The organism is Domibacillus iocasae (assembly GCF_001750285.1).
Lineage (GTDB): Bacteria > Bacillota > Bacilli > Bacillales > Domibacillaceae > Domibacillus > Domibacillus iocasae.
In genome coordinates this window covers 403,700-519,042 of sequence record NZ_MAMP01000022.1, presented here as the reverse complement: position 1 = coordinate 519,042, position 115,343 = coordinate 403,700, and the positions used below count along the sequence as shown (strand labels likewise).

The following is a 115,343-nucleotide window of genomic DNA, read 5'->3' as shown; positions in this document are numbered from 1 at the left end:
AAGACAAGTGATCTTCTTTAAATAACTTCTGAAGATGAAACCCGATGCCGGCCATCGCTCTCCTCCTCTCTTTTAAGCGAATGATAAACGGTACGATATTGGGTAATAACATGTTGCAGCTGATAGTATACTTCGATTCTTTTTTGGCCGATTAAGCCCATATCCTGGATATGGTCCTGGTTGTTATAAAACCATTCCATTTGAAATGCGACCGCATCCGGCGCGACAGCCGGTACGTAAAACCCGCAGCGTCCAAGTTCATCCTCAGCCGCCCCTGCAACCAATTCCCGACAGGATCCAACATCCGTTACAATCCATGGGATGCCAGCTGCCATTCCTTCAAGCATCGCTAACGGCTGTCCTTCAGAGACACTTGTCAGCACAAGCACGTCTGTTTTTTTCAAATAGGCTTTTACATCGGCCTGCCCGGTCATCACAATATTGTCCTGCAGTTGAAGACGCTCGATTAACTCTCGGCATTCTTCCGCATATTCAGGCTCTTCTGTCGTTGGTCCGACCAAATAAAAAAGAAAAGGAATCTCTTTTTCTTTTATTATTTTCGCCGCATAAATCATTGTTTTTACATCTTTGATTGGCACGACCCGCAAGACAGAGGTAAAGATGATTTCTTCTCGTATTTTCGTTTCGACCGGTCTCAGGCCGGCATAAGCATCCATTTCTACTCCGTTTGGAATCACCATAAGCTTTTCTGAAGGAGCACCAGCTTCTTCCTGCAGACGGCTGTTCCGATCAAACAGTGAGATAATGACGTGAGCGCGGTCATACGCTTCATTTGCTAATTTTTTAAAAAAACGAATCCACCGATTTTTGTAAATGGACGGAATCCAGTCGGCTTTTAAAATTTCTTCTTCACGTTCTCTTGTATAAAGTCCATGTTCTGTCAACACAAGCGGGCAGTCAAACCGAATGCTCAAAACAGAACCGAGCAGGCCCCCATAACCCGTTGAGACTGTGTGAATGACATCAGCTTCTGCCGTATCGGCCTGCAAAACTTGTATAACGGCCTGGTACATCGACCGAAACATCCACAAGTAATCGAGAAAAGAAGCCGTTATTTGTTCTTCCACATAACATTTTTTAACAATGTCGTAAAAAATCGTACTATTTAAAAAAGCTTCTGTATTCCCAACTTTGTCCTGTTCCTGTAAAATTTGCAGCGCTTCTTTTCCGGATTGTTTAAAAGCAAACCAGTTTGAAACGATCTCGACTTCTTCATCTGTTAATTTTTTTGACGGGTAAATCGGTTTCACGTCTTTATGAAGCGGAATGATTTCCAGTCTTTCTATATTTTCCGGCAACGTGTACTTCATTGTCATGGAGGGATCTTTATGCGTCACAATGGCATAAATTACAAATTCATGCTCCGAAAAATGACGTACCATCGTTTGAACCCAGGAAGCCACCCCGCCACTGACAAACGGGTAGCTTCCTTCTACAACCATTCCAATTCTCATGACTGAACCTCCATAATGTTAATCTCTGCTTCAGCTTCTTTTAATTGTACATTGTACAAACCTTCAGAGAGCTTAATGACTTTCCCATACGAAAATGTTCCTTCTTCAAGCTCTTTTCCCTCTTCCACCCGAACAAGCAGCGACGTAGTGGACGGTACTTTGTCATATGAAATAAAAATCGATTCATCTGTATAGGTTCTCGTAATCTTTGACTTTTGATACGCTTTTATCGCTGCGGTAGCCTCCCGCTGTGTCACACTCGTCAAAAATGGATACCACTTTCGGACATCTTGAAGAAGCCTTTCGTATTTAAACGCCATTTTTGCCCAGCTGCTATTTTTTGAACGAAATGGGTCCAGCACATCGTCCGGGTGAATAAAATGAGAAATTGTCCCAATGTGGGCCATGGCATCCGCCATTGTAAATGTTGCCGAATTGTCAAGGCTGTATCCGCTTGTTACACGTGGATAATGGTACAGTTCCGGATAGGTTTCGTCGTATTCAAATTCTTGTATAAAGCTGCCGTTGCTTTCAGATCCCGTATATAAAGATGCTATCGTTTTCAATTCTGGCAATTCTTTTACGAGCACGTCAATCCCTTCCCGGTCAATAATATTGGACGGCGGCACATACGTCTCAATCTTCTCATTAGGGAAAAAGTGAGCCACTGTTTCTTTTAGCTTTTTCACTGCTTCTCCCATGCTTTGTTGATCCGGCCACGGAACATAACCAAGCTCCGGATCAATGTACGTGCCCGCTGTTACTAACGGCTGATGGTTATATCCGTGATACCCGATCTCTCCTTTATGTCCCAACAAAGTCCGTCCGTAATAAATGTAGGGCCGACGGACTGCTTCCGTCATCTCTTTGAATGGCGGATTCACATTGTTTTCGTATGTCGCAATGGTTCCGCTTGTAATCTTAATACCATACTTTTCAATCATCTTTTCAATGTCCCGCCACCAGTAATGCTTATAAAAATCCCTGACAGATATTTCTTCATCTATAAGACTTGTTCCTGATAAAGACCCCTCTGGAACAGGTGAAGGAAAATCATCGATGTACACAATTTCTGTCCCAACCTGCGCAGAAACGAAAGAAGGGAATAATAAGCCAACTGATTGAACCATCAAGCCGCGTGCTGATTTTTCATTTAATACAGCTGTATTCCAGACAGCCGCTTTTCCTTCTCCAAAATCATTTGTCCAAAAAACCGGATTGCTCTGTGCACTCATCCAAAGATCCGTTGTTGTCTCATCAAGCTCCACTTGAACGGAGCTGTGGGTGAACAGATTCGAATCTACAGGTACTTCCGGGTAGCCTGGGAATAATGACTTCTCAAACGTCAAGCCCTTCGCCGTAATAAATTCTCCCATCTCACTGATACCAAGCAGGTCCAGCCACTCGTCTTGATAATAAAAGCTGTTTGCTACAAAAAGCCGGCCGCCTTCTTCAACAAATCTACTTAACTTCTCAACAGATAAATCTTGAAGATGGTCCCCTGAAACAAAAATAGCATTGTATGGGGATGGTTCAATTTCATCAATTTCATCTTCGTCAAGCGGTAACGTTTGGATGTGAGCATAACCGGACGCATACGCCAAATTTTCTCCTACCTTCGCTCCAAGGTCGCCTTCACCTGAAATAACATAAAGCTGAATGGTTTCTCCTTGATTTGATTTGTTGTCCGCCGTTAAAATCTGAAATGATTGCCTGGCGGGTGAGGCTTCGGACTTTGCCGACCTCACAAAATAATCAGATCGAAAAAACAAGATAGCCGCAACAGCCAATAGAAGAACACCACCGCTGATCCAAACCAATTTATTTGATGTTTTAGTCATCTGTTATTCCCCATCCTGTCAATAATCTGTTCAAATTTATACGGAAACTCAATATTATGTTTAGATGCTTTTCGGATCATATTGTACACGGCGGGCCAGTTTCCTTGTTCATAAAATGTTTCAATGAGTCCCTCATATCCGGAAGAAGAGGCCGGATTCAACTTCACGAGCAATTGAAAATAACCTGCCGCGTCCTCATAATTTTGCTCATGCAGGGCCTGTTCCCCCCGATAGTATAAAAGAATAGTTTCTTTCGGAAATAAGGCTATCGCCTCATCGATAAAGCCCTTGCACTCTTTTCTCAGCTCTTCCTTCTGGCTGCCATTTAAAAAGCCACTTTGAAGAAAAGAACGATATACAGTTATGAGTTCCAAGTAAGGCTTACTCTCATTTCTGCATTGGCTGCGCAACATTTCAATATTTTTTTGAAAGCGGTCTTTCAAACTATTCATGCTGACTGCCGCGTAATGGGCTGTTTCGGTATTATGATGACGAATGGCCCGCTCTAGAAAGAATCCCTGTCCCGTAATATCTAATTCACTCAGTTCCATAATCAACTGCTTTTGTAACTTGTTTTTGTCTAGGCCAAGACCTGATAAAAAGGGAATCAAGTTTTCATCTGCTGCGGCCTGCCTGCGAATATCAGCATAGTTCACTACTTTTTGCTGCATATAATTTTCGTATTCCTCAAACCAGTCGATAGTCTTCCTTTTTTTATTAAGACCCTCCAAAAGCAGAGAGGCGAGCAGTCCTACAATGGGAAAAGCAGCGGACAGAATGAAATAATACAACAGCATTCCGGCATAGTCTTCTGTCACGCGTCTGCTCAAAGATCTATATACAACTATCATGATAATGAGATACATCATATAAAGAATGATCCAGCTCATGTTACTTCCACTCGTTTCGTTTCAATGATCTTTTGCTTAATCCGCTCCAAAACAATCTTGCTTTCCTCTGCATTTGTATTTGGAAGAATGATCATCAGTTTAGCGTTTTCCCTATCAAATCCAACAACATCAATTTTACAAATCTGGCGCAGCTGTTTGCTCAATAATTCCTGCAATTCATATACATTGACTGTCAATACACTCAGTTCCATATACGTAAAAGGAAAGCCGAACATTTTTTCCCTCGTTTCATATATAGACAATACATGCTGCATTTCCGACGGATAATAAATGCCTGTTCCCTCATATGTTTTTTTCCTTACATCATCATTCCACCACTCCCCGGCATGGTCAAGGCGATCACCCAACCAGCGGATAAACCAGACAAACAGCTCAAACTGGTGATTGGTCACTTCCTTAAAGGGAAGGCGGTCTGCCACTATTAAATATTGAATTTGGTCATTGATAAAGACCGGTCCTGCAATCATTGGGGCATTTTGTGGATCTGCTTCCATTCTGAAATAAGGAATGCCGTCCGATAATGCGCGCTCGATGACCGGCGGCTTTTCATCAAGAATGGACTTTTGAAAACGCCTTTTTGTCTCTGATGATTCGACTTTTAGGCGCAAGACGCTATGATCTCCGCTAACAGAATAAATAGCCACCTCTTTTGCACCCAGATCTTTTTTTAACACTTCTATGGCCCGGTCAAGAACAACTTCAGGATGCTGGTGATTAATTGCCTTAAACATTGAGTAAATGGTTCCTAAATGGTTGTTGTTTTCAAGCAGCCGCTCTTTTAACACTTTTTTCGTCTCATTAAGCTGGTCGACAGTTGCTGTTAACTCCCCCATTTCCCGCTTTATGTACGTATTTTCATCAACAATATCCTTATATCGCTCCTGTCTCGACGTGCTGTATAAGCCGCATATTACGGCTGAAAATGCTAGAAAAAGAGTCTCGTACATAAATTCCTTGGAAACAAAATAAAGTAAAATGTCTTCTGATGTTGCAATTCCATACATGATTCGATACAAAAACGATAGAACAAATACTCCAATTGCTGAATAAATACCATACTGAGAAGAAAACAAAATAACAAGAACCGCTATCGCTAAAAGCTGAACTGTTTCTTGATGAAAAAAACCATTACTAAAATAAAAAAGAATGCCTAATGCCAAAAAGGCAGCCAACGGTTCAACAGCCGTTCTCCATGTCTTGTTTTGAACGTATATCATCTTATCTTTCCTCTCTTATTCTATTGGGGCAGGACATTCTTCCCTATCACTACTTTTCTACCTTATTCGAGTGGGGATAGATTATTCGTCCATATCACCACACTTCTATATACCTATTCAAGTGGGGGATAGATTATTCGTATATATGATATCTTTCATAAAAAAAGTACAGGCAATCTAAATTTATTACTTGTCAATATACCTTTTATCTCGATCTTCCAGACCATTTTTGTGCTATACTATTTTCCGGTGAAGGAGTTGATCAAGTTGATTGAAACGGCTACTATGCGTGCGAAGGTACGCCAATTTTTATACATTTTAATCCCGATCATGGTGACGCAGATCGCCATGTTTTCAATGACATTTTTCGATACAATCATGTCAGGCCGCTATAGCGCGGATGATTTGGCCGGCGTGGCAGTCGGCTCTTCGCTTTGGATGCCTGTATATACCGGCCTTAGCGGGATTTTGCTGTCAATTACGCCAATCGTCGGGCATTTAATTGGCGGAGGCCGGCGGGAAAAGGTTTCCTTTTCCGTCATGCAGGGGGTGTATGTGGCACTCGTCATTTCTGCTGCAACGTACGCGCTCGGTTTTTTGCTGCTTGAGCCGGTGCTTGGATTGATGAATTTGGATGAAAATGTTCGGAGGATTGCGTTTGAGTATGTGATCGCCCTGTCGTTCGGCATCGTGCCGCTTTTTTTAACAGCCGTGCTGCGCGGATTTATTGACGCGCTTGGCAAGACCCGCACATCGATGATGATTACATTGATGGCGCTGCCCCTGAATGTCGCGTTTAACTACGTGCTCATTTACGGAAAATTCGGCTTCCCGGAACTCGGTGGGGTCGGCTCCGGCTATGCGTCGGCGGTTACGTATTGGCTTATTTTCATTTTAGCCGCTTGGATTGTTTGGCGTCACGAGCCGTTTTCAACATACCGGCTGTTTTATAGGCTGCCACGCGCCACATTTTCAAAATGGAAAGAAATCTTGGTGCTCGGTCTTCCGATTGGCTTGTCGATCTTTTTCGAAACAAGCATTTTTTCTGCTGTGACACTGCTCATGAGTGAATACAGCACGAATGTCATTGCCGCTCATCAGGCAGCGTTAAATTTCTCTTCACTGACGTACATGATTCCAATGAGTGTGTCGATGGCGCTCACGATTGTGATCGGTTTTGAAGTCGGAGCTGGCCGGTTTCATGACGCCCGCCGCTACAGTCTCATCGGCATTTTCATGGCGATTGGCGTTGCGGTCGTCGGCACCGTTGTCATCTTTACGTTCCGCGATACATTTGCACACTTGTATTCAACCGATTCGGAAGTGCTGGAGCTGACAGCCGGCTTCTTAGTGTTCGCCGCCATTTTCCAACTGTCCGATGCGGTGCAGGCGCCGGTTCAAGGGGCACTCCGCGGTTATAAAGATGTCAACGTCACCTTTATGATGACGATGATCAGCTATTGGGTGATCGGCCTCCCGCTCGGCTGGGCACTTGCCCGTTGGACCGACTGGGGACCGTACGGCTACTGGATCGGTCTTATCACGGGCCTTACGTGCGGCGCCATTACACTTTCTGTACGGCTCCGCATGGTTCAAAAGAAACACACATCACGCTTGGAGGCGTGATGTGTGTTTCTTTATTTTTGGTCTGGTGATGCTGAATCTGTGTCCACTCACCAGCACAAAAAAACCTCTCTGTAAAAGAGAGGTTACCCTGTTAACACGTCCTCAGACGGATATTTAAAATGAGTATCGTGTTTTTTGGCAAATATATACGCGAGAGTCAGCGGCCCGACTTTCCCCATAATCATCAGTACAATTAAAATACCTTTGCCGAGGTCAGACAGGATGGGCGTCAAGTTCATCGATAGCCCGACCGTCGCAAATGCCGACATCGCTTCGAACATGAGCGGTAAAAACGGCAAATCCTCAACGACGTTAATTAAAAATGTCCCTGTCATGACCGTAAAAAAAGCGATCATCGTAATGGACAATACACGTATAACGTATTCTGGCTTAATCGTCCGCCGGAACATATGAATATCTTTTTTCCCTTGAATGTATGTAATCATTGCGGCCGCCATCACGATAAACGTCGTCAGCTTAATGCCACCGGCAGCAGACCCGCTGCCGGCGCCGATAAACATAAGCATCATCATAAAAAACGCCGTTTGGCTGTTAATGGCGCCCATATCAATCGAATTAAAGCCGGCGGTCCGGGTTGTCACAGCTTGAAACCAGGAGGCCTGCAGCTGGTCGAACAGCGGCATGCCGCCAATTGTGTTATTGTTTGTATGCTCCAGTAAATAAAACATGATAAACGCAAACACATTCAGTCCAGCTGTCGCCGTTATCATAATTTTCGTGTGAAGCGACCATTTCCGGAAAGAGCGATGTTCATATAAGTCAACAAGCACTGTAAAACCGAGACCGCCCAAAATAATAAGAGAGGTGATGCCGATTGTAACGATTAAGCTGTCCGCGTGCTGCACCATGTTGTCTGGCCAAAGCCCGAAGCCCGCATTGTTAAACGCGGAGACAGAATGAAAAATGCTGTAGTACATACCGTTTACAAAACCATACTGTGGCACCCAGTCGATTGCTAAAAAACAGGCGACAATCAATTCGATCGCAATGGAAAACAGCAGCAGGTTGCGCACGAGTTTCACAACACCGCCAAAATGCAGCTGACCGAGCGCCTGCTGAACGATCAGGCGCTGCTTAATGCCAATGCGCTTGCCGAGCAGCACAAATACAATGACGGAAAAGGACATAATACCGAGACCACCCAGTTGAATAAGAAGCAGAATCACCATCTCCCCCAAAATCGTAAATTCTGATCCCGTATCAACCACCGCAAGACCGGTTACCGTAAAGGCGGATGTCGCTGTAAACAGGGCATCCGTCCAGGAAAGCGGTCTGTTTTCAGAAACAGGCAGCTTTAGAAGCAGAGTACCTATTAAAATGACACTTAAGTAGATAAGAAGCAGAATAGCCCCTGGTTCAAGATGTTTCTTTTTCATCAACTGTTCCTTCTTTCGTCCAGAATGGACCCATTTTACTTTGTACTCCTTAAAAATCAAAGCTGATTTTCAAGTGCGAAAATATTTTCCCTGCCCGCCGGTTTCTGGACGGCCGACAGGTACATGAGGATCAGCGCATATTCACTGGCCGCGGAAACATCCTGTTCTTTCCGCAAGCCTGCAATGCCACCTGTGGCCGTAATGCCATAAGATGTTTCTTCAAGCGCAATCGTCTTCATTAATGAAGCAAGCCCTGTTTTTGCCGCCACAAATGCAGAGCAGTCCATCCCATCCCGGCGCCGTTTCCATCCGGTTAAAACCAAAATAATCCGCCCACAACCCCGTTCCTTCATGCCGGGCAAACAATACCCTCATTCTTCTCTATTATCGTAAACGAAGGGATATTCTGCTGACAAATTTAAAAAACCGATGCTTTAGCACCGGCTTACACTGATTCATTCATGCAAATAAACCCTTTTACATGAATGTTGTATTTTTTCAGCAATCGAACGGAAAAGTTCCGTTCCACCGCTGATGCGGCCGCAATGTAAACTTCCTGACCGCCGAATTTATCCGCGTTACGCGGAATATAGCCGCACGGAATATGCTCCGCGCCTGCAAGAGGCAGACGATTGGCTTCCTGCCAGTCCCGTACATCAATAACGGGATGACCGGCCACCTCATCCGGCAAAATGCGCTTCACATTGACCGGCCAATACCGTTTATAACCAATCAACAAAGCAGCCGTTAAAACCGCCGCTGTGATGATGAATCCTGTCATTTCATATTCCCCCCTCAGTTTCAATGCTTTTATTTTATACGCACAGGTTATAAAATCAGTCTTTTGTTTTACTTTTTCAAGGCCTTGGATATATGCATGGATAAGGGTCATTTTCTCCGAGTCGGATAATGACGAATCGTTTACACGGCGCACCGCTTCAAAAAACTTGGTCTCCGGTGTTTTACGGAGCCGTGGATGATTCAACTTATCTAACAGCTCATTTCCCACTGCTTCATCAGCATCTGAAAACGTGCTCCCTTTCCAAAGCGCTCGATAAAGCGCCTGCCAGCCTCCCAAGACCCCCCTTCCTTTACTCACAGCATTTATTGTATGCGGAAAGACACTTTCTGTCTAGACATCGCGCTTATTTTTTATTTATACTGTTCGCTTGCAAAAGAAAAAGGATGCCCCCGCTCCCGGAAGACATCCTTTTTGACCTTATTTGATTTTCGCTTGCACGGATTCGACCGCCCGTTTCAGCTGCGTATCGTTTTCTTCAAGTTTCAAGCGCAGATTTTCCATCAGCTTCGTCGTTGATGCGCCCGTTAAAATGCCGGTCGCTTCGATGTCGGCCGCTTCCTGGAATTCTTCAACTGCACTTTCCGTTGATTCATCAAAATAGCCGTCTGCTTTGCCTGGTTTGTAGCCAAGTGCCGTCAGCATTTGTTCGGCCGTTTTCACTTCATCTGACAACATTTCAAGCTTCAGCTCGGATTCCGGATTAATATACGTTAAGCTAGCGTAATCCGGAAGTGCGACAGCTGTGTCCGGCGTAATGCCTTTTTCGTGAATCCACGTGCCGTTTGGCGTCAGCCATTTTGCTGTTGTCAGCTTCAGGTTGGACTCATCGCTGAAATCTTCTGCAGACTGAACCGTTCCTTTACCAAATGATTTTTCACCAATCAGTGGAATACCCGCTGATTCACTTAACGCCGCGGCCAAAATTTCCGATGCGCTCGCACTGCCGCTGTCAATTAACACAGCGGCCGGCAATTCGATTTTTTCGCCGCCTTCTGCTTTATACGCCTGCTTTTCACCGCCGGATTCTACTTGCAGAATGTTTTTGCCTTCCGGTACAAACAAGTTGGCCATTTCAATCGCCTGATCAAGCAGGCCGCCCGGATTTTGGCGAAGATCTAATACGATGCCTTTCATTCCTTCTTTTTCCATATTCACAAGAGCTGTTTTCAACTCTTCTGCTGTGTGGTCTGAAAAGCTCGTAATTTGAATGTGGGCAATGCCGCCTTTACCCATTTCTGCATAAACGGTTTCAATCGGGATCTCGTCACGAACGATCGTAATGTCCTGTGGCTTTTCTGTTCCCGCTTTTTGTACTTCCAGTGTCACTTTTGTTCCTTTTTCCCCGCGAATTAAAAGCACGGCTTCTGACGCGCTCATGCCTTGAATGCTTTTTCCGTCAACGGACAAAATCATGTCATTCGGCTTTAAGCCCGCTTTTTCGGCCGGTGATCCTTTAATCGGAGACACAATCATAATAAAGCCGTCCTGCTCTTGAATTTCCGCTCCAATGCCCTGGAACGAGCTTGAGACGTCTTCATGAAACTGGGATGCTTCTTCTTCATTCATATAATCTGAATATGGATCTTTAAGTGAATCAATCATGCCGTTGATGGCACCGTTGACGAGCGTTTCCTGATCCACCTCTTCATAATACGTGCTTTTTATTTTGTCATATGCTTCATACAATTTATTGAATTCTGACCGGGCCGGTGAACCGACATCGACTGCTTTCTCGTCACCGAAAGCGAGCGTAATTGTGGTCACCGCCGCCGTAATAAACACGAGCGCAAAAATCATCATAATAAACGGAAACCGTTTTATTTTGACGTAATGGCCCTGTTCCGGCTTTTCTTCTTCCATTCTGTTCCCCGCTTTCTACATCTCTGTACACTGATCATCTCATTTTAGCAGTTTTCGCGTATTTTGGAAAATAAAAACCGTAGAAAAAAAACCGGCAGTTTATTCTGCCGGCTTCATTTCTTTAAAATAGTCTTCCAATGTCCAGTCATTTTCATAAATCAATGTCGCCGCATCACGCCCGACATAGCGGAAATGCCACGGTTCATAAATGTACTGGGTAATGTCTTCTTTTCCTTTTGGGTAGCGCAAAATAAAGCCGTATTCGTGGGCATGATCTTTCAGCCATTGGCCTTCTTCGGTTTCTTCAAAGGACTGGTTTAATTCAAATCCGTTGCTTTCCGAGGAAATGTCCATCGCAAGGCCCGACTGATGCTCACTCATGCCAGGCGGTGCAATCGACTTTAACGCTTCTTGTTCACTGCTTGAGGCAGCTCCTGCCGCTAAAATTTCTTTCTGGCGGTCATATGAACGGTAGCCTGAGACGGCAAACAAATACTGGCCATCTTCTTCAGCACCTTTAAACAATGTTTCAAGCGCTGCTGCGGCATCACGCCTCATGTAGCTTTTTTCAATGTCCTGGTCGCCGAATGAATATTGCACATTCGGCCGGATAAGGTCCGGCGGCGTGTAATCAGATGGCAGCGCGAATTCTTTATTCACGAGCACGAGCGGGTTTTCCGGGTTTTGGATAACCTGCACACCGTCCACCTCTTTCAATTCATTGAAATACGATGCGTCAATGACAGGACCAGCTTCTTTTTCTGCCGCCGGCGCGGTTTGTTCCGTTTCTTTTGCGGGTTCTTCTTCAGCGGGAGTACAGCCGGAGAGCAGGACTGCAGCCGCCAATGTTAAAACCGTTTTTTTCATTACGACTGAACCGCCGCTTCAAGCGCCACTTCGATCATTTCATTAAACGTTGTCTGGCGTTCTGCCGATGTCGTTTCTTCGCCGGTAATGATATGGTCGCTCACCGTCAGGACAGACAGCGCACGACGGCCGTGTTTGGCAGCCAGCGTGTAAAGAGCCGTCGTTTCCATTTCGATTGCCAAAATACCGTATTGTGCCCATTTTGCGTGGTCCGCGTTGTCATTGTAAAATTGATCGGCTGTAAATACATTGCCGACTTTCATGTGCAAGCCTTTTTCTGTTCCAGCATCAAACGCCGCTTTTAACAGTTCCCAGTTAGCTGTCGGCGCGTAATCGATGCCGGGGAAGGTTACGCGGTTCATGCTTGAATCGGTTGAAGATGTCATCGCTAAAATAACGTCACGCACTTTGACGTCTTTTTGAATGGCGCCGCATGTTCCAACCCGGATCAAATTTTGCACCCCGTAGCTTTGCATCAATTCATTTGCGTAAATTGAAATGGACGGAACACCCATGCCGGTTCCCTGAACAGAAACCTTCTTTCCTTTATATGTTCCGGTATAGCCTAACATGCCCCGGACTTCGTTATAACAGACCGGATTTTCCAAAAATGTTTCGGCAATGTATTTCGCCCTAAGCGGATCGCCTGGAAGCAGGACCGTTTCGGCAATGTCGCCTTGTTTTGCACCAATGTGTACACTCATTCAAAATTCCTCCATAAAAACATTTGCTCACCCGGACGCGTACTGCGCGTTTCATTCGAGTTATTCAGCCTCATTATTTTATCATGCAAAGCGGCGGATTGTCTCGTCGAGCTTTGAACGCACCTGCGAAAGCTCCTGGCGCTTAATACGCAGACGGACATTCGTTTCATCGGTGCCCATCGCTTCCGATAAAAAGCCGCCAAGCCCCCGTGCCCGCTTATCTACTTGCAGGAGCACATTTACTTCGTCTTTCGATTGCTGCAAGAATGTGACTTCAAGTTCATCCAGCTTGCCTGCATACGCTCCGGTTACCGGAACGAATTCAAACTCCTGCACAAATGGATAGCTGGTCAGGCGGGCGTGCTGGCATTCCACTTCACGGAGACGGAATCCAAGTGAACGAACGCCATCCAGCACTTCTTCTGCCATAACGGTTGGCTGTACCTCAATAAAGTCTTTGTCAGACGGATCTACGGCCTGCTTAATATCAAGCCCGGTTGCGACCCAGACGCGTGTTTTCCCCTTTGTCACAGGTGTTTCATGCGGAAGTGTCATTTCAAGTGGAAATTCGCGTGTTTCCCCGGCATTGATCGTAAACGGTTCATTCAGCTTTTCTTTTATAACGACCGCTTCGTCAGTTACTTTCCGGTCATCTGTTTCACGCTCATACGTTGTCATGACCGCGACATAAATAGAATCGACATCCTGTGCTACATTGCCGCCTTTGACTTCGACAATGCCGCGTATCACATCACCTGCTGTATATTTCGCTTTTTCAAGCTTTGTGTCCACTTTTGCATTTCCGATTCCGATGCTTGCCAATGCTTTATTAAATAACGCCATTCCGCATCACTCCATTCGTGGTAATAACTCTATTACGCATAGAAACGAAAAAAAGTTTCAGCGGTTTAATTCATCTTGCTCATATTTTTCCCATGCCGTATCAAACACGCTCATCGTCGGCAAATAATCGACGTCCATTTCCAAATAGCGGCTCAGCACATCATAGGAATCGGCTGTTTTCGGAAAAGAATGGTCGCCGAATGCCGCGTTTGCAAACGCCGCCAACTCGTCACGCGGCGGTTCTTCTCTATATTTCATTAAATAATGATAAAACGATTTGTGCATAAAGTCTCCTCCTCAAAAAAAAAGACCTTTTAGCAAAGGTCTTTGTATTCGCCGTATCCTTCCGCCTCCAAGTCTTCTTTCCTTATAAAGCGGAGCGCGGCGGAGTTCATGCAGTAGCGCAGACCGCCTGCTTCTACCGGTCCGTCAGGGAAAACGTGGCCAAGATGCGAATCCGCTGTTTTGCTGCGGACCTCGGTACGGATCATGCCATGTGACGTGTCCCGTTTTTCAAGTACTTCCGCATCTTCAATCGGCTTTGTAAAGCTCGGCCAGCCGCAGCCCGCATCGTATTTATCTTTTGATGAAAAAAGCGGTTTGCCGGAGACAAGATCCACGTAAATGCCATCCGCTGTTTCATTCCAATATTCATTGTGAAATGGCGGCTCTGTGCCGTTTTGCTGAGTCACATTATATTGCATCGGGGAAAGCGTTTCTTTTAAATTTTCTTTGTTCATTTAATGTCCCTCCAGTGTGATTGAATAAAAGCGGCGCGCCCGGAACCCGTTTGATACGCGTTATAGTGCGCCGGATTTTTCTTGTAATAATCTTGATGGTACTCTTCCGCCGGATAAAAGGTTTCGGCCGGAAGGACCTGTACCGCGATCGGTTTGTGAAACCGTCCGCTTGCGTTTAGTTCTTTTTTGGATTGTTCAGCAAGTTCTTTTTGCTCATCCGTTGTGTAAAAAATAGCCGGCATGTATGAGCGGCCCCGGTCGTAAAACTGGCCGGTCACATCCGTCGGGTCAATTTGCATCCAAAACACGCCAAGCAGCTTTTCATATGAAAAGATGTCCGGATCAAATGTAATCTCAACGGCTTCAATGTGGCCGGTTGCCCCGCTGCACACTTCTTCGTATGTGGGGTTTTCCGTATGGCCTCCTGTATAGCCGCTTATAACGGCCTCAATACCCGGCTGCTCATGAAATGGTTTGACCATACACCAAAAACAGCCTCCTGCAAAGATTGCTTTTTCCATCTTTCCTGCCTCCTATTCAGCGGCCTTCTCCGGCAAAAGCACCGCAAATTGAATATCATCTTTTTCCAAGTTAAATGATTCGGCTTTTACACGCATGCCGTTATCAAGCCGCATTTCCGCAAGTGATAAATAAATCCGTTCCTCGTTCGGTACGACATGTACCCACTCAGGAAACGCATATGCGCTGTCTGCTGTCTTCAGCACATATGAGGCTGGAATATCAAGCAGCCCAACGCGCAGCCCGTTTTGGCGAAGAACGATGTTGCCATCCTCCAGCGCTTCCGGCTCAAACGTCATGTAATAATCAATATCTGTTCCAAATACCGGAAAAGATCCGTATAATTCTACATCGTCGCCAATGTAAACGTCGTAGTCAATCGGGGCATTGGCGGCTTCTTCTGCTAAAAAATAGTTCACAAGCTGATTCAGCTCCGCCTTTGACGACGTTACATGAAATGCTGTTTCGCCTTCCACTTCTGCCACCACCGGTTTTTCCACATCCGATGGAAGAAAAATCAGCATGGCCAATAGCCCAATCACGGCAATGATGCTGAATAATAATAAAAAAAAGGCCACTTTCCACTTCGTCAATTTGATCCCTCATTTGGAAAAACTATTTTATTGTTAGTCAGCTCCTCAAGCGGATCGCCGTTAATGGTATCAAAAATACGGCCCGCCATTTGTTCATACCCGATATCATTTGGATGAAACTGGTCTTCGAAAAACAACCCGTCACTGCCTTCACCGAAAATTGTCTCGACGTTTACAAATATCGTCCGGTCCATTGAAGCGGCCACTTCATCCGCCCGCTCGTTCCACGTCCGGACAATCAGTTCATCGTCATCCGTATCAACAAAAATGCGGCCGAATGGATTGTATATGCCGACGAGGACAATCCCGGCATCTTCATTAATTGCACGAACGGTTTCTAAAACAGTTTGAATCCGCTCCGCATAGCCGTCTTCTTCTTTTTCAAACGTATCAACTGTTAAATGAGACCAATTTTCTTTCACAACTTTGACCACATCATTGCCGCCAATTGTGATCATGACAATGTCGGCCTTTTTGATGTCCGCTTGAATTTCCTCCTGCTCCAGCCTTTTAATAAGCTGGTCGGTTCGATTGCCCCGCTTGCCGTAATTGACAAACGAGGCGTCTTTTATTTCATCGAGCGATTCCAGCTGCTCTTCCAAATACGGCACATAGCCGCCTGAATTTGTGCTGTCGCCGACTCCCTGCGTCAACGAATCGCCAATCGACACAATATCTACATTTTGCGGAATACTTGGCGCCGCCGTTTCTTGTACTTCGTCCGCGCATCCTGCCAGCATCATGGCCAGAGCTATGCCCGCCATTACCCGTTTCACCGCGGTCACCTCTTCTTAATCTAAATCGTATCACGTTCCTCGCACAGTTGAAAGTAATTGCTTTTCAATGTATGATTATATCAGTTTTTCCGTTATTCTTCTATTTGAAAGGAGCACTATCTGTTGAAAAAACAATTATCCGTAATCGTCCTTACGATGGCGATTCCTTTTGCGGCTGCCTGCGGAAACGAAGACGAAGCCCAATCACACGAAAGCCATACTGCGCACACTGCAGAAAATGGCGACTTGCAGGAGATGACCGCATCGGCGGACACACTGCCGTCTTTTTTAGATGATAAAGATGACAATATGCGCGCGATTTATTTAGCTGCCGCCAAACATGCGGACGTACTTGACCAAATGCCATGCTACTGCGGCTGTGGAGAATCGGCCGGGCACAAAAGCAACTTAAACTGCTTTATTGCGGAACAAAACGGCGATGAAATTACGTGGGACGATCACGGCACACGCTGCGGCGTCTGTCTTGAAATCGCTGCGACAGCCGCTGTCATGACTGAAGAAGGCAAATCTCCAGAAGAAATTCGCACACTTATTGATAACACATATAGTGAAGGATACGCAGAACCTACTCCAACTCCACTACCGGGCGCTTAAAAGGCGTCTTTTTTTATTCGTATAAAATTCCAAAGTATGGTACAATGTATATACGTCGAACAAAAGAGGATTGATAAAATGAGTATCAATGTTTTTCTTGATGACTATCGCACATGTCCTCCTGATCATACACTGGTTGAAACGATCGCTGAATGTTTCACATTACTTTCGACTGAAAAGATCGGGCACCTTTCGCTCGATCATGATTTAGTCAGCAAAACACAAAACGGCTTTGTTTTAGTGCAGCTCATGGTGGAGCATCAGCTGTTTGCGGAACGCATTACCATTCACTCCGCAAACGCAGGCCGCGGAAAAGCAATGTACCTTTATTTAAAATCCGCCCAGGCTGAATTCAAAATGCCACAGTCTATTAAAGTGACACTTCGCCCTTTGCCGCTTCACTAATTCTATATATATGAAAAGGAGTGCCCTGATATAAACATTCAGGACACTCCTTTTTTATTAGGTTTATATGTTTTTTGCCTGGTACATAATCCCAACAGCACCCGGTCCTGCATGAGCGGAAATAATCGGTGCCGTAATACAAATATCGATATCTTTGAAACCTGTCATTTTGGCCACTTCTTCTTTCAGCTTTTCTGAAAACGCGGCACTGTTATTGCCGGCGTGAACGAGCGAAAAATGAATGAGTTCTTTTCCTTTTAACTCTTCGCCTAATTGATCCACAAAAAATTTAATGCCTTTTGCATGCGAGCGTACTTTTGTGACAGGGGAAAGAGCTCCGGTATCCAAGTTCGCAATCGGTTTAATGTTTAACAGCGAGCCGATAAAGCCCTGCGCTTTGCCAATCCGTCCTCCTTTAATTAAATTCTCAAGCGTGTCGACCATAATGTACAGTTTCGTTTGCGCACGCACTTCATCAAGCCGATCCGTAATTTCCTCAACAGAATGACCCGATTGTGCCATTCGCGCCGCTTCTAACACTTGATAAGACAGCGCTTTAGAGATGTAACGGGAATCTACAACCGTCACATCTGATGATGACATTTCCGCCGCCTGCTTCGCGGATTGATACGTGCCGCTCATGGCGCTTGTCATATGAATCGAAATGATCTGGCTTCCATCCGCGCCAAGTTCATCAAATACTTCTAAAAAGCGGCCCACTGGCGGCTGCGATGTTTTTGGCATATCTTTGGCGTCTGCCATCTTCAATAAAAATTCTTCAGCCGAAATTTCTACACTGTCTAAATACGTTTCTCCATTTACAAGTACAGTAAGCGGCACCATCGTAATGCCCATTTCTTTTAGTTCCGTACTCGTCATATCAAGCGCGGAGTCTGTTACAATTTTAATTTTGCCCATAAAAATCCCTTCTTTCCTGCCATTCAACGTGATGATGCTTTCATTTTACTATTCTTTATCCATTCTTCCTACCTTATTAACCCGTTTCACAAAAAAGAAGAAGACACGTGTCTTCTTCTCCAGTTACGAAAGCAATGAGCGGTCGCTTAAGCCCCCGCCGCCTTTTATTTTCTGGAACTCGGCCAGCAGTTTTTCCACTGTTAATTTCTTTTTTTCTTCTTCAGTGGCTGAGAAAATAATCTGACCCTTATCCATCATGATCAGCCGATTGCCTAAATCCAGCGCCTGCTGCATATTGTGCGTGACCATAAGCGTCGTCAGCCCTAGATGGTCAACGATTTCTTTCGTTAAGTTCGTAATCAGCTCCGCCCTCGACGGATCAAGTGCCGCTGTATGTTCATCAAGCAACAAAACTTTCGGATCGGTAAACGTCGCCATAAGAAGCGACAGCGCCTGCCGCTCCCCACCTGAAAGCAAGCCGACTTTTGCCTGAAGACGATCTTCGAGTCCAAGGTGCAGCATTTCAAGCTTTTCCCGGTAAAAATCGCGTCGTTTTTTGGTCACACCGAGCGACAGCGTCCGTTTTTTGGTCCGGTTGTACGCCAGTGCCAAATTTTCTTCAATCGTCATGGTCGGAGCCGTTCCTGCCATTGGGTCCTGAAACACACGGCCGATTTTCAAGGCGCGCTTATGCTCGGCCAAGTTCGTCATGTTGGTGCCGTCAATCATGACGGTGCCCATGTCCGGTGATAGTTTTCCCGAAATAACATTCATAAGCGTCGATTTACCGGCACCATTTGAGCCGATGACGGTCACAAAATCACCCTGTTTCATCGATAAATCAACTTTATTTAAAGCGATTTTTTCATCAGGTGTGCCTTCATAAAACACTTTAAAAATACGTGTCATTTCAAGCATTCGCGTTGCCTCCTAACTGCTGAAGCCGTTTTTTCTTCCGCGCCGCCGCTTTTTGCCGGTCGAGTATTTTTGGCAAAACAAGGGCAATAATAACAATAATTGCTGTAATAAGCTTCATATCGCCTGTATCCAAAAATTCAATCCGCAAGGCAAGCGTCACGATCATCCGGTACAGCACCGCACCAACTATAACCGCAAGTGTCGCCCGGGCAATTGAAGAATGACCAATCACCGCTTCGCCGATAATAACGGAAGCGAGGCCAATCACAATCATCCCAATTCCCATACCAACGTCATTAAAGCCGTTATACTGGGCCACAAGTGCACCTGAAAAAGCAACAAGCGCGTTGGAAAGCCCGAGTCCAAGTACTTTCATCCACCCTGTGTTCGCTGAAAAACTGCGTACCATGCCTTCGTTGTCGCCAACAGCCCGCAAGCTTAAACCGACTTCTGTTTTTAAGAATAAATCAGTAATGAACTTAATAATCAGTGTCACAACAAGCATAAACAATAAAATGCTCCAGTCTGATGCAAACCAGTTGTCGATTTTCGTCATAACCGTTTCTTCCGCAAGAAGAGGCACATTCGGCTTACCCATAATACGCAAGTTAATTGAGTATAGGGCAATCATCATTAAGATCCCGGACAGGAGCGGATTAATGCCTCCTTTTGTATGCAAAATGCCGGTCACACAGCCTGCCAAAAAACCGGCAAAGAGAGCCGCAATAGTAGCAATAAACGGATCACTTCCATTTACAATCATGATCGACGCAACCGCGCCGCCTGTGACAAAGCTTCCGTCTACCGTCAAATCGGGAAAATCAAGCACCCGGAACGACAAATAAACACCAAGCGCCATGATCGCGTAAATGACGCCCGATTCCACGGCGCCAAACATCGCTGTCATCATAAAAAAATCCTCCTATACGCATGAAAAGAGCGCCTGGTGAAGGCGCGCCTTTTCCGCTTATTTTACAATCTCTGCATTCTGCTTCCATTCTTCTTTAACCTCGACACCCATTTCTGCCGCAGCTGTTTCATTAATAACGAGCTTTAAATCCTGCGGCGGCAAGACTGGCAGTTCACCCGCTTCTGCTTCGCCTTTTAAAATTTGGGCTGCCATTTTTCCGGCCTCTTTGCCGATGTCTTCGTAATTAAATCCGTATGCCGCAAACCCGCCGCGGGCAACCGAATCTTTCTCTCCTACGAATAAAGGAAGGTCTTCATCATTTGCGACTTGAATAACGGACTCAAGCGCTGAAACAACCGTGTTGTCTGTGAAAATGTAGAACATATCGACTTTGCCGATTAAGCTTTCCGCCGCTTGTTTTACTTCAGAAGAAGTTGAAACGGTAACCGGAACCATCTTTAAGCCGTTTTCTGTTAAGACAGTATCCAATTGCTCAGCCTGGGCAACCGAGTTTTGTTCCCCAGCATTGTAAATAATGCCGACGTTTTTTCCATCAAATTCTTCTGCCATAAATTTCACGGTATTAGAGATCGCATCCGGATGCAAGTCCACAGTTCCTGTTACATTGCCACCCGGAGCTTCTGTATCTTTTACAAGTCCAGCCGCAACCGGATCTGTTACAGATGTAAACACGATTGGAATATCTTTCGTTGCGTTCAGCGCTGCTGTTGCACTTGGTGTCGAATTAGCGAAAATTAAATCAACGCCGTCCGCTACAAAGTTTTGAGCGATCGTCTGGTTATTGTTTTGGTCACCCTGTGCGATCTGCTCGTCAAACTCAGCCGATACGCCTGCTTCTTCCAATCCTTTTTTAAAGCCTTCGTACGCATTATCAAGTGACGGATGCTCGACAATTTGTGTCACACCGATTTTATACGTTTCACCTTCTGGCGATCCGCCTGACTCTGTTCCCGCTTCTTCTTCGCCGCCTCCGCATGCTGCGAGCATCATCGCTGCCGCACCGGCTGACATCATCCATTTCCACTTGCTCATTAAAAAACGCCCCCTCTTTTTTGCTTAAACGCTTTTATGTAGTAAATTAATTTTCATTATCGTCGAATAATAACAGAAAAGCAAGAATTTTTTCAATACCATAAACTTACTGCATTTTTGCGAGCTGAGCTTCAATTCGCTTCTGTACATCCGCTGCGACCTGTTTTAAATCCGCACTTGTATGTTTGTACAGCATGAGCGGCGGCAGGATCGTAACGTTGACGCGCGCGGGCGTTAATTTTTTACCTGTATTATTTTCAAACACATCGGCTGTTCCTTTAATCGCAACTGGTACAATCGGCACTCCTGCGTCTTTTGCCATTCGGAATGCACCGGTTTTAAATGACTTTAATTCGCCGCCCTTATTCCGTGTTCCTTCCGGGAAAATAAAAAGTGAATGTCCTTTTTCCAAAATCAACGCGCCTTCGCGAAGCATTTTCACCGCATCACGCCGGTCATTCCGGTTTAAGAACAAACAGTGAATGTGCTCCATCCATGTGCTTAAGAGCGGAATTTTTTTCATTTCCGTTTTCGCCACAAACCCGAACGGCTTGTCAATATAGCCGATAAACGCCGGCACATCAAAGTCTCCTTCATGATTGCTTACAAACATGACAGCGCCCGCTGGCACGTGATGCTCCCCGTTCACCTGCACATGTGCGCCCGCCATTTTGACAACGCCGCGGTTCCACTTTTTCACGATCGGATGAATACACGCATCCCGATCCGCCGCCGGAAGCGCCGGATCGATTTTTTTAAATTGAAGCATTTTAGGAATAAGACCAATCAAGGTCACAATCAAATAACCAAAAAAAACGATAAGACGGATCATGACCTTACCCGGTCATACACACAAAAATGATAATCATACGGATTTTCGTCATTTTTTTCTCCTTTTGTACAGGACGTTTCCTGAAACTCTTTCCACGGAATAAAATCAATAACCGTATCTCCGTTAAACTCGGCCTCAATTTTCGTTACATATAAACGATCCGCATGCGGCAAAAATTGCTTAAATACGTTGGCGCCGCCGATAATAAATAGATCTTGCTCCTTTGCCATTTTTAAAACGTCCTCTACGGAATGAACAACAGTAACCCCTTCCGTTTTAAAAGATGAATCGGTCGTTAAAATGACATTTTCCCGTTGTGGCAGTGGCCGGCTTCCGAACGATTGGAATGTTTTTCGCCCCATTACAATTGGAAAGCCGAGTGTTGTTCTTTTAAAAAAACGTAAATCTTCCGGCAAACGCCACGGCAGATTGTTATTGAGCCCAATCACGCCGCCTTTGCTTTCTGCCCAAATAAATGAAATCATGAAATCTTCTTCCTTTCTTTCCCCTTATTTTCTCATCCCATCGTACCATATTTGCCAATTCGCACGCCATGCTGTTCTTTTCGCACCAGGCCACGCATAACTCGTCCGCTTTTCCTTTACATCGCACCTCGCCACGACATTTTCGCTCCATCAGCGGAAAGTCGCACAAAACCTTAACGCTTTCGTTCCTTATGCTGAAAATCGCACAAAAAACCGGCACGAGGCCGGTTTTCACACTGCAACAGGAGCTTTAATCGCGGAGTGCGGATCGTACAGCTTTATGTCGTCAAGTCCCATCTCAAACAATGATTTTCCTTTTTAAGATCAAGCGCCGGCAGCTCACTTGGCTAACAGGCCAGCTGCGTTTTCACGTGCTCAATGTGATTTGTGTAAATGTGTGCGTCGCCAATTATATGAACAAACTCTCCCACATCAAGACCGCATTCATTGGCAATTAAATAATAACCAGCAATGTTAAAGGGGATTCCCCAAAAATTTTAGACAGTAAAAAACTGCTGAACCTGTTGCGAGGTTATTTACTGTAAACAAGTTAGTTTAGAATTTCGGTAAAGTCCATCAGTTGAATACTTCACGTAACCTTTTATAATTGAATGACTCTATCCCGGCAATTGTGTATCTTTTCGGAATAAGAGCCAATCCGCATCTCTATCCATCATTCCGTGAAACGCGCTCGTTCTTACTTACCCATCACGAATACAGAGGATCGATAAGCCCTTGTACTTTTAATTAGGAAATACCTCAAAACGTCGAAAAGCCGGAGCCATATTTTTTGATCCTTCACTCTAAAACAAAAATTGATTTAATACTTCCGTATCCTAAGCAATACAAGATTATACTCATATCCTAACAATAAGGAACAAAAGGAGGTGAAGAAAGATGAACCGAAACCTTCCCGGCTTCCCTGGTTTTCTCCCAGGCTTTCAAGTAACTTATCCACTCTGGTCTCAGCTTCCTTATCCGGGCGAAGCGTCCCCGCCATCGAACTTTGAACATGAGGAGCCTTTCAATCCTTCTTGGCCGCTCGTTTTTTTAAAAAGGGATGAAAATAACTGGTTCACAGATCCAGCCGGAAACCCGCTGCCACAAGTCAAGCATCCTACTACGATTGATTGGGACAGCGAGTTGAAATTCGTGCAGAAAACGCTAAAAAACCTGACCACAAAACAAAAAGCGCTTGCTGAATACTGGGGGACAATGCATGTCACGAAACAACAGACACCGATTATGGATCGCTTAATTGATATTTATGCAACCCTTCAGATACCTCTTCCGCTGGTATCTTCATCCGCTCCAGGGGATGGACGTATTCTTGTACTTATTCCAGGAGCAATCAATGATGCACTGATTGTTTGCTCGACAGTTAAGTATCGCTATAAGGTAGCGCGGCCAAATCAGCTGGGCCGCCCGCTGCCGGCATTTCTACCCACCCCCCGCCAGCCTTCCTATATTTCAGGGCATTCTACTGTAGCAGGGATGCTGGCCGAACTGTTGAGCTACTTCTTTCCAGCTAAACGAAATCAGTTGCAGAAGCTTGCGGAAGAATGTGCGAGTTCGCGTGTATATGGAGGCGTTCACTTTCCAATCGACAGTAGCGAGGGATTACGAATCGGCCGGGTAATCGGGCGAAGCCTTGCCAGCTATTTTTCCAAACAACTGGATGCCATAGACAAGTCGGTCTGACAGGTCGTTTACAAAATCGATAGACTGTGGATATGTGGCATCGAGAGCTTGTTTCAATTTTGGCACCCTGTATTTTTTGCACCTAACAGTAACGTATACACGATCTTTTACCTTTTTTCCTTTTTTAGTTATCATGGCTGTTCTCTCCTTCTGATCGCAGAAAAATTTTCGAACCCTTACATAGAGAATAAGAGGTATAGGCCGGATCGGTGTATCTTGAAGTGTCCGCCGGAGCCGGCTGAATATACAGATGGACAGCAAGGCCTATTCCATCTCGAATTGCATGCTGTCTTCGCTCAAAGGAAAGTGGAATGAATTAACACGTAGTTACTCAACAGTAGACTGAAAATGTTGAGTAAAAAAGAATAACACCACATAAGTTTTGACACAACTCACGATGATCATCTACATAAACAACAGTGAATAGATAAAAGCCATTTCAACTGAAATAGTTGGGATTTAATTTGAATTTAAAACAATAAAATTGCGAAAACAATCAATTAAAACTACATTTGAACAGAAAAACTTATTAAGAACCAGGCACCAGAAAAAATTTTAATCATATATAGATGATATCCCGTTCGAATTTGTTAAGGAGGATATCATGCAGCCTATATTACCCTTCGAAAAATATTTCGGTAAGTTGGAACTGGTTTATGCCTTTTATGGAGCTATGCCTACAGGTGTTAGTGTTTCAGAAACCGGTCGTATTTTTATTTGCTTTCCGAAATGGGGAGATAACGTTAAATTTACGGTGGCGGAAATTGTTGAGGATAAATTGCAGCCATATCCTAGTTTAGAAATCAATATGGTTAACCCCGAGAATATTACAATGTCTTTCATCAGTGTCCAAAGTGTAGTTGCTGATGGCCGGGGAACGCTTTGGATATTAGATACAGCGGCACCAAACTTTTCTGAACCTATTAAAGGGGGGGCAAAATTAGTCGCTGTTGATTTAAAAACCAATAAAATAAGAAGAGTATATACCTTTACAGAAGATATTGTCCTGCCAACAACTTATCTGAATGATGTTCGATTTGATTTTCGTGTTGGAAAAGCCGGTTATGCATATATAACTGATTCTTCTTCCAAAGGGCCCGGAGCTATTATCGTCGTAGATTTGGATAATGGAGACGCGTTTAGACGGTTAAATGGAGCAAATTCAACTTCACCCGATCCCTATCTTTTACCGAAAGTAGAAGGCAAAATTTTGATGAATCGAAATAAAGATGGCTCAACTTCTCCATTTAGATTGGCGTCTGATGGTATAGCGATTTCTCCCGACGGAAAGATTTTATTTTTTTGTCCACTAACCAGTCGTCATCTGTTTTCGATCTCAACAGAAGTCCTAAGAGACAGAACTATACTGGACATGGATTTACTTTATCATGTGGGGTATTGGGGTGAAAAAGGTGCGTCTGATGGCATGATCACCGATGCAAAAGGAAACATTTATGCTGGAGACTATGAAAACAACAGTATTCGAAAGATATTGCCGAATGGCATAATGGAAACCATCGCACATGATCCAAGAATTTTATGGCCGGATACTTTTTCGATTGGTCCGGATCAATACCTATATTTTATTGTGAACCAATTACATCGGCAGGCAAGATTTCATTATGGAAAAGACCTGCGACAAAAACCATATAGTTTACTTCGCATGAAAATCGGTGAATTACCTGCTCCTGCCTTTTCATAGTAGAAATAGGGATTATTTTTTTACATTATTTAATTTATAATAGGCTATTAAGGAATTTATATCCATCAATTAGACCTTTTTGTTCCCTTAACAACACAAAATTAAAAAAGACAGAACATGCAAGCTGTCCTGTCTTTTCTATTATCACACCGCAATTGGAGCTTTAATAGCTGGATGCGGGTTGTATCCTTCAATTTTCAAGTCTTCTAATTCAATATCGAATAAAGACTTCTTCTCTGGATTAATCGTAAGAGTCGGTAATTCCCTCGGTTCGCGCGATAACTGCTCTTTTACTTGTTCAAGATGGTTAGAGTAGATATGGGCATCCCCAATGCTGTGAACAAATTCCCCTGGCTCTAAGCCGCATTCGTGTGCAATTAGATGGGTTAATAGTGCATAGGAAGCGACATTGAACGGACATCCAAGTAGCGAATCGAGGCTTCTTTGCATTAACTGGCAGCTCAGCTTTCCATTTGCCACAAAGAACTGAAACATCACATGACATGGAGGCAAAGCAGCTTTGCTTCCTTTTTGCCCCGCATTTACTACATCTTCCGGGTTCCATGCGTTTACAATCAAACGACGGGAATCTGGATTATTTCTTATCTGGTCAATGACATCTTGTAATTGATCAATCTTTTCGCCAGTAGACGATGTCCAATTGCGCCATTGTTTCCCGTATACATTTCCAAGTTCGCCGTATTTTTTTGCAAATTCATCTTCATTTAAAACCCGCTCACAAAATGTTTGCATTTCGGCTTGATACAACTTATTAAATTCTTCGTCTACAAGGCAGCGTCGACCAAAATCCGTCATATCAGGACCATCATACTCATCTGATTCTATCCATCTCTTAAAAGCCCATTCGTCCCAAATGTGGTTATTATGTTGAAGCAAATAACGAATATTCGTATCCCCTTTAATAAACCACAGCAATTCGCTTGCCACTAAGCTGAATGGTACTCTTTTTGTTGTTAATAATGGAAACCCTTTTGACAGGTCAAAACGCATTTGGTAACCAAATACACTTAGCGTACCTGTCCCAGTCCGGTCTTCCTTTTTCACGCCATTATCTAAAATATGCTCCAATAAATCCAAATAAGCTCTTTCAGGATGCTTTTCCACCCTTATCTCACCTCGCCGTAATTTAACTATTCTATTATATCTTACATCCAAAATTATTGGGTGTTATTCATTGTTTATATAAGTGAAATAAATGATTTTACATCTTGCTTTTCAGAAAAAGGGTATGAGAACTGCGTTTAGCTCAGGCAACGAAATAACGGCATTCGCGGGGCTGCGCGTTCCATGGGGCAGGCGCTGCGCTCAACTTTACCGCTCTGCGCTCCGTCGATCATATCTGCCCGCTCGTCCAGGTTACTGAAAAAGTTCATTTCTCTATCACACCAAAATGAAATTTGGACGTTTTACGGATATGCTGGGTAAATCCAAATTTCTCAAATCGCTCAGAGCGAAAATGATCTTTCAGCACGATCCGTTTCTTTGCAATCCTTTTTGCTTCATTTACTGCCTCCATCGTCAAATCAGAATAAGACGCAAATGAACGGAGCGGCGCGATGCCGCTTGAATCGACAGTTTCTTCAAACATCGGATCAAAATACACGACGTCAAATGACGCGTCCGGCACGTTTTTTAAATACGTGTGATAATCGGCTGCAGCGACATCAATCTTTTGCATCGCTTGGAGTAACGGCATCGGCCCGTCCGTCCACGATGTCAGGCCTTCCCGGACAATGTGGGCAATAAACGGATTTGCTTCCACTGAATGAACATGGCCGGATTTCCCAACCGCTGCGGAGGCTGTAATGCTGTCAGCTGCCGGACCCATCGTGCAGTCTAAAAATGACATACCCGGCTCAAGGCCGCATGTGCTCACCAGTTCATCCTGCCCGCCGCTTAAGAGCCGCTTTACGCGGAACATCGCGGAACCCGGATGAAAAAAGAATGGGTTTCCTTCGCCGCTGTGCAGCTCGAGCCGTTCTTTTGAAACAAGCAGCACTGGACATTCGTAAAAAGCAGCCAGCTTGTTCACCGGCTGCTTGCTGCGTTCTACATATAAAACCCCAAATGTATCCGCGAGTGCCGCCGCTTTTTGCTTGACGGCGGCGTCTGCGCGCTGGGATGTTGTCACAATCACTGGCAATGTACATCAAAAGCCGCGGTTAAATTTCCAATAATCGCGCCGAGGTCATGGCCTTCAATTTCGTGGCGGTGCACAAAATGAACGACTTTATTGCCTTTTAGGAGCGCCATGGACGGGGACGACGGTTCAAACTCCGGCATCCATGCCCGCATTGCCGCTGTCGCTTCGCGGTCCTGTCCGGCAAAAACGGTCACGAGGCGATCCGGTGCATGCTCGTTCATTGACGCCTGCACAGCTGCTGGCCGGGCAAGGCCTGCCGCACAGCCGCAGACGGAATTAATGACCACAAGTGACGTTCCTTCTGCGGACTCCATAAACGCATTAACTTCCTCTTCCGTTGTTAACTCTTGAAAGCCGGCATTTGTCAGCTCCGCACGCATCGGCACAACCATTTGTTTCATGTATTCTTCATATGCATTCATTTTTTCTTCCCCCTTTTATTGTTTGCGGGCTTCGGTCATTTGTTTCCAAACCGAGCCTTTTGCTTCTTCGCCACCTTCAATTCGTTCAATGGCCATCAGCACCTGCATTTTCACTTCAAATTCCGGATCATCGGCTGCTTCGCGTAACGCCGGCAGCGCATGTTCGTCTCCCACTTCATACAAGAACATCGCCGCGCGCCAGCGGACGATTTTGCTTTTATCCAGCAGCGCCTTCGTCATCGCCTCTGCTGCTTCCGAAAATCCGAGATCACTCATGCAGTCACCGGCTGTCCGGCGCACTGTGACAGCCGGATCATCAAGCGCTTTGTACAATACCGGCAAAATGCGTTTATCCTCAATCATACCGGCATATACAACCGCAAGACGGCGAATCGCGGCTTTTTCATCACCCAGCGCCGCTTCCAGAAGTGGAATATCGTTCAAATCCGGATCCGGCATTTGCTCCAGCTGCTGATAGCGTGTGCGCCAGTCAGACTCCGCGAGCCATGCGTCTTTATCCGGCTTTACACCATGCTCTTTATGCTGCACGAGCGGGCCTCCTGCTTTCGCCGCTTCCACCAGCCGTTCGACGCGCTCTTTCGGATACGCCGCCATCACTTCTTCTAATAATTCAGGTGCAATGGTGTCGAGATCCCCGTAGCGGATACCAAATTCCTGCCATTTCCGTTCTAAAATATAATTATCGCCGTCTTTTGTCAGCTCCGCAAATGCCTCCTGACAATAATCCGGCAGCGCCACCCGCTTTTCCGCGTCTGCCGAAACAAGCTTTAACTGCAGCGGCACGCCTTTATACACTTGAATAGACGTTTCGACTTCCCCAAAGTTCTCAAGCGGCTTCGCTTCTTTTTCTTCCGCGTCTGTTTCGCCAAATGCGGCACGGACGTTTGGCAAAATGTTTTGCCAGTCGTAACGCCCGTTTCTCTCAAGCGCGATAAAATCGGCAACATGATATACGCCTTTTACCCCGTCAATTTTTAAAATCGCCTGAATGATGTCCGGCGCCCCTTCAGCATTGTCCGGCTTGTAGTTCGTGCTTTTGCCTGCTGCGAGCTCTTCATCTAAAATGACTTTCATCGTATTCGGGCTCGGCGTCGGTTCGATTTTTAAAATCTTCATGTATGACTCCTCCTCCATTTTTGGAAAAAATCCGCCTGAGACAGGACGGATTTATTCTTTGTTTCGTTCATTTACCTTTTTTAACGCATCAATGCGCGCGGGATCTTCTTCAAAGTATTCAATCAAGTCCGCAATCCGGTTAATAGAATCGGAACTTAAATGATGCTCAATCCCTTCTACATCTTCATAAATATGTGTTTCCTCCACTCCGATCACCGACAGAAACCGTTCTAGGAGATCGTGCCGCTCCACAAGCCGCTGGCCGATCTTTTGCCCTTTTGCCGTTAACACAAGCCCGCGATACCGCTCATAGACGAGGTATTCGTCTTTATCGAGCTTCTGAACCATTTTTGTCACACTTGACGGGTGAACCGACAAGGCGCCTGCAATGTCCGATACACGCGCGTATCCTTTGGTATCAATCAGCAAATAAATCTGTTCTATGTAATCCTCCATACTCGGTGTCGGCATAAGGATATTCCCCCTGACATTCTCATCATTAAAAGTGTACTATAACCTCGACGTGCAAACAAGAAAAAAGCCGGACTTCAGCCGGCTTAAGAAAGCTTATCTCCGTACTGTTTTAATTTTTCCCCGATGGTGCATTCGGTAATGCAAAATTTATGGGCAGCAAGTTTGCCTTTTTCTTTGCGCAGTGTGCTTTTAACGAGGCAGTCTTTGCAGTACGTATTCAATAGATCTTCCACTTCGAGCAGCAACTCTGTTCGGCTCAAAACGTGGCACCTACCTTTCCCATTAAGTTCCAATCTCAGCGTGACTTGAGATCGCTGTGCCTTCAAGCGCCTGCCGCGCAAGCTGGTCAGCTTCTTTATTGTGCCTTCTATCGACCGGTTTGTAAAGTGGCTTAATTCGCATTGCGGCAAGTTTTTCCTCAATCCTTGCGAGAAACCGGGCATGGCTTTCTTCATAGCATGGCCAGTCGCCGTCCAGCTGATTCAATACAGTCAGGGAGTCCCCTGTAATGGTGACGGGCTGGCTTTTTACTCCAATATCTTCCAGTTTTTGCATTGCAAAATAAAGTGCCGCGTATTCTGCTTCGTTGTTGGATTCAAGGCCGGCAAGTTCGGCATTTTCACGCAGCCGGTATCGTTTGCCGCCTTTTGAATAATAAATGGCGGTTCCAACACCGGCACGGTTCGATGCTGCATCAAATCCGCCATCAAATAAAACCGTAATCTTTTCTGGTTCTTCGTCCAGCTGTTCGTTTAATTTTTTAAACTCCTTCAGCGACCATTCCTGACCAAGTTCATCGATTACATTGACTTCTTTGACACGGCCGGTTTTCAGCAAGTCATCCGCTGTCTTTAATACGAGATTCCGGTCAACCGGATCGGACGTGAACGTGGTCTTCACACCTTTAAAGTCATAGATAAAACGGATTGTCATTTGCATTTCGCTGCCTCCATTCTTTAAAATAAGAAAGAAAAGATCGGGGGAATCGATATGTTTGAAGTATATACAGACGGAGCGTCTACCGGCGATCCAGGCCTTGCTGGTGCAGGTATTGTTATTCGCTGGGACGGCAAAACAGAACGCTTTTCCATCCCGCTTGGCGAAATGGATACACACGAAGCCGAATTTACAGCCGTCATTAAAGCGCTTGAGCTGTGCAAAGAACGAGGCGCCCAGACGATCTCACTCAGAAGCGACTCACAAACTGTCGTCGCCGCCATTGAAAAAGAATACATTCACAAATCGGTCTATAAGCCGCTGCTTCAAACAATTTTAACGCTGGCAGACGAGTTTCCGCTATTTTTCGTAAAATGGATTCCATCTAAGCAAAACAAGGCCGACCAAGAAGCAAAAAAGGCGATTCGGGCCAATCACTAAGAGACGACCAGCCGATTACGACCGGTCCGTTTTGCTTCATATAATGCCCGGTCCGCTTTGTCGATAAACGCCTGAATGGTCTCTCCTTCATGAATCGCGATGCCGGCGCTGGTTGTCACCGGTACCGCTTTTTCTTTGTAAATGACGTTTAACTTTTCAATCTCCTGCACGACCCGATCGGCCATAGCAATCCCTTCTTCCAGGGTAAGGTCTTTGCTGATCACCGCAAATTCTTCTCCGCCGAGACGCACAACAACATCAGTCATGCGGATGTTTCGGCGGATGGCGGCTCCCGTTTCTTTTAATACAAGATCTCCACATACGTGGCCATACGTATCATTCACTTTTTTAAAGTGATCCAAATCAAGCAGGATCAGTAAAAGAGGGCGTTGTTTTTGATGAGACTGTTCAAGTGATTCAGTCATATGTTCTTCAAAAAAGCGCCGATTATGTAACCCCGTTAACGCATCCACGTGCGTCAACTTTTTTAATTTCCCAAGCACTTCCTCATAACGTACACGGAAAAACACGGCTGTATAAAAAATGGCCGTATTCATAACCGAGCCGCCAATCAAATAAATAGATTCCTCCGTGGACCAATGGCCAATCGTTAATTCAATGCCGTATTTAATGGAAGAAAAAAACAAGCCGATGAAAATGGACGCTTTCCACGTTGGATATGTATGAATAAGCAGCAAGCATGGAATGATCAGCAGCGCCCAAATAAGCGGAACATGCCGTCCTTGTACGATCCACAAATCAAGGGTGATCGTTAATAGGGTGATGCCGATAACACCAAAACCAGTCCATCCTTTCATTCCTTTAACCCCTTCCCACTGGAGCCGGCAATCTTAGATGGTTTTATTATTACATAATTTGTCTTTTACTGCTAGTAAAAACTAGTTATTTCATCCTAGTCCAGACCAAAAGGATCCACTTCGACATAACCTGTATGACGGACAAATCGTGACAAACCGATCATGCCGTTTTTTTCAATAAAAGAAAGCGCCCGTTCATTTGCCCCGGTAAACATCGCTTGTTCCATCGTCCAGTCAAGCGGCACGTCACAATGAATTTCCGCCAATTTCTCCGACATCCGGAGCATCTCTTCTCCATCAATCAGCTTTTTTTGAACAGATGGTGTTAATTGCTCCAGCCCATCCAGCACGCCATCTGTCGTTCCAAACTCGCGAATCAACTTGAGCGCTGTTTTTTCCCCAATGCCTTTTACTCCAGGATACCCATCCGCAGCATCGCCCATCAGCGCTTTTACATAATGAAATTGCTCAGGTTCAATTCCATATTCTTCACGAAACAAGGCTGCGTCGTATGCTTTCCAATTGCCATAGCCCGTCTGCAAAAGCCAAACAAAATTATGGCCGTTCAACAGCTGCAATAAGTCCCGATCGCCCGTTAAAATGTATGTTTCCACGCCTTTTGTCCATTTTGAAATGGTACCGATACAATCGTCTGCTTCATAATTTTTTACGCCTGCGTTATGAAGAGAAAACGCGGCCGTCGCTTCCTGGGCCAAATCAAACTGTGGCACAAGCTCAACCGGCGGCGCCGGGCGATGTGCTTTATACGAATCAAACATGTCGGTTCGGAACGTATCTTTTCCCATATCCCAGCAGACGGTGATATGTGTCGGCTGAATTTGGTCCGCTGCCGCAAATAAATGGCGGATCAGCCCTTGTACGGCATTTGTCGGCACCCCTTGTTCATTAATCATAAACCGGCCGCTTGGGGCGGTTTGAAAAAAAGAACGGAACAGGAGCGCCATTCCGTCCACGAGCAATAACTTTTCATTGATCATCAAGATCCTGCCTTTCTGTTTCAATTGGGCGCGACTCGTCACTTGACCAATCGCTGTAGCTTCCCGGATATAATTTTACATTGCTGTAGCCCGCTTGTTTGAGTGCAATAATGTTTGGCGTGGCGGACACACCGGACCCGCAGTATACAATAACCGGTTCATCGGCTTGGATGCCGGCAAAGCGCTTTTTCTGTTCAGAGGCCGGCTTCCATTTTCCGTTTTCCATCGCTTCGGCAAAAAATCGATTGATTGCACCGGGAATGTGGCCCGGCACACGGTCAAGCGGCTCGGTTTCTCCTAAATAACGCTCGGGCGCGCGCGAATCAATTAACAATCCGTTTCCGGCTGCTACTTCATCCACTGTCGCAATCATGCTGTGCTGAAGATGAAGCGTTAATTCGCCTGTCCGTCGTTCCGGCCTTTCTGCTGTAACCGGCAAACCTTCTTGCGTCCACGCAGAAAAACCCCCATCTAAAATAAAGACATTTTTATGCCCAGCATACGTCAAAAGCCACCAAAGCCGTCCGGCAAACATCGAAGCACCATCATCATAAGCGACTACCTTCGTGTCATCCGATACGCCGCACCTTTCCATAAACGCTCCAAACACGTTCATGTCGGGCAGCGGATGCCGTCCGCCGCCTTGACCTTTTTCCCCGGATAATTGATGATCCAAATGCGCATAATAAGCACCTGGAATATGACCCTGTTCATATAAAGCGGCACCTTGAGCGGGGTCCGTCAAATTAAACCGGCAGTCAAAAATAACGACTTGTTTTATGTTCTCACTCAGCCAATCCGTTGTGACGATCATCGAATCGCTCCTTTTCCATCAATTTTTTCACATGCTCTTTCGGGTTCCAGCAGTCAAACCGGTAGCCCGGGTTCGTTTCGAACCCGAGCCGGCGGCATGTATATACCATCTTTTGCGGCAGTTTAACCGCCTGGAAATGACGGCACGTTGCACACGCGTGAAAGCGCGAGTTAGGAGATGTCACGAAGAATCAGCTCCCACTCCCGAATATTTCCATTTTGTTCAAAGACGAGAAGCCATGCGTCAAATTGCTCGTTTACGTCAAGAACGGCGGCTTTTTTCACTTCTTCTGTCCCATTTTCAATAAAGCGGTACGCATTCTGGATAAGTGCTTCTTTTTGTTGGGCTAAATAAGCGTCTGCCATTTGTTCTATTTGTTCCTGCAGCTTTTGCATCATCACTTGTTTTTCATTTTTTTCAAAGAAAGCCTTGGCATTTTTAAACAGCGCAAGTGTCGCGGAAAAAGCTTCCGGCGCCGCGTCTTGAAACGCCGTCTCAAAGTCAGGCACAATAAGCTTTCCTGTTTCCGCTCCAGACAGCAGCAGTTCCGGTTCAATCATGGCTGCTTTATGTTCAAAACGCGACTGCTTGTCTTGAAGAAGCACCCGGCCGTGATTTTCGACGCGAATAGACGTTGCCCGCATTTCCTGTGCCAAATCATAGCCAACGGCCTGCAAAAGCTCCTGAAGCGCTTTTTGAAGGGCCGGCTTCACATCGGTACGCCCGCTTAATGTCGCCGGATTGAACGACTCCTTGAAAAAGTCAGAAAAACGGTAAAACACACGCTGTTTCACATAATGAACGAGTTCATCAAGTTCTTGGGCCATCCGTTTTTTCTCCAAATCTGTTTGTTCCATCTCAATAACCGCCATGATCCGGCTTTTTTTGTCCAAAAGTTCTGCTTTTTTCTGTTCGCCTTGATGAATGCTTTCTTTCGCTGCTGTAATCAGTTTTTCCAGCTGATTTACACCGCGTTCTGCTTCCGCTTCCGCCGATTGAACCGCCATATGAGCTAAATCGCTGGATAAAAACGAGCGAAAAGGCTCTTTGAACTGCTTCATGCCGGACTTTGGATGATACCACTCACCCCGCATCGCTTCCTCAACAGCAAGCATGCTTGAGACACCGTGCAAACGCGGAAACCGAATGCCGTATTGCAGCAGCTGCTCGCGCACATATTCTTTTACGTCCTGTACTTCCTGCTCGTCTGCCGCCAGGTCGATTGCGTTGATAATGAAAAACATTTTATCGAGTTCAAATGCGTCTTTCACACGGCCGAGCTGAATTAAAAATTCCCGGTCCGCTTTGGAGAACGCATGGTTGTAATACGTGACAAACAAAATCGCATCCGCATTTTTAATGTATTCAAACGCCACACCCGTATGGCGTGCATTGATCGAATCCGCTCCCGGCGTATCGACTAGTGTAATGCCGAGACGGGTAAAGTCACAGTCATAATAGAGATCAATAGAGTCAACAAAGCAGCTTTTCGTTTCATCCGCCACGAACTGCTTAAACGCCTCTAAATCGACCGTCAGCGTTTCAAAAGGCTCAGACTGATAGTCGTGGAATCCCGTATGGAACGCACGCAAAAAAGAAAGGTGGATTTTTTCTTTTCCTTCTCCTTCATTTGCGGCAAGAACATCCGGAATCAGCTTGTAAGCATCTTCAAGAGAAGCGGCACTCCGGTTAAACAATCCTAGTGAAGCGTTGACATCTGCCAGCATGACGGAACGTGGCTTTAAATGAACGTCAGCGGTACGATGTTCATGTTCCTCGTTTACCGGATGAATCCGGTTGACCGCCGCTGTGGTCGGATTAGGGGATACCGGCAGCACCTTTTCACCGAGCAGTGCGTTTGCAAATGATGATTTACCGGCTGAAAAAGCACCGAACAGGGCAATTGTATACGTCCTATTTTCAAGCCTTGACGCTTTTTGAATAGCGCCTTCCACAAAACGAGCAAAGCCGGGCACCTGACCAAGACGATCTGCCATGAGACGAAGCCTTTGTACTGCTGACTGCACGTCTCCGGATGCTTCCGGCAAAGCAGGGGCTTCTAAAGGCATGTCGGTTGTCTCCCGCGCTGCAGCCGCCCATTGTTCCACCCCATCATATAAAACAGATTCCCCGTCTTCTGCCTGCCATTTTTCTTCAAGAACCTGCATCAAGCGCGGCAGCACCGGGTCGGCTTCCGATAAAATAGCCCGAAGCGTCTGCTCACGCAAGATGCGCTTCTCCCGCAGCATGTCAATCTCCTGCTTCGCCTGCAGCCGCTTCGCCCACACTTTATGATCGGCTTCAAAAAGCGCGAACTCTCCTTCAAATTGATTCCGCAAAACAGAGCCCGCTTCTTCCTTCCAAAGGTCCGACTGTGTACGTGCCCGCTTTTTAATAAGCGATGCCACATCTTCGGCATAGTTTAGTACGGCATCACCCGTTACGCCAGCCCCTGGCTTCACCGCTTCTTTTACAACGGACGCATCAACCGGTACCGTTAACTCTTCCGCTTTTAAGGCAAGTGCCGGGTCATCAAGACCGCTTTCCTTCATCCAAGCTGCGCTCATTTGGCGAATGGCCCATCCGAGCTGTGCTTCTGTCTGCTTTGTTAAATCCGCCACAAACGTTTGCAGACGATATTCTCGCTCTTCTTCTGTTTTCTTTTTGGCAAACAGCATCCCGACTTTAAAATCGGGACGGGTGGATTCCAAATAGCTGCGCGCCAATTCGCGTGTTGCTGCCGGCATTAAGATGGCATTTTTCAGCACATCATCACGCTTCTCATCGAACTGCTTCAGCCAAACAGACGCATCCCGCTTGTTCATTTCAGACCGGAGTGCTTCTTCTTTTTCTTCAATAGACAAAGCGCCCGCTTCAGCGATGATGGCTTCGAGCGGCTCCATCGTTTCTTTTTGCTGCCCGGCAAGCCACTCCATATGCTCATGCACAAGCCGGTTCATCATCGTTTCCGCCGACTGCTCGGATAAAAGGTCACGGTTTTTCATGCTGTCATGAATAAGCTCTTTTACTTCCTCAAAATCGTTATAAGGCAAATCACGATTGCGCAGACTCGTAAAATAAAAGGCTTCCGGCTCGACGTTCCACGTTGCAAATGACTCTTGTACCGACTGACGGAATGCGTCAAATGACAACTCTTCATCTTTATGCTTATCGACTTGATTAATAATTAAGAACAACTTTGCGCCATGGGACAAAAGCTCTTTCGTATAAATAAAATTGAGCTCGGACTGAACGTGGTTGTAATCCATCACGTAAAACACCATATCTGCTAAATGCAGCGCGGATTCTGTGGAGATCCGGTGCGCATCATCGGTGGAATCAACTCCCGGCGTATCCATAACGGTCACATCCGGCGGCAGATTTGAGCTCGAGTGACCAATTTCAATGGAGGCCACTTCATCGCCATCTTTTGCAAACTTTTTCACATGGTCCATTTCATAAGGTGCTTTAAACAGAAGCGGCCGTCCATGGTGGTAGTGAATTTTTGCAAAGTCTTCCTCAGCTGGTTTAATTTTCACCACATTCGCGCTCGTCGGAATCGGACTTGACGGCAGAAGAGATTCGCCCGTCAGTTCATTAATCATCGTCGATTTTCCTGCCGAAAAATGACCGCAAAACGCGACGATAAATTCATTCTCATGCAGCTTGCGAAGAAACAAGGCCGCTTTTTCAGCTCGTTCTGTGTCTCCATTATGTATAAATTGCTCGTATAACACGGCGGTCCGAGAACGGATCACTTGAAGCGTCCGCTCGGCTGTTTGCGTTTCCATATATGCCATCCCCTTTTAATTCAAAACATTTCCTTCTTATTGTATACGATTTTGAGCCAATAAAAAAGGATACAGCGGCGCGGAAAAATTCCGGTTCTCTGTACCCTTGAGTCCTTATTTTTTTAAGACAAGCGTTTTGTTTCTATTTGCTGTACGATCAAGCACATATTTCATGACGCCGCCATACGTGACCACCGTTGCCGCAACAAATAACCAAACCATACAAAACGCCTTCTTTCGTAATTGATAATAATTTTCATCCTCAACGGTATCGTACCATTTTTCCAAAAAGAATACAACAAAAAAAGGCGCTTTTATTAAGCACCTTTGTCAATGTTCAGCACAAGCCGATATTCCCCTGCACCTTCAAAGGAAAGCGGCAGTTCAACCGCCTGTTTGAATCCTGAAATTTTTGAATTGCCGACAATAATGGTCGGCGGCGTAATATCAATCGTTATTCCCTTGGCAGATAACGCGACCCCCATATTACCGGCAATCATATTGACAACTTCTCCGGCAAAGGATTCCACCATTGCTCCTTCAATAGGCATACCAAACATTTTTGTTCCGAGGCTCGCAAAAGCTTCTTCTGATCCATCTAAAATAATGCGGCCTGGCAAGTCGCCGGTGATCCCAATGAATACGCCAATCTCATGGTGATCAAATGAACCATTTAAGAGCGTCGGCCGGCCGACGGTTAATTCTACTGGAATAATGGCTTTCATAGCATCAACCGTACAGTTTAATACTTCCTTTACGATGCTGTTCTGATCTTGTTGTACATTGCCCATTTTGGCACCCCCGTGTCTTTCCTCTTATTTTACAAGAAAATCCACCTTATGTCAGCACTTTTTACTAAGTCATTAGAACTAAATAAGCACCTCTAGAAAATAGAGCTGCTCCTTTCTATTATGAAGCCTGAGTAATTATCATCTTATTCATTATAAGTTGAACAAAAATTCTTACTTTGAAATTTATAGAATCTTGGTTTATGTTTTCGTCATAGCGGGTAATGTTTAACAGATGTCATTTTTATCACTCACACAGCTCTTTTATCGCTGCGGAACCCCCGTGGCTTTTTTACGTGTGGTTTATTGTTTATTTTATGCCGCAACAGGTAATAATTAACCAGTGGTCATCTCGGCTGCATTATTCACCCATATCTTTCTGCTGCGGAACTTCCGTAGCCTTTTTTATGCGCCTTTGCCCAATTGTGAAAGGCATCATTTAAATTGTTTCATACGTAATGTGTAGAACGTATCATCAAACTTTTCTCTTTCTTTTTCTGCACAGGTTTTTCCTCGAGTGTCTCCGGTTTCTTTTTCTTACCCACGGCGATTTGCTCCTTCTTACGTTTGATATTCTTAAAATATCACGAAGAATGATGGAAACGTACGGTGAACCCGCGCCACGGTTGACCAAGGTCTCGTAGATTAGCGGAGTTCACATAATTTCCCCACCGTGGTGTAGTAGCCTTCATCCATAACACCATGCAAGTGTAATATGCAATAAAGTCTAAAGTCCAACGAATCACAATACGGCTGGCATACCGCGCTTATTTGCAGTGAATTGACGAATTCCATTGCGTATCACCCTTATTAATCTCTTTCAAAAAAAGATTATCAAAAGAGACAAACGCTCAATCCAATACGTTCCTCTGTTCATACCCTGTAACATAGAACAATTATTATAGATCAATTAATAGACATTGATTTATATAATTGCTTCGCTGCTTTTCTGTAGAGGAGGTGAAATGATATGGGTGGTTACCAAGGCGGTTACGGAGGCGATGGTTACGGTGGCAGCTTTGTGCTGATTGTAGTGCTGTTCATTCTTTTAATCATTGTTGGTGCTTCATTCTACAAATACTAATTTAAACGATCAGGCATCATTTCAGCGATCCCCTCCTGGAGTTCTCAATCGTTGAAATGGCGCTCCTTTCACGCTTCAGCGGTTTGCTTGGTCGGTGCCCTTAACAATGGGGACCGTACTAAAGCGAGCCAGTTGCACATCAATTGATTAGGCAATGGCATGTTTGTTTCATTTTTAATGGGTAACTATTGGAAGCAGCTACTTCAGCCGGTAGCTGCCTTTTTTTAACCTTTCTAAGACGGAAACATATACTACATAAGACTAATAGATGCTCAGCATGCTCGTCTCAGCAGGTAGAATGGGCTTTATGACGCCAAATAAACGGCTGACAAGCGCTTAGTCTCCTTCGATTGTTGACGAAATAACGCTTTCTTTAATCCGACGATAAAATGGACGGCATGCGAAGCCTCAAACGTATTAGTACTAATAACAATATTAGTCTTAGGAGCGACATTGATTTCATGCTCCCCTTTTTCATTTACGGGCAGGATCTGTACGAAATTAACCGTCTGCTGCACTTGGTCGGCAGCAAATTAACGATACCCATTAACGCAAACCATACATCGATTGTATCAGGCTTCTTCACTCCAAAGTCAACTCTTGCCTCCCGAATGATAGAGTGGGTTATTTCAAGTAAACGGATCAACTTGCACTTCCAGGCGGCAGAAAGCCTACTTTCTTCGAGGGTGCGGACGTGACGATTAACTGCAGATCTTAGTTGGGTAAATTATTGAATTTTGCACATTATGATTTTTGTAATTCATCGGATATACTATCAATCATTTTTAACGGTCCCTTTGAAAGACACCGCAAGAAAATAAATACGTATATTCCGATCAATAAACCCAGCAACACCAAAATAGAGCGGGCAAACCCATCAAAAAATCGGTACATCACAATAATAATCGCTAGTGTTGCAAACGCGAGCGTCACATTTTGAGCAGAGCCAAAGTCCTGGCTTCCTTGTCCGCCTCCCCTGTTGTTCATAAGCTAGCGGAATGAGTGTCAAACCAATAATTGTCACAACCGACCCTGTGCTGATTCGTCTTCAAGCACAAAAAAGCCTGATAGCATAGCGTTCAAAAAAGAATGAACAATGCCTTCAAGCGCGAACAGAAAAAATCCGTTCTCTTGTTCACTCATAGTCGGATCATTTACGGTGTTCCGGTAGAAACTTGCAGGCCAATCCCCGCGATTATATGAGTGAATATGTTTAATTGATAGTCATTATAATAGCGAAGGATATGTGGTAACAAAAAAGCCTTTGACACTTAACGTCAAAGGCTTTTCTTTATTGTGTCCACTCAATCAGCTTCGCGGCGGGGCGGGCGTTTGCCCCAGTATTGGTAGTAGTCGCAGCGGATAAAGCCATTAAACAGCTTTCGTTTTTTCGTCGCCGGACGACCATATACTTCTTCAAATTCTTCGTGAGACGTCAAGATATAAATGGACCACGTATCCAGTTTCTTAAATGCATATCCTAAATCCGCATACAGCTTTTCGACGCCAGGGCGGTCGCTGAGACGCTCGCCGTATGGCGGGTTGCCGACAATGACACCATATTCTTTGTCCGTTTGAAACGCCGTTGCGTCTCCTGTCCGAAATTGAATCAGGTCGCCGAGCCCTGCTTCAAACGCATTTGCTTTTGCGATACCTGCCATGTTCGGGTCAATGTCAAGTCCTTCGATATCAAGCGGCTGATCATAGTTTGCTTTGTCTTCCGCTTCTATACGTGCCTCGTCCCATACGCGTTCATCAATCCAGTTCCACTGTTCAGACACAAATTCGCGGTTAAAGCCCGGCGCGATATTTTGACCAATTAATGCCGCTTCAATCGGAATCGTACCAGAGCCGGCGAATGGATCCATAAACGGTTTATCCGGATGCCAGTTTGTCAGCTTAACAAGTGCCGCCGCTAACGTTTCTTTCAATGGCGCTTCTCCTTGTCCCGTCCGGTAGCCGCGCTTATGAAGCCCAGCACCGCTCGCATCAATCGTCAGCGTCACTTTGTCTTTTAAAATGGCTACTTCGAGCGGAAAACGGGCACCTGTTTCCGCAAGCCACGCCTCAACATGATACGCCGATTTCAAGCGTTCGACAATGGCTTTTTTCACAATGGCCTGGCAGTCTGATACACTAAACAGCGTTGATTTAACCGATTTCCCCTGTACCGGAAAAGAAGCATCTTTCGGCAAATAATCTTCCCACCGCAGCGCTTTTGTTTTTTCGAAGAGCTCATCAAACGTTTTTGCATAAAATTCCGCTACTACGACTTTGACACGGTCTGCGGTTCGCAGCCACATATTGCAGCGGGCGATAGCCAAAGCGTCGCCTTCAAAATACACTTTCCCATTTTCTGTACGGGGCTCATATCCGAGATCCTTTACTTCTTTTGCTACGATTGCTTCTAGACCCATCGCAGCTGTCGCGATCAATGTATACATGGATAACCTCTTTTCATTTCGGTTCATTTGTCCGTTCTTCGGATAAAAATTAATCTGTTTTAAGAACAGAATGGGATTAAAAAAACAATTCCCTTACATTATGTTCGACAATCACGTCACTTACTTGTTTATTGATCATTTTCATTAAGAAATCAGTTCTGTCAAATAGAACAAAAGCTCCCCTGTAAAGGAGAGCTTTTTCGTTTGAATTAAACCCTGAATAACGTTCTGTAAGCCATGTTTTGTTCCATCGTACTGCAGGCGGCCAGGGTATGGCCTCGTACTCCGGCGGCAATCATCTATCTGCGAAACACCTATATATATGTTCCGCCTTTCCATCTGTTCAGTTCCGTCCGGAAAGTGCCCCTACCAAAATTTGGGTTGCTCACTCACGGGGTTTACCTCGTTCCACCTTCGCCATTTCTGGCAAAGCTACGTCACTGTGGCACTTTCAAAGTATTCACACCATATCAAAAGACGTAGGTGCTTTCCCTGCCGTCAGCAATAAATTGCTGCCCTGGCTTATGGTTTTGCCAGGCGCGATCACTACAGGCATCACAGCACTGTGTGAGCATGGACTTTCCTCTCCAGCTTCAAGAGCTGCAGCGATTACCCGAACGCTATTCATTATCGTTTCTTAATTATAAAAGAAACAGCTTGATTTCGCAATGGGAAATTATTCGTTGTGAAGACGATCGCCAAAAACATGGCGTTCTAAGTTCGATAACCGCTTTAAAATATCAAAATTGGTCGAACCGGGAGCCGGCTGCTGCTGGCGGATCGGTGCTTCCGGAAGAGGTTTCCGGGCCGAAATCGTACTGTTTTCTTTTTTCAGGCGCAAATTTTCCTGCTGCAATTCTTCAATCGCCTGCTGAAATACTTCATAGTCTTTTATGACAAGGTCTAAAAATTGATCCACTTCATCGGGACTGTATCCACGCATGGATGTTTTAAATTCTTTTTCAAGAATATCTTTTCCCGTTAATTTGATTTTATCCGTCAACATTGTTGCACACCACCTTCATCGAGTCCTGCCTATCTTCATTAATTGTTTCAAAAACAGGGTCGTTTGTCAATTGGAAAGCAGGCCGCAGACGGACTTTTTCCTTCTTACAGAAAAGCATAGAAACTATCTTTTAAATTAGTTAATACGAATGCAGTTAAGCCGACAACCACGAAAAATAAAAATAAAATCGCACGATACACCCTGTCATTCACCCCATATTTATAGTCTATCTAAAACTAGTTATTTATTATTTTACGTTGTTTTCAAAAAAGTTACAACTACATGACGACTATTTTCGGGTTATTTCGACAACTTTTTTTCGAGACGATGCAAACGTTGTTCTAATGCACGTTTTACCGCTTCTTTTTCTAGCTTCTGCTCAAGCGCCCATTCGGTTTCTCGTAATGCTTGCGGGATATTCTTCCATTTATGTTCATACACTTTGGCCAGTTCAATGGCCGCTTCAATCGACCGGGCTCCTTCTGCCTCGCGCACACGATTAAATAATGGCACAGCTGCTTCAAAAGACTGCTCCCGCTTGAACTGCAGCGCGAGCCGAAATGCTGCATCAAGTGCCACTTCTTCCTGTCTGCTTTCAGTCGACTTTTCAAACGCTTCTTTTGCGGCCACGCTGTTGCCCGACGCTTCAAACCACTTCCCTACTTCAAGGGCTGTTTGATCATCACTCAACGCGCTTTCGTCAAGCACAAGCCGGCTGATATGCGTATAAAGGGTAATCAAGCTTAAAATATCGCGCTCGTTATGCTTCATTACCTGCAGCACGCCTTCAGGATCGCCTCGCTCGACGAAATCAAAATAAATGATCGGCGCAAGGTGCCCGGGCACGTCATCTACCCGCTCAAGCCCCAGATGTTCTTTTTCTACGTTGACGAGCTTGACCGATTCCATTGTATGTTTAAAAAGCCGCCGGGATGCATGATATAGATCGAAATGGCCAAAAGCCGGCAGTGCTGGCACTTTATCACGCACAAAGGTATGGCGTGACTTTACTTGCGGCCAATCAAACGATTTTCCATTGTATGTGACAAGCGTTGAATAATCTGTTTCCTGTAAAAACTTCGCGTAAAGCGCCGTTTCATTGCCGGGTGATGGCAGAAAATACTGTTTTACTGTTACTTGATTTTCATGAATTCTTGCCGTACCGAGCAGGAAAATAACACTTCCGGTGCCGCTCAATCCCGTTGTTTCAATATCAAAAAAGAACAAATCCGACGACTGAAACCCTTTCGCGGACAATGGATGATGCCCATTAAATGATGCCCATTGGCCAATCGTTTTTTGCGCATCTTCGAATGTATAAAGACCGTGTGCCTGTCCAATAGCATAATTCGTTTCGCGCGTAATGCAGTATTCGCCTTCAAATTCAAACAGTTCTGCTCCAGCGGATTCCCATACGTCCCAAAAACGGATGCCTTTCGGCGGTTCCGGTTTCAATGCAGACGGCTCCTCACGCACAATGTGCTTTTTCAGTCGCTGCAGCTTCTTTGCCATGCTCATCTTTGCCACCCCTTAAAACTGGTCGAGCAATTCCATGCTTTTTCTTTTCACGTCCATGCCATCAAACCCCATGCCGACACACGATGGGCAGCCATTCTGGCACGGGCATTTTCCAATCAGATCTTTCGCGGCTTCTTTCACTTCATCAAACCGCTTGAACACATCTTCCGCAAGACCGATACCTCCTGGATAATGGTCATATAAAAAAATCGTCGGAAGCCCTGTATGTGCCGCTTTAATTTGTGACACCACATGAATGTCGCTTTTATCACACATTGTATGGATCGGGACAATATGATGCAAAACGCTGGCAATGCCCATAAGCAGATGCTCCAATGACTTTTCCGGTTTTTCAATATTCAGTTCCAGCCAAACAGCATTTGTGTGAATTTCTTCTTCCGGCAGCGTAATCGGTCCGGACCCAATGTTCTCAAACGTGGTCATTTTAATTTTTTTAAATATGGTCGGCAAAATATTCACCGTCACATCACCGTAATGAACAGCAGATGACGATTTTTCTTTTGTACGGTCCACTTCCAGCACTTTTAGCCCAACTGCCAAATTTGCATCGGTATAGTACTCTACATCCACTTGGCGGACATATGCCTTTTTATGATCCCAGTCAAGTTTTTCAACTTGAAATTGAACACCCTCATGCAAATAAATTGCTTCATCATGCAAAAGTGTCATCGCACTGAGCCGGTCCATCTCGCCAATAATTTTCACATTGGCTGTTTCTGATTGGTCGACAATGACGACATTTTCCTGCGTGGCGGAACGAAGGCTGATGTTTGCTGCAGGAAACGACTCATGCGACCAGTGGTATTTGCCCCCATTGTAATGAAGAACACGCTCCTCCCGCAAGTATTCAAGTACATCCGTGACATCCATCGGCCCGAATGATTCGTCTACCCGAAACGGCAGTTCATAGGCTGCGCACTTTATATGATCAACCAAAATAATTAAATTTTCAGGGTTAATACGGGCAGATTCTGGATTTCGTTCAAAAAAGTAATCCGGGTTTTGGACAACGTACTGATCAATCGGAGTGGAACTCGCGACCATAATAATCACCGCCTCTCCATGCCGCCGGCCGGCCCGGCCAGCCTGCTGCCATGTGCTTGCGACGCTGCCCGGATAACCGGTCATAACACACACTTGCAGCTGGCCGATATCAACCCCAAGTTCGAGTGCATTCGTGCTGACCACCCCTAAAATATCCCCGTCGCGCAGTCCTTTTTCAATAGTGCGCCGTTCTTTCGGCAAGTAGCCGCCCCGGTAGCCGCGAATCGTTTTTGGCCCAATGTCTCGTTTCACAAGCTCTTGAATATGGCTCAGAATGATTTCCACCCGGACCCGGCTTCTGGCGAAAATAATGGTTTGAATTTGATTTTTTAAAAATTCGCGCGCCAGCCGATTGACCTCAACGGTTGCGCTCCTGCGAATGTTGAGCGGTTCGTTTACAACAGGCGGATTGTAAAAAACAAAATGCTTCCGCCCGCGCGGTGCTCCGTTATTATCGATCAAGCGCACCGGGCTGCCGGTTAATTGTTCCGCCAGCTCTTTCGGATTGGCGATTGTTGCCGATGTGCAGATAAATTGCGGACTGCTTCCATAAAATGAGCAAATTCTCTTTAAACGACGAATCACATTCGCCACATGGCTCCCAAAGACACCGCGGTACGTATGCAGTTCGTCGACCACAATATATTGTAAGTTTTCAAACAAGCTGACCCATTTCGTATGATTAGGCAAAATGGCGGAATGAAGCATATCCGGGTTAGTCATGACGATGTGCCCTGCCTGGCGCACTTTTTGCCTGATTGCCGGCGACGTATCTCCGTCATATGTAAAACTTTTAATATCAGCGCCCATTTCCGCAATGATTTCATTTAATTCACTTTTTTGATCTTGCGCAAGTGCTTTTGTCGGAAATAAATAAAGAGCACGGCTCGTCTCATCTTCTGCAATTTTTTGCAGGACAGGCAAATTGTAGCAGAGTGTCTTACCTGAAGCGGTCGGCGTGACCGCGACAATGTTTTCTCCATTTTGCACCGCTTCAAACGCGGAATATTGATGCGTATATAAATGGCGGACACGACGCGCTTCCAAGGCCAATCGAAGCCGTTCGTCAATGAAGGCCGGCATCGGACACGTTTTCGCTTCTACTGGCTCCAGCTCATGCCAATGAATGACATTCTCATCCGCGCGAAGCTCTGTGATAATATCTGAAAGTGTTTTTTTCCACATCATTTACACCTCTCTCGTCAAGACCCGCACGATGCGGATTCACTTATTCTTACCTTCTATTCTATCGAACAAACGATCTTTTTAAAAGCAAAAAAAAGAACGCATTGACGCGTCCTTTATTCCTCTATGCAATTGTCTAACGATTCAAGCACGTATAAAGCTGAATCGGCTGATTGAATAAATTTCGCTTTTCCTGTATCAAAAAAGTGGGCGTATGCCCCAACCCTTCGCGCATTGTCCGCCGCCTGAACAATTTGCGCGGCATGCACGTATTTTTGCGGATGCTCCTGTAAAAATAAAAGAGCTTCTTGCTCCCACAGGTCTGCTGCGGCATCCATTTCGTCCGCAAATGGCTTTACCGTCCCAAAAAAATCTGCTTCTTCTTTTGATTCGCGGTGTTCTTTATAAATTGTTTTTGCCCGTATAATTAACTCACGCAGTGTAGCTGTCTGATTCCGTAAAGACACGTATTAACCCTCATTTCAAATAGAACCGGCAGCCTTCTTAAGCGGCATTGAATTCTCCCCACATAAAAAGCGTGCTCCTTCTTCGACGAGAAGCAGGCGATTATGAACGCGTTCTGAACGAATTCGAAAGCCCGCGATTTTGCTGCTTCGCTCATCCGCTACTCTCATTTTCAACCGGTGCTCAAGCTCCAAAGTATCTTTTTCCAATTCGGCTAACCGCTCCAACCACTCTTCTTTCGTCATTAACGTCACCCCTTTGCCGTATTAACTAAGAAATTTCGCCAGGCAGCATGAATGTCCTGCCGGCTTGACAAAACTAGTGTCCAGCTGGCAAAGAAAGTGGGTATGCGACAAATTATGCGAATGTTATTCCTTTTTTCTTCATTAAATACTGCAGGGCACTTCGAAACGTCAAGAACGTATTTAAATCTGACCGAATGCGCATGCCGCTTCGCATTAACTCTTGTGTGAAATCCGGTGTGAATCCGACTAAAAACGTCTCTGCCCCCATCAAATTCAATGAGTTGACCAAATGATCAATTGATTGGCCAAGTACAGCGGTTTCGCCAATTTCTTTTTTAGAAATGGCTGTAAAGTCAATAATAACCGTTTGGACCTCATTCCCATAACAAGCATTCAAAAGTGAGGAGATGATCGCCTCAAAGCGGTCATGCGATAACTTCCCCGTAATCGGCACTAAAATCGTTTCTGGAATAATCGATGGAATAATAGGTGCTGAAATATCCTGCACCATTTGTTTATACACTGCAAGCTCTTCTTTCAATAACCGGTTTTCTTCTTGAAGAATAGCAATCTCTTCTTTTTCTTTGCACACAACGGCTCACCTGCTTTATTTACATCATATATCTTATCATAAATATAGTAGCTGATAGACTACTTTTTTTCAATCACCGTCCTTTTTAAAAGGCACAAAGCAATATGTCTTTTAAAACAGGCGATTTGGCCGCTCATGTGGTATGATATTGATTGGATTCAAGAGGAGGGAAAAAGATGGCGATCCGCTATCCGAATGGAAAACAATATACGCAGCCGGTGCATAAGTCCGAATCGACACAGCCGAAAAAAGATTCAGTGTTTTCAAACCGCGGCATGACGCTCGAAGATGACATTAATGAAACGAATGCGTACTATTTAAGCCGAAATCTAGCAGTCATTCATAAAAAACCCGTGCCTGTTCAAATCGTCCGGGTGGATTACCCGGCGAGAAGTGCAGCTGTTATTAAAGAAGCGTATTTCAGACAGGCCTCTACAACGGATTACAACGGGGTATATAAAGGAAAGTATATTGATTTTGAAGCAAAAGAAACGAACAACACGACGTCGTTTCCGCTGAAAAATTTTCATGCCCATCAAATTGCACATATGAAACAAGTCGGCGAGCATGGCGGCATTGCGTTCGTTATTATTCGGTTTTCAAAAACGGACGAGCTGTTTTTTTTACCGTTTTATGCATTGAATCGCTTTTGGGAACGTATGCATGATGGCGGCCGCAAATCAATCACAAAAGCGGAACTCGCTGACTGCAGTGCAGCACTTAAACTGGGCCTCTCTCCGCGCATTCCGTTTTTAAATGCAGTGGATGCCGTATACTTTTAATTTTGAAAGTGAGGAAAAATAACAAATGTCTGACGAATACAAATCGAGAACCGAAAAGCGGAACCAGCAAAAGAAAAAGCCGGTCCGCCCTCTAAGAAAATCTAAAGCACCAAAAACCGCCAAAGCGCCAAAAAGTAAAAAACAATCCATCGTAAAACGAATTATCCTCGGGCTGTTTTTAATCGCCCTGCTCGTTTTAATCGGCGGCGCCGGTTTATTTGCTTATTATGTGAAAGATACACCTGAAATTGACGAAGCGCTGTTAAATGATCCGATTTCGTCAAAAATTAATTACGATGATGGTACGCTGCTGACAAATATCGGTGCAGAGCGCCGGGATTATGTTCAGTATGAAGACATTCCTGTTCTTGTCCGCGACGCTTTTATTGCGACAGAAGACAGCCGCTTTTTCGAGCATAAAGGAATTGACCCGGTCCGCCTTGCCGGAGCGGTTGTGAAAAACGTTACGGACGGTTTCGGCTCTCAAGGAGCGAGTACGATCACACAGCAGGTCGTTAAGCTTTCGTTTTTATCTCCGGATAAAACATTAAAACGGAAAGCCCAGGAAGCGTATCTTGCTTATAAGCTGGAGCAGGAATATTCCAAAGAAGAAATTTTTGAAATGTACGTAAACAAAATCTTTATGTCTGGTGGAATTAACGGCGTTAAAGCAGCGGCGGATTATTATTTCGGCAAAGAATTAAGTGAGTTGTCTGTTTCAGAAGCCGCTTATCTTGCAGGTATGCCGCAAAGCCCGAATAATTACAACGCATTTACTCATCCCGAAAATGCCGAAAAGCGGAAAGATGTTGTTCTCTCCCTCATGAATCAGCATGACAAAATTTCCGCTTCTGAGATGGAGGAAGCGCAGGCCCAGAACATTACGGATTATCTTGTGGACGAGCCTGTCAGCAAATCCGGCGTTGACCCAGAATATAACGCATTTGTCGACCTTGTTATTGAAGAAGTAGAAGCAATGGGCTACAACCCGTATACAGATGGGTTAACGATTGAAACAACACTGGATAAAGAAGCGCAGGAATACATGTATAAGCTGCTGAACAGCGATGAATATGTAGATTATCCGAGTGAGCTGCTCCAAGCAGGTATTGCACTGACTGATACACAAACTGGGGAAATCCGGGCGATAGGCGGCGGACGCAACCAGGAAGTAGAGCGCGGCTTAAACTATGCAACCGATATTAAACGCCAGCCAGGTTCTACGATCAAGCCGATATTAGATTACGGGCCGGCCATTGAGTATTTAAAATGGTCGACTTATGAACAGGTAGAAGACAGCCCGCTTCAATACTCTGGCGGTCAATCTGTCGGAAATGCCGGCGGATCTTATGCCGGCATGATGTCGATGCGTGACGCGCTTGCCCGTTCGAAAAATACACCGGCCGTCCGAACCTTTCAGGAAGTCGGCTTTGACGACGCGTATGAATTTGCCGGCAAGCTCGGCATTAAACTAGAAAACGAATATGAATCGTATGGAATTGGATCTATGGACGGTGATGAAGGTATTTCACCGCTCCAGATGGCGGGTGCTTATGCCGCGTTTGGAAACGGTGGTATTTATAATGAGCCGCATACCGTCACAAAAGTAACACTGGCAGATGGCACGTCTGTTGAAAATGATGTAACATCAGAGCCTGCGATGAATGATTACACCGCTTATATGGTAACAGATATGCTGAAAAGTGTGGTTGATTACGGAACAGGTACTGCGGCGAATATCCCTTCGCTTCATATGGCCGGCAAAACAGGAACAACCAACTATACAGATGATGAGCTTGCACAGTACGATTTCCCATCCAGTGCGTCACCAGATGCATGGTTTGTCGGTTACACAACAAATTACACGGCAGCGATTTGGACGGGATACGAAAGCCGAACAGAATATTTATCAAAAGAAAGCCAGCAAATTGCGAAAGAACTCTTTAAGCAATTAATGACAGAAGTATCACAAGACATCGACACACCGGATTTTGAAAAGCCGGACAGCGTCATTGAACTCCCGATCATCAAAGGTTCCAACCCGGCAGTTGTCGCTGGAAGCGGCGTCGCTGACAGCGATAAAACATATGAATTGTTTATACAGGGCGAACAGCCGAGACGGGCAGCTCCTGTGGAAGAACCAGAAGAAGAGGAAGAGCCTGAAGAGGAAGAACCAGTAGAAGAAGAAACATCGGGTGGTGAAGTAACTAGTTTATCCGCCACTGCTGATGCAAGCGGCAATATGTCCGTTTCGTGGGGATATAGCGGTGAAGGCAGCCCATCATTTAGTGTCTCAAACGGAGTAGAAACGCAGTCGATTGGCGGCTTTTCTACCGTCTTTGGCGGCGGCCAGCCTGGCCAGACGTATTCCATTACAGTGACAGCCATTGTAGACGGCCAAAACGTCGATTCCGCTTCTACCTCTGTAACTATTCCTGGCGGTGAAACAGCAGAACCTGAACCGGAGCCGGAAACACCAGAGCCGGAGCCGGAACCAGAAACACCGCAGCCGGAACCAGAAACACCGGAACCAGAGCCGGAACCGGAAACACCGGAGCAGCCTGATACAGAACCCGAGCAGCCTGATACAGAAGTACCTGCAGAGGACACTACCGGTACGAATGGAAATGCAAATGGAAATGCGAATGGAAATGCAAATGGAAATGCAAATGGAAATGCAAATGGAAATGCAAATGGAAATGGAACAACACAAGGCAATGGGACACGTGAACCAGCGCCTGATGTGGAAACCACTCCTGCTGAATAAAAAAACGAAAATCCCGATGAAAATTATTCATCGGGATTTTCGTATGGCATAAACGGCGGCCGCTTTTTTCAGTTCAGTCATCAGCTCAATTAACTGCCGGTAGGCCATATAAGTATAAGGCCGGCTGTCAATGTACGTGAATCGTTCTAAAAAATTAATCGGCTTTACAACAAAATTGGCTTCTTTTTCTTTCCACAACACCGGAGCTGACGGTTGTCCGTTCGTCCAAAAAAGCGCCATAAAAAACATCGCCAATAACGCATCAACTTCTTTTTTCACATCTTTATTGCGGTCGCGCTGTTTTTCATCGAGCGCCTTTTCCATCTCATTCCATGCAGACTCCAGCAAAGGCAGGCCGCTTTTTTCCCATTCCCACGGCTTTTCACCGTTCAACTCATATAAAAAATACGGATACGAACTGACGGAGTCCGGCAGTTCCGTATGCGTTTCATCGGAAAAATAACGAAGCTCTTTCGGAATTAATATGTTCATTTGCGAACACCACCAAGCTTCATACGTTTTTTCCCTTCCCTGCACAAATCAAGCAGTGGACATTCTGGGCAGTTTGGCGACTGTGCTTTGCAGTGGTACCGGCCAAAAAAAATCATCCGGTGATGCGTATCCGACCATTCTTCTTTTGGAATTTTACGCATTAACGTTTTTTCCACTTCCGTTACATTGTCTTTCCATCGGCAAAAACCGAGCCGCTTAGAAATCCGTTCAACATGTGTATCCACCGCTATTGCCGGGACGCCAAATGCGACAGACGCCACGACGTTCGCTGTTTTACGGCCGACGCCCGGCAGCTTCACAAGCTCATCCTGTGTTTCAGGCACAACACCGCCAAGCTCTTCAATGAGCATCCGAGACAGCTTTTGGATATTTTTCGCTTTGTTCCGGTATAAGCCGATCGACCGGATATCCTGCTCGAGTTCCTCGAGTGGCACCGATAGATAATCCTCCGGTGTTTTATACTTTTGGAACAGCCCTTTCGTCACTTTATTGACGAGCGCATCCGTGCATTGCGCAGACAAAGCCACGGCAATAACCAGTTCAAAAGGATTGTTATGGTTCAGTTCGCAGTGCGCGCCTGGAAACATCTCGGCGAATGTGTCCAGACAACGGCGAATTTGGGTTTTATTCAGCATCTTGATATCTCCTTATTGTTCCAGCCAATTGTAAAACGGCACCGCATGCTCAGAGCGTGACACGTTCTCGGCTCCCGCTGGCTTACGAAACTTTTTCCCTTGTTCACGCGCCTGCTCGACTGTTTTAATACCCTGCTTTTTCCACTCAAATAAAATCCGATCCATGTAGCGGAAATTCAGCTTCATTGACAAGACCGCTTCCCGGAGCGCCGCTTTGATCACAGGCGGTTCATGGCCGTCCTGGTCAATCCAAAGCGCAAGAGTTTCACATTCAATGGAAGAAAGCGGCCGGCCAAATTCTTCTTCAAACAAGCTGTATAAGTCTTTTTCTTCTACCATTGCCTGCTGGACAGACTGTCCTCTTGCTTCTGATTCAAATAGAGAGGCGAGCTTATTCCAAAGCGGCTCAAATGAATAAAATTCATAGCCGGTCTGACTTCCCTGCTCAATCGCAACTACTTGTTTTTGAATCAGCTTTTTTACACATCCCGCGCAGTCAGAAGCAGACATCGACATCCGGTTCGACAGCTCTTCAAAACTCGGGAAGGTGATCCCTTTTTGTGAGTAGGAGTAAATGTGCAGAAGCACCATCATTTCCTGTTCATTTAAAGACAGACGCTTGTAGTTTTCAAGCAGCACGTTCGGTACACTTGTGGTCCCTTGCTCCATCCAGCGAATCATCATTTCTTTTTCTTTCATTTTCATTCCACCTCGACCTTTGCAATGCTTCATATTATACTAGCACAAAGCAAAAAAGAAAAGCCGCCCGAATGGACCGCTTTTCTTATCATTTTTACCCTTTTTGGTTTGTTTTCACATAATCCGCAATGCGTTCAACCGCTTTTTCTAAAAGCTCAAGCGACGTTGCATACGATAAACGGATGTTTGGCGGCGTGCCAAAACCGCTGCCCGGCACAACTGCTACATTGGCTTCCTCAAGCAGTGCCGTCACAAAATCATCCACATTGGCATGACCTGTTAATTCCGCTGCTTTTGTTACATTCGGGTACAAGTAAAAAGCACCTTGCGGTTTTAAACACGTAACCCCTGGAATGTCCGTTAATTTTGCATGAATGATATTTAAGCGTTCTTCAAATGCTTTTTTCATCTCTTCTACCGGCTCCTGTGTGCCTGTATAAGCCGCAATAGCGCCATATTGGGCAGTAGATGTCGGATTGGATGTGGAATGGCTTGCCAGGTCTGTCATCGCTTTAATAACTTGCGCGTTGCCCGCTGCATAGCCAATCCGCCAGCCTGTCATCGAATGGGATTTTGATACACCATTGATGATGATCGTCTGCTCTTTTAGCTCAGGAGACAATTCCGCAATGGATACATGTTTATTGTCGCCGTATACTAATTTTTCATAAATTTCATCCGATACAACCCAAATGTTGTGACGGATGGCCACTTCGCCAAGCGCTTTTAATTCAGCAGCTGAATACAGCATGCCTGTCGGGTTAGACGGCGAGTTGATGATAACCGCTTTTGTTTTGCTTGTAATCGCCGCTTTAAGCTGCTCTGGCGTAATTTTAAAATCATTCGATTCTTTTCCGTCCACATAAACCGGAACACCGTCCGCAAGCTTTACCTGCTCCGGATAGCTGACCCAATAAGGCGTTGGGATGATAACTTCATCGCCATCGTTTAAAATAACCTGGAATAGATTATAAAGAGCATGTTTTGCGCCTGTTGTTACAATGATTTCGTTCGGCTTATATGTAATGCCCTGATCCTGCTTGAATTTATCAATAACCGCGCTTTTCAATTCGGCGAGTCCACCAGCCGGCGTGTATTTCGTCTGGCCGTCTTTTAATGATTCATAGGCTGCTTCAATAATATGGTCCGGTGTATTAAAGTCTGGCTCCCCGGCGCCAAGCCCGATAACATCAATGCCCTGTGCTTTCATTTCTTTCGCTTTTGCGGTAATTGCAAGCGTCGTTGAAGGGGTTAATGCTTTTACACGTTCTGCTAATTGTACATCCATGAATCCATTCTCCATTCTGTTGTTAAATGTTTTCAACCTTTTTCCACCATGTTCCGTCCTTAAACGATAAATAGTAGTAATTCAAGCGGCCGCTATCATCTTTAAATGTAAACAGCCATACAGGGGTTTTGCCTTCCATGCCAAGCGTGAGCGAGAGAATATCCGCAGTGTCTGCTTCCTCTCTGAAGAGAGCCCACGCTTTTTCCTCCGTCACGCCCTTTTCAAGCGGACTGACCACTGGTTCCGACTTTCCATCTTTCGCCAGCCAAACGGCAACGTTCTGTCCGCTTTCATCCTGCCCTGTTCCCGTATAATACGTTGTCGTACTGTTATAAATATACACATCGTCAACGCGCGAAAGAGGGGTTTTTTCCTGCAATTGCCCGACAGCTATCTCTTCCGCTTTTTTATACGGTTTTTGTGCATTATTATACAGGAAAATGACGATTATCGCAATGACAAGCAAGGAAATTCCGATTATTAATAACCATTTTTTAAAGTTTGTTCGCATATTCACCACATCTTCATTACGTTCGATAAATTGTAAAAACTGCTTTTGTCTGATCCTCGGCATCAAGCGCAAGACCAAACATTAAATTTTCCCGCTTAAGCGTCCGATTCAGCGTATCAACAAGCTTATACAAGTCACCGTTATTTTCAACTTTCACGGTTGAGAGCACTTCAACTTTTGACTCCATAAAAAATCCCTCCTGGCTCAAATTATAGCAGGAATGGCCATCCTTCATGCAATTAATTTTCTCCGGGCAGCCATTTTTCAATAAGCTCCATCGTGCCGGCAATATCGAGCTCCTTCGCTGGTACGTCCGGAATGGATTCCAGGAACGCTTTCCCATACCGGCTTGACAGCACGCGGCGGTCAAACAGAACTGCTACTCCCCGATCCGACTCTGTGCGGATCAACCGGCCAAAGCCTTGACGAAAACGAATAATCGCCTGTGGCAGCGAATAAGCGGAAAATGGGTTTTCCCCTTCTTTTTTCAGCTGCCGGCTTTTTGCGGCGACAAACGGATCATCGGGCGGCGCAAATGGAAGCCGAACGATAAATAACACAGACAAGTCTTCGCCGGGAATATCAATTCCTTCCCAAAGCGCGCCCGTACCGAGCAGGATTGCTTTGTCATATTGCCGGAAGTTTTTCGCAAGCCGGGTGACGCTGCCATTTGTAATGCCCTGCGCAATAATCGCATATTCAGCCAGAAGTTCTGTTTCACGAATAAAATCATGCGTTTTTTTCAGAATATCAAACGATGTAAACAAGACGAGCATGCGGCCGCCCGCTGTTTCCGCTGCCGCAATAATATAATCTGCAACCGCCTGCGCATAGGAGTCATTATCCGTTTCTTTCACTTCCGGTACATCATTCGGAATCACAATGCGGCAATGGTTCGCATAATCAAATGGTGATGGAATCATATATTCACTGTATGAAAAAGACGTCAGTCCCATTTCGCCCGCAAAAAAGCGGAAAGACTGTTCAACAGTCAGTGTTGCTGAAGTAAACAGCACATGATGCCGACTCAGCAGGTAATCCTGAATAAGTGATCCCGGCTGGACAGGCTGCGTACGGATTGTCAATGTATTCGCCAGCGACCGGACGTCTCCTTCCATCCAAATCACCTCTTCTTCGTCCGGACGAAAAATGAACTCGAACAGTCGCTCGTTCCAGCCTCGGCACCGGTCTAAAAATAAAAGTGTATCATCTACATACAATTCATCCCGGGCAGACAGCTGCTTGCGGATATCCACAATAGGCGTTATTTTCTCTGCTACAGCTTCTATTAAGCGTGACAGCAGCTTGTATAAGCGTTCAGCGCCATACTCGACTTGCTGCCAGCCTGCTGTGTTTCGGCTTGCCTCCGTAATCGCCTGCTGACGCTTAGAGTGATTCATTCGAGACGTCTGCCGTTCAAAAAACGCTGATAAAACGCCAAACCATTCTTCCGCTTCTGCGAAAACAGCGGTCGTCGCGGCCGTCACTTTTTCAGACGGCCGGGCACCGAGGCGCTTTGATTCAATTCGGTTTATATGATACAAAAGGCGCCGATCTTCCGCCGATCCCATTTTTCCGAGTAAAAACTTTAAATGTGCGAGCGACAATTCCTGTCCAAGACGCTCTCTTGCTGCTTTTTCAAACCGGTGGGCTTCGTCAATAATGATAGAGCCCCCTGGCTGCAGAAGCGGTTTTTCCGCTTTCATATCAGCGATTAAAAACGAATGGTTCGTGACAATAATGTCAGCGTTCGCCGCCACTTCTTTTGCGTAGTGGGCAAAATCATGCTTGCGCCACGCTTGTTTTGCTTTGTTCATGTAATCATCTGCCTGACACACTTCTTTCCAAAACAAGGCCCCGCCTGACGATAAATTCAATTCATCGCCGTCACCGGTTTCCGTTTGGAGCAGCCAGACGAGCATTTGCATTTTCGTTATTGTCCGATCGTAATTTCGTTCTTTTTCCCGAAGCGACCGGACAAATCGGGACAAATCCAAATAGTGGCGCTTTCCTTTTAATACCGCTGCTTTCACATCAAACGGCAGCATCATCTGCAGCTTAGCAAGCTCCCGTTCTAACAGCTGATGCTGCAAAAGGACGGTGTACGTTGATACAACGACTGGCCTGCCGCTCCGCCGGCTTTCAAAAATAGCCGGCAGCAAATAGGCGAGCGACTTACCCGTCCCGGTGCCTGCTTCAATAATGGCATGCTCTCCTTTTTCAAAAAAATACTGCACGGCATTCATCATCTGCATTTGTCCATGCCGGCGCTCCATTCCAGGCACACTAGAAAGCAGCATCCATTTTTCTTCTTCGTTTTCAGGAAATGAAATCGACACATCTGCTGTGCGTTTTTTCGGCTGCTTTTTCGTTCGAAGCGCAAGCCCCCGATAAACCGTCCACTGATCAGACAGCATTTCCACGCGTTGTTTTTTCTCGGCCGCAATACGGGAAAGCAGTAAATGAATATCGCTTTTTAAGCCGGATGACAGCTTTAATAATTGTTCAATTGTCACAAGGGGAAGTACTTCCAAACGTTCCACCAATTGAATAAACAGTTCTGCTGTCGCATATGCATCACTGTCTGCCCGGTGCTTTTGCCCGTGGCTCAGCCCAAATTGACCGGATAAATCGCCAAGCTTATAACTGTCTGAAGCGGGCAGCACAATTTTTGCGAGTTCGACCGTATCGATAAAAAAACCGGTAAAGGGCGGATGTCCGGCCGCTTCGAGTTCACTATTTAAAAATGTTAAGTCAAAAGATACGTTATGCGCCACAAAAACTGAATCCGCGAGCCAATGCAGAAAATGCCCGGCTTCGTCCTTAAAAAACGGTGCCTGTTGGACCGTTTCTTCGTCTATCCCGGTTAATTCCTGGATAAAGGGCGGAATCGGCGCATCCGGATTTAAATATGTATTGTATTGGCCTTCAATCCGGCCTTCTTCAATGGAAACAAAAGCCGCCTGCATAATACGGCCGCCGCTTGCATGAGAGTGGCCGGTCGTTTCAAAATCAGCCACTATAAATCGTACATCGTTGATCACGGCAAACACACCTTTAAGTAAATTCTTTATCAGTTTACCATAAAAAAAGACCGCTGGATAAACAGCGGCTTTAAATTTACATAATGGTTGCGGCCGGCTCTTGATGCAGGAGATTGGCAATGCGGTTTTTTTCATCCATAATGAGCACTTTCGGCTTATGGTCTTTCACCTTTTCCTCGGCCACTAAAACGTATGAAATAATAATAACCGTATCGCCTGGCTGTACAAGACGTGCAGCGGCTCCGTTCAAGCAGATGACGCCGCTTCCGGGTTCACCGGGGATAATATACGTTTCAAGGCGCGCACCGTTATTATTATTCACAATCTGCACTTTTTCATTTGGCATCATGCCGGCTGCATCAAGCAGCTCTTCATCAATCGTAATACTGCCCACGTAATTTAAGTTGGCTTCCGTCACCGTTGCACGGTGAATTTTCCCGTTCATCATTGTGCGAAACATAGCGTACTTCCTTTCATCGGTAAAATCACGTTATCGATTAACCGGGCATTTTTATACTTTACTGCAGCGGCTGCAATGATTGTGCCGCTGATTGAATCAACAGCTGTTAATTCCGGATAGGATAAAATCTCTACATAATCGACTTCTGCACCGGTTTGCTCTTCCAACATGCTGCGTGCCTGCTGCTTTAAATGGCCGGTATTCGTTTCACCCGCTTCAATGGAAGCGGCCACGAGCTGAAGCGCTTTGTAAATCGCCGGCGCTTTTTCCCGCTCTTCGGGCAGCAAATACACGTTGCGTGAACTTTTTGCCAGTCCATCCGGCTCTCTTACAGTGTCAACCCCCACAATTTCGATCGGCACGTTTAACGAGTCTACAAGTCCGTGAATAACAGCAAGCTGCTGTGCATCTTTTTTGCCGAAATATGCCCGGTCCGCTTCAGTTAAATGAAATAATTTCATGACCACGGTGGCCACACCATCAAAGTGACCAACACGTGATAAGCCACATAGGGCGTTTGTTCGTTTGTGGACCGTCAGCGTCACCGACGGCTCATCTGGATACATTTCTTCAACAGACGGCAAAAACAAGATATCGACGCCCGCTTCTTTTGCTAGTGCCATATCCCTCTCTTCGTCCCGCGGATACCGTTCAAAATCTTCATTTGGCCCAAATTGAAGCGGATTAACAAAGATAGACATAATCACGACGTCGTTTTCCTTGCGTGCCTCACGGGCGAGTGTTAAATGTCCTTCATGCAAAAAACCCATCGTCGGTACGAAACCGATTGATTGGTTATCTAATTGAAAATAGCGGACTTCTTTTTTTAAATCCGCAACCGTCCGGATAATATTCATGAGTGCACGCCTCCATAAAGCCGGCCTAATTCGTCTTCGTTCATTGTGAAGGTGTGCGCTTTTTCCGGAAACGCGCCTGTTTTCACATCCGTGACATAAGAAGAAACCGCTTTGATTCCGTCCTGGTCAAAATCCGCATAGCTTTTTACAAACTTTGCTGTCCGGCCGACGCCATAGCGCATAATGTCATGGTAGACAAGTACTTGGCCGTCTGTTTCGGCCCCCGCACCGATTCCAATGACTGGAATCTGAAGTGCCCCGGCAACAGACTGTGCGACTTGGTGCGGGACACATTCCAAAACGAGCATAAACGCCCCTGCCTGCTCCATTGCTTTTGCATCTTCGAGCAACCGCTGCGCCGCTTCCGCTGTTTTCCCTTGTACTTTATAGCCGCCAAGCACGCCAACAGACTGAGGGGTAAGCCCGAGATGCGCACAAACCGGAACACCGGCAGCTGTTAATTCACGCACACGGTCCACAATTTCATCTGCACCTTCCAGTTTTACCGCGTCGGCTCCCCCGCTTTGCATGAGCATGCGGGCCGTATTTAACGTTTGTTCTTTATTTACGTGATATGTCATAAACGGCATATCTGTGACGACAAACGTATCACGTGCGCCCCGTTTTACCGCTTTCGTATGGTGCAACATATCTTCCGTTGTCACATAAACGGTCGAGTCATACCCGAGCACTGTCATGCCCAGCGAATCACCGACTAAAATGAGGTCCGCACCGCCTGCTTCTGCCTGCTTTGCTGACGGATAATCGTACGCTGTAATCATGGCAATTTTGTCCTGTTTCGTTTTCATCTTGCTGAAATCTGCTGTTCGTTTCATTTTGCTTCCTCCTTTTTATTAGAGGAGACGAAACAACAAAAAAGGGTCCTTTTGCCTGAAAAAGAGCAGAAGGACCCCGTTATAAACGGATGAATGTTTCGACCCTCTGTCCCTGTCCGTCCGGATCAAGGCAGTATTTGTCTTATTATCATGCATGAATTTTGGGTGAACGCGGTGCAGCTCAAATATGATACCGCCCTGTTCACGACTATTATAACAGGCAGCCCTTCGTTTGACTACTGTTCGATTTCAATATCCGCTGAATAAATATCATGGATGATGCCGTTTTCATCTTGAAGCTTCAGCACGCCTTCTTCTGTAATGCCAAGCGCTTTCCCGCGAATCGTTCCGCCAATTGTGCGGGCAATAAGCTGCCGTCCAATTGAAACGGCAAATGACTCCCATTTTTCTTTTATGGCACCAAAACCATTTTCTATATATTCCGCATAATAGATTTCCATGTTTTTCAAAATAGCTTGAACGAGTTTTGCACGCGGCACTGGCTCTCCTTTTTCAATTGCAAGTGACGTGGCAATGCCTGCCAGCTCATCCGGAAAAGAGGACTGATTCACATTCATCCCAATGCCAATAATAATCGAACGAATACGATCTGAATCCGCTTGTAATTCTGTTAAAATACCGGTGATTTTTTTCCCATTCAATAGCAGATCATTCGGCCATTTAATTTCCGGCTTCAGCCCAGCTGTGTCACGGATCGCTTCCGCCACGGCAACAGCTGCGATCAGCGTAAACTGCGGCGCTTTAACCGGCGGCAAATCCGGTTTTAAAATAAGGCTCATCCAAATGCCCGTATATTTCGGAGAGTGCCAGGGCCGTGTCATCCGGCCGCGTCCTGCTGTTTGCTCTTCCGCAATGACAAGCGTCCCTTCTGCTGCTTCTTCTGCAATTTTATGCGCTTCCTTTTGCGTGGATTGAACTGTTTCCATGAACACTACATGCTTACCGAGGCGTTCTGTTTCAAGTCCAATCAATAATTCATTTTCACTCACTTTATCCGGCTTTGATGTAATCCGGTAGCCTTTGTTGCGTACCGCTTCGAGTTCAAAGCCTTCATGCCGCAGCGATTCAATATGCTTCCAGACCGCTGTCCGCGAACAGCCAATACTGTCTGCCAGCGCCTGGCCGGACACAAAATCACCATTTGCTTTTGAAAATACTTCAAGCAGCTTATGTTTTACAGAAGATTGCATGTGCGCAGCCACCTTTCAATTTCCATTCGATCATTCCGGACATCACCGGCAATAACCGCTTTTTCTGTTCGTTCAAGCACTTCTTTTATCCACACTCCGCGCGGTTTGTCCGCCCACTCCATCAGTTCTTTTCCGGTAATCGCAAGATCGTGCCGGCTTTTGATCGGGAGCGATTCGAAGCGGCTTGTTACTTCTTTTAGATCCACTTCTTGCCCAGACAAAACAGCGGCTGCTATTGCAGCGTCAACCGCCGACTGGAGTCCTGACTGAAATAACAGCCAATCGCTGGCGCCTTCTGCCTTCAGCTGCTTTAACGTGCGGATACTTTGAACAATTCGCTTGATTCTTTTTTGCGGCAGGCGCCAATCTTTTAAAAATGGCGCCGCATCGTGATTTGCACACAAATAAGCCATTACTACCCAAACTTGTTCCACCGTTAACGGTTCAAGCGGCAGTTTTGCTAACCGAATAAACGCCTCCTTTTGCTCACGTAATCCCGGTAAAAAACGATAGAGATTTGTTTCAATTAACGCCCACAATGCACGGCGCCTGTCACGTCCGGCCAGCAATTTATCTATTTCATTGAGCTTTCGTTCAACCGCAATATGTCCAAGCAGCGGCGCATGTTCTTCCATTGCTTTTTTCGTTTCTTTATCAAGGTTAAAAGACAGCTGGCTTACAAATCGTGCCGCCCGCATCATTCGAAGTGCATCCTCAGAAAAACGCTCGGCTGCACGGCCAACCGTCCGAACAATTCCCTTTTGCATATCGTCTTTCCCGTGAAACGGATCAATCCATTTCCCGGCTTTATTCATAGCCATCGCATTCATCGTAAAATCGCGCCGCTTTAAATCCTCATAAAGAGACCGGACAAATTCAACATGATCCGGTCGTCTAAAATCACTATATTCAGATTCGATTCGAAACGTCGTCACTTCGAACCCAGTACCGTTATGTAAAACAAGAATGGTGCCGTGATCAATGCCGACATCGACGGTATGGGTAAAGAGGCTTTTCACTTCAGACGGTGTCGCCGATGTGGCAATGTCTACATCATGAATGGGGCGGCTTAAAAAAAGATCACGGACCGCCCCGCCAACAAAGTATGCCTCATAACCGGATGCTTCAAGTCGTTCAACTATCGGAAGTGCCTGCCGAAAAAAAGGATGATCAATCATGAATATTCTCCTTTAGCAGACTGTAGTAGACGCTCTCGTATTGACGTACGATATCCGAGGAATGAAATTGTTCCTGAACCGTTTCGATCGCCCGCTGTTTCATGCGTTCGTATAATAATTCATCCGTCAGCAAACGGAAGGCTGCTTCGCTAATCGCCTCAATGTCACCAACGGGGCGGACGAATCCATTTTCTCCATCTTCAATCACTTCCGGAATTCCGCCTGCATCCGTTCCGATGCACGGTACGCCGCATGCCATCGCCTCAAGCGCCACAAGGCCAAAGCTTTCTTTCTCTGACAACAATAGCTTTATGTCACTAATTGCGTACAATTCTTCTAAATTGTCCTGCTTGCCGAGATATAACACCTGTCCTTCCAATCCGAGTGATTCCGCGAGCCGGCAAACGACCGTCATCTCCGGTCCGTCTCCAACAAGAAGCAGTTTCGCAGGCATTTGCTCCGCGATATTGGCAAACACTTTTACTACATCTGTCACACGTTTCACCGCACGGAAATTGGACACATGAATCACGACTTTTTCATCGTCTCTAATCCCGAATTCTTTTTTTAAATGATGAACTGCAACCGGACGGTACACCCGCTCATCTATAAAGTTGTATACTGTCTCAATCTCTTTTTCCGGCGCGATCATATCCTTCGTTTGCTTAACGAGAGAATCAGACACAGCCGTTACTGCATCCGACTGTTCAATGCCAAATTTAATTGCGGGCGTGAGCGCGGAATCCGATCCAAGTACCGTAATGTCTGTGCCATGCAGCGTCGTCACAATCTTCACATTCGATTTCGCCATTTGTTTGCCTAAAATCGCGCACACGGCGTGTGGTATCGCATAATGGACGTGCAAAATATCAAGCTTTTCCCGCTGTATGATATCGGCTATTTTACTCGCCAGGGCAATATCATATGGAGGATACTGAAAAACCGAATATTGATTGACTTCCACTTGGTGAAAAAAGATATTATGATACACCCGGTTTAACCGGAATGGAACGGCCGATGTAATAAAGTGAATCGTATGCCCTTTTTCCGCCAGCAGCTTGCCAAGCTCTGTTGCGACAACACCTGACCCGCCCACTGTCGGGTAGCATGTAATGCCAATATTTAATCCCATCTTTTTCCCCTGCCGATCATTCACTCTGTTCTTCAATAATCCCATCAATTAATACACGTGCCGTTCCAAGATTCGTCGCAAGCGGCACAGAATAGACGTCACAAAGACGAACGAGCGCGGTTACATCCGGCTCATGCGGCTGTGCTGTAAGCGGATCACGGAAGAAAAAAACAAAGTCCATTTCCCCGCGGGCAATCCGCGCGCCAATTTCCTGATCGCCTCCAAGCGGTCCTGATTGAAAACGATGCACATTCAGACCGGTTTTTTCCATTACACGGGTTCCCGTCGTTCCCGTCGCAAAAAGCGTATGATAGCCGAAAACATCTTTATGAAGATCCACAAATTCAATCAAGTCATCTTTTTTCTTATCATGTGCAATAAGTGCAATGTTCATCGGAACCCCCCCCATTAATCTAAAATATTTTCAAGGCCGTATACGAGCGTTTTTGTTTGCATAACGGTTTCTACACATACTTTAACGCCCGACATAAAAGAAGCCCGGTTGTACGAATCGTGGCGGATCGTCAGCGTTTCACCATCAGCGCCAAACATCACTTGCTGATGGGCGATTAATCCCGGCAGTCGGACACTATGAATGTGCAGGCCGTTCATTTCAGCGCCGCGTGCACCTGGAATCGTTTCTTTCTCATCCGGATGTCCTTGTTTTTTCGGTTCGCGAATGTCGCTAATCATTTGCGCCGTTTTCACAGCTGTTCCGGACGGAGCATCGAGTTTTTTATCGTGATGGAGCTCGATAATTTCCACATCACCGAAATACTTAGCGGCCATTTGCGAGAATTTCATCATTAAGACAGCGCCAATTGCGAAGTTTGGTGCGATAATGCAGCCAAGCTCTTTTGATTCTGCCAGTTCTTTTAATTCTGACAGCTGCTCATCAGTGAAGCCGGTCGTTCCGACAACAGGGCGAATCCCATGTTCAAGCGCTGTTTTTGTATGTATATAGCCAAATTCTGGCGTCGTCAAATCAATGAGGACGTCTGCCGGATGTTCTGAAAAACAATCTCTCACATCGGTATAAATCGGTGCCTGTGAACCGTTGAACCCGATATCTTCCAGTGTTTCTCCGCCATGTTTCCGATCAAGTGCCGCCACCAGTTCAAATTCCGGTGTTTCCATCACCATTTTTACTGCTTCCAATCCCATGCGGCCGCGTGGGCCCGCAATAATGACACGAATGCTGCTCATTTATTTTTCCTCCTCAATTTTGGTCCAGCGGTCTTTGTCTCTCGTCTGGAATTTATGCATCACCCGGTCGTGTGCTGTCTGCAGATCAATGTCAAGCGAATTCGCCAGGCAAATCGCTACAAACAGGACATCTCCAAGTTCCTCTTCAATCGTTTTTTCTTCTTCCGTTGATTTTTTTGGCTTTTCTCCGTGATAATGGTTCACTTCACGGGCCAGTTCGCCCATTTCTTCTGTAAGGCGCGCCACCATGGCAAGCGGACTGAAATAGCCTTCTTTAAACTGACTAATATAGCCATCTACTTCTTTTTGCATGTCACGCATTGATTTATCCATTTTTTTCACCACTTTCTCTCTCCTATATGGTACATATTATATAAGGACAGTGCAATTTTTTCTTTTCATTCGTCATTATAAAAAAAGGAGAACTTTATGAAGCGAGGCATAAAAGTAAAAAATACCATCTTTATCTTAATCGGATCAGCCATTTTTTCGTTCGGACTTGTTCATTTTAACATGCAAAACAATTTGGCTGAAGGCGGTTTCACCGGTATCACCCTTCTATTGTACAGCTTGTTTGACCTTGACCCTTCCTACTCCAATCTGATTTTAAATATTCCCATTTTCCTTATTGGGTGGAAGCTGCTCGGCCGCGTGTCGTTTTACTATACGTTAATTGGCACATTCAGCGTTTCATTATTTTTATGGATTTTCCAGCGCTGGCAGTTCCATATTCCGTTGCACGATGATTTGTTTCTTGCGGCATTGTTTGCCGGGGTATTTATCGGTGTCGGGCTCGGGATTACATTCCGATATGGCGGTACAACAGGCGGGGTTGACATTATCGCACGGCTGGTCCATAAATATCGGCAGGTCAGTATGGGAAAAACGATGTTTTTATTTGATGCATGTGTCATTATAGCCTCGATTCTTACATACATCGATTATCGGGAAGCCATGTACACACTTGTTGCCGTGTTTACGGCCGCCCGTGTTATTGATTTTATGCAGGAAGGCGCGTATGCGGCACGCGGGGCGATGATTATTTCTTCCGCTCATGAGGAAATTGCCGAAGAAATTAATAAACGGATGGATCGTGGCGTGACCATCTTAAAAGGATACGGATCATTTACCAAACAAGAGCGTGACGTCCTTTACTGCGTTGTCGGCAAAAATGAAATAGTCCGGCTGAAGAACATTATCCATGCTGTCGACCCGCATGCCTTTGTATCGGTCACGGTCGTTCATGATGTTTTTGGTGAAGGATTTACGCTCGATGAGAATAAGCAGCCGATTGAACAGTAAAAAACACCGGAGAACTGATCCGGTGTTTTTTCAAAAGATTAAGAAAGTATATATTTTTGAACAGTGTCCAGCACCAGGTGCCATCAGCCCGAGGTCCACACGATGTGGGTCACAAAAGTGTTGCGACGGCCTAGATGGCCTAGTCAGGCGAATGCCACAGGACGTGCAGCTTTAAGCGTGGCAGAAGGAAGCTGCGTTCTTAGCTTTCGTTCCACAAGCCCTTCTGGAGGCAAAAAGCGTCTCCGCCAGCGCTCGCCTTATGCTTGTCGCCGATATGCCAGGCACCTTCCGCCTTTCTTAATTAATCTTCGCTTTGCTGCATGCCTGTATACATCAGCACAAGACGGACAAGTTCAAGAACTGCTACCGCTGCGGCTGCAACATATGTCATTGCGGCTGCATTTAACACTTTACGCGCTTCCCGTTCTTCATCATTGCGGATGACGCCTGACGCAACAATTTGATCCATCGCTCGGTTGGATGCATTAAATTCCACCGGTAATGTCACCACTTGGAACAAGACACCAGCTGCCATTAAAACGATCCCGAGCAAAAGCATATTGGTTGCTTGAGCGAAAATCCCGATCATAATGAAAATCCACGACATATTTGAGCTAATATTTGCGACCGGCACAAGTGCGTGGCGGAAGCGAAGAAACGCATAGCCGACTTTGTCTTGAATCGCGTGGCCGACTTCGTGCGCTGCAACAGCTGCACCGGCAATCGAATGGCCGTGAAAATTGTTTGGTGATAAATTAACCGTTTTCGTCATCGGGTTGTAATGATCACTTAAAAATCCATGTGATTCTACTACTTTTACGTGTTGCAAGCCATTGTCATCTAAAATGCGGCGTGCTGCTTCTGCACCGGTAATACCTGTTGAAACCGGTACTTTTGAAAACTTTTTGTATGTGCTTTTCACTTTAAATTGCGCCCAAAGCGGCAATAGGATCAGCAGGGCAAAATAAACGATCCAGATCATCTAAATCCATCTACCTCCATAGTATTATCTTATTTTTTCTTAAGTCTATTGTAACGATTAATACCCCCATGCGTCAAAGATTACGCTTGCGATTATCTTTCTTTTTCATCCCTTTATATTTTTTTCTTCCTGTATATAAAAGCGATGTCACAATCACGCCGCCTGTTAAAGCTGTGACATGAACAATCTGTTCTTTTTTCTCCGGATTCAGCCCTTCTGCTCCGCTGACCGGCACAAATATGAGAAGGAAACTCCATATAAACGCGATGACTTTTTCCATTCTCTCTCCCCCCATCCGCTTCCTTAGTATATGCGGATGGGCAGTGAAATGATGCTGTTTGTTACCAGATTAATCGGTTTGAACGGACACATACCCACCATGTGACCAGGATAGACAGGATACTAAGCCAAAAAGTAAAGTAGCCGATTTCCTGAATATATAAATGAAGCTGCGAATAAACCGGGTACTGCATATACACGTAATCAATGATTTCATTATGTACGGTCCAGACTGATGCAATGATCAGGTGAATCGGCTTTACCCGAAAAAATGGCGCGTAAAGCAATCCTTGTACAGCCATCCCAAGATGAGAGGCAACAAGCATCCAGCCGAGCCAGGAAAGATTTCCAGTCACCATAAGCGTCAATATGTTCATAACAACAGCCCAAATACCGTACTTAAACAACGTCATAACCGCTAATGCCTGCATGAGTCCCCACTGCCGGCCGAGAAACAGACCAAACAGAGCAATCGTAAAAAACAAGCTCGCTGTCGGACTATCTGGAACGAACGGAAGAAAAATAGGATCTGTTTGCTTCAGCTGTGGCATATACCATATGTAGCCATAAATCGTGCCAAGTAAATTAATGAGAAAAAGCAACCACATCAACGAACGGTTTGATAAAAAAAAAGATAGCATCCAGACACCTCCATCGAAAAAAAGGACCGCCGAGCAAGTCGGACAGTCCTTTTTGATTATTCTGCTTCGAGTGTTGAAATGAATTCAGACAGCTTCACAAGGTCTTCATCATTTCCTTTGTACATTCCCGGCGGCATTGTTCCTTTACCGTTTTTCGCAATATCCGCGACTTCTTCCGGTGTCAGGCCTGTTCCGATAAGGGATGGTGCAGCTGCCCCGCCCGATAACGTATCACCGTGACAGTTAATACAGCCGTTTTCCTGATAAATTTTAAACCCATCAGAATTTGTATCAATCGCCGCTTCTTCAACGATTGCCCCCTGCGCTTCTTTCGCTTCCCAGTCAACTGCATCAACCGATTCCCAAGTAAGGAAAATAATTGATGCAAGAGAAAGCAGCATAAAGCCAGTGGCAAATGGGCGATCAAGCGGACGGCGTTTTGGTCCGCGGTCAATAAATGGAGCCAGCATAAGACCACCAAAGGCAAGCCCTGGAATAATAAAGGCGCCGATCACATTATAAGGTCCTGATGCATATGTGTATTTAAGTAATTGGTACAAGAATAAGAAATACCAGTCAGGCAGCGGCAGGTAGCCGGTATCTGTCGGATCCGCGACACGCTCAAGTGGTGATGGATGAGCGATTGTTAAGCAAAGATAACCGATAAGGAAGACCGCCCCAACCATCCATTCCTTCAAAAGGAAGTTTGGCCAGAAGGCTTCTGTTTTGCCTGGATATTCCGAATAATCTTTTGGAATATTTGGTTTTCGTTCAGCCGGAATACGTGAATCCCCAACGAACTTCATCCCTTTTCCACGATGCATTGCGTTCCCCTCCTTTTAATTAAGAAAAGTGCAAGGCGCCCGATGATCAGCAACAAGCATAAGACGAGTACTGGCGGAGGTGTTTTGTGCCTCCAGAAGGGCTTGGCTTATGAAAGGCTAACAAGTCACGGCATCGTGCCGCAACACCTTTGTGACCCATATTGTGTGGGCCCTCGGGCTGATGGCGCCTGGAGCTGGACAATATTGAAAATATATACTTTTCTTATTAGTTTAAACTAAAACAAGTATACCCGTTTTTTTTACAGCGGTCCGGAAATACCCTGCTTACGAATCATGATAAAGTGGGCGCCCATTAAGCCAAGTAACGCAGCCGGCAGGAAGAAGACATGAATCGCGAAGAAACGTGTTAATGTCTGTGCTCCAACAATATCAGGATGTCCAGCAAGCAATACTTTCAATTCATGACCGATCAGCGGTGTTGAAGCCGCAATCTCGATTCCTACTTTTGTCGCAAAGAGTGCTTTCATGTCCCACGGAAGCAGGTAGCCTGTAAAACCGAGACCGAGCATAACGAAGAAAATCAATACGCCGACAACCCAGTTTAATTCACGAGGCTTTTTGTATGCTCCCTGGAAAAACACACGAAGCGTATGTAAAAACATCATAACAATAACTAAACTCGCGCCCCAGTGGTGCATGCCGCGTACAATAACGCCAAACGCAACTTCATTTTGCAAATAATAAACAGATTCCCATGCATTTTTAATATCCGGCACGTAGTACATTGTCAGGAACATTCCGGACAAAATTTGGATGACTGTGACGAAAAACGTCAAACCGCCAAAACAATACACAAATGCTGAAAAATGATGGGCCGGGTTGACGTGCTCAGGCACTTCATGGTCTGCAATATCGCGCCACATTGGCGTAATATCGAGACGTTCATCCACCCAGTCATAAATTTTATTGAGCATGTATTACGCCTCCTTTACACGATATTGTTTGCCTCTGGCTTGCCGAGCTGCAGCAGGCCGTCTTTTTCAGCTGTCGGATACACATCAAGTGGTTTAAGCGGTGGTGTCCCTGGAACATTTTTCCCGCTCTTTTCATACAAACCATTATGGCAAGGACAGAAAAATTGATTGGCATGATCATTGCCTTCCCAGCTCACCGTACAGCCAAGATGTTTACAAATCGGTGACAACGCAACGATTTCGCCTTTGTCATTTTTGTAAACCCAGGCCGTATTCGTCACCTCAGACGTATACCAAGCGTCTACTTGCTCGTAAGAAAAGTCAACGCGCACCGGTACATCTGTTAAATCAGCCACTTTTTGCTGTGTCGGATGGAAATCGCCGGCCGCTTCTCCTTTCAGCACTGGATCAACAGCGAAACGAACCATCGGCATCAGCATGCCCGCAGCCATGAAACCGCCTACACCTGTGAGCGTGTAGTTTAGAAACTGGCGTCTTGATACAGGTTGTTTACTCATTCTTTTCCCCCCTCTGTACAATAAGCTTCGTCCGCATTGGACCGTATATGAGCATAAACATAAACTAGGACATTATTATGATAATCGATACAGGATAGCAGGTCAATAACCTCCGGAATGAAAACGTTTTTTCGAATGTGACGATTTTTCGAATTATTCTGTATTACCCTGCCATTTTTCAACAATAATGTTGACAATTTGTTTCGCCTGGTTTTCGATCAACGAATACTTCATTCCATCTTCCATATCACCAAGAGGCACCGATGGAATCCAAAGTACCACCGCCTCCAATTCCTCATCCGTGTCCCGCCAAGCACGATCTGCTGTAAAAAAGAACACATGCTTGAATCCGGTTGACCGAAGCTTTTCCGACCACTGTTTTACCCCTTCTTTTTTTACTGCCCCATCCGGCAAATAAGCGTGCGGAGGTGTTACAAGCACTCTTCCTTTAAATTGTCGTTCAAGAAAAGCAACCAGCAGTCCAATAAACTCATGCTGTTCCGCCGACTGCATCATCCCCTCACCAAAATCAGCCGGGACGAGCGGCACAATCGCGGTGTCAATGTACTCTTTTTGCTGCTGAAACAGCGCAGCATCTTTTCCGTTCCAATTCATTTTATCACCCCACTTTATCATACATTCGTTCTATTCTCCTTGCAAATGTCAATGAAAAAAAGCGTCTGATCAATAATCAGACGCTTTAATGTGTTCCATTAATTCATTTAATCGTTCTGTCAGTCGGAGAAACGTTTCTTTGTCCCCTCGATCCAATGCAGCATCTATTTGTTCATTCAGCCGATCGCGCTGAAACTCGTATACACTCCATTTTAAAAACTGCTCTGCCAGCTCTTTTTCTTTCTCTGTCAACCGTGTCCGCTTCGGCATAAAGGGATTTTCCACCCGCACCGCCGCGTATTGGTGAGACAGCTGTGCGCCTTTAAACTTCAGCTCAATGAAAATATCTTCTTCTTTATTTAAACGGATGTCATGAAACGATTTTTCTGCATCTGTTGTCATAATGTTATCTTTAAAAAACCGAAACGGCGCACTGTCTACACAATGAGAAGACATGATCATGCCGCGTGGACAATACTGAGCGTCATCAACAAAATGCACATGTTCCATAAGCTGATCATGGCTCATCAAATAATTTAAAATCCAGACAGATTCTCTTCGCTTCAGCTGATAATGGTTTAAAAACCAGCGGATAAAGTCCTTTTTCTCATGAACGGAAACCGGGGCTGCCATCATCATCACTCCTCTGTCTATTTTTAAAAGATAAAAAAAGTATATTTTTTGGACTTTGTCCAGCTTGAGGACCCACAGGATGTGGGTCACAAAAGCGTTGCCGCACGATGCCGCGTTTTTAGCTTTTGTTCCATAAGCCGATAAACAGGCGTCCTGCGCTTTTATTAGTATACATCCATTTTCAAACGTTCAACAAGTTCTATCCACTCATCATTCAGCGGTTCTTCTTTCAACAGTTTTTCAAACAGCGACAGCGCCTGCTCCCGATTTCCTTCTTCTAGCAAAAAGTAGCCATATTCCGCTAGAAATTCAGTGTTTTCATTTAAAACCGGATAAAGGTACTCATATAGTTCAGCAGCTTCTTTAAACTCTTCCAGCCGTTCGGCTGCCCGAGCTGCATCCCATAGCAAAAGAGGCTCAGCACTGCCTGATTCACGAAATACGGAAGCAATTTCAAGAACACCTTCATATTCTTCTTTTTTCATGAGCAGCGCATTCAGTGCAAGCGCCGCCTCTGTATATTCGGGGTCAAGCGAAAGCGACTGGCGCAGATGCGATTCTCCTTCTTCTTCAAGGCCTGTTTTCAGCGCAAGCTTTCCAGCGATTAAATACAATTCTTTTTGATATGTATCCCTCGCGATGCCGGACCGCGCCGCTTCAAGTGCAGCATCGAGTTCTTCTTCCATTTCATATGCACGCGCCAGATGTAAATAAATTGAATGATAGTCCGGATCAAGTTCTGCAGCTTCCGTCAATTTAATGGCAGCTGTTTTGTACTGACCGGCCTGAAAAGCCGTAAACCCATACATAAACAATGTGTCGATATCCATTTTATCCTCAAGCGCCCGTTCAAAGTGCGAAAGACTTTCTTCGAACGCACCGCCCGCACTATATGCTTCCGCAAGCCGCTTCTGAATAGAAATGCCCGCAATATCCTGCATGCCAATCTTTTCAAGTTCTTTATACTGCCGGACTGCTTCCAAAAACTTGCCTTCTTCTAAATACAATTCCCCCAGTGCAAGCTTAATAATCGGCTCATCCGGTTCTGCCTGCTGTGCCAACAGCAGCTTTTGCTCACTGACTTCATACAGTCCCTGCATTTGATAAAGGTCCGCCAAAACGAGGAGGGATCTTGCATAAAAAGGGTCACTGTCATCAATTTCATCTAAAATCAGCATCGCCTCTTCTTCACGGTCGAGTTCCACTAATGTTTCTGCCAAAAGAAGCGACAGCTCGCCTTCACCCGGAAACGAAATCAGCAGCTTTTCAAACAGCTGCCGTGCTTCATCTAAAAAACCAAGCTGGAGCAATTGCTCGCCCAGCATAAATTGTTCTTCCGCATCACTAGAGGCAAGTACCTTTTCGTATAGGGCAGATGCCGACGCCATATCTCCCTTTTCCAGGTGCGCGATCATGTTTTCTGCATTGTTCATCTTTACCGCCTCTTCTTTCTTCGTCTTCTTTTCTTGATTTCTTATTTTAATCAAAGATAGTCAATCCGGCAACTTTTTCGCTTGTACTCCATGTATTCTACTTCTCTTCTTATTTTCCTTCTTATAAAACAGAAAAAACGCCCTCAGAAAGAGGACGCTCACTTCACAAGCTGCTGCAAGTGATCAAAAAATTCCGGGTACGAAACGGCGATTGCTTCATGGTCGTGAAGCACCACATCGCCTTCTGTAATGAGGGATGCAACCGCCATAACCATGCCAATCCGGTGGTCACCGTGTGATGACACCGATCCACCGCGAAGCTTTGATTTGCCGCGGATAATCATCCCGTCATCTGTCGCTTCGATGTCGGCCCCAAGCTTTTTCAATTCATCCACAACCGTATCGATCCGGTTCGTTTCTTTTACTTTTAATTCTTCCGCATCACGAATGATGGTATCGCCTTCTGCCTGTGTTGCGAGCAGCGCAATAACAGGAATTTCATCAATAAGGCGCGGAATAATCGAACCGCTGATTTCCGTTCCTTTTAATTGAGATGTTTTGACCGTAATCGTTCCAATTTCTTCGCCCGATTTTGTTGTTTTTTCAACAGTCATATCCGCTCCCATTTGTTTAAATACATCAATGATGCCGGTCCGTGTTTCATTTAATCCTGTATTTTCGAGGATGACTTCACTGTTCGGTGTGATGGCCGCAGCCACCATAAAAAAGGCGGCGGATGAAATATCACCTGGCACATAAACGTCCGTTCCTTTAAATGTTTGGCCGCCCTGAACGATAATCCGGTCACCTTCGCGGCGAATTTTTCCGCCAAACTGCTCAATCATTTTTTCGGTATGATCCCGCGTCGCTTCTGGTTCAATGATAACAGATTCCCCGTCCGCCTGCAGCGCCGCAAACATAACCGCTGATTTGACCTGTGCGCTTGCAACCGGCAATTTGTACTCTGTTGTATTCAATTTCCTGCCGCGAATCGACAGCGGCGTGAAACGGCCATTGTCACGCCCGGCAATATCGGCTCCCATTGCTGCCAGCGGAACCGTGACTCGGTCCATTGGGCGCTTGCCGATTGATTCATCCCCAATCATAACCGAATGAAACGGACGGCCAGCCAAAATGCCAAGCATCAGGCGTGTTGTTGTACCGGAATTGCCGGTATCCAAAATAGCAGAAGGCTCTTTCAAGCCATCCCAGCCTTTGCCGTGAACAATAATTTCTTCCTCTGTTTCATCGATTTGTACACCCAGCTTGCGGAAGCAGTCGATCGTGCTTAAGCAATCTTCTCCTTTTAAAAAGTGCCGGATCGTTGTTTTACCATCTGCCAGCGCTCCAAACATAATGGAACGGTGTGAAATGGACTTGTCACCCGGCACTTCTATGCTTCCGCCAAGAGACGGCTCGTTAAACGTCAGTTTCATGGTTTCATACCTCTCTTATGCTAAAAATAAATCATACGTTGTTTTTTGCTCGATGCAATGTTTGGCACGATGACGATCTTCTTCGCTTTGAAAGCTAATGACAAGCACACCAAATACGTCGTCACGTGTTTCCACAATTCGAATATTCGTAATGCTGATCCGCTCATCCGCCAAATAGCCGGTCAATTCTGAAATAACACCTGGATAATCCGGTACGTCTACATACATTTCATAAAAAGCGGGGATCGCGCCTTTCGATGCGGCCGGAAGCCCGTCACGAAATGTTTTTGCCTCGTTGAAATAACGGTAAAGCTTGTCTTCATCTTCTGTTTCCAGGATGGACAGCACCTCATTCATTTCATCACGCCAATTGGTGAGCAGCGTCAGCAGCATTTCTTTATTATGAAGCGAAATGTCTTTCCACATTTCCGGATTCGATGAAGCAATACGGGTAATATCCCGAAAACCGCCAGCTGCGAGTCGTTCGATCAGCGGATTTTCTTGATTATATTTCCGGGCTTGGTGAACAAGTGACGCCGCAATAATATGCGGGAAGTGACTGATCACACCGGTCATTTCATCGTGCTCTTCTGCGGTTACTTCTAATATTTTTGCCCTTGTACCGTCCAGCCATTTCTTTAAAATGGCCACATGCTTTTCTTCCGCCGCACTGCCTGGCGTCAGCAAATAAAACGCATTTTCAAACAGGAGTTCTTTTGAAGCGGCTACCCCGCTTTTATGGGAACCTGCCATCGGATGGCCGCCGATAAATGCGATCCCTTTTTCACTTAAAAGAGATGCACGTTTCATAATACGGCTTTTCGTGCTACCGGTATCTGTTACGAGCACACCTTCTTTTAAATGGAGGCCGGCAATGATTTCAATCATTTGCTCCGTTTTCAATACGGGCACTGCCAAAATGATCAAATCCGCTTTTTTTGCGCCCTCTTCAAACGAAACAGCTTGTTCATCAATAATATTCAATGCTTCCGCAAGGCCAAGTTCAGATTCACGCACGTCGAACCCGATAATGTGTGCCTGTGGATGGGCTTTTTTTATCGCTTTTGCAAGAGATCCGCCGATTAAGCCGAGACCGGCAATAAAGACATTTCCTCTCATAGGCGAATCACCTTCTATCTTTTTACAGTTTCAGCCAAAAAGCTTTTCATTGCGCTCATAACGCCTTCATTTTGTTCTTTTGATCCGACAGTGACACGAACAGTGCCCGGAATACCAAGAGCCGCACCAGAGCGGACGATATATCCTTTTGACATTAAGTACTCAAACAGTTCATTACTGTCACATTTAAAGTCGATTAAAATAAAGTTTGCTTCAGACGGGTAATAATCGAGTCCATTTTCACGGCAAAATGCGTAAAATTGTTCTAATCCTTCTTTGTTTGCTGTTCGGCATTGATCAATAAATGCCTGATCAGAAAGACCTGCTGCCGCTGCTTTTTGACCCAGAGAATTAACGTTAAACGGTTCACGAACCGGTTCAAGCTGCGTGATTAGGGATTCATCTGCAAAACCGTAGCCGACCCGAAAAGCGGCCAATCCGTATACTTTTGAAAATGTGCGAAGAACGAGCACGTTTTTGTATTCTTTAATAATCTCAAGCGCATTGTAGTAGTCATCCGCTGTCACATATTCAAAGTACGCTTCATCAAGAACGACTAATACCTCTTCCGGTACACGGTCAAGGAACCCTCGCAGCTGTACATCCGTAATATGTATACCGGTCGGATTATTTGGACTGCAAAGCCAAACAATAGCCGTATTTTCATCAATGGAGTCAGCCATTTTATCCAAATTATGCGCACCATTTACAAGTTCCACTTCGCGAACTTCTGCTCCCTCCACAACCGCATTATGGCGGTATTGCGGGAATGACGGTGTCGGCATAACCGTGTTTTTGCCAGGCTCTAACATCGCCCGGGAAAGCATCATAATGATTTCGTCAGAGCCATTACCGAAAATCAGCTGTTTTTCGGAAACATTTAAAAAAGAAGCGAGTTCAGTCCGAAGCCCGGTTGTATAACCGTCCGGATAAATGGCAAACGAATCTGCATACTCGCGGATGCATTCTTTTACTTTTTCAGAGGAGCCAAACGGATTTTCGTTTGAAGCAAGCTTTACAACGTCAGTAAGACCGTACGCTTTTTTCACCTGATCCGTCGTCCGGCCCGGCTGATAGGCTTTTAATGATAGTATTTGTTCTTTCCATTTCATGCTTTTCCAGCTCCTCTTAATTCGTTGATTTTTGCAAGTCAGGGCGTAAAACAACCGCCTCTTCTAAATACACATGCTGAATCTTTTTTTGCGGTGTATCTGTATTCACATGCATCATGATTCGAATGCAGCGCTCTAAGCCGCCTTTAATGGCGAGTTCCTGCATACACATAACCGGCACATATTCCCAGCCTGCCTGCTCACGAAGCGCTTTCGCCGGAAACATCGCATCTAGATCATTGGTTGCTGATAAAAATGCAGAGCATACCGTTTCTGGATCAATGTTATTTTGCTTAATCATTTCTGCAAGCAGCCGTTCCGTTGCTTCTACCATTAAATCACCGTCATTGGCTGGTACTGTAATCGCACCACGGATCCCTCTTACCATTGCTCGGCCTCCTTTCGAAAATGTTCATCGATTTTCTGCAATTCTTCTTTTGTCATATCAGTCACGTACGGTTCGCCTATTTTATTAAGCAGCACAAAACGCACTGTTCCCCCGTATGCTTTCTTATCCCGGGTCATGACTGTGTAGATCTCTTCAAACGAAAAGCCGAGCCCCTCTTTAACCGGATAGCCTACTCCTTTCAGCCACTTGGCGAATGAACGAATATTGAATGAAAAATTGTTTTTAAATTGAGAAGCGTATAGGGCAAAAATCATTCCGCACGCGACTGCTTCGCCATGCGCCGTTTTTCCATAACCCGAGAGTGCTTCAACCGCATGCCCATATGTATGGCCAAAGTTTAAAAACGCGCGGACGCCTATTTCTTTTTCATCTTCTTTTACAATGGCGCTTTTAATTTCAATGCCTTTTTTTAAGCATTGTGCCAAAAAAGCGCCTTTGATGTCCGCTGTTTTTTGAATCGTCCGCAAGATTTCTGTAAGCATCGGCTCATCTGCAATAAACGCATGCTTGATAACTTCCGCAAAGCCGCTTCTTGTTTCTTTTTCAGAAAGCGAATGCAAAAAGGATGTGTCATAAATAACCGCTTCCGGCTGATGAAAAGCGCCAATCATATTTTTTCCAAGCGGATGGTTAATAGCTGTTTTCCCGCCCACTGCACTGTCGTGGGCCAAAATGGTTGTCGGCACTTGAATAAACGGGATGCCTCGCATGTAGCTTGCCGCACAGAAACCGGCCAAGTCCCCGCACGCCCCGCCGCCAAACGCTACAACGAGCGAATGACGGTCAAGAGCTGCTTCAAGCATTGCGGTTAAGCACTGTTCAAATACGGAAAAGGATTTAGCAGATTCTCCTGCCGGCACAAAATGCCAGTCTACTGGAATGGGGTCGGGCAGTGCTTCTTTAAGCGCCGAACCATGGATTGCGTACACGCCCTCGTCTGCTATGACAAACAAGCGGGTCGGCTTATTTTTCATTTTAAGAAGGACTGGACCGATTTCTTTTACCGCCCCTTCCCCAATGATAACAGGGTATGTTTTATGCACTGTTTCAACCGTGACGCGGTTCATCGATCAAAACTCCTTTGCGTACGATTTATGTTCCTCAACCTGGCGGATCAAATGATCCATCCGGTCACCATTGAATTGTTCGAGAATGGCATTTGCCAGCTCCCATGCCACGGCTGCTTCCGCTACGACGGCTGCTGCTGGAACCGCACAAGCGTCTGATCGTTCAATACTTGCTGAAAATGTTTCTTTCGTATCAATATCAACACTTTCAAGTGGTTTATATAATGTTGGAATTGGCTTCATGACGCCACGGACGACGATTGGCATACCATTTGTCATCCCGCCCTCAAAGCCGCCCAGGCGATTTGTTTTCCGGTAAAAGCCACGCTGGTCGTTCCAGGCAATTTCATCATGTACTTCACTGCCGAATTTGCTTGCCGCTTCAAAGCCAATACCGATTTCAACACCTTTAAATGCATTGATGCTGACAATGGCTGCTGCTACTTTCGCATCCAGCTTGCGGTCATAATGTACATAGCTGCCGATTCCGATCGGCATGCCTTCTGCGATCACTTCTACAACGCCGCCGATTGAATCACCGTTTTTCTTTGCATTGTCAATCGCTTCAATCATTTTTGCGCCTGCTTCTTCATCTAAGCAGCGGACAGATGAAGCTTCACTGCGCTCCTGCACCTCTTGAATGGTCTCAAATTGAACGTTTTCCGCTCGGATACCGCCGATTTCAATAACATGTGACGCTAATTCAACACCAAGCAGCTTTAACAGCTTTTTCGCCGCAGCACCTGCTGCAACACGGACCGTCGTTTCACGGGCGGAGGAACGCTCCAGCACGTTGCGCATATCACGGTGGCCGTATTTAATGCCGCCATTTAAATCCGCATGACCAGGACGCGGACGCGTGATTTTTCTTTTAATTTCCTCTGCTTCTTCCACGCTGTCAAGCGGTTCGATGCCCATAATTTTCGTCCAGTGCTTCCAGTCGTCATTTTCCACGACAAGTGTCACGGGCGAACCGAGGGTATGACCATGGCGGACGCCGGATTTGATCGCGACTAAATCTTTTTCAATCTGCATGCGGCGGCCGCGGCCATGTCCTTTTTGACGGCGCAATAGATCAGTATTCACATCTTCCGCCAAAAGCTCCATTCCGGCTGGAAGTCCTTCAATAATTGCCGTCAATTGCGGCCCGTGTGATTCTCCTGCTGTTAAATATCTCATTTTCCTGCTCCCTTCAGTACGTTAAAGCGGTTATGTACTACTATATCATATTTAAAATTGTTTGGAATAGCCGAAACGGCTGTTTTTGAGAATTTTATCACAATTCCTTGTTTCGTGGTGATAATTTCTATAAGGCGAAGGTTCAAAAGCCCAGACGCGGCGTGACGCCAGCTTCATGCTTTTTTATAAAAAAATGTATCTTCCACTTCAAACCCGTACCGTTCCGGATTAAAAATCTGTTCTGTACTGCCGACAAATAAAACACCGCCCGGCCGAAGCGCTTCATTAAATTTTCGATAGAGCTCATCTTTCGCTTCTTCCGTAAAATAAATCATCACGTTCCGGCAGACAATTAAATCGTACCCACTTTCAAACCGGTCGGACAACAAGTTTTGTTTTTTAAAGGAGACCGCCCGCTTTACCTCTTCTGAGACCTTGAAAAAAGCGCCTTCTTTATGGAAATGCTTTTTCTTCATCGCTTCCGGCACTTCAGCAAGTGACCGTTCCGGATAAAGTCCTAATTTTGCTTTTTGAATTACATTTAAATCAAGATCCGTTGCCAGTATGGACACAGATGAAAGCGGCATGTATGTGGACAAAACCATGGCAAGTGTATAAGGCTCTTCTCCTGTTGAACAAGCGGCACTCCACATTTTCAACCGTTTATTTTCTTTCAGCAGGCGTGGCAGAATTTTTTTCTCCAGCACCTCCCACCTTTTTCCGTTCCGATAAAACTCTGATACATTAATGGTCATCCGATCTAAAAATTCGTTCATCATTTCCTGATTTGAACTTAACGCATCAAAAAATGTTAAAAATGATGGATAGCCCTTTTTTTCATACAAAGAGGTTAATCTTCTTTTCATTTGTGCTTCTTTGTATAACGCAAGGTCGATGCCCGTTTTTCGTTTAATGGACCCAACAAATTGTTCATAATCCCTCACTGTATTCATCCTTCCCGCCAACACTTTTATCTTTTCCTTTATTATAGCTGATCTAAAGCAAAGGAATGGTTATATTTTCACAAAAAAAAGGAGTTTTCAGCCTCATCGGCTGAAAACTCCTTTAATTATTAATATACCCACTCAGACCCTGACTTTATGTAGGTCGTCAGTTCGTCTTCTTTAAAGAAAATGTCGATTTCACGTTCCGCGCTTTCAGGAGAATCAGAACCATGAATAACGTTTTTGCTGACGTTGATCGCATAATCCCCACGAATCGTTGCCGGAGCCGCATCTTTCGGATTGGTAGAACCCATCATTTGGCGGGCTGTCGCAATTACATTTTCCCCTTCCCATACCATTGCAAAAACAGGTCCGGACGTAATAAAATCAACAAGCTCACCAAAAAAAGGACGTTCTTTATGCTCGCCATAATGCTGTTCTGCTGTTTCACGTGATACATGCATAAGCTTGGCACCGACAAGACGGAATCCTTTTTTCTCAAAACGGGACGTGATTTCCCCAATCAATCCGCGCTGTACGCCATCCGGCTTTACCATTAAGTATGTTTTTTCCATCGTTCATCACTCCTGTGTTATGTATACCGCTTACATGCGGACATGATGAATCGTAACACTTCTCTTTTAAATTTACAACGCTTTCATAGAAAAATTAATATTTTCTTTTGCCGATAAAGTACGCAATGTCCCGGAGCGAATTACGATGCCGTCCCGGGGGCAATTCGTTTAATACCTTCAGTGCACGGTCTAGGTACCGCCTGCTTAATACATGAGAACGCTCAATTGCATCACTGTTTTTTAAGCGGTCAATAATGTGATTGATTTCCTCACGGCTTGAGTGCGCATGCACCGATGAGATCTGGGCTCGCATCTCTCTGTCTTCCATCGCGTATAAAACTGGCAATGTAATATTCCCTTGAAGAAGATCGCCGCCTGCCGGCTTGCCAAGCTCTTTTTCACTCGCCGTAAAATCAAGAATGTCATCGGTAATTTGAAAAGACATGCCAACGTTGTAGCCAAATTCATATAATTTCTGGTGAATAGAAGCAGGCGCTCCTGCCGCAATGGCGCCAAGCTGGCAGCTGGCAGCAATTAAAATAGCCGTTTTTCGTTTAATCCGTCGCAAATAATCGCGCAAATGCTGATCGTACCGATACTTGTCTTGTATTTGAACAATCTCTCCTATGCAAAGCTGAGTCATCGTATGCGACAAGATCTGATGAGCTTCTACATTATCAATTTGCGTTATGCACTCAAGTGCCGCCGCAAAAATATAATCACCGGTATACATAGCAATGCGATTGTCCCATTCCGCTTTGACCGTATGTTTTCCGCGCCGGATAACCGCATCATCAATAACATCATCGTGGACAAGCGAAGCCATATGAATCAGTTCAAGGGAGGCAGCCACATATTTCACCCGATGAATATCATAATCGCCAAATTTTGCGCCGAGCAAAAGCATTACCGGGCGAATGCGTTTTCCGCCAGCTTGAAGAAGGTGCACAGACGCTTCCTCCAAAATCGTTGACGATGAACCAACTGCACGTTCGAGTTCTTGTTCTATTAAATCAATATCTGCCTTTAACCGCGTATAAATTAGTTTTATATTCATTTCTTTTCACCCGGCTCTTGATCTAGTATTATTTATTTCCGTAATGAGTTGCGGCTACTCCGCCTGTGTGAGCTTTAAAACGAACATTTTGGAAACCAGCCTGCTGAAACATGCGGGCAAGCTCTTTCATGTCCGGAAAATGACGTGCTGATTCCTGAAGCCATGAATATTCTTCATAGCTTTTTGCAAAAAGACGCCCAATCGCCGGCATAATGTAGCGGAAGTATAGCGTATACCCTTCTTTGAACACAGGCATCTGCGGCTGGCTTGTTTCTAAACAAACAGCCATTCCGCCTGGCTTCAGTACACGGCGCATTTCTTTCAATACCTGCATATAATCCGGCACATTGCGAAGACCGAAGCCAATGGTGACATAATCAAATGTGTTATCTTCAAATGGAAGCTCCATTGCATTGCCATGAATTAATTCTACCTGCTCAAGACCGGCCGAAGACACTTTTTGTTCACCGACAGCGAGCATATTTTGACTAAAATCAAGCCCTTTTACGACTCCTGCAGGCCCAACCGCTTCTGCAAGCGCCATCGTCCAATCCGCCGTCCCGCAGCAAACATCAAGCGCTTTGGCTCCCTTTGGCACCTGCATCATCTTCATCGTTTCATTCCGCCAGCGCTTATGCTGCTGAAAGCTAATGACTGAATTCATTTTATCGTAGTTGCCGTAAATTTTTTCAAAGACACTGTGTACTTTTTCTTCTTTTGATTGCTGCATCCCTTCACCCTTCTTCCACAAGTCGAAGCGGCGTGCTGAAAAGGCGGTCCCTTTCCCCCTGAACCACAGCCGCGCTGTATGAATCCATGCTTTTAATGCACTCGTTTATCGTCAAGCGTACCTGCTCAAGCCGCTGTTCAATTGCCTGAAGGGCGTGCTGTTTTGTTTCGAGCACGTGGGCAAGTGCGCGGAAAACGATAAACGGCTGCTCTTTTTCCCGAAAAAGCCGGTCTGCTGTCAAAAGCTGCTGAACGGCAAGCCACACTGCCTCATCTGCTTTATTTTCAGCGTACACTGCGCCAATAATATCACCTTCAATTGTTTGAACAGCTCGAAAAATAGCTTCTTCTGATTCGAGCTGATGCCGATGAAGGGACGTTTTTGCTTCATTCACACTTTTCACGGCATCAGCAAGAATCCCTACCCAATGGATACAGCCGGCTTCCGCCAGTGTACGGTAGTACATGCCGCTAAAATAATCTCCCGCCAAAACGATGAGCTGATTTTTTTGCGTCATTTCTTCCGTTACTGACGGAATTAAATCATGCGTGTCAAGAGCCAGCTGAATGAGAACAGCTGCTGTCATTTGTTTTTGTACGTGTGCGCTTTTTCTATCTTCGTCCGTAAACGCCAGCATTAAAGCAGCTGCCCGAAGTGGATTAATAGATGGTGCACCAACGATTTTATCCAAAAATGGCTGCCTGCACGCCCGGTTTATCTCTTCGATTAGCGCTTTCTGCTCTTTCTGCCACTCCCTCATTGTAAAAACCCCTCACTCATGGATCATTTCAATCGTTTGTTCCGTTCCGTCTTCATTGCGTACGTTTAGTATATCATACTCGTGTTCTCATGACGAACGAATGAGCGAAAGCAGTTCAGTCCGCAGTTGGGAATCGTTTTCGTACATACCGCGCGCGGCGGTGGTCACGGTTTTTGCGCCTGGCTTTTTCACACCGCGCATCGCCATGCACATATGTTCCGCTTCGACGATGACCATAACGCCATGCGGCTGCAGCATTTCCATAATGGAATCTGCCACTTCACTCGTAATACGTTCTTGCAGCTGCGGGCGGCGCGCGACTGATTCTACTGCCCGTGCAAGTTTGCTTAGTCCTGTGACTTTTCCGCCTTTTGGCAGGTACGCCACATGAGCACGCCCAAAAAATGGAACAAGATGGTGTTCGCACATTGAATAAAAGGGGATGTCTTTCACGAGCACGAGTTCTTCATATTGTTCTTCAAATACAGTCTCAAAATAGTGTCTTGGGTCAATATGAAGACCTGAAAAAGCTTCTTCATACATTTTCGCTACTCGTTTCGGCGTATCTTGAAGGCCCTCCCGATCTGGGTTTTCGCCAACCGCTTCTAAAATAAGGCGCACTGCCTGCTGAATTTTGGCATGATCTACTCCCGCCATCTTCTTCACTCCTGTATACATGTATAGTATGTTTATTGTTTTTTCACTGCACTTCATCTTAGCATATCGATTCCTAACCCGGCAAAAAAAAGTTTCAAGAAAAAAGAGACTGCCCAATGAGGACAGTCCCGCTTTAGCCGGATTTAGGCTATGTACTTATTTCACTGCATCTTTAAGCGCTTTGCCCGGTTTGAATGCCGGTACTTTGCTTGCAGCGATTTCGATTTCTTCGCCTGTTTGCGGATTGCGTCCTTTACGTGCTGAACGTTCGCGTACTTCGAAGTTGCCGAAACCAATCAATTGCACTTTATCGCCTTTTGCCAATGTATCTTGGATGGCATCGAAAAGAGCGTCAACCGCTTTTGTTGCGTCTTTCTTAGAAAGTTCTGCTGTTTCCGCAACTTCATTGATCAAATCAGTTTTGTTCATGCCATTCACCTCCTCCCGCATGAGACCCGATAAACATTGTTATATCAATGTTTTACCGTAATTCTGTTAAAAGAGTATCACATGTGTTCGGGCATATCAAGCAGAATCCACCTTAATCGGTTATTTTCCCCGTTTCCAACGAAAAAAGACTCTCATTTTGAGAGTCCGACGTGCTTTATAGCAAAATCGCAATCATGCCGCCCGAGCCTTGATTAATGATTTTTTCCAGCGTATCTTTTAATTTACTGCGGGCATGATCAGGCATTAATGATACTTTCGATTGAATTCCATCCCGGACGATCGTACTTAAATTGCGGCCAAAAATATCACTTTCCCAAATGGATAACGGATCTTCCTCAAAATCTTTCATGACATGGTGAACCAGTTCTTCACTTTGTTTTTCAGTCCCAATAATCGGTGAAAATTCTGATTCAATATCAACTTGAATCATATGAATGGACGGCGCTACTGCTTTCATCCGAACCCCATAACGTGAGCCGTGACGAATGATTTGAGGCTCTTCTAAACGCATCTCACTCATGGGCGGAACAGCAACGCCGTAGCCTGTCTGTTTCACCATTCTCAGTGCTTCTTCCACTTGTCCGTACTCTTCTTTAATGTGTGCATAATCCTGGATGATTTCTAAAAGATGCTCTTTTCCTCTCAGCGGTTCTCCAATAATTTCATTTACAATCGTCTCATACAGCCCATTTGGTGCGTGTACATTAATCTCTGCAATTCCTTGCCCCATATCCATCCCGGTTAAAACAGCGGACTCAATGAACTCGCCGCCGCCAAATTGGTCAACGACGCGGTTTACGTCCCGCAGTCTTTTAATATCTTTTACTGTTTCTTTCACCATTTCATTGTATTTATCACGCAGCCAATGAGCTTCATCAAGCGCCATAATCCATGATGGAAGATGTACATTTACTTCGTGAACTGGAAACTCAAACAGCGCTTCCTGCAATACATGAAGCACATTCGCTTCCGTCATGGATTCCACCGACATGGCCAGCACTGGAATGTCGTATTTCTCGGTTAATTCTTCCTGAAGAAGCATTGTTTCTGTATGATCCGGGCGCGCTGAATTAATAATTAAAATAAATGGCTTCCCTACTTCTTTTAAGCCATTTACTGCCCGTTCTTCAGCTTCAACGTATGAACTTCTCCGCATTTCGCCAAATGACCCGTCCGTTGTCACAACGACGCCGATTGTTGAGTGCTCTTCGATGACCTTTCTCGTGCCGATATCCGCCGCTTCATCAAATGGAATCGGTTCATCGTGCCAAGGCGTTTGAATCATTCTGGGACCATGTTCATCCTCATAGCCTTTTGCCTCTGGGACCACATAACCAACACAATCGACCAGCCGGATATTTACCAATACACCACCAGCCTGTACAGCGGCCGCCCGGCTTGGAACAAATTTCGGCTCAGTTGTCATGATCGTTCTGCCTGATGCACTTTGCGGCAGTTCATCCTGCGCGCGCCGGCGTTCGGATTCACTATCCATATTCGGCAGAACGAGCAGCTCCATAAATCGCTTTATAAACGTTGATTTTCCCGTCCTGACGGCACCAACAACGCCTAAATAAATATCGCCTTCTGTCCGCTCGGCAATATCCTTAATGACTTCTGTACTTTCCATCAGCAGCCCCCTCCCGTTTTAAACGGCCTGTCCGCCGCCTGCCTTACAGTGTATGAGCTACATTTTAAATGTATGCAAAAAAAGAAGCCTGCATGTTACTCAGACTTCTGTTTTTTATTCATAAAAATAGGTTCCCCTTGCGCGTCTACCGTATAGGGCAGCGAGTAGGCCGGGACAAAAGGTAACGACTGTACGAGTAAATAGCGAATGTCATCGCCGGGCGCAGGCGGTGTATCCGTTTCCTGCAGGGCTGCGTACAAATCAGCCGCATAATCAATATACAGTGTCCCGTCACCGCTCATAACAAGCGGCAGCTGCTTACCTGAATATGGACTTGTTACGTACGGTTCATCCTCAAATCCGAGTTCCTTAAAGTCCAGCGAGTAAACGTTATCGGCCAGTGTGTCTTTAAACGGCGGATATTCATGGGCGATAAGCCGGATATTAATGCTGCGAATCTGCTCCGCTATACGCAAATCAATTAGTTTGACAGCTGGATCCGTTTCAACGTCAACAAGGACATACTGGTAAATGCCGCCGCTTTCAAACGCATTTCCAGGTGGTTCTGCCATGAAACGCGGTGATATTTTGCTGAAGTCGATCGGATACTTTTCATAAAGGTCCGGATCGCCTTCTTTTGTTTTAATAGGCAAAATGCCGTCTTCTTCTGTCTGAAACTGATCGACAGCCAACTGAACAGACTGCAGCTGGTCTTCATACGGCTGTTCATTTTGGTTTAAATTTTCGTCCGGGTATAGACAGCCGCCCAACATAAATGAGAGCAGCATGGCGAAAAAAAGAAGCAAGCTTTTTCTCATGTTCATTTTTTACTCATTCACCTCTTTGCTAGCGGGTCGGGCCGCTTAATACAACGTACATAACGATGAGTCCGCCGACAATCATGCATAAATAAGCAAACAGAGCCGTGACTCCTTTTAAAAGACCGTTGCTAAATTTGTAACGGCTTAAATAAATTGAGAAAATGGAGACAATCATCAGCCCCATTCCGGCAAATGAAATCCACATTTTCAGCATGGATGGTGACATGGTCATTCGTCCTTTCCGTTAATCCAGCTTTGTATCTAAAATGTCAATCAAGTCTTCGAGCTCGTGTTTTTTCACTCGGGCCATTAAATCATCCACTGCTTTTTTCGGGTCCTGCTGCTCGAATAAAACGTGATAGAGCGCGTTGGTAATCGGCATTTGGACGTCGTATTTTTTTGAAAGCTGGTGCCCTGCTTTCGTCGTACGCACACCTTCTACGACCATTCCCATGCTCTCTAGCACTTCATCGAGTTTTTTTCCCTGCCCAAGCATATTTCCGGCCCGCCAGTTTCTTGAGTGAACGCTTGTACATGTCACAATTAAATCCCCAATGCCGGCAAGCCCTGAAAATGTGAGTGGATTGGCGCCCATTTTTGTGCCGAGACGGGCAATTTCAGCCAGGCCACGTGTAATAAGCGCGGCTTTTGCATTATCCCCGTATCCGAGGCCGTCAGAAATTCCGGCCGCCAGTGCAATAATATTTTTAAGTGCACCGCCAATTTCCACACCAATCATATCCGGATTTGTATACACACGAAAATGCTGATTCATAAATAAATCCTGCGTTTTTTGTGCGGCTTCTGCTGATTTAGACGACACCGTAACCGTCGTTGGATGACGGAGGCTCACTTCCTCCGCATGAGACGGACCGGACAGCACGACCACGTCCTTTAGGATGGTTTCCGGCATTTCCTGCTCAATCATTTCAGAAATCCGCAACAGAGAATCCGGCTCGATTCCTTTGGAAACATGAACGACCGTTACAGGTGCTTTAGCCGATTCTACGACCTGCTGCGCCACTTCCCGAACCGCTTTTGTCGGCACAGCTACCACTACCGTTTCAACGTCTTCCAGCGCTTCGGCGAGTGATGTCGTTCCTTTAATCGTCTCCGGCAATGAAATATCCGGCAAATACCGACTGTTCGTATGATCAGTGTTTAATTCGGCCATTCGCTCTTCATTTTTCGCCCATACATAAACGTCATGTCCGTTATCGGCAAGAACGAGCGCCAGGGCGGTTCCCCAGCTGCCCGCACCGAGCACTGCGATTTTTTCTTTCATGTGAAACACAGCCTTTCTACCTTATTTTCTTGCGCGCGCAATAATGTGAATCGGCGTTCCTTCAAACGCAAAAGCATCCCTAATGCGGTTTTCAAGAAAACGAAGATACGAAAAGTGCATGAGTTCCGGCTCGTTGACAAATACAACAAATGTTGGAGGCTTGACCGATACTTGCGTCGCGTAATAAACACGCAGCCGTCTTCCTTTGTCAGATGGTGCCGGATTCATCGCGACTGCGTCAGTAATGACGTCGTTTAAAACACTGGATTGAACGCGCATCGAATGGCTTTCGCTCGCCCGGTCAATATATGGCATTAACGTATGAATGCGTTTTTTCGTTAACGCAGAGAGAAAAACGATCGGTGCATAATCCAAAAATTGGAACTGAATGCGAATGTTTTCTTCAAATTCACCCATCGTTTTTTCATCTTTTTCTACTGCATCCCATTTGTTAACGACGATCACAACCGCCCGCCCTGCCTCATGAGCGTAGCCGGCAATATGTTTATCCTGCTCACGAATGCCTTCTTCTGCATTTAGAACGACTAATACAACGTCAGAGCGTTCAATGGCTCTCATTGCACGAAGCACGCTGTATTTTTCAGTTGTTTCATATACCTTTCCGCGTTTGCGCATACCGGCTGTATCGATAATAACGTACTTTTGACCGTTATACGTATAAGGTGAATCGACAGCATCCCGTGTTGTTCCGGCAATATCGCTGACAATAACGCGGTCTTCGCCAAGCAGCGCATTCGTTAATGACGATTTGCCTACATTCGGACGGCCAATTAAAGAGAATTTGATCACGTCATCTTCATAAGGCTTGTCTTCACCGGTCGGGAAATGTGATACCACTTCATCTAGCAGATCGCCCAGCCCAATCCCATGCGCGCCTGAAATCGGATAAACTTCACCAAAACCAAGCGAATAAAAGTCATAAATATCCGCACGCATTTCCGGATTATCAATTTTATTGACACCGAGAACGATTGGCTTTTTCGACCGATATAAAATTTTCGCTACTTCTTCATCAGCTGATGTGACACCTTCACGGCCATTCACAATAAAGATAATGACATCTGCTTCGTCAATCGCAATTTCCGCCTGCTGGCGAATTTGTTCTAAAAAAGGCTCATCACTTAAGTCAATACCGCCTGTATCAATTAAGTTAAATTCATGTGTCAGCCACTCACCTGAGCTGTAAATACGGTCACGCGTTACACCCGGCACATCTTCGACAATGGAAATACGCTCGCCGGCAATCCGGTTAAAAATCGTTGATTTGCCGACATTTGGCCTTCCAACGATGGCAACTGTCCGTTTCATCATTACATCTTTCCCTTCAATGGTTCATCCATTTATACTCATTTATTTTTATTTTGTTCAAAAGAAAACCCTTCTGCCGTGAGAAGGGGTTCAATCAACATCTTATTTTATCACATTTCGATTATGAATCAAATGGCGCCGGCACACGAGCGGCAAATCGTTCTGGTTCAAGCCCTCGTATACGCAGCCACTGTTCTGTCCGGCCAAAAATCATAAGCGGGGCCCTGTGCAGCTGGCCAATCGACTTGGCACCAAGCGCGCACATCATCATCTGCATGTCTGTCTTCATTTGATTAATATGCTCAGTGAGTGCTTCTTGTCCTTCGGTTAGCAAAATATTCAACAAAAAACCAGATAGTCCTGCCGCTGAAGCACCAAGTGCAAGCGACTTAACAACGTCTTCTGCATGCTGAAGTCCACCCGATGCAATGACCCTTTTATCCGGCGCTCCGAAGACCGTTTCTACAATCGATACCGCAGTCGGAATGCCCCAGTTGTTAAAAAAGGACATGGGCTGCGCAGATCGCTCATTTTCAACCTCCGCAAAATTGGTACCCCCAAATCCGGCTGTATCAATGGCTGCTAACGGCAATTCATTTAAGAGCTGTGCCGTTTCACGGCTAATGCCAAAACCAGTCTCTTTTACAATGACCGGCACTTCTACCCGGCCGCAAATTTCCGCAATGCGATCAATTGCACCGCGAAAGTCACGATCTCCTTCGGGCATAGCTAGCTCTTGAATGACATTTAAATGAATTTGCAAACCGTCTGCTTCGATCATGTCGCATACTGCTCTCGCTTCATCTACTGTCGCTTCTGAGCCAATATTGGCCAGCAGCATACCACGTGGATTAGCTTTTCGTGCTGCCTGGAATGTCAGCCGCTCTTCCGGATGGCGAAGAGCCGACATTTGAGAGCCGACCGCCATCGGAATATCACATACGGCCGCCACTTCTGCCAGTTGTGCATTAATATCTGCTGTTGCTTGTCCGCCTCCGCCTGTCATCGCATTCACGAAAAACGGCGAACTCCATTGAAGTCCGCCGATTTCGGTTGATAGCGATATGTCCATGACAGAGGAACCCGGGAGGCTGCGATGCACGAATTGAATGTCATCCAATCCGGTTCGCCGGCTTTGCCCGGTCGACAACGCATAATGAATATGGTCGATCTTTCGTTCTGCTCTGCTCAAGTTGTCATCACCGTCTTATTTCAAGTCTTTTAGCTGATCGCCTAAAATATCACCAATTTGGAAGCCAGAGCTTTCTTCCGGCAATTCATATGAATCAACTATTTCTTCCGTCTCGTGCTCTTCAAATGATTTCATGCTGAGCGATAAGCGGTGTTCCTGTTCATTGGCATCAAGTACTTTTACTTTTACCTGCTGTCCTTCTTCAAGCACTTCATGAGGTGTGCCGATATGGCGGTTAGAAATTTGCGAAATATGAACAAGTCCTTCTACACCTGGGAACACTTCAACAAACGCACCGTATGAAACAAGACGCTTCACTGTTCCTTCGTGTTCAGATCCTATTGGCGCACGGTCCGCAATATTTTCCCACGGTCCAGGCAGTGTTTCTTTAATGGATAAAGAAATCCGCTCGCTGTCACGATCAATGGAAAGCACTTTCACTTTTACCTCTTCACCCTCTGTTAATACATCGGATGGTTTTTCCACATGATCATGCGAAAGCTGGGAAATATGAACAAGCCCGTCCACACCGCCTATATCAACAAATGCGCCGAAATCAGTCAGACGCTGCACTTTGCCCTCGATGACGTCGCCTGCTTGAATATCCTCAAGCACTTTTTGTTTATTTTCTGCTTTTTCAATATCTAAAACCGCCCGATGCGATAAAATCAACCGATTTTTATCTTGTTCAAGCTCAACAATTTTGAACTTCATCACGCGGCCTTTATAATCTTCAAAATCTTCAACGAAGTGATCTTCCACAAGTGAAGCCGGGATAAATCCGCGAATACCAAGATCAACAACGAGGCCGCCTTTAACGACTTCTTTAATCTCTGCTTCAAAAATGGTCCCTTCCTCAAAACGCTTCTGCATGTCACCCCATGCCGTTTCTGCATCCGCTTTTCGTTTTGATAAAACGTATAGATCATCTTCTTCTTTTGTTACGAGCAGTTCAAGCTCGTCGCCTTCTTTGACGACGTCCGATGCTTTTTCTACGTGAAGGCTTGACAGTTCACTGATGGGAATAATGCCGTCTTTCTTGCTGTCCGGAATTTCCACCTGGACCTGCTTTTCTTCGACTTTCACGACCGTAGCGCGTACTTTATCACCAACGGTGTAGTTATTCACTTCTGCTTGGTTCATATCCTCTGTCATATGTAATCCTCCTCAATACAAAACTGCGTCAATTTTAAAAATTCTTACTTCTAACTTCTTACAAACACACGAATTTGTCAAGCCGGAAGCTCAAGCTGAATGCTCTTTTATCAACTTACCGATTGCCTGCATAATAGCCTCAGTTGCTTCTTCAGCAGATGCTTTCCGTTCACGAAGCGGCGCCATGTCAACAGGAGGGCCGTATACAACGTGAAGTTTACGCCCAATTTTATATGGACCAATGACCGCGCATGGCACAACAGCTGCATCGGTTCGAAGAGCGAAAAAGCCGGCACCCGCAAGTCCTTTGCCCAATTTTCCATCTTTAGACCGTGTGCCTTCTGGAAAAAGGCCGAGCACCTCGCCGTCTTTAAGCATCCGCAACCCATTTCGCAGCGCTTCACGGTCGCTCATGCCCCGCTTAACGGGAAATGCGTTGAGCCCTCTCATTAATTTCCCCGCCCATTTTGTTTTAAACAGCTCTTCTTTTGCCATAAAACGAACTGGACGATTTGCTGTGATCCCGACTACGGGCGGATCAAGGTTATCAATGTGATTCGAACAAAGAAGAACGCCGCCTTCTTTCGGGAAATGCTCAAGACCCGTGACATGAATACGGTAAGCGGGGGTCAAAATAGTTTTCACAGCCGTTTTTGCGATTGTATAAAAGGTCACCATTCGTTTTTCCTCGCTTCGGCTACAGCCATAATCGCTGCAGCTACCTGTTCAATGGACATGAATGTCGTGTCAATTTCAATTGCATCTGCCGCTTTTTTCAGCGGCGACTCGACCCGCTCCGTATCCATTTTGTCGCGTGCAGCAATCTCTCTTTTTAAATTCTCCAAATCTGATGAAAATCCTTTTTTTAAGTTTTCAGCATGACGCCGCTTCGCCCGTTCGTCTACACCCGCCAGTAAGAAAATCTTCACATCGGCTTTCGGAAGAACACTCGTACCAATGTCGCGTCCATCCATTACTACGCCGCCTCTTGCAGCTAACTCCTGCTGGCGGATCGTCATATCACGGCGCACTTCGCTATGCCGGGCTACAGCGGAAACGTTATTTGTCACCCTGTCCGTCCGAATGGCTTCCGTTACGTCTATTCCGTCCATGCGTACGATTTGTCCGTTTTCACCCTGCTCCAGAGAAATATCCGTATCCGCCAACAGCCGGCCAAGCGCTTTTCCGTCTTCTACATTTATGTTATGCTGCAGCGCTTTATACGTAATAGCCCGATACATCGCGCCAGTATCAATATAAATATACGAAAGCCGTGCCGCCACGATTTTTGCAGCTGTGCTTTTCCCCGCAGCAGCAGGGCCATCAATGGCGATTTGCAGTTGTTTATCCATCTTGTCACCTCATCCAAAAAGTCTTATTCATTTTATCATAGATTTGATTGCACACAAAAAAGAACCCAGACTTTGGGCTCTTCATTATTTTACTCCTTTTTTGCGCAGCTGGAGCTGCTGTTCAAAGCAAAAGCGCATGAGCATCTGCTGTTCCGCGTACACAAGATCTTTAAATTGAAAAGACCCAACGCGCCGGCCGCTTTTTTTGTCTTCGTGAACTCGAACAAGTTCGGCCATTGCTTCAAAATAGTGTGGTTCTGCATGTTGTGATGGAATGACGCCATACACTTTTCCTTCTGTCCCATCCTCCATTTGAACGGATTCGGGGAGTACAATTGCCATGCCGCCCGCACTAATGTCTTCTGTCACTGAAGAAAACGAAGGCATTCCATCCACCTCAACCGCTACATCGATTGCTTTTTGAACACGGACAAATTTCCGGCGCTGCACGCGGACGTAATTGTTTATACCAGGCTCATGAAGCACAAGCATCGGAATTTTCTTTTTGACCCGCCCAATCACTTCTGTCTGGAAAAGAAAAACAGCCATTGAAGCATTTGGATCAATAAAACTAACAGCCAGCTGCATCCCGTCCAGCAGAAAAACCGTCCGGTTCGTCTGCACGTTGACGGGATAGTCAATAAATATTTTACCCTCCTCAGTATCCACTACTTTGCATCGATATTCTTCTTTTTTATCCGTTCCATCAAATGGCTCCATTGTCAATGTTACACCGGGTTCCAGCATCCATATCACTCTCTTTTTCCTTAATAAGCCTTATGGCCTAATGATCGATGGAAAAAATTATAAAGGATTAACCGGCTAAATGCAATATCCTGTTACGCTCCGTATCCCGCTTCAGCTTCTGATAGCTTTTCGATTCGTTCTTCGTTGCCGTTTTCCGCATTAATAAAGACCCGATACGAAGCCGTTCCGTTTTCCGCTAAAAATTCATAACATGCTACATCTTTCATCTCATTATTCGTTACAATTGCCTTACGTGTTTCCATAATCGTAAGTTTTGGATGGAGCTCTTTTTTCGCTTGTTCCTCCGTTAAAGCAGGTTCAGGAATCTTCCGGTCCTTTTTATTCTTCCAATAATTTTGTGCTTCAAGACCTGTAACTGTTCCTGTATCCAATGCTGTTTTAACCGTGACAGACTCCGGATAAATGAGTGTATCATCTATTTTTTTCGTAAAGGTAAACACACCCGTATGATCATATTGAGCGCTGTTTGTCTCCACCATCCCCTCAAATCCGTGCTTTTTCAAAAAAGCGGCTGCTTTTTCAGAAGCAGCGTGTAAGCTGATCCGGCTTTTTCCTGGTGTTGTGTTGACCGTAAATGTTAATGGATAACCGCCTTTTTTCGTAATGTCCATCGTTGCTTCCTCACCGTTTTGCCCGGTGACAGACACGTTATAAAATGGAACTGCCGCTCCTTTTAAACTGCTTTCAACCGAGGTAACCTCCGCATCGACCTGAAAATAATCTTTTGCTTTTTCGGCTGCTTCTTTTTTCGTAATGGCTGGTCCCGTCAGTTTTTTCAAGGCATCATCCGAAACGGATTTTTCTACTTGGGTTGCTTGGAATGTATCTGTTTCCGAAAATTCAGACGATTTTTTTTCGAGGTTATTGAATCCGTCAATAACAGAATTGTCTTTTGGCTCCTCTCCGTCAGCCGCGGCATGGGCCACATCTGTCCAGCGCAAATTTTGATCGAGAACAGACATTTGCACCGTGCGAAGTTCTTTTTGAATATCAGTCGCCTGCTTATAAAGGGATTCAAGATGTTCGTATTCTTTATCAGAAAGCGGCTCCGTATCAAGATCGCGTACTGCTGTCTTATACGTAAAATCCCCGCTGGCTCCTAAAAACTCTTCTGTTTTTGAAAACGGCATAAATCCGAGCGGCAGACGGCTGATTGCGTTATTTGCTTCGGATGTAAGGCGCCATACGTCTGTTAACGCCGGTGTTAAATTGGCTTTCGAGTTCATCGCAAGTGCTTCGCCAGTCCGGTCATGAATAACATCCACCTGATACACAAGCTCATGAAATGCCTGCTGATAACCGTTTTCCGCTTCTATCATCATCGCTTGTTTTTGCTGGTACTGGCTAAATCCCCATACCGCTGTCACTACAAGCAACACGGCCATGGCTGCTGTTAAAAATGTCCGCATTCCCGGTTCCTCCTATTCGCAATAAATATGCTTTCCAATTTTTTTAATTTGCGGCCGCGACCAGATCCAGTCGCTCGTTGCTGTGTCTGGATTAAAGTAATAAAGCGCTTCGCCGGTCGGGTCCCAGCCATTAATCGCATCCAATACGGCTTTTTTCGCTTTTTCGTTTGGTGTAAGCCAGATTTGCCCATCTGCTACTGCCGTAAACGCCCCCGGTTCAAAAATGACGCCTGATACTGTATTTGGAAATGATTCGCTCGCTACCCGGTTTAAAATAACCGCTGCAACCGCCACCTGACCTTCATACGGCTCTCCCCGCGCTTCTCCATAAACGGCATTGGCCATAAGCTGAATATCATTTTGGGAAAAACCCGTTGGTGTGTTTACAGACTGCGCAGACGTCTCAGCACCACCGTAATAAGTAAACTTTTTGCCTTTTCGAATCTGGCTTTTCACGTGCGCTTCATCATATTTAGATGCCTGCTCAAGCTTTCGCTTTGTCGCTTCTCCCGCTAAGCCATCTACCGGCAATCCGAACGATTCTTGAAAGTTTCGCAGGGCCCAGTATGTAGACCAGCCAAACACACCGTCGATCGGATCACGGTAATAGCCGGTATATTGAAGCCGTGACTGCAATTCAATCACATCGTCCCCTTCCGCCCCGCGCTGAATAATTTGTCCTGAGAACGCACCCGCCTGCCCGGATGCAAGCAACAGAACAAGTGTCAAAAAAACAGCAATCTGCTTTTTCCATTTTGTCAATTTCGTTCACCATCCTATCGAAATATACGAATAGTTTGTCATCAACGTCTTTTTTTATACGAAAAAAAGAGACTCTCCATAGAGCAGCCTCTTTTACATTTTCAGGCGATGATAAACATCTGTCAGCACATGCGCTTTTTTTACTTTTCTCATTGCAAACCACCATAAAAACAGCATGAACGGCACCATATAGTAGATCCATGTGCTTTCAATAAACAAAATATAATCAAATGAACCGTGCAGGAAAAACGGCACAAAAAGAGCAGCAGCGAGCATTTTCTTTTCCAAATGACGTTCCCCAAACTTTGCACGGCTGAAATAATAGCCCATAATGGCACCAAACAACGCATGGCTCGACACCGGCAAAAGAGCTCTCATAAACGCATATTCTACTCCATGCGCCACCAAATAAAGCACATTTTCCGCCGTTGCAAAACCGAGCGATACACTTGTCGCATAAACAATGCCATCATAAGGCTCGTCAAAGTGCGTGTGCGTGTAAATAAGAAAGTACAAAACGAACCATTTCATAAATTCTTCCGGCATGGCCGTCGCTAAAAAAGCCTGCATGAATCCGCTGCTGACGATTTGCTCTTCGTCAAGCACATACTGTAAAAACATAACCGGAAACGTGACAACAATGCCATATAAAAAGGCTTTGGCCACCGTGGCAACCGGTTCAGTTTCATAACGGTCACGCAAATAAAAAAAGACCAGCAGCGCAAGACCGGGTGCAATTCCCGCTGAAAGAATCGGGATCATACACGTTTCCTCTTTTCTTTCTGTTTTTTCCATCGTATCATGAGACATGAAGAATGAAAATAAGGAGTATAAAACATGTCGAAAAAACACATTTTACTGCTGCATACAGGCGGCACAATTTCCATGAAAGAAAATGCCGATACGGGCGGCGTAGCCCCGGGCGGCAGTAACCCGATTGCTGAAGTGATGGACCTCCCTGGTGTTGATGCCCGCTATACGATTAAGGAGCCGTTCCAAATCCCTTCGCCCCATATGACCGTAGAAAATATGATAGCGCTGAAAAAAGAAATTGAAGCATCGGATGCAGATGGCATTGTTATTACACACGGAACAGACACGTTAGAAGAAACAGCTTACTTTCTTCATTTAGTCCTCGATACATCCATTCCCGTTGTCCTCACAGGCGCCATGCGTTCGAGCAACGAAATCGGGGCGGACGGCCTTCCTAACCTGATTGCTGCCGTTAAAACAGCAGCCAGCAGTGACGCAGAAGGCAAAGGGGTTCTTGTTGTCATGAATGAAACGATTCACAGCGCTGCACTCGTGACGAAAACAAACACCGGCCGCCTTGATTCATTTAAAAGTCGTGACGGGGGGCCGGTTGGTACAGTGTTGAAAACAGGACCTCATTTTTTCTTCACTCCATTCAAAACGGATGCGTTCTCTATCCAACGATTCGATTATCATATTCCTATTTTAAAAGCATATGCCGGCATGGATGCTTTTTTAATCAACCAGCTTACAACGTGTGACGGTGTAGTCATTGAAGCGATGGGACAGGGCAACGTACCGCCTGAAGCGGCCAAAGCGCTCATTTCTCTTATTCAATCCGGGATTCCGGTTGTGATTGTTTCCAGATGTGGCAGCGGCATCGTACAGCCGGTCTATGCATACGAAGGAGGCGGAGCAGTATTGAAAAAAGCAGGCGCCCTTTTTGCAGACGGATTAAACGGCCAGAAAGCGCGCTTAAAGCTGCTGGCAGCCCTCTCAGCCGGCTACAGACAAAACCTTAATGTGATTTTTTCATAAGAAAGAGGCGGAGCATTATGCCCCGCCTCTTTCCCGTTTTTCAATTGCAGCTGCAATTTCACGGCCATGAAAACGGCCATTTTCAATGAAGATTTCATTCGCATTATTACCGGCTGCAATAACGCCGGCAATAAAAATATTTTCCACATTTGTTTCTTTTGTTTGTTCGTCGTACACCGGCCGTCCTGTCTCCGAGTCGATGCCTACACCCATTTTCTTCAAAAATGCATGATCCGGATGATAACCGGTCATCGCAAACACAAAATCATTATCAATGATCTGCTCTTTCCCATTAACTTTGTACATAAACGAGCCTTTTTCAATTTTCTCGGCTTCCGCGTTAAAAATCATATCAATTTCACCGTTCCTGACGAGCGCCTCAAATTCAGGCAATATCCATGGCTTCACACTCGGCGAATACCCGTTTCCACGGTAAATTACCGTCACCCGCGCGCCCGCTTTATGCAGTTCCAGCGCCGCGTCAACAGATGAATTTTTCCCGCCAATAACAACGGTATCTGTATCAAAAAATGGATGTGCTTCTTTAAAATAATGAAAGACATGATCCATTTCTTCACCCGGAATATTCATATAGTTTGGATGATCATAATAACCGGTTGCAATGACAACATACGGCGTTTCATATGAGCCTTTCGACGTATGAACATGAAAAAGCCCACTTTCCTGCTTCTCGACCCGCTCAACTTGTTCAAATCGATTAATGCGGAGTTCTTTCAGCTTGACGACTTCCCGGTAATACACAAGCGCCTGATTCCGGTGAGGCTTTCGTTCTTCAATAATAAAGGGAACATCGCCAATCGCCAGCTTTTCGCTTGAGCTGAAAAATCTCTGGTGGGTTGGATAGCCATAAATAGCATTAACAACGTTGCCTTTTTCAATCACAAGCGGATTTTTGCCGATTTCTTTTAATGCAATGGCCGCCGCCAGTCCGCACGGTCCGCCGCCGACAATAATACATTCTTCCGTTTTCATTTCATCCGCTCCCGTTCTTTTTCTCTGCACAATCTATTGTAGAAAAAAAGCCCGGATATTTCAATTTCGCCGCTTACAGCCGGCTGCTCATCCACTTATTCCATTCACTTTGGCTGCCGCCGACTACATATTGTGCCGCGCGTTCTGGGATCCGTCCGTTCATTGCTGCGCCGCCGATCCCGATATCTATTTTTGGATATTTTTCTTTTAACTCATCAGCCAGCTGCAAGGTCGGTTCTAAGTTTTGGAGAAGTGTACAGGACAGAAATAAAAACTTCGGCTGTACTATTTCTGTAACTGTAAAAATGTCGCCTTCTTTTAAACTTGCTCCTAAGTACACGACTTCATAGCCAAGACGTCTGACAAACAGCGTAAAAATGAGCAGGCCAAGCTCATGCCATTCATCTGGTCCGCACACCGCGATGACTTTCGGCAGCACACCATTATGCGGAAATGAATGCATGACCATGCCGATGCGCGAGCGCAAAATAGACGTCGCAAAATGTTCGTGGGCGGTTGTAATCTCGCCGCCTTCCCAAAGCGTTCCAATCCGTACGAGCAGCGCCGCTAAAATATTGATCGTTACATTATCAATCGTATAAAGAGCAAATGCTTTATTGATCAACTCCTGCGCTTTTACTTCATCGAATCGAAGCAGCGCCTGCAGCAGCTCTTCCGTCAGTGCCTCATGCTGGCTTGATTCCGTATTCGGCAGATAACTGGGCGCATCGTTATGCTGATCGAGCAATGACGCCGCCTGGCTGATTGTAAAGCCCTGCTGTACCTTTTCCGAAAGCCATTTCAGCTTACGAATATGTTCATCGGTGTAAAGGCGGTGGCCTGCTTCGTTACGAACGGGCTCCAATATGTCATAACGCCGTTCCCAAGCCCGGAGTGTCCCCGGCTGAATCCCGGTAAGCGTTGATACCGCTTTAATGTTATATTTCCCTTCAGTCATAAAGCTCTTTCCTTTCACGGATACGTTGTACAGTTATTATACAAGCCGGTTCATTCCGCGTAAAATTTAGATCGTCTCTTGCGGACGGCAAATGGTAATGAGGTGTGTTTCAGCCCGTGCGCCCAGCCGGAACGGAACACCTGTCGTACCATACCCGTTTGAAACAAGAGTATGAATGCCGTTCACTGTTTTCCAACGCCCTTTTTCATACATCCCAAAGCGTCCCAGCCGAATTTGGCCGCCATGTGTGTGCCCGCTGAGTACTACAGCCACTCGATCTTCCGGCTGAATGGCCCGGATAAAAGCCGGATTGTGACTGGCAATAATTTTATATACGTTTGAAGGCACATCGTTAAAGAGAGCGGCTTTATCCGTTTTTCCTTTGCTTAAGTCATCTGTTCCGAGCAAGTACACATCATCCGTCAATGGAAACGATGCATTTCTTAATACCGTCACGTTCCATTCTGAAAAAATGACGGACAATTGGTCAAAGTCTACTTCATAATCATTGTTGCCTGGAACAAAATAAACAGGGGCGATTGATGACAGACGTTTTATATTTTCTTGAATGCGGCGGATTTTCACACCGCCTTCACACAAATCACCGCCAATAATAACAGCGTCAGCCCGGCTGGCAACACTGGCTATAATCGACGGATGAATCAGTCTTCGATGAATATCAGAAATAAAAAAAAGCGCAAGCGGCGCTTTTTCCGGAAATCGATGATCAGCCAAAACCGTTTCTTTTACTTCATTTCGAAATGCTTCTTTCCACATATATAAACTGGCTGCCGCCAATGGAGACGCAGCTAACATCAATTGCTTCCACATAAATTCTTTTCATCCCTATCCCGTCTTTTACTATTCTTGCTGACCCGCCTTATCCTGAACAGCATCAGACTGTTCATTCACAATTTGGTTGACCACCGGCTTTTCTTCTTTAAACATATAAACGGCTAAAAAAGGTGAAGCGATAAAAAAGACAAGCAGTGCGGTGATTAGCGGATAATGACGCTTTTTTTCTGTTTTTTCTTTAACAGGCCGCTGCAGCGTTTCACCTTCTGCCAAAACAGGTTCTTTTATTTTTTCAAGCGGCTGTTTATGCTGTTCAGCTATTTCACGATAAGGGTCTTTCATCATCATCGTTCCTCCCGTCGTTATCGTAAAAAGAAATTACTTATTATTATACCCGAGATCTTCAAATTGGGTAATAGGTCAATGTCCCGGCAAAAGAAGATTTAGCCGCTCACGCCAATTGAGTTGATCGGCTTCTTCCTTTACCTGCCGGCTTTCCTTATAAAGTGTCCGGTCGAAACCGCAGCGATCGCAGCAATTGAGCTGATTAGGCGGCGGTTCATCAAAAAATTGCATATAAGCGGCGCGGCGGCAGCTGTCTGCTTCAATCCACCGCTTCATCTGAAATCTTTTTTCTGCTTTTCTTTCCAACAGCGTCGTTCGAACGTCTTTGATGAATGTTGCTCTTGATTCGCGGTGTTGATCTGCCGCCTTTGCGTAATGGACTAAAAATCGTTCCTGTGTTTCAGAAAGCGGCGGCTGGACATCACGTGGGTGAAGGCCATATTCAGTCACCTGGCGAATTTGCCCTTCATCTGGAAATTCCGATTCTGCAATAAACTCGTGAAGCTTTTCATCTCCCGGTACATACAACAAAATCGAAATAGCTGGCTTGCCATCACGGCCTGCCCGTCCAATCTCCTGCAAATAGGCTTCCATTTGTGATGGCAGATGATAATGAATAACAAACCGGACGTTTCCTTTGTTAATTCCCATGCCAAATGCACTTGTCGCACAGACGACATCAAGGTCGCCGTTTAAAAATTGATGCTGGATTAACAGGCGGTCCCCTATATCCATTCCTCCATGATAAAAAGCGGTCCGGGTGATTCCATGCTGCTTCAAATATACCACTGCTTCTTCTGCCGATTTTCTCCCCGAGAAATAAACAATACCCGGTTTTTGCAAAAAATGAACAATCTCTTGCAGCCGTTTTTGTTTTTCAAGCGGCTCTTGAAGCACTTCAATATCAATCGCGATATTAGGACGGTTCACAGAAAAGACCCATTCTGACACGTCATCCAAACAAAGCGTTTTACGTATATCGGAGCGTACTTTTTTATCCGCCGTTGCAGTTAGGGCGAGCGTCAACGGATTACCAAGCTCTTTCCTTGCTTTGCCAAGCAGACCGTAATCCGGGCGAAAGTCATATCCCCATTGAGAAATGCAGTGTGCTTCATCGACAACAAACAACGCGATGGAACGTGCGCAAAGAGCGCTAATCACATAGGGCAGCTGCAGCATTTCTGGTGATAAGAAAATAAATTTATATTGTTCAAGCTGCGACAGTGCCGCATGTTTTTCTTCGTATTGCAGAAAAGAATTTAGCGCGATCACCCTTTTTTCGCCTTTTATTTTCAGCTGTTCCACCTGATCCTGCATAAGCGACAGAAGTGGGGACACGATCAATACGGCACCGTCGAGCATAAGACCAGGAAGCTGATAACAAAGTGATTTCCCCGTCCCAGTCGGCAGCATACTAAGTGTATGCCGGCCGTTTAAAAGTGATTCAATCGTTTCGCGCTGACCAGGACGAAAGGACGAAAAGCCAAATGTATGATGAAGGTGTTCATCAATCGTCATTTCAATCCCCTGCTTTCTTTTGCTAAAACAAGCCGAATTTGAAAATAAGAATGATCCGGCAATTGATCTTTAAGAGGTTTTAACTGGCGGGCTGTGCTCGTTCCTCCGGCTTGTAAAACAGCCGCTTCTTTTTGTTCATCAACAAAGGGCCTGATAGAAAATTGCGGATCATTCAGTGCAAGTTCCACAACGTGGTCTTCGATTGTGGCCTGCTTGAGCCGTCTTGCTTCGGCAATTTGTTCAATTGTCATTCCTTTATGTAAATAGCTGGCCGTTTTCCTGGCAGATTCGGTCAGCGGAACTGAAACGGTAATTCCCTTTAAAAGCTGTTTTAAAAGCGGAAGCTGACCGTCGTCTTCTGTCGCTGTTTGAACGATGGCATGCAGGCTGTGTAAAAAACGAAACCAATATTCCGTTGTTTCCATATTGAGCATTTCTGCTGTCTGCCATGCGGTTCGGCCGGTTTGACCATGACCGGAAAAGCGAAGCAGCAAACAATCGGGCTGTTCCGGCTGCTGCTCAAACACATGTGAGAGTTCCCTGTTTAGCTGATCTGCAAGTGCTTTTTTTTCAAACGGGCTTTCTTTTATAAAATGCTTTACCCAACTTTGCACTTGCTCGTCACGAGTGATGGGGTAATAGGTACGATCTGAGTAAGCAAGGTGTGAGACAACCTGCACAATGAGCTGCAGGCGGCTAAAAAAAATGGGTGCCGTGCCAGCCAGCTTCCATCCTGATAAAAATGGAAAACAGCCAGTTTTTTGGAATACGCCGGCCATTGCGTTTCTTCCTTTTTCCGTCACAAATAAACGCTGCCGCTCCCCTTCTAAGCAGCCTGTTTGAAGCAATTGTTGAATAAGCTGATCGAATGTATCCATTTTAAGAAAAGGAGCTGTTTGAAACCATTTCGCCAGCTTATATAAATGAGCATCCTGAATTGTCTGGGCGGACTTTTTTCCTTTCAACAAATGAAAGACAGATGAAGCGGTCCGTTCCCCTTCTACTTCTTTCAACATATGAAGTATCACAGCGTCAAGACAGCGCACATTTATCCCACCCTTCTTTTACAGCGATAGTGTATCACAAAACATGCGTTCCTGTCTTTATTTTTTATCGTCCCCCATATGAAAGCTCTTTCATTAGGGCGGCGAGAAGTTTTTTATTGAAAAGTAAATTAATCGGATTTAAAATGAAGAATAGAAGTGTTTTCAACTACGCTTACTGACTGATTTTATAGGAGGTTTAAATCTTGGCGAAATATACGATTGTCGATAAAGACACATGTATCGCTTGTGGCGCCTGTGGTGCTGCGGCCCCTGACATTTATGATTACGATGATGAAGGCATTGCGTTCGTTATTTTGGATGAAAATGAAGGCACAGCCGCTGTTCCAGATGTACTTGAAGAAGACATGCAGGATGCATTTGAAGGCTGCCCGACTGATTCGATCAAAATTGCAGATGAACCATTTGACGGCGACGCATTAAAGTTTGAATAGAAAAAAAACCGGTGTCCTGAGCGGGCGCCGGTTTTTTTGTTCATGAAGCAGCAAGCTTTTTCGTCCAGATGTGGAGACGAGTGAAAATCATGTAAAACACAACCCCTACAATCACGCCTTTCACGAGGTTGAATGGCAAAATACCCGCTACAATCATTTGGCTCATTTCCGTACCGCTCATTGCCGGAGAGCCAAGAAACAGTGTGTACGCCGGCAGGATAACAAAATAATTCATAACACTCATAATTGCTGACATGGAAACAACACCCGCCAAAATGGCAAATGGCATGGATTTTTTTGATTCAAAGCGTTTATATACGTAATAAACAGGCAGAATAAACGTCACACCAGCCGCAAAATTGGCCAAGTGACCGACTGGAACGCCAGTGGGACTGCCTGTCATAATAAAGTTCATGACATTTTTCAAAAATTCTACGGTAATGCCGGCTACAGGACCAAAAACAATTGCCGCAAGCAGCGCCGGCACATCACTAAAATCAATCATAAGAAAACCCGGAAATGGCGGGATCGGAAAGTTGAGCAGCATCAACAGGTAGGAAAGCGTTGAAAGCAGCCCGACAGCCGTTAATACACGTACATTGTTCTTCTTCATTGGTCATTCTCCTTCTTTTTCATCCATCTCTTCAGAAGGAAGGCACACGCAGCCACAAAAAGCAAATTCCCCTTAAGCAGCAGCTTAAGGGGAGAAAAGTCATGCATGAAAAAACGTTCTTGTATTGCTTTTTTGAACGCAGGCATACCTTCATCTTCTCCCATCCAGACTATACTGTCGGCTCCGGAATTACACCGGATCCTGCCTTATCGGCTCGCGGGCTCAAGGACCATGTCCATTACCGCCGGTCGGGAATTTCACCACGCCCCGAAGATGAAATGATTTAATTTGACTCCCATTATCTCAAAAGTGAAATAAAATTGTCAAGCCTGGCGTGGCAGCGTAAAGAAAAAGACCGTGCCATGCCCTAACCGGCTTTGTACTTTGATTGTTCCACCGTGTGCATGAACAATATTTTTAGCAATAGACAAACCGAGACCTGTCCCAGCTATTCCACGTGTCCTTGCTTTATCTGCTTTATAAAATCGTTCAAACACAAATGGCAGGTCCTCTTCCGGAATCCCGGCTCCTGAATCTTCAACCTGAATAAGATGATAATCATCCTTTACTTCATGAACAACCATGACACGTCCATTATCTGGTGTGTGGCGGAGTGCATTATCAATCAAGTTTGTCAGCACCTGCTCAATTCGGTCTTCATCGATGAGTGCGGCCGTTTGAGTATGAGCGGTTTCCGCTGAAAGAAAAATATTCTTTTCTTTGGCAAGCCCTTGAAATTTATTTGTCACACGCTGCAAAAACGGCTCAAGGGCGGTTTCCGCTTTGTTTAATGTAATATGGCCGGCCTGCATCCGGGCAAGGTCAAGTAATTCATTGACAAGACGGCCCATTCGCAGCGACTCTTCATGGATAATTTGCGCGATTTCACGCTTTTCTTCTTCCGTTGCCGCAATGTCATCGACAATCGCTTCGCTGTAACCCTGCATCATCGAAATAGGTGTCCGCAGCTCATGTGAAACATTGGCGATAAAGTCTTCCCGCAATTTGTCAAGTCTTCGCTCTTCCGTCATATCCCGGACAACCGTGACCGCACCCCGGACAGAATCTGCGTTATAAAGCGGGCTGACAATGATGACATATGAACGACCCTGCATCGTTAGTTCGCCTTCTTGCTCGGTTTCTGTTTTCACTGCTTTCTTAAATAAATCCTGCAAAAGCGTCGGCGTTTCTTCTCTGGCCCCGTTCGTCTTTTTTTCAAAATTCCAGTCATGTAAAAATTGCCGCGCCGGCGGATTTGTAATTAAAACATCCCCATCCTGGTCCAGCGTAATGACTCCGTCTGCCATTGAGCTTAAAATACTCGACAGCTGCTCTTTTTCCTGATTCAGCGCATGAATATTTCCCTTTAGCTGATACGCCATCCGGTTGAATGATGTCGCCAGCGCACCAATCTCATCATTGGTTAAAATCGGCACTTTCGTATCAAAGTGCCCTTGCGACAATTCGGTGGCGGCTTCCCGCATTTTACGAAGTGGCGCTGTTACACGTGTTGAAAGGAAAAACGCAAAAACCGTCGTTAAAATAATGGCAATGCCGGCAGCAATTAAGATGAGTTTCGTTGTCTGCTCCGTAGTTTCTTTCATGACTCCAAGTGACTGATAAATAAAGACAGCGCCATTCTCGCCGTTGTTCAACTGAAACGGAACTCCGACGATAAACGAATTTTCATACCGGCTGTCTGTATCTGTTTCGCTCCCTATATTGATCTCTGCTTCTACTTTCTTTTGATTGTCAAAAACAGCGGACAGCTTCGGGTCAGTTGTAATCGTTTCCCGGCTGATTTTAGACTCATCTGCTTCCAAAGGGTGAAAATGAAAAACCTGCTCATTTTCAGCGATTAAAATGTGCGCCGGGTCGTCGACCAGCTCCCAGGCTACTTCAAGTCCCGTTTGTTCATTTTCGTGGTTTTCAATGACCGCGGCAATTTTTTCAGCTGTATTTTCAAGCTGCTGCTCTACTTGTGAAATGTGGTAGTTCTCAAAAAACTCCAATAACAAAATTGTTAAAAAGGCCAGCACAAAGGAAACGAGAAGCAGGATCGTGATCCATAGCTTCCCGACAACACTTCTCCATATTTTCATTCATTCCCTACCTCGAACTTATAGCCGACACCCCAAACCGTTACAATCATTTTCGCAGCTTCCTCAGACACTTTGTTCAGCTTTTCCCGCAGCCTCTTCACATGCGTGTCAACTGTTCGTAAATCACCGAAAAATTCATAATGCCACACTTCTTTCAGCAAATGCTCCCGGTCAAACACTTTATCTGGCGCTTTGGCGAGAAAATAAAGAAGCTCATATTCTTTCGGCGTCAAATTCACTTCTTCGCCGTCTGCCGTTACCCGATGGGCGTCATTATCGATCGTCAAATGATTGTACACAATTAAATCTTTTGATTTTGTATCCGTATGTAAATACGTTGTTGGTGAAGAGCGCCGTAAAAGCGCTTTTACCCGCAGCACGACCTCACGCGGACTAAACGGCTTGACTATGTAGTCATCAGTGCCCACTTCAAACCCCTGTACCCGGTTTGCTTCCTCACCTTTTGCTGTCAGCATAATGACCGGTGTCGCTTTCGTTACCCGCAGCTCCCGGCATACTTCAATGCCATCTTTGCCCGGCATCATGATATCAAGCAAAATACAGTCATACTCATTTTCGAGTGCTTTTTCGAGCGCTTCTTCCCCGTCCGCCGCCTCATCAATGATATAATTTTCACGTTCCAGGTACATCCGCAGCAGCCGGCGAATTCGTTCCTCATCATCAACCACTAAAATGCTTAATTCTTTTTCCAAAAAATTTTCCCTCCCAATACGCACAATATCTACTATTATAATACAAAAAAAGCCCCCCGCCAAAGACGGGGAGTTAATTTCTTATGCGTATGAATGTAATCCGGCAATAACAAGGTTAACCGCAACAAGGTTAAACATAATAATACCGAATCCTATAACAGCCAGCCAGGCAGATCTTTCACCGTGCCATCCTTTTGACAAGCGTAAATGCAGGAAGGCTGCATAAAACAAGAATGTAATAAGCGCCCATACTTCCTTAGGGTCCCAGCCCCAAAAGCGTGTCCAGGCGATCTGCGCCCAAATCATCGCAAAAATAAGCGCACCGAGTGTAAAGACAGGAAAACCGATTAATACAGAGCGGTAGCTAATTTCGTCAAGAAGATCCGAGCTAACATTCCGAACGAGCGGCTGCAGCAGCGCTGCGACTCTTTTTCTCGTAATCAATCGAATCAATACATATAAAATTATACCGCCGGCAAGTGACCATAATACCGTATTTAACTTTTTCGCATTGATAAATGCTGGCATATCAGCAAGCGGCTCCATTTTTTCTGCCGTCAAAAGTGTACCTTCGTTCGGCCCTACAAGTGCCGGTAATGTGAATTCCTGCTGTGCAGCTGCATCTTCTTTATTGACGTACTCAAACTCTGCTTTATAGTCCGCCAGCGCAAAACCACTCGTAATCAAAATAAACGCAACAACCGATACAATAAAAAACATAACCGCTTCAAGCCATTTTGTTTTTTTTGTACTGACGGATTGATCAATGTTTTTAATTAAATAAATGATGCCGGCAATGAAACTGATTGCAAGTATCCCCTGTCCAGCTGCCGCTGTTGTCACATGAATGTGCAGCCAGTCACTTTGAAGAGCCGGAATAAGCGGGCTGATTTCGCGCGGAAACATGCTCGCATACGCAATAATAATAACCGCGATTGGCAAAGCAAACAACCCGAGCACCACTGTTTTATAAATAAAGAAAATTAAAATAAACGAGCCAACAATCATCATCCCAAAAAACGTTGTGAATTCAAATAAGTTACTGACCGGCGCATGGCCTGCTGCCGCCCAGCGTGTAAAAAAGTAGCCAAGCTGCGCCGCAAATCCAACAATGGTAACGATAATGCCGAGTCTGCCCCAGCGGTTCACAACTTCCCCATCACGCAGCCCTTTTTGGCGAATTGAACCACCAAAAAGGAACGTGGCGACTAAATATAAAAGAAAAGCTGCATAGAGCAGCGTACTGCTAACGCCTGCTAAATCTGACATTGAGCGTGTGCCCCCTTAATCCTTTTGTCTGTCCTCCGGCTCCGGAATCGCTGTGCCGTTCAGAACAGAGTGAATTTCACGTTTTAACCCGTGCCAGTTTTTGTTCGTATGGCCGGCCACATATATACGTCCTTCTTTTTCCCGAATCCATAGACGCCGGTGATTCCAGTACGAACCTTGAATAACGCCGATCATAAAAACAATGCCGCCGACCGCTAAAATTGGAAGCGTTAAATCTTTTCGGATTGTTAAGGCGGATACGTCACGGGTTTCTAAGTTTTTAAATGCCATTTTATATTCGGTTTCACCAAGCGGTTCCATCGTGTTGCGAATTTGGGCAAAGCTCATTTCCCCGTCTGGCGTTTCCGGCGTGATCATATTAAAAAGAAATGCCGGGTTGTTTGGCAGTGGTGATTTTGATACCGGTTCGCCTGATTCGCTAAACCCATCAAAATCCGGATAATAGCCACGAAGCTCTACTTTATAGCCGCTGCCAAGATCATAGGACTCTTGCTGATCAAACAAATCGACGACAATTTCACCGAACTCTTCACCGGTTTCTTTGTTTGTCAGCGCAAAATGCATCGCTTTCATTTCGTCCTGGCGGAAACTTGTTTGATACACAGCAAACTGGTCAAACTTCATCGGCTGGTTTACTTGAATCGACTTCGCCTGTACTTCTGTCAGTTCTGGCTCGGCACCAGGAAGTTCATTGTTTTCATCCCGATACAATATCGCATCGGTCTGGTAGTTTTTCGCCACCGTTCCCACCCGGTCAATCGCTTCGTCAAATACTTCCGGATCTTCGCCTTCTTCATAATTCTCTAAAGTGAACTCATTATTTTTCACGTAATAGGCGCCATCTGTGCCCGGCACTTGAAGCGTTTCCCCTTCACGAATCCAAAGCAGCTCATCTATGTACATGCCTGGAACTGACCGAAGCAATGCGCCAAGAAGGAAAATAATTAATCCCACATGGTTCACATATGGACCCCATCTTGTAAATCTATTTTTTTCCGCCAAAAGCGCGCCGTTTTCCATGCGGACTTTATACCGTTTTTTTGCCAGTTTCACTTTTATTTTTTCTATTTCCGAAGCTTGCAGTGTACCTTCCTGCTCCGCAAACAGCCGCTGCTTTTTCATAAATGATTCATGGCGGTCGACCCGCTGGTTTTTTAACGCACGGTACAATGGAACAACCCGGTCAAGACTTGCGATCACAAGCGACACACCAAGTGCCGCCACGAGCGCACTGAACCAGACTGAGTTATACAAATCATGAAAGCCGATCATGTAATAAATTTTGCCGAATTGGCCGTATACATCTTCATAATACATTTCGGCCGGCATATTGGATGGGATGTAAAACTCCTGCGGCAAAATTGTCCCGAATGATGCGGCAACGAGCAGGAGGACGATGATCCAAATGCCTACTTTCACCGATGAAAAGAAATTCCATACTTTATCAATGATCGTTTTGTTGTACGTTTGCGAGCGGCGCGCACTTCCTTCATAGCGCATATCAACGAACTTCTCTTGTTTTGCTTTTTCCGTCAGCGCCCGTCCGCACGATTCACATAAAATCGTGCCGTTCGGATTTACATGGCCGCATTCGCACTTCACTTTCCCCATACGAAAACTCCCTTTACGATGATGGCTTTACCCGTTCAAACAACGCTCGCACCTGCTCTTCTTGAATTAAGCCGCCGATCACTATTTGATCAATCGTTCCGTCTGGCTTAATCATAAACGTCGTCGGAAGTGGGTCAACCCCGTACGTATCCATCACTTCTTTTCCCGAATCAATGGCAATCGGGAATGTCAGGCCGTACTGTTTTGCAAAATTATTTACTTGAAAATCCGACTCGCCTACATTGACAGCCAAAATTTCCACCTGGCCTTCATACTCATTTGCCAGCTTTTCCATATGCGGCATTTCTTCCTTACACGGTTCACACCAAGTGCCCCAGAAATTTAAAAAGACCCCTTTTCCTTCATAATCCGAAAGCTGGTGTGTCTCCCCCTTTAAATCCGTTAAAACGAAATCTGGCGCTTTGTCTCCTGCCTCCAACGCACCACGTGACTCTTTTGTTACATTCGTATAAAGTGCATAAATGACAAGTCCGGCCAGCACTGCTAAAATCGCTGCCCGCATATAAAGCCGTTTTTTCTTTTTATCCATCTTTCAGCCTCCAAGCCCGCTTGCATTATACGGACATGTGTAAAAAACTACGTATATTATATCATTACTTCTTACTTCTAAAGAAAACAGTCCTCTTTTTTAATGTGACAGTTTTATGACTTAACGCAGTGCGCCTGTTTCAGCAAGTGTGCGCAGCTGCTTAATTTCATGCGCTGTCAATTCACGGTAATCGCCTGCGTTTAAGCCGTGCAGCGTTAAGTGGGCAAACCGGTCGCGGCGCAGCTTTTGCACGGGGTGCCCGATCGCTTCAAACATACGGCGCACTTGACGGTTGCGTCCTTCGTGAATCGTAATTTCAAGCAGCGAACGGTTTTTCTTCCGATCGATCGATAGTTCTTTTACTTTAGCCGGGGCGGTCATGCCGTCTTCAAGCTTTAAACCGGACATAAGCCGTTTCAAAAGATGCCGCTGCACGATGCCTTCTGTTTTGGCGATATACGTTTTATCCATTTCATAGCGCGGGTGCGTCATTAAGTTGGCAAATTCACCGTCATTTGTTAACAGAAGAAGACCGGATGTATCATAATCAAGGCGTCCGACTGGAAAAATGCGCTCCTCTACTTCCGGGAAAAAGTCAACGACCGTTTTTCTCCCTTTGTCATCCGTTACCGCTGAAATGACCCCGCGCGGCTTATAAAATAAATAATATACTTTCCGTTCCCGTTCGACTGGTACCCCTTCTACACGTACATCATCATGTAAGCCAACTTTCGTGCCAAGTTCGGTAATTTTTTTGCCGTTAACGGTTACCTTTCCTTCTTCAATAAGCTGTTCTGCTTTTCTGCGCGATGCGATTCCTGCCTGCGCGATCACTTTTTGCAATCGTTCCATCTATTTCACCTCTATAATTGTCTTTTCGTCCATTAAGCATTATGGCACAAATATCGAAAAAGGAAAAGAAAACTTAAAAAGCTTCCCGTAGCCGCCTGGAGCTGGACAAAATAAAAAACCTGGTTATAAAACCAGGCTTCAAGCTGTAGACAAACTGTTTTTTAGCATTGGGCATATTAAAAAGACTCGAAAGGATTTAGTTTGGTCGTATCTTTCTTTTTATAAAGGCACAAAACCGCTATTTCGCTTCTGCTTATTGCTTTTCAAAACTACTTGGTGAAGGCTGCCGGACACAGACTCCCTGCAGGAAGGACAGTGAGTCGGGAGACTCCTTTCGCACTGTCCGGGAAAGCAAAGTCCAACAGGCTTCACCTATCGGCTTTAAGTAAAAAACAAAGCAGGATCTCTGCAAACGTCAATCTTTTTCCGTAAACAAACGTTTTTGCTGAGAAGCAGCGTTTGACTTTGTCCCCACTCTGAAATCTGGTTTTAAAAACAAGGCATTTGCTGGCAGCCTGATCTGCCTATAAAAGCCAGGATGCGGCAATAATGGCAAAGAAAAATGCTGCTGCATCAGCCAGCAGGCCAATTTTCAGCGCATCTCCGGTTTTTTTAATGCCAGCTGCCCCAAAGTAAACAGCGAGAACATAAAGCGTCGTATCTGTACTGCCCTGCATAATAGCGGCAAGTTTCGCAATATACGAATCTGCACCGTGCTCTTGCATTAACTGATCCAGCATCGCCAGCGTCGCTGAACCGGAAATGGGGCGGATTAGTGCAAGCGGCACCACATCCGCTGGAATACCGAACAGGGACAGGAACGGTGCCATCCATGAAGCAAGCTCTGCAGCAGCCCCTGATGCGCGAAAAACAGCGACCGCCGCCATCATGATAACAAGATGCGGCACGATTGCGATCCACATGTACATCCCTTCTTTCGCTCCATCCGTGAGCGTTTCATAGATGTTCACGTTTTTATAAAGTCCAATTCCGATAACAGCCGCAACAATCAAAGGTATGAGCCAGACTGCCATTACCGTATCCTTTTATGCGCATAATAGCGGTCAAGAAGAATAGCAAAAAAGGCAGACATGACCGTCGCAAATAGTGCAGGCAAAATAATATCCGTCGGGTTCGAGGCGCCGTGCTTTAAACTAATTGCAATAACGGTTGTCGGAATCAATGTGACCGCTGCTGTATTCAGCGCAAGAAATGTCACCATTGAGCGGCTTGCTGTGTCTTGATCCCCATTGAGCTTTTTCAGCTCCCGCATCGTTTTTAGACCAATTGGTGTGGCCGCATTGCCAAGCCCGAAAAAATTAGCCGCCATGTTTGAGGCAATATAGCCAAATACCGGGTGTCCATCCGGTATTTCTGGAAAAAGCCGCCCGAGCAGCGGCTGAACTGTATTTGCAAGTGCTTTAACAATGCCCGCCCCTTCCGCTGTTTTCATCACACCAGTCCAAAACAGGAGAATGCCTGCAAGTGAAAGGGCCAATTCAATAGACTGCTCCATTGACTGAAAAAGAGCCTCGTTCACATCCGCCATCGTTCCATTTACAGCCGCAAAAAGAAAACCGCTCAGCATTAAAAAAGCAAACGCCGCACTTACCATACGATCAGCTCCTTTTTGATTTTTGTCCAAAAAGATGGCGGGCTGCTTTTCGTTCGATAAACGGGGGTCGACGCTTTTTTTTCTGTTCCGATCCACAATTCAGCGGTTCCTTTTTTATTGGAATTGAGTACAATTCGAAGATAAGCCGATTTTTTTTCCTGATTGGTCATCGGATACCGGACCTGTTTTTTCGCATAAAAGGAGTCGGCTTCTCCCGGTACAGAAAACGGTGTTTTTCCGACGATATCTGTTTGTTTATAAGAAGAAAAGCCATAGTGAAAAAGGGATGTATGATCGAGCCAGTCATCTGGCGCATTCAATGTCACCGCAACCAATCCCATGCCGTTTTCTTTAGCCGTTGTCACAAGCGTGCGCCCCGTTTTTTTTGTAAAACCAGTTTTTCCGCCCGTAATGATACCACCATCTCGAACGAGCCGGTGTTTATTTTCCCATACGCGAATGGGTTTGCTTTTTGTTTTATATACGCTGGTCGAAACAATCTTCCTATAAGCTTTGTTTTCCATCGCTGCCGCAGTCAAAAGTGCCATATCATAGGCGCTTGAGTAATGAGCAGGATCATCAAGCCCATGCGGATTCATGAATGACGTATTGCGCATACCAAGTTTTTTTGCTTTTTCATTCATCAAAACGACGAACTCCTCGGTTGACCCGCCAACATATTCGCTAATTGCCGTAGCCGCATCGTTTCCTGAGCGGAGCATTAATCCGTAAACAAGCTCTTCAAGCGTCAGCTTGTCTCCTTTTTCCATATAAATGCTAGAGCCTTCCACTTGACGGGCATGATCACTAATCACCACTGTTTCGTTCATCCGGCCGGACTCAATGGCAAGAAGCGCCGTCATGATTTTTGTTATGCTCGCGATCGGCCGGCGTACATGTGCATCTTTTTGAGCCAAAACCCGGCCGCTTTCCATGTCCATTAACACCGCATTTTGAGCTGAAAGAGACGGTTCTGCTTTTGTCACTGATGGCATGATGACCAGCCCCAGGAGCAGAATGAAAGCGAACAGCTCTCTTTTTTTCATGAGTCCGCTCCTTTCCTTTTTCACTACTATATGAAAAAAGAAAGATCGGCATGCCTACTCGTCGAGTGCTTCTTCAAACCGGCCGAAAAACAGATCTGCTTCTTGCTGCATCGAAACATCGCCTTCTTCGAGCGGCGGCAAATCAGCAATGCTCTTTAACTGGAAGGCATCCAAAAATTCAGTCGTTGTGGCATATAAAATCGGCCGCCCCGGAGCATCCGCTCGGCCCGCTTCTTCAATAAGCCCGCGTGCACAAAGTGTTGCAATCGGCCGTTCGGTCTTGACTCCACGGATGTCTTCCACTTCAATACGTGTAACCGGCTGATTGTACGCAATAATCGCCAATGTTTCTAAAGCGGCTTGAGACAGCGTTTTTGGTGATGGCTTTTCAGCGAGCTCCTGAATATATGCGGCATTTTCTTTTTTGGTCATCATCCGGTATTCATTCCCAAATGATGTAATCATGATGCCTCTAGC

124 protein-coding genes, 1 other RNA gene, 2 pseudogenes and 2 riboswitches (2 of these 129 running past the window's edge) are annotated in these 115,343 nt (G+C 45.5%); of the genes and pseudogenes, 12 read left to right on the top strand and 115 right to left on the bottom strand.

From position 1 onward, the window contains the following. The 5 genes in view from pelG to BA724_RS13430 are tightly spaced (each overlapping or abutting the next) and all read right to left on the bottom strand, a layout consistent with a single transcriptional unit that may run on beyond the window. Positions 1-55 carry the beginning of an exopolysaccharide Pel transporter PelG gene (gene pelG / locus BA724_RS13450; protein WP_069939158.1) on the bottom strand. The gene continues 1,418 nt to the left of window position 1, outside the view, so 55 of the gene's 1,473 nt are visible here — the first part of the coding sequence; its start codon is at positions 53-55; its stop codon lies beyond the left edge, outside the window. Further along, a complete protein-coding gene (pelF, locus tag BA724_RS13445) occupies positions 18-1,475 on the bottom strand; it encodes a GT4 family glycosyltransferase PelF (protein ID WP_069939157.1) in 1,458 nt (485 codons plus the stop codon). The genes pelG and pelF overlap by 38 nt, the downstream gene beginning before the upstream one ends. Beyond that, the gene (locus BA724_RS13440) at positions 1,472-3,316 is read right to left on the bottom strand and encodes a DUF2194 domain-containing protein (protein ID WP_069939156.1); all 1,845 of its coding nucleotides are present in this window, start codon (positions 3,314-3,316) and stop codon (positions 1,472-1,474) included. The genes pelF and BA724_RS13440 overlap by 4 nt, the downstream gene beginning before the upstream one ends. Further along, positions 3,313-4,206 carry a tetratricopeptide repeat protein gene (locus BA724_RS13435; protein WP_069939155.1) on the bottom strand — a complete coding sequence of 298 codons (894 nt, stop codon included), beginning with the start codon at positions 4,204-4,206 and terminating at the stop codon, positions 3,313-3,315. Before BA724_RS13435 ends, BA724_RS13440 begins: the two co-directional genes overlap by 4 nt. Then, complete coding sequence (locus BA724_RS13430) at positions 4,203-5,444, bottom strand: GAF domain-containing protein (RefSeq protein ID WP_069939154.1); 1,242 nt, start codon at positions 5,442-5,444, stop codon at positions 4,203-4,205. Before BA724_RS13430 ends, BA724_RS13435 begins: the two co-directional genes overlap by 4 nt. A 267-nt stretch (positions 5,445-5,711) precedes the next feature. Between BA724_RS13430 and BA724_RS13425 the strand changes: the two genes are divergently transcribed. Beyond that, the gene (locus tag BA724_RS13425; RefSeq protein ID WP_069939153.1) at positions 5,712-7,070 is read left to right on the top strand and encodes an MATE family efflux transporter; all 1,359 of its coding nucleotides are present in this window, start codon (positions 5,712-5,714) and stop codon (positions 7,068-7,070) included. Between the two features lie 83 nt (positions 7,071-7,153). On the opposite strand, the gene BA724_RS13420 is transcribed toward BA724_RS13425, so the two are convergent. The 12 genes from BA724_RS13420 to BA724_RS13365 form a co-directional block, all read right to left on the bottom strand. Beyond that, a complete protein-coding gene (locus BA724_RS13420; RefSeq protein ID WP_069939152.1) occupies positions 7,154-8,467 on the bottom strand; it encodes a TrkH family potassium uptake protein in 1,314 nt (437 codons plus the stop codon). A 56-nt stretch (positions 8,468-8,523) separates the two neighbouring features. After that, complete coding sequence (locus BA724_RS18900; RefSeq protein ID WP_069939151.1) at positions 8,524-8,829, bottom strand: SDR family oxidoreductase; 306 nt, start codon at positions 8,827-8,829, stop codon at positions 8,524-8,526. Positions 8,830-8,912: 83 nt separating this feature from the next. Further along, positions 8,913-9,545, bottom strand: a complete 633-nt coding sequence (locus tag BA724_RS13410) for a hypothetical protein (protein ID WP_069939150.1) — start codon at positions 9,543-9,545, stop codon at positions 8,913-8,915. A 141-nt stretch (positions 9,546-9,686) separates the two neighbouring features. Then, a complete protein-coding gene (locus tag BA724_RS13405; protein ID WP_069939149.1) occupies positions 9,687-11,129 on the bottom strand; it encodes a lmo1851 family serine protease in 1,443 nt (480 codons plus the stop codon). Between the two features lie 99 nt (positions 11,130-11,228). Further along, entirely contained in the window at positions 11,229-11,996 is a 768-nt protein-coding gene (locus BA724_RS13400) for a M15 family metallopeptidase (RefSeq protein ID WP_069939148.1), read from the bottom strand. Continuing rightward, entirely contained in the window at positions 11,996-12,700 is a 705-nt protein-coding gene (gene deoD / locus BA724_RS13395) for a purine-nucleoside phosphorylase (RefSeq protein ID WP_069939147.1), read from the bottom strand. Before deoD ends, BA724_RS13400 begins: the two co-directional genes overlap by 1 nt. A gap of 81 nt (positions 12,701-12,781) precedes the next feature. Beyond that, a complete protein-coding gene (locus tag BA724_RS13390; RefSeq protein ID WP_069939146.1) occupies positions 12,782-13,543 on the bottom strand; it encodes a sporulation protein in 762 nt (253 codons plus the stop codon). Between the two features lie 57 nt (positions 13,544-13,600). Beyond that, positions 13,601-13,828 carry a YozE family protein gene (locus BA724_RS13385; protein ID WP_069939145.1) on the bottom strand — a complete coding sequence of 76 codons (228 nt, stop codon included), beginning with the start codon at positions 13,826-13,828 and terminating at the stop codon, positions 13,601-13,603. A gap of 29 nt (positions 13,829-13,857) precedes the next feature. Beyond that, positions 13,858-14,283 carry a peptide-methionine (R)-S-oxide reductase MsrB gene (gene msrB / locus BA724_RS13380; protein WP_069939144.1) on the bottom strand — a complete coding sequence of 142 codons (426 nt, stop codon included), beginning with the start codon at positions 14,281-14,283 and terminating at the stop codon, positions 13,858-13,860. After that, entirely contained in the window at positions 14,280-14,804 is a 525-nt protein-coding gene (msrA, locus tag BA724_RS13375; protein ID WP_069939143.1) for a peptide-methionine (S)-S-oxide reductase MsrA, read from the bottom strand. The genes msrB and msrA overlap by 4 nt, the downstream gene beginning before the upstream one ends. Positions 14,805-14,816: 12 nt before the next feature. Then, a complete protein-coding gene (locus tag BA724_RS13370; RefSeq protein WP_169818552.1) occupies positions 14,817-15,395 on the bottom strand; it encodes a YpmS family protein in 579 nt (192 codons plus the stop codon). Further along, positions 15,392-16,171 (bottom strand): GDSL-type esterase/lipase family protein, encoded by a 780-nt coding sequence (locus BA724_RS13365; RefSeq protein ID WP_069939141.1) that lies wholly within the window; start codon positions 16,169-16,171, stop codon positions 15,392-15,394. Before BA724_RS13365 ends, BA724_RS13370 begins: the two co-directional genes overlap by 4 nt. Positions 16,172-16,294: 123 nt before the next feature. Between BA724_RS13365 and BA724_RS13360 the strand changes: the two genes are divergently transcribed. Together BA724_RS13360 and BA724_RS13355 are read left to right on the top strand one after the other, a co-directional pair. After that, positions 16,295-16,786 (top strand): PCYCGC motif-containing (lipo)protein, encoded by a 492-nt coding sequence (locus BA724_RS13360; protein WP_069939140.1) that lies wholly within the window; start codon positions 16,295-16,297, stop codon positions 16,784-16,786. 78 nt (positions 16,787-16,864) lie between these two features. After that, positions 16,865-17,191, top strand: coding sequence for a cyclic-phosphate processing receiver domain-containing protein (locus tag BA724_RS13355; protein ID WP_069939139.1), 327 nt, complete (start codon positions 16,865-16,867; stop codon positions 17,189-17,191). Positions 17,192-17,254: 63 nt separating this feature from the next. Here the strand turns inward: BA724_RS13355 and BA724_RS13350 are convergent, their stop codons facing one another. The 7 genes and pseudogenes from BA724_RS13350 to BA724_RS18050 all read right to left on the bottom strand — a co-directional run. Next, entirely contained in the window at positions 17,255-18,109 is an 855-nt protein-coding gene (locus BA724_RS13350; protein WP_069939138.1) for a DegV family protein, read from the bottom strand. Between the two features lie 123 nt (positions 18,110-18,232). Further along, complete coding sequence (locus tag BA724_RS13345; RefSeq protein ID WP_069939137.1) at positions 18,233-19,027, bottom strand: ABC transporter ATP-binding protein; 795 nt, start codon at positions 19,025-19,027, stop codon at positions 18,233-18,235. Next, positions 19,020-19,937: an ABC transporter permease gene (locus tag BA724_RS13340; RefSeq protein WP_069939136.1), complete on the bottom strand. Its 918-nt coding sequence runs from the start codon at positions 19,935-19,937 to the stop codon at positions 19,020-19,022. The genes BA724_RS13345 and BA724_RS13340 overlap by 8 nt, the downstream gene beginning before the upstream one ends. A 57-nt stretch (positions 19,938-19,994) precedes the next feature. Further along, complete coding sequence (locus tag BA724_RS13335) at positions 19,995-20,990, bottom strand: ABC transporter substrate-binding protein (protein ID WP_069939135.1); 996 nt, start codon at positions 20,988-20,990, stop codon at positions 19,995-19,997. 106 nt (positions 20,991-21,096) lie between these two features. Then, the gene (locus BA724_RS13330) at positions 21,097-21,822 is read right to left on the bottom strand and encodes a lysophospholipid acyltransferase family protein (RefSeq protein WP_069939134.1); all 726 of its coding nucleotides are present in this window, start codon (positions 21,820-21,822) and stop codon (positions 21,097-21,099) included. After that, positions 21,819-22,307, bottom strand: a complete 489-nt coding sequence (locus BA724_RS13325) for a dihydrofolate reductase (RefSeq protein WP_069939133.1) — start codon at positions 22,305-22,307, stop codon at positions 21,819-21,821. Before BA724_RS13325 ends, BA724_RS13330 begins: the two co-directional genes overlap by 4 nt. 231 nt (positions 22,308-22,538) lie before the next feature. Continuing rightward, a pseudogene (locus BA724_RS18050) lies at positions 22,539-22,801 on the bottom strand (thymidylate synthase); the annotation flags it as partial. 403 nt (positions 22,802-23,204) lie between these two features. Here BA724_RS18050 and BA724_RS13320 point away from each other — a divergent pair. Both BA724_RS13320 and BA724_RS13315 read left to right on the top strand, forming a co-directional pair. Then, complete coding sequence (locus BA724_RS13320; protein WP_069939132.1) at positions 23,205-24,008, top strand: phosphatase PAP2 family protein; 804 nt, start codon at positions 23,205-23,207, stop codon at positions 24,006-24,008. 604 nt (positions 24,009-24,612) lie between these two features. Beyond that, on the top strand, positions 24,613-25,710 hold the full coding sequence (locus BA724_RS13315) for an L-dopachrome tautomerase-related protein (protein ID WP_069939131.1): 1,098 nt from the start codon (positions 24,613-24,615) through the stop codon (positions 25,708-25,710). Positions 25,711-25,854: 144 nt separating this feature from the next. Here BA724_RS13315 and BA724_RS13310 read toward each other — a convergent pair whose 3' ends face one another. The 7 genes from BA724_RS13310 to BA724_RS13280 all read right to left on the bottom strand — a co-directional run bounded on the left by BA724_RS13310 (position 25,855) and on the right by BA724_RS13280 (position 30,846). Further along, entirely contained in the window at positions 25,855-26,835 is a 981-nt protein-coding gene (locus tag BA724_RS13310; RefSeq protein ID WP_069939130.1) for a thymidylate synthase, read from the bottom strand. A gap of 265 nt (positions 26,836-27,100) precedes the next feature. Further along, a complete protein-coding gene (locus tag BA724_RS13305; RefSeq protein WP_069939129.1) occupies positions 27,101-27,868 on the bottom strand; it encodes a class I SAM-dependent methyltransferase in 768 nt (255 codons plus the stop codon). Next, entirely contained in the window at positions 27,865-28,296 is a 432-nt protein-coding gene (locus tag BA724_RS13300; protein ID WP_069939128.1) for a BrxA/BrxB family bacilliredoxin, read from the bottom strand. Before BA724_RS13300 ends, BA724_RS13305 begins: the two co-directional genes overlap by 4 nt. 15 nt (positions 28,297-28,311) lie before the next feature. Continuing rightward, positions 28,312-29,433, bottom strand: coding sequence for a conserved virulence factor C family protein (locus BA724_RS13295; RefSeq protein ID WP_069939127.1), 1,122 nt, complete (start codon positions 29,431-29,433; stop codon positions 28,312-28,314). Positions 29,434-29,484: 51 nt separating this feature from the next. Next, positions 29,485-29,904, bottom strand: coding sequence for a transcriptional regulator MntR (gene mntR, locus BA724_RS13290; RefSeq protein WP_069939126.1), 420 nt, complete (start codon positions 29,902-29,904; stop codon positions 29,485-29,487). An 86-nt stretch (positions 29,905-29,990) separates the two neighbouring features. Next, the gene (locus BA724_RS13285; RefSeq protein ID WP_069939125.1) at positions 29,991-30,167 is read right to left on the bottom strand and encodes a zinc-finger domain-containing protein; all 177 of its coding nucleotides are present in this window, start codon (positions 30,165-30,167) and stop codon (positions 29,991-29,993) included. Positions 30,168-30,189: 22 nt separating this feature from the next. Next, positions 30,190-30,846, bottom strand: a complete 657-nt coding sequence (locus BA724_RS13280) for a reverse transcriptase-like protein (protein WP_069939124.1) — start codon at positions 30,844-30,846, stop codon at positions 30,190-30,192. A gap of 51 nt (positions 30,847-30,897) precedes the next feature. Between BA724_RS13280 and BA724_RS13275 the strand changes: the two genes are divergently transcribed. After that, a complete protein-coding gene (locus BA724_RS13275) occupies positions 30,898-31,284 on the top strand; it encodes a reverse transcriptase-like protein (protein WP_069939123.1) in 387 nt (128 codons plus the stop codon). Here BA724_RS13275 and BA724_RS13270 read toward each other — a convergent pair. The 6 genes from BA724_RS13270 to BA724_RS13245 all read right to left on the bottom strand — a co-directional run bounded on the left by BA724_RS13270 (position 31,281) and on the right by BA724_RS13245 (position 38,496). Further along, positions 31,281-32,102, bottom strand: a complete 822-nt coding sequence (locus BA724_RS13270; protein ID WP_069939122.1) for a GGDEF domain-containing protein — start codon at positions 32,100-32,102, stop codon at positions 31,281-31,283. The two genes, BA724_RS13275 and BA724_RS13270, sit on opposite strands and share 4 nt — an antisense overlap. A 95-nt stretch (positions 32,103-32,197) precedes the next feature. Next, a complete protein-coding gene (locus BA724_RS13265; RefSeq protein ID WP_069939121.1) occupies positions 32,198-33,100 on the bottom strand; it encodes a 5'-3' exonuclease in 903 nt (300 codons plus the stop codon). Next, positions 33,090-33,914 carry a sulfurtransferase gene (locus BA724_RS13260; RefSeq protein ID WP_069939120.1) on the bottom strand — a complete coding sequence of 275 codons (825 nt, stop codon included), beginning with the start codon at positions 33,912-33,914 and terminating at the stop codon, positions 33,090-33,092. Before BA724_RS13260 ends, BA724_RS13265 begins: the two co-directional genes overlap by 11 nt. Further along, complete coding sequence (locus BA724_RS13255) at positions 33,886-34,098, bottom strand: hypothetical protein (RefSeq protein WP_069939119.1); 213 nt, start codon at positions 34,096-34,098, stop codon at positions 33,886-33,888. Before BA724_RS13255 ends, BA724_RS13260 begins: the two co-directional genes overlap by 29 nt. After that, positions 34,085-37,705 (bottom strand): dynamin family protein, encoded by a 3,621-nt coding sequence (locus BA724_RS13250; RefSeq protein ID WP_083256227.1) that lies wholly within the window; start codon positions 37,703-37,705, stop codon positions 34,085-34,087. Before BA724_RS13250 ends, BA724_RS13255 begins: the two co-directional genes overlap by 14 nt. Positions 37,706-38,022: 317 nt before the next feature. Further along, positions 38,023-38,496 carry a chemotaxis protein CheX gene (locus BA724_RS13245; RefSeq protein ID WP_069939117.1) on the bottom strand — a complete coding sequence of 158 codons (474 nt, stop codon included), beginning with the start codon at positions 38,494-38,496 and terminating at the stop codon, positions 38,023-38,025. Positions 38,497-39,463: 967 nt separating this feature from the next. On the opposite strand from BA724_RS13245, the gene BA724_RS13240 reads away from it, so the two are divergent. Then, entirely contained in the window at positions 39,464-39,577 is a 114-nt protein-coding gene (locus tag BA724_RS13240) for a YjcZ family sporulation protein (RefSeq protein WP_069939116.1), read from the top strand. Between the two features lie 478 nt (positions 39,578-40,055). Here BA724_RS13240 and BA724_RS18650 read toward each other — a convergent pair whose 3' ends face one another. From BA724_RS18650 to BA724_RS13195, 10 genes and pseudogenes are all read right to left on the bottom strand, one after another. Beyond that, on the bottom strand, positions 40,056-40,223 hold the full coding sequence (locus BA724_RS18650) for a hypothetical protein (RefSeq protein WP_169818551.1): 168 nt from the start codon (positions 40,221-40,223) through the stop codon (positions 40,056-40,058). Positions 40,224-40,387: 164 nt separating this feature from the next. Continuing rightward, positions 40,388-40,619, bottom strand: a pseudogene (locus BA724_RS18315) (solute carrier family 23 protein); the annotation flags it as partial. Between the two features lie 80 nt (positions 40,620-40,699). Next, a riboswitch (purine riboswitch) is annotated at positions 40,700-40,800 on the bottom strand. A gap of 81 nt (positions 40,801-40,881) precedes the next feature. Then, positions 40,882-42,048 carry a THUMP domain-containing class I SAM-dependent RNA methyltransferase gene (locus BA724_RS13230; RefSeq protein ID WP_069939114.1) on the bottom strand — a complete coding sequence of 389 codons (1,167 nt, stop codon included), beginning with the start codon at positions 42,046-42,048 and terminating at the stop codon, positions 40,882-40,884. Positions 42,049-42,247: 199 nt separating this feature from the next. Then, positions 42,248-42,642: RNase P RNA component class B (rnpB, locus tag BA724_RS13225), an RNA gene on the bottom strand. Between the two features lie 55 nt (positions 42,643-42,697). Continuing rightward, a complete protein-coding gene (gene gpsB, locus BA724_RS13220; protein WP_069939113.1) occupies positions 42,698-43,027 on the bottom strand; it encodes a cell division regulator GpsB in 330 nt (109 codons plus the stop codon). 300 nt (positions 43,028-43,327) lie between these two features. Next, positions 43,328-44,545, bottom strand: a complete 1,218-nt coding sequence (locus BA724_RS13215; protein WP_069939112.1) for a ribonuclease H-like domain-containing protein — start codon at positions 44,543-44,545, stop codon at positions 43,328-43,330. 12 nt (positions 44,546-44,557) lie between these two features. Next, on the bottom strand, positions 44,558-46,795 hold the full coding sequence (locus BA724_RS13210) for a DEAD/DEAH box helicase (protein ID WP_069939111.1): 2,238 nt from the start codon (positions 46,793-46,795) through the stop codon (positions 44,558-44,560). A 116-nt stretch (positions 46,796-46,911) separates the two neighbouring features. After that, positions 46,912-47,262 (bottom strand): DUF1798 family protein, encoded by a 351-nt coding sequence (locus BA724_RS13205; RefSeq protein WP_069939110.1) that lies wholly within the window; start codon positions 47,260-47,262, stop codon positions 46,912-46,914. A 15-nt stretch (positions 47,263-47,277) separates the two neighbouring features. After that, positions 47,278-47,505 carry a hypothetical protein gene (locus BA724_RS13200; protein ID WP_069939109.1) on the bottom strand — a complete coding sequence of 76 codons (228 nt, stop codon included), beginning with the start codon at positions 47,503-47,505 and terminating at the stop codon, positions 47,278-47,280. A gap of 112 nt (positions 47,506-47,617) precedes the next feature. After that, positions 47,618-48,097, bottom strand: a complete 480-nt coding sequence (locus tag BA724_RS13195) for an STAS domain-containing protein (RefSeq protein ID WP_083256226.1) — start codon at positions 48,095-48,097, stop codon at positions 47,618-47,620. Between the two features lie 176 nt (positions 48,098-48,273). Here BA724_RS13195 and recU point away from each other — a divergent pair, with 176 nt between their 5' ends. Both recU and BA724_RS13185 read left to right on the top strand, forming a co-directional pair. Further along, positions 48,274-48,879: a Holliday junction resolvase RecU gene (recU, locus tag BA724_RS13190; RefSeq protein WP_069939108.1), complete on the top strand. Its 606-nt coding sequence runs from the start codon at positions 48,274-48,276 to the stop codon at positions 48,877-48,879. A 25-nt stretch (positions 48,880-48,904) separates the two neighbouring features. Beyond that, the gene (locus tag BA724_RS13185) at positions 48,905-51,646 is read left to right on the top strand and encodes a transglycosylase domain-containing protein (RefSeq protein ID WP_069939107.1); all 2,742 of its coding nucleotides are present in this window, start codon (positions 48,905-48,907) and stop codon (positions 51,644-51,646) included. A gap of 27 nt (positions 51,647-51,673) precedes the next feature. Here the strand turns inward: BA724_RS13185 and BA724_RS13180 are convergent, their stop codons facing one another. The 16 genes from BA724_RS13180 to BA724_RS13105 form a co-directional block, all read right to left on the bottom strand. Next, on the bottom strand, positions 51,674-52,138 hold the full coding sequence (locus BA724_RS13180; protein WP_069939106.1) for a YpoC family protein: 465 nt from the start codon (positions 52,136-52,138) through the stop codon (positions 51,674-51,676). Continuing rightward, positions 52,135-52,794 carry an endonuclease III gene (gene nth / locus BA724_RS13175; RefSeq protein ID WP_069939105.1) on the bottom strand — a complete coding sequence of 220 codons (660 nt, stop codon included), beginning with the start codon at positions 52,792-52,794 and terminating at the stop codon, positions 52,135-52,137. Before nth ends, BA724_RS13180 begins: the two co-directional genes overlap by 4 nt. A gap of 12 nt (positions 52,795-52,806) precedes the next feature. Continuing rightward, on the bottom strand, positions 52,807-53,493 hold the full coding sequence (locus BA724_RS13170; RefSeq protein WP_069939104.1) for a DnaD domain-containing protein: 687 nt from the start codon (positions 53,491-53,493) through the stop codon (positions 52,807-52,809). Between the two features lie 94 nt (positions 53,494-53,587). Next, positions 53,588-54,781 (bottom strand): pyridoxal phosphate-dependent aminotransferase, encoded by a 1,194-nt coding sequence (locus tag BA724_RS13165; RefSeq protein WP_069939264.1) that lies wholly within the window; start codon positions 54,779-54,781, stop codon positions 53,588-53,590. 22 nt (positions 54,782-54,803) lie between these two features. Further along, positions 54,804-55,292 carry a cell wall elongation regulator TseB-like domain-containing protein gene (locus tag BA724_RS13160; protein WP_069939103.1) on the bottom strand — a complete coding sequence of 163 codons (489 nt, stop codon included), beginning with the start codon at positions 55,290-55,292 and terminating at the stop codon, positions 54,804-54,806. Between the two features lie 16 nt (positions 55,293-55,308). After that, on the bottom strand, positions 55,309-55,479 hold the full coding sequence (locus BA724_RS13155) for a YpmA family protein (RefSeq protein ID WP_069939102.1): 171 nt from the start codon (positions 55,477-55,479) through the stop codon (positions 55,309-55,311). Positions 55,480-55,531: 52 nt separating this feature from the next. Beyond that, positions 55,532-58,336, bottom strand: coding sequence for an ATP-dependent DNA helicase DinG (gene dinG, locus BA724_RS13150; RefSeq protein ID WP_169818550.1), 2,805 nt, complete (start codon positions 58,334-58,336; stop codon positions 55,532-55,534). A gap of 76 nt (positions 58,337-58,412) precedes the next feature. Next, complete coding sequence (gene panD, locus BA724_RS13145) at positions 58,413-58,796, bottom strand: aspartate 1-decarboxylase (protein ID WP_069939101.1); 384 nt, start codon at positions 58,794-58,796, stop codon at positions 58,413-58,415. Then, positions 58,781-59,653 carry a pantoate--beta-alanine ligase gene (gene panC, locus BA724_RS13140; protein ID WP_069939100.1) on the bottom strand — a complete coding sequence of 291 codons (873 nt, stop codon included), beginning with the start codon at positions 59,651-59,653 and terminating at the stop codon, positions 58,781-58,783. The genes panD and panC overlap by 16 nt, the downstream gene beginning before the upstream one ends. Further along, positions 59,650-60,489 (bottom strand): 3-methyl-2-oxobutanoate hydroxymethyltransferase, encoded by an 840-nt coding sequence (gene panB, locus BA724_RS13135; RefSeq protein ID WP_069939099.1) that lies wholly within the window; start codon positions 60,487-60,489, stop codon positions 59,650-59,652. Before panB ends, panC begins: the two co-directional genes overlap by 4 nt. Positions 60,490-60,725: 236 nt before the next feature. Next, positions 60,726-61,700 (bottom strand): biotin--[acetyl-CoA-carboxylase] ligase, encoded by a 975-nt coding sequence (locus BA724_RS13130; protein ID WP_069939098.1) that lies wholly within the window; start codon positions 61,698-61,700, stop codon positions 60,726-60,728. Next, complete coding sequence (locus BA724_RS13125; RefSeq protein WP_069939097.1) at positions 61,685-62,878, bottom strand: CCA tRNA nucleotidyltransferase; 1,194 nt, start codon at positions 62,876-62,878, stop codon at positions 61,685-61,687. Before BA724_RS13125 ends, BA724_RS13130 begins: the two co-directional genes overlap by 16 nt. Next, positions 62,871-64,010 (bottom strand): N-acetyl-alpha-D-glucosaminyl L-malate synthase BshA, encoded by a 1,140-nt coding sequence (gene bshA / locus BA724_RS13120; RefSeq protein WP_069939096.1) that lies wholly within the window; start codon positions 64,008-64,010, stop codon positions 62,871-62,873. The genes BA724_RS13125 and bshA overlap by 8 nt, the downstream gene beginning before the upstream one ends. Positions 64,011-64,026: 16 nt before the next feature. Next, positions 64,027-64,404, bottom strand: a complete 378-nt coding sequence (gene mgsA / locus BA724_RS13115; RefSeq protein WP_069939095.1) for a methylglyoxal synthase — start codon at positions 64,402-64,404, stop codon at positions 64,027-64,029. Positions 64,405-64,418: 14 nt separating this feature from the next. Then, complete coding sequence (gene dapB, locus BA724_RS13110) at positions 64,419-65,216, bottom strand: 4-hydroxy-tetrahydrodipicolinate reductase (RefSeq protein WP_069939094.1); 798 nt, start codon at positions 65,214-65,216, stop codon at positions 64,419-64,421. Further along, positions 65,217-65,549: a nucleotide pyrophosphohydrolase gene (locus tag BA724_RS13105; protein WP_069939262.1), complete on the bottom strand. Its 333-nt coding sequence runs from the start codon at positions 65,547-65,549 to the stop codon at positions 65,217-65,219. It lies immediately after the preceding gene. A gap of 96 nt (positions 65,550-65,645) precedes the next feature. Between BA724_RS13105 and BA724_RS13100 the strand changes: the two genes are divergently transcribed. Next, the gene (locus tag BA724_RS13100; protein WP_069939093.1) at positions 65,646-66,518 is read left to right on the top strand and encodes a YitT family protein; all 873 of its coding nucleotides are present in this window, start codon (positions 65,646-65,648) and stop codon (positions 66,516-66,518) included. Positions 66,519-66,819: 301 nt separating this feature from the next. Here the strand turns inward: BA724_RS13100 and BA724_RS13095 are convergent, their stop codons facing one another. The 35 genes from BA724_RS13095 to prsW all read right to left on the bottom strand — a co-directional run bounded on the left by BA724_RS13095 (position 66,820) and on the right by prsW (position 97,338). Further along, a complete protein-coding gene (locus BA724_RS13095) occupies positions 66,820-67,500 on the bottom strand; it encodes a zinc metallopeptidase (RefSeq protein ID WP_069939092.1) in 681 nt (226 codons plus the stop codon). A 73-nt stretch (positions 67,501-67,573) separates the two neighbouring features. After that, a complete protein-coding gene (locus tag BA724_RS13090) occupies positions 67,574-67,780 on the bottom strand; it encodes a sporulation protein YpjB (protein WP_069939091.1) in 207 nt (68 codons plus the stop codon). A 61-nt stretch (positions 67,781-67,841) separates the two neighbouring features. Continuing rightward, positions 67,842-68,420, bottom strand: a complete 579-nt coding sequence (gene lhaT, locus BA724_RS13085; RefSeq protein ID WP_069939090.1) for a lipoprotein heptaprenylglyceryl N-acetyltransferase LhaT — start codon at positions 68,418-68,420, stop codon at positions 67,842-67,844. A gap of 56 nt (positions 68,421-68,476) precedes the next feature. Continuing rightward, the gene (locus BA724_RS13080; protein WP_069939089.1) at positions 68,477-69,244 is read right to left on the bottom strand and encodes a menaquinol-cytochrome c reductase cytochrome b/c subunit; all 768 of its coding nucleotides are present in this window, start codon (positions 69,242-69,244) and stop codon (positions 68,477-68,479) included. A gap of 260 nt (positions 69,245-69,504) precedes the next feature. Beyond that, positions 69,505-70,179, bottom strand: coding sequence for a menaquinol-cytochrome c reductase cytochrome b subunit (gene qcrB, locus BA724_RS13075; RefSeq protein ID WP_045851437.1), 675 nt, complete (start codon positions 70,177-70,179; stop codon positions 69,505-69,507). 14 nt (positions 70,180-70,193) lie between these two features. Further along, complete coding sequence (locus BA724_RS13070) at positions 70,194-70,697, bottom strand: QcrA and Rieske domain-containing protein (RefSeq protein ID WP_069939088.1); 504 nt, start codon at positions 70,695-70,697, stop codon at positions 70,194-70,196. Between the two features lie 153 nt (positions 70,698-70,850). Beyond that, positions 70,851-71,312, bottom strand: a complete 462-nt coding sequence (locus BA724_RS13065; protein WP_069939261.1) for a YpiF family protein — start codon at positions 71,310-71,312, stop codon at positions 70,851-70,853. 69 nt (positions 71,313-71,381) lie between these two features. Continuing rightward, complete coding sequence (locus BA724_RS13060; RefSeq protein ID WP_069939087.1) at positions 71,382-71,945, bottom strand: ReoY family proteolytic degradation factor; 564 nt, start codon at positions 71,943-71,945, stop codon at positions 71,382-71,384. 164 nt (positions 71,946-72,109) lie between these two features. Beyond that, the gene (locus BA724_RS13055) at positions 72,110-73,378 is read right to left on the bottom strand and encodes a tetratricopeptide repeat protein (RefSeq protein WP_069939086.1); all 1,269 of its coding nucleotides are present in this window, start codon (positions 73,376-73,378) and stop codon (positions 72,110-72,112) included. Positions 73,379-73,536: 158 nt separating this feature from the next. Then, entirely contained in the window at positions 73,537-74,814 is a 1,278-nt protein-coding gene (gene aroA / locus BA724_RS13050; protein WP_069939085.1) for a 3-phosphoshikimate 1-carboxyvinyltransferase, read from the bottom strand. Positions 74,815-74,829: 15 nt separating this feature from the next. After that, complete coding sequence (locus BA724_RS13045; protein ID WP_069939084.1) at positions 74,830-75,933, bottom strand: prephenate dehydrogenase; 1,104 nt, start codon at positions 75,931-75,933, stop codon at positions 74,830-74,832. A 14-nt stretch (positions 75,934-75,947) separates the two neighbouring features. After that, positions 75,948-77,045, bottom strand: coding sequence for a histidinol-phosphate transaminase (hisC, locus tag BA724_RS13040; RefSeq protein WP_069939083.1), 1,098 nt, complete (start codon positions 77,043-77,045; stop codon positions 75,948-75,950). 16 nt (positions 77,046-77,061) lie between these two features. Continuing rightward, on the bottom strand, positions 77,062-77,433 hold the full coding sequence (gene aroH, locus BA724_RS13035) for a chorismate mutase (RefSeq protein ID WP_069939082.1): 372 nt from the start codon (positions 77,431-77,433) through the stop codon (positions 77,062-77,064). Then, the gene (gene aroB, locus BA724_RS13030) at positions 77,427-78,521 is read right to left on the bottom strand and encodes a 3-dehydroquinate synthase (protein ID WP_069939081.1); all 1,095 of its coding nucleotides are present in this window, start codon (positions 78,519-78,521) and stop codon (positions 77,427-77,429) included. The genes aroH and aroB overlap by 7 nt, the downstream gene beginning before the upstream one ends. Positions 78,522-78,524: 3 nt before the next feature. Then, positions 78,525-79,700: a chorismate synthase gene (gene aroC / locus BA724_RS13025; RefSeq protein WP_069939080.1), complete on the bottom strand. Its 1,176-nt coding sequence runs from the start codon at positions 79,698-79,700 to the stop codon at positions 78,525-78,527. Positions 79,701-79,873: 173 nt separating this feature from the next. After that, positions 79,874-80,644, bottom strand: a complete 771-nt coding sequence (locus tag BA724_RS13020; protein WP_069939260.1) for a CheR family methyltransferase — start codon at positions 80,642-80,644, stop codon at positions 79,874-79,876. A 128-nt stretch (positions 80,645-80,772) separates the two neighbouring features. After that, the gene (gene ndk, locus BA724_RS13015; protein ID WP_069939079.1) at positions 80,773-81,219 is read right to left on the bottom strand and encodes a nucleoside-diphosphate kinase; all 447 of its coding nucleotides are present in this window, start codon (positions 81,217-81,219) and stop codon (positions 80,773-80,775) included. Between the two features lie 94 nt (positions 81,220-81,313). Then, positions 81,314-82,276, bottom strand: a complete 963-nt coding sequence (gene hepT / locus BA724_RS13010) for a heptaprenyl diphosphate synthase component II (protein WP_069939078.1) — start codon at positions 82,274-82,276, stop codon at positions 81,314-81,316. A gap of 28 nt (positions 82,277-82,304) precedes the next feature. Further along, positions 82,305-83,006, bottom strand: a complete 702-nt coding sequence (locus tag BA724_RS13005) for a demethylmenaquinone methyltransferase (protein ID WP_069939077.1) — start codon at positions 83,004-83,006, stop codon at positions 82,305-82,307. 4 nt (positions 83,007-83,010) lie between these two features. Then, positions 83,011-83,766, bottom strand: coding sequence for a heptaprenyl diphosphate synthase component 1 (locus BA724_RS13000; protein WP_069939076.1), 756 nt, complete (start codon positions 83,764-83,766; stop codon positions 83,011-83,013). 87 nt (positions 83,767-83,853) lie between these two features. Further along, positions 83,854-84,423, bottom strand: a complete 570-nt coding sequence (folE, locus tag BA724_RS12995; protein ID WP_069939075.1) for a GTP cyclohydrolase I FolE — start codon at positions 84,421-84,423, stop codon at positions 83,854-83,856. Between the two features lie 156 nt (positions 84,424-84,579). Next, the gene (locus tag BA724_RS12990) at positions 84,580-84,852 is read right to left on the bottom strand and encodes an HU family DNA-binding protein (RefSeq protein WP_046173727.1); all 273 of its coding nucleotides are present in this window, start codon (positions 84,850-84,852) and stop codon (positions 84,580-84,582) included. A gap of 175 nt (positions 84,853-85,027) precedes the next feature. After that, positions 85,028-86,503, bottom strand: a complete 1,476-nt coding sequence (gene spoIVA, locus BA724_RS12985) for a stage IV sporulation protein A (protein ID WP_069939074.1) — start codon at positions 86,501-86,503, stop codon at positions 85,028-85,030. 95 nt (positions 86,504-86,598) lie between these two features. Then, positions 86,599-87,321, bottom strand: coding sequence for a hypothetical protein (locus BA724_RS12980; RefSeq protein ID WP_069939259.1), 723 nt, complete (start codon positions 87,319-87,321; stop codon positions 86,599-86,601). A 28-nt stretch (positions 87,322-87,349) separates the two neighbouring features. Then, entirely contained in the window at positions 87,350-87,550 is a 201-nt protein-coding gene (locus tag BA724_RS12975) for a DUF2768 domain-containing protein (RefSeq protein ID WP_069939073.1), read from the bottom strand. An 18-nt stretch (positions 87,551-87,568) separates the two neighbouring features. After that, positions 87,569-88,609 (bottom strand): NAD(P)H-dependent glycerol-3-phosphate dehydrogenase, encoded by a 1,041-nt coding sequence (locus BA724_RS12970; RefSeq protein ID WP_069939258.1) that lies wholly within the window; start codon positions 88,607-88,609, stop codon positions 87,569-87,571. A 21-nt stretch (positions 88,610-88,630) separates the two neighbouring features. Further along, positions 88,631-89,941: a ribosome biogenesis GTPase Der gene (gene der / locus BA724_RS12965; RefSeq protein WP_069939072.1), complete on the bottom strand. Its 1,311-nt coding sequence runs from the start codon at positions 89,939-89,941 to the stop codon at positions 88,631-88,633. A 118-nt stretch (positions 89,942-90,059) separates the two neighbouring features. Next, positions 90,060-91,130, bottom strand: coding sequence for a type 2 isopentenyl-diphosphate Delta-isomerase (gene fni, locus BA724_RS12960; protein ID WP_069939071.1), 1,071 nt, complete (start codon positions 91,128-91,130; stop codon positions 90,060-90,062). Positions 91,131-91,145: 15 nt separating this feature from the next. Beyond that, positions 91,146-92,285, bottom strand: a complete 1,140-nt coding sequence (gene rpsA, locus BA724_RS12955; protein WP_069939070.1) for a 30S ribosomal protein S1 — start codon at positions 92,283-92,285, stop codon at positions 91,146-91,148. Positions 92,286-92,375: 90 nt separating this feature from the next. Further along, positions 92,376-92,960, bottom strand: coding sequence for a lysophospholipid acyltransferase family protein (locus BA724_RS12950; protein WP_141719949.1), 585 nt, complete (start codon positions 92,958-92,960; stop codon positions 92,376-92,378). Then, positions 92,957-93,637, bottom strand: a complete 681-nt coding sequence (gene cmk, locus BA724_RS12945; protein ID WP_069939068.1) for a (d)CMP kinase — start codon at positions 93,635-93,637, stop codon at positions 92,957-92,959. Before cmk ends, BA724_RS12950 begins: the two co-directional genes overlap by 4 nt. Positions 93,638-93,721: 84 nt before the next feature. Beyond that, complete coding sequence (locus tag BA724_RS12940) at positions 93,722-94,384, bottom strand: flagellar brake protein (RefSeq protein WP_069939067.1); 663 nt, start codon at positions 94,382-94,384, stop codon at positions 93,722-93,724. Between the two features lie 92 nt (positions 94,385-94,476). Continuing rightward, positions 94,477-95,814 (bottom strand): germination protein YpeB, encoded by a 1,338-nt coding sequence (gene ypeB / locus BA724_RS12935; protein ID WP_069939066.1) that lies wholly within the window; start codon positions 95,812-95,814, stop codon positions 94,477-94,479. Between the two features lie 12 nt (positions 95,815-95,826). Further along, positions 95,827-96,576, bottom strand: coding sequence for a spore cortex-lytic enzyme (sleB, locus tag BA724_RS12930; RefSeq protein WP_069939065.1), 750 nt, complete (start codon positions 96,574-96,576; stop codon positions 95,827-95,829). Positions 96,577-96,669: 93 nt separating this feature from the next. After that, positions 96,670-97,338 carry a glutamic-type intramembrane protease PrsW gene (gene prsW, locus BA724_RS12925; protein ID WP_069939064.1) on the bottom strand — a complete coding sequence of 223 codons (669 nt, stop codon included), beginning with the start codon at positions 97,336-97,338 and terminating at the stop codon, positions 96,670-96,672. A gap of 75 nt (positions 97,339-97,413) precedes the next feature. On the opposite strand from prsW, the gene BA724_RS12920 reads away from it, so the two are divergent. Beyond that, positions 97,414-98,367 carry an asparaginase gene (locus tag BA724_RS12920; protein WP_069939063.1) on the top strand — a complete coding sequence of 318 codons (954 nt, stop codon included), beginning with the start codon at positions 97,414-97,416 and terminating at the stop codon, positions 98,365-98,367. Positions 98,368-98,382: 15 nt separating this feature from the next. Here the strand turns inward: BA724_RS12920 and BA724_RS12915 are convergent, their stop codons facing one another. The 6 genes from BA724_RS12915 to BA724_RS12890 all read right to left on the bottom strand — a co-directional run bounded on the left by BA724_RS12915 (position 98,383) and on the right by BA724_RS12890 (position 104,022). Beyond that, on the bottom strand, positions 98,383-99,360 hold the full coding sequence (locus BA724_RS12915) for a YpdA family putative bacillithiol disulfide reductase (protein ID WP_069939062.1): 978 nt from the start codon (positions 99,358-99,360) through the stop codon (positions 98,383-98,385). Between the two features lie 73 nt (positions 99,361-99,433). Then, on the bottom strand, positions 99,434-100,318 hold the full coding sequence (locus tag BA724_RS12910; RefSeq protein WP_069939061.1) for a MerR family transcriptional regulator: 885 nt from the start codon (positions 100,316-100,318) through the stop codon (positions 99,434-99,436). A gap of 66 nt (positions 100,319-100,384) precedes the next feature. Then, positions 100,385-101,149 (bottom strand): metallophosphoesterase, encoded by a 765-nt coding sequence (locus BA724_RS12905; protein ID WP_069939060.1) that lies wholly within the window; start codon positions 101,147-101,149, stop codon positions 100,385-100,387. A gap of 30 nt (positions 101,150-101,179) precedes the next feature. Then, positions 101,180-101,458: a hypothetical protein gene (locus BA724_RS12900; RefSeq protein ID WP_069939059.1), complete on the bottom strand. Its 279-nt coding sequence runs from the start codon at positions 101,456-101,458 to the stop codon at positions 101,180-101,182. Positions 101,459-101,533: 75 nt separating this feature from the next. Then, positions 101,534-102,976 (bottom strand): RecQ family ATP-dependent DNA helicase, encoded by a 1,443-nt coding sequence (locus BA724_RS12895; protein ID WP_069939058.1) that lies wholly within the window; start codon positions 102,974-102,976, stop codon positions 101,534-101,536. Next, positions 102,973-104,022, bottom strand: a complete 1,050-nt coding sequence (locus tag BA724_RS12890) for a YpbB family protein (RefSeq protein ID WP_083256223.1) — start codon at positions 104,020-104,022, stop codon at positions 102,973-102,975. Before BA724_RS12890 ends, BA724_RS12895 begins: the two co-directional genes overlap by 4 nt. Positions 104,023-104,225: 203 nt before the next feature. On the opposite strand from BA724_RS12890, the gene BA724_RS12885 reads away from it, so the two are divergent. Then, a complete protein-coding gene (locus BA724_RS12885; RefSeq protein WP_046180478.1) occupies positions 104,226-104,474 on the top strand; it encodes a ferredoxin in 249 nt (82 codons plus the stop codon). A 40-nt stretch (positions 104,475-104,514) separates the two neighbouring features. Here BA724_RS12885 and BA724_RS12880 read toward each other — a convergent pair whose 3' ends face one another. The 11 genes from BA724_RS12880 to scpB all read right to left on the bottom strand — a co-directional run. Then, positions 104,515-105,087, bottom strand: coding sequence for an ECF transporter S component (locus tag BA724_RS12880; protein WP_069939057.1), 573 nt, complete (start codon positions 105,085-105,087; stop codon positions 104,515-104,517). 148 nt (positions 105,088-105,235) lie between these two features. After that, a riboswitch (FMN riboswitch) is annotated at positions 105,236-105,366 on the bottom strand. A gap of 44 nt (positions 105,367-105,410) precedes the next feature. Further along, entirely contained in the window at positions 105,411-107,189 is a 1,779-nt protein-coding gene (locus tag BA724_RS12875) for an ATP-binding protein (protein ID WP_069939056.1), read from the bottom strand. Continuing rightward, positions 107,186-107,902, bottom strand: coding sequence for a response regulator transcription factor (locus BA724_RS12870; protein WP_069939055.1), 717 nt, complete (start codon positions 107,900-107,902; stop codon positions 107,186-107,188). The genes BA724_RS12875 and BA724_RS12870 overlap by 4 nt, the downstream gene beginning before the upstream one ends. Before the next feature lie 81 nt (positions 107,903-107,983). Beyond that, the gene (gene ccsB, locus BA724_RS12865; RefSeq protein WP_069939054.1) at positions 107,984-109,171 is read right to left on the bottom strand and encodes a c-type cytochrome biogenesis protein CcsB; all 1,188 of its coding nucleotides are present in this window, start codon (positions 109,169-109,171) and stop codon (positions 107,984-107,986) included. A 15-nt stretch (positions 109,172-109,186) separates the two neighbouring features. Then, the gene (gene resB / locus BA724_RS12860; protein ID WP_069939053.1) at positions 109,187-110,803 is read right to left on the bottom strand and encodes a cytochrome c biogenesis protein ResB; all 1,617 of its coding nucleotides are present in this window, start codon (positions 110,801-110,803) and stop codon (positions 109,187-109,189) included. Between the two features lie 13 nt (positions 110,804-110,816). Then, positions 110,817-111,353: a thiol-disulfide oxidoreductase ResA gene (gene resA / locus BA724_RS12855; RefSeq protein WP_069939052.1), complete on the bottom strand. Its 537-nt coding sequence runs from the start codon at positions 111,351-111,353 to the stop codon at positions 110,817-110,819. Between the two features lie 120 nt (positions 111,354-111,473). Then, positions 111,474-112,205, bottom strand: coding sequence for a pseudouridine synthase (locus BA724_RS12850; protein WP_069939051.1), 732 nt, complete (start codon positions 112,203-112,205; stop codon positions 111,474-111,476). 524 nt (positions 112,206-112,729) lie between these two features. Next, entirely contained in the window at positions 112,730-113,239 is a 510-nt protein-coding gene (locus BA724_RS12845; protein WP_069939050.1) for a spore maturation protein, read from the bottom strand. Next, positions 113,239-113,820: a nucleoside recognition domain-containing protein gene (locus tag BA724_RS12840; protein WP_069939049.1), complete on the bottom strand. Its 582-nt coding sequence runs from the start codon at positions 113,818-113,820 to the stop codon at positions 113,239-113,241. Before BA724_RS12840 ends, BA724_RS12845 begins: the two co-directional genes overlap by 1 nt. After that, positions 113,814-114,866, bottom strand: coding sequence for a D-alanyl-D-alanine carboxypeptidase family protein (locus BA724_RS12835; RefSeq protein ID WP_069939048.1), 1,053 nt, complete (start codon positions 114,864-114,866; stop codon positions 113,814-113,816). The genes BA724_RS12840 and BA724_RS12835 overlap by 7 nt, the downstream gene beginning before the upstream one ends. Before the next feature lie 54 nt (positions 114,867-114,920). Further along, positions 114,921-115,343, bottom strand: the 3' portion of a protein-coding gene (gene scpB / locus BA724_RS12830) for an SMC-Scp complex subunit ScpB (protein WP_069939047.1). Its footprint extends 150 nt past the window's final position; 423 of the gene's 573 nt are visible here — the last part of the coding sequence; its start codon lies off the right edge, out of view; its stop codon occupies positions 114,921-114,923.

Excerpts from the sequence above, each read along its gene's own strand:
- pelF (WP_069939157.1), bottom strand. The coding sequence starts at position 1,475 with ATGAGAATTGGAATGGTTGTAGAAGGAAGCTACCCGTTTGTCAGTGGC.
- BA724_RS13440 (WP_069939156.1), bottom strand. The coding sequence starts at position 3,316 with ATGACTAAAACATCAAATAAATTGGTTTGGATCAGCGGTGGTGTTCTT.
- BA724_RS13435 (WP_069939155.1), bottom strand. The coding sequence starts at position 4,206 with ATGAGCTGGATCATTCTTTATATGATGTATCTCATTATCATGATAGTT.
- BA724_RS13430 (WP_069939154.1), bottom strand. The coding sequence starts at position 5,444 with ATGATATACGTTCAAAACAAGACATGGAGAACGGCTGTTGAACCGTTG.
- BA724_RS13420 (WP_069939152.1), bottom strand. The coding sequence starts at position 8,467 with ATGAAAAAGAAACATCTTGAACCAGGGGCTATTCTGCTTCTTATCTAC.
- BA724_RS13405 (WP_069939149.1), bottom strand. The coding sequence starts at position 11,129 with ATGGAAGAAGAAAAGCCGGAACAGGGCCATTACGTCAAAATAAAACGG.
- BA724_RS13400 (WP_069939148.1), bottom strand. The coding sequence starts at position 11,996 with ATGAAAAAAACGGTTTTAACATTGGCGGCTGCAGTCCTGCTCTCCGGC.
- deoD (WP_069939147.1), bottom strand. The coding sequence starts at position 12,700 with ATGAGTGTACACATTGGTGCAAAACAAGGCGACATTGCCGAAACGGTC.
- BA724_RS13390 (WP_069939146.1), bottom strand. The coding sequence starts at position 13,543 with ATGGCGTTATTTAATAAAGCATTGGCAAGCATCGGAATCGGAAATGCA.
- BA724_RS13385 (WP_069939145.1), bottom strand. The coding sequence starts at position 13,828 with ATGCACAAATCGTTTTATCATTATTTAATGAAATATAGAGAAGAACCG.
- msrB (WP_069939144.1), bottom strand. The coding sequence starts at position 14,283 with ATGAACAAAGAAAATTTAAAAGAAACGCTTTCCCCGATGCAATATAAT.
- msrA (WP_069939143.1), bottom strand. The coding sequence starts at position 14,804 with ATGGAAAAAGCAATCTTTGCAGGAGGCTGTTTTTGGTGTATGGTCAAA.
- BA724_RS13355 (WP_069939139.1), top strand. The coding sequence starts at position 16,865 with ATGAGTATCAATGTTTTTCTTGATGACTATCGCACATGTCCTCCTGAT.
- BA724_RS13350 (WP_069939138.1), bottom strand. The coding sequence starts at position 18,109 with ATGGGCAAAATTAAAATTGTAACAGACTCCGCGCTTGATATGACGAGT.
- BA724_RS13345 (WP_069939137.1), bottom strand. The coding sequence starts at position 19,027 with ATGCTTGAAATGACACGTATTTTTAAAGTGTTTTATGAAGGCACACCT.
- BA724_RS13340 (WP_069939136.1), bottom strand. The coding sequence starts at position 19,937 with ATGATGACAGCGATGTTTGGCGCCGTGGAATCGGGCGTCATTTACGCG.
- BA724_RS13335 (WP_069939135.1), bottom strand. The coding sequence starts at position 20,990 with ATGAGCAAGTGGAAATGGATGATGTCAGCCGGTGCGGCAGCGATGATG.
- BA724_RS13330 (WP_069939134.1), bottom strand. The coding sequence starts at position 21,822 with ATGATCCGTCTTATCGTTTTTTTTGGTTATTTGATTGTGACCTTGATT.
- BA724_RS13325 (WP_069939133.1), bottom strand. The coding sequence starts at position 22,307 with ATGATTTCATTTATTTGGGCAGAAAGCAAAGGCGGCGTGATTGGGCTC.
- BA724_RS13320 (WP_069939132.1), top strand. The coding sequence starts at position 23,205 with ATGAACCGAAACCTTCCCGGCTTCCCTGGTTTTCTCCCAGGCTTTCAA.
- BA724_RS13315 (WP_069939131.1), top strand. The coding sequence starts at position 24,613 with ATGCAGCCTATATTACCCTTCGAAAAATATTTCGGTAAGTTGGAACTG.
- BA724_RS13300 (WP_069939128.1), bottom strand. The coding sequence starts at position 28,296 with ATGAATGCATATGAAGAATACATGAAACAAATGGTTGTGCCGATGCGT.
- BA724_RS13295 (WP_069939127.1), bottom strand. The coding sequence starts at position 29,433 with ATGAAGATTTTAAAAATCGAACCGACGCCGAGCCCGAATACGATGAAA.
- mntR (WP_069939126.1), bottom strand. The coding sequence starts at position 29,904 with ATGCCGACACCGAGTATGGAGGATTACATAGAACAGATTTATTTGCTG.
- BA724_RS13280 (WP_069939124.1), bottom strand. The coding sequence starts at position 30,846 with ATGCAAATGACAATCCGTTTTATCTATGACTTTAAAGGTGTGAAGACC.
- BA724_RS13275 (WP_069939123.1), top strand. The coding sequence starts at position 30,898 with ATGTTTGAAGTATATACAGACGGAGCGTCTACCGGCGATCCAGGCCTT.
- BA724_RS13270 (WP_069939122.1), bottom strand. The coding sequence starts at position 32,102 with ATGAAAGGATGGACTGGTTTTGGTGTTATCGGCATCACCCTATTAACG.
- BA724_RS13265 (WP_069939121.1), bottom strand. The coding sequence starts at position 33,100 with ATGATCAATGAAAAGTTATTGCTCGTGGACGGAATGGCGCTCCTGTTC.
- BA724_RS13260 (WP_069939120.1), bottom strand. The coding sequence starts at position 33,914 with ATGATCGTCACAACGGATTGGCTGAGTGAGAACATAAAACAAGTCGTT.
- BA724_RS13250 (WP_083256227.1), bottom strand. The coding sequence starts at position 37,705 with ATGGAAACGCAAACAGCCGAGCGGACGCTTCAAGTGATCCGTTCTCGG.
- BA724_RS13245 (WP_069939117.1), bottom strand. The coding sequence starts at position 38,496 with ATGGGCAATGTACAACAAGATCAGAACAGCATCGTAAAGGAAGTATTA.
- BA724_RS13240 (WP_069939116.1), top strand. The coding sequence starts at position 39,464 with ATGGGTGGTTACCAAGGCGGTTACGGAGGCGATGGTTACGGTGGCAGC.
- BA724_RS13230 (WP_069939114.1), bottom strand. The coding sequence starts at position 42,048 with ATGAACCGAAATGAAAAGAGGTTATCCATGTATACATTGATCGCGACA.
- gpsB (WP_069939113.1), bottom strand. The coding sequence starts at position 43,027 with ATGTTGACGGATAAAATCAAATTAACGGGAAAAGATATTCTTGAAAAA.
- BA724_RS13215 (WP_069939112.1), bottom strand. The coding sequence starts at position 44,545 with ATGAGCATGGCAAAGAAGCTGCAGCGACTGAAAAAGCACATTGTGCGT.
- BA724_RS13210 (WP_069939111.1), bottom strand. The coding sequence starts at position 46,795 with ATGTGGAAAAAAACACTTTCAGATATTATCACAGAGCTTCGCGCGGAT.
- BA724_RS13200 (WP_069939109.1), bottom strand. The coding sequence starts at position 47,505 with ATGACGAAAGAAGAGTGGTTGGAGCGGTTAGCCGAATTGGAAAAAGAT.
- recU (WP_069939108.1), top strand. The coding sequence starts at position 48,274 with ATGGCGATCCGCTATCCGAATGGAAAACAATATACGCAGCCGGTGCAT.
- BA724_RS13185 (WP_069939107.1), top strand. The coding sequence starts at position 48,905 with ATGTCTGACGAATACAAATCGAGAACCGAAAAGCGGAACCAGCAAAAG.
- BA724_RS13180 (WP_069939106.1), bottom strand. The coding sequence starts at position 52,138 with ATGAACATATTAATTCCGAAAGAGCTTCGTTATTTTTCCGATGAAACG.
- nth (WP_069939105.1), bottom strand. The coding sequence starts at position 52,794 with ATGCTGAATAAAACCCAAATTCGCCGTTGTCTGGACACATTCGCCGAG.
- BA724_RS13170 (WP_069939104.1), bottom strand. The coding sequence starts at position 53,493 with ATGAAAGAAAAAGAAATGATGATTCGCTGGATGGAGCAAGGGACCACA.
- BA724_RS13165 (WP_069939264.1), bottom strand. The coding sequence starts at position 54,781 with ATGGATGTACAATTAGCAGAACGTGTAAAAGCATTAACCCCTTCAACG.
- BA724_RS13160 (WP_069939103.1), bottom strand. The coding sequence starts at position 55,292 with ATGCGAACAAACTTTAAAAAATGGTTATTAATAATCGGAATTTCCTTG.
- BA724_RS13155 (WP_069939102.1), bottom strand. The coding sequence starts at position 55,479 with ATGGAGTCAAAAGTTGAAGTGCTCTCAACCGTGAAAGTTGAAAATAAC.
- panD (WP_069939101.1), bottom strand. The coding sequence starts at position 58,796 with ATGTTTCGCACAATGATGAACGGGAAAATTCACCGTGCAACGGTGACG.
- panC (WP_069939100.1), bottom strand. The coding sequence starts at position 59,653 with ATGAATATTATCCGGACGGTTGCGGATTTAAAAAAAGAAGTCCGCTAT.
- panB (WP_069939099.1), bottom strand. The coding sequence starts at position 60,489 with ATGAAACGAACAGCAGATTTCAGCAAGATGAAAACGAAACAGGACAAA.
- BA724_RS13130 (WP_069939098.1), bottom strand. The coding sequence starts at position 61,700 with ATGCAATCTTCTGTAAAACATAAGCTGCTTGAAGTATTTTCAAAAGCA.
- BA724_RS13125 (WP_069939097.1), bottom strand. The coding sequence starts at position 62,878 with ATGATTGATCATCCTTTTTTTCGGCAGGCACTTCCGATAGTTGAACGA.
- bshA (WP_069939096.1), bottom strand. The coding sequence starts at position 64,010 with ATGGGATTAAATATTGGCATTACATGCTACCCGACAGTGGGCGGGTCA.
- mgsA (WP_069939095.1), bottom strand. The coding sequence starts at position 64,404 with ATGAACATTGCACTTATTGCACATGATAAGAAAAAAGATGACTTGATT.
- dapB (WP_069939094.1), bottom strand. The coding sequence starts at position 65,216 with ATGAGCAGCATTCGTGTCATTATTGCGGGCCCACGCGGCCGCATGGGA.
- BA724_RS13105 (WP_069939262.1), bottom strand. The coding sequence starts at position 65,549 with ATGGATAAATCAATGCGTGACATGCAAAAAGAAGTAGATGGCTATATT.
- BA724_RS13100 (WP_069939093.1), top strand. The coding sequence starts at position 65,646 with ATGAAGCGAGGCATAAAAGTAAAAAATACCATCTTTATCTTAATCGGA.
- BA724_RS13095 (WP_069939092.1), bottom strand. The coding sequence starts at position 67,500 with ATGATCTGGATCGTTTATTTTGCCCTGCTGATCCTATTGCCGCTTTGG.
- BA724_RS13090 (WP_069939091.1), bottom strand. The coding sequence starts at position 67,780 with ATGGAAAAAGTCATCGCGTTTATATGGAGTTTCCTTCTCATATTTGTG.
- lhaT (WP_069939090.1), bottom strand. The coding sequence starts at position 68,420 with ATGCTATCTTTTTTTTTATCAAACCGTTCGTTGATGTGGTTGCTTTTT.
- BA724_RS13080 (WP_069939089.1), bottom strand. The coding sequence starts at position 69,244 with ATGCATCGTGGAAAAGGGATGAAGTTCGTTGGGGATTCACGTATTCCG.
- qcrB (WP_045851437.1), bottom strand. The coding sequence starts at position 70,179 with ATGCTCAATAAAATTTATGACTGGGTGGATGAACGTCTCGATATTACG.
- BA724_RS13070 (WP_069939088.1), bottom strand. The coding sequence starts at position 70,697 with ATGAGTAAACAACCTGTATCAAGACGCCAGTTTCTAAACTACACGCTC.
- BA724_RS13065 (WP_069939261.1), bottom strand. The coding sequence starts at position 71,312 with ATGAATTGGAACGGAAAAGATGCTGCGCTGTTTCAGCAGCAAAAAGAG.
- BA724_RS13060 (WP_069939087.1), bottom strand. The coding sequence starts at position 71,945 with ATGGCAGCCCCGGTTTCCGTTCATGAGAAAAAGGACTTTATCCGCTGG.
- BA724_RS13055 (WP_069939086.1), bottom strand. The coding sequence starts at position 73,378 with ATGAACAATGCAGAAAACATGATCGCGCACCTGGAAAAGGGAGATATG.
- aroA (WP_069939085.1), bottom strand. The coding sequence starts at position 74,814 with ATGAAACTGACGTTTAACGAGCCGTCTCTTGGCGGAAGCATAGAAGTG.
- BA724_RS13045 (WP_069939084.1), bottom strand. The coding sequence starts at position 75,933 with ATGAGAGGAAATGTCTTTATTGCCGGTCTCGGCTTAATCGGCGGATCT.
- hisC (WP_069939083.1), bottom strand. The coding sequence starts at position 77,045 with ATGAAATGGAAAGAACAAATACTATCATTAAAAGCCTATCAGCCGGGC.
- aroH (WP_069939082.1), bottom strand. The coding sequence starts at position 77,433 with ATGGTAAGAGGGATCCGTGGTGCGATTACAGTACCAGCCAATGACGGT.
- aroB (WP_069939081.1), bottom strand. The coding sequence starts at position 78,521 with ATGAACCGCGTCACGGTTGAAACAGTGCATAAAACATACCCTGTTATC.
- aroC (WP_069939080.1), bottom strand. The coding sequence starts at position 79,700 with ATGAGATATTTAACAGCAGGAGAATCACACGGGCCGCAATTGACGGCA.
- ndk (WP_069939079.1), bottom strand. The coding sequence starts at position 81,219 with ATGGAAAAAACATACTTAATGGTAAAGCCGGATGGCGTACAGCGCGGA.
- hepT (WP_069939078.1), bottom strand. The coding sequence starts at position 82,276 with ATGAATATAAAACTAATTTATACGCGGTTAAAGGCAGATATTGATTTA.
- BA724_RS13005 (WP_069939077.1), bottom strand. The coding sequence starts at position 83,006 with ATGCAGCAATCAAAAGAAGAAAAAGTACACAGTGTCTTTGAAAAAATT.
- BA724_RS13000 (WP_069939076.1), bottom strand. The coding sequence starts at position 83,766 with ATGAGGGAGTGGCAGAAAGAGCAGAAAGCGCTAATCGAAGAGATAAAC.
- folE (WP_069939075.1), bottom strand. The coding sequence starts at position 84,423 with ATGGCGGGAGTAGATCATGCCAAAATTCAGCAGGCAGTGCGCCTTATT.
- BA724_RS12990 (WP_046173727.1), bottom strand. The coding sequence starts at position 84,852 with ATGAACAAAACTGATTTGATCAATGAAGTTGCGGAAACAGCAGAACTT.
- spoIVA (WP_069939074.1), bottom strand. The coding sequence starts at position 86,503 with ATGGAAAGTACAGAAGTCATTAAGGATATTGCCGAGCGGACAGAAGGC.
- BA724_RS12980 (WP_069939259.1), bottom strand. The coding sequence starts at position 87,321 with ATGAGAAAAAGCTTGCTTCTTTTTTTCGCCATGCTGCTCTCATTTATG.
- BA724_RS12975 (WP_069939073.1), bottom strand. The coding sequence starts at position 87,550 with ATGTCACCATCCATGCTGAAAATGTGGATTTCATTTGCCGGAATGGGG.
- BA724_RS12970 (WP_069939258.1), bottom strand. The coding sequence starts at position 88,609 with ATGAAAGAAAAAATCGCAGTGCTCGGTGCGGGCAGCTGGGGAACCGCC.
- der (WP_069939072.1), bottom strand. The coding sequence starts at position 89,941 with ATGATGAAACGGACAGTTGCCATCGTTGGAAGGCCAAATGTCGGCAAA.
- rpsA (WP_069939070.1), bottom strand. The coding sequence starts at position 92,285 with ATGACAGAGGATATGAACCAAGCAGAAGTGAATAACTACACCGTTGGT.
- cmk (WP_069939068.1), bottom strand. The coding sequence starts at position 93,637 with ATGGATAAACAACTGCAAATCGCCATTGATGGCCCTGCTGCTGCGGGG.
- BA724_RS12940 (WP_069939067.1), bottom strand. The coding sequence starts at position 94,384 with ATGCTGGAACCCGGTGTAACATTGACAATGGAGCCATTTGATGGAACG.
- ypeB (WP_069939066.1), bottom strand. The coding sequence starts at position 95,814 with ATGCGGACATTTTTAACAGCAGCCATGGCCGTGTTGCTTGTAGTGACA.
- prsW (WP_069939064.1), bottom strand. The coding sequence starts at position 97,338 with ATGATCCCGATTCTTTCAGCGGGAATTGCACCCGGTCTTGCGCTGCTG.
- BA724_RS12920 (WP_069939063.1), top strand. The coding sequence starts at position 97,414 with ATGTCGAAAAAACACATTTTACTGCTGCATACAGGCGGCACAATTTCC.
- BA724_RS12915 (WP_069939062.1), bottom strand. The coding sequence starts at position 99,360 with ATGAAAACGGAAGAATGTATTATTGTCGGCGGCGGACCGTGCGGACTG.
- BA724_RS12910 (WP_069939061.1), bottom strand. The coding sequence starts at position 100,318 with ATGACTGAAGGGAAATATAACATTAAAGCGGTATCAACGCTTACCGGG.
- BA724_RS12905 (WP_069939060.1), bottom strand. The coding sequence starts at position 101,149 with ATGTGGAAGCAATTGATGTTAGCTGCGTCTCCATTGGCGGCAGCCAGT.
- BA724_RS12900 (WP_069939059.1), bottom strand. The coding sequence starts at position 101,458 with ATGATGAAAGACCCTTATCGTGAAATAGCTGAACAGCATAAACAGCCG.
- BA724_RS12895 (WP_069939058.1), bottom strand. The coding sequence starts at position 102,976 with ATGACGATTGATGAACACCTTCATCATACATTTGGCTTTTCGTCCTTT.
- BA724_RS12880 (WP_069939057.1), bottom strand. The coding sequence starts at position 105,087 with ATGAAGAAGAACAATGTACGTGTATTAACGGCTGTCGGGCTGCTTTCA.
- BA724_RS12875 (WP_069939056.1), bottom strand. The coding sequence starts at position 107,189 with ATGAAAATATGGAGAAGTGTTGTCGGGAAGCTATGGATCACGATCCTG.
- ccsB (WP_069939054.1), bottom strand. The coding sequence starts at position 109,171 with ATGTCAGATTTAGCAGGCGTTAGCAGTACGCTGCTCTATGCAGCTTTT.
- resB (WP_069939053.1), bottom strand. The coding sequence starts at position 110,803 with ATGGGGAAAGTGAAGTGCGAATGCGGCCATGTAAATCCGAACGGCACG.
- resA (WP_069939052.1), bottom strand. The coding sequence starts at position 111,353 with ATGGATAAAAAGAAAAAACGGCTTTATATGCGGGCAGCGATTTTAGCA.
- BA724_RS12850 (WP_069939051.1), bottom strand. The coding sequence starts at position 112,205 with ATGGAACGATTGCAAAAAGTGATCGCGCAGGCAGGAATCGCATCGCGC.
- BA724_RS12845 (WP_069939050.1), bottom strand. The coding sequence starts at position 113,239 with ATGGCAGTCTGGCTCATACCTTTGATTGTTGCGGCTGTTATCGGAATT.
- BA724_RS12840 (WP_069939049.1), bottom strand. The coding sequence starts at position 113,820 with ATGGTAAGTGCGGCGTTTGCTTTTTTAATGCTGAGCGGTTTTCTTTTT.
- BA724_RS12835 (WP_069939048.1), bottom strand. The coding sequence starts at position 114,866 with ATGAAAAAAAGAGAGCTGTTCGCTTTCATTCTGCTCCTGGGGCTGGTC.